Source organism: Geothrix terrae (genome assembly GCF_022808775.1).
Taxonomy (GTDB): domain Bacteria; phylum Acidobacteriota; class Holophagae; order Holophagales; family Holophagaceae; genus Geothrix; species Geothrix terrae.
The window spans coordinates 227295-339802 of sequence record NZ_JAKZLA010000002.1 but is presented as its reverse complement, the minus strand read 5'-3'; the positions used below and the strand labels follow the sequence as shown (position 1 = coordinate 339802).

The window sequence follows — 112508 nt, the reverse complement described above, 5'->3', positions numbered from 1 at the left end:
GTGGTGCTGGAGGCCCAGGCCCACGGCGAGCCCGTGGGCATCCTCTCGCACGCCACGCGGTCCGACGCCCTCGAACACGCCGGGCTGCTGCGGATGGGCCCCTCCTTCGACCGCGAAGGCGGCGATCGCCAGCTCTACATCAAGATGCAGGGCCGGAAGCTCTACGAATACGCCATCGCCACCGTCCCGGGCCTGGTGCGCCTGAGCCTGGAGCGGGCGGGTCTCTCCCTGGAGCACGTGGACAAGGTGCTGATCCACCAGGCCAACGGGAAGATGGACGAGGCCATCCTCAAGCGGCTCTTCCGGCTCTACGGCATGGCGGAGATGCCCGCCGGCATCATGCCCATGACCGTCTCCTGGCTGGGCAACAGCTCCGTGGCCACCGTGCCCACCCTCCTCGACCTGATCGTGAGGGGCCAGCTGGAGGGCCACACCCTGAGAAGCGGCAACATCGTCGTGTTCGCCTCCGTGGGCGCGGGCATGAGCATCAACGCCATGGTCTACCGCTGGCCCTGAGGCTTGAGCGGCTTCACACCAGCTTCGCCACCAGGGTCCTCAGGGAGGGCAGCACCTCGGCTTCGAACCATGGGTTGCGGCGCAGCCACAGGTTGTTCCGGGGGCTGGGATGGGGGAGCGGAACCAGGCGGGGCCAGTCCTTCCTCCAGTTGCGCACCAGGTCGGTCAGGGAGGCGGCTCCCGCTCCGTACTCGTGACGCTGGGCGTACTGCCCAATGACCAGGGTGGTCTGAAGGTTGGGCAGGTGTCCGAGCAGCTGGGCGCGCCAGGCCGGCGCACACTCGGGCCGCGGCGGAAGGTCGCCCGACTTCCCCGTGCCCGGATAGCAGAATCCCATGGGCAGGATGGCGATCCGTTCGGCGTCGTAGAACACCTCGCGGCTGATTCCCAGCCACGCGCGCAAGCGCTGGCCGCTCGCGTCATCGAAGGGCAGGCCGGACCGGTGGACCTTCCTCCCGGGCGCCTGGCCGACGATGAGGATCCGGGCAGCCGGATGCAGCTGGAGGACCGGATTCGGCCCCAGGGGCAGCTCGTCCCGGCACAGGGTGCAGGCGCGGACTTCCGCCAGGAGCGAGGTGCAGGCGTCCAGGTCTGTGGCGTTCATGGTTGGGCCGATTGAATCGAATGAGCGGGTGGCGCGTGCCTCAGGGAATGGCGTCCAGGTATCCCTCGATCAAGGAGTCGGTGGGCCATTTCTCCGAGTTCGTGCGGGTGTGGGCCAGGAAGCCCGCCGCCTCAGGAGGCGCGGCCGTTCTGAGGTCCTTGAGGGTGGGGTACAACTCGGCCAGGGTCCGCAGAACGGTACCTTCGTCTTCCTTACCAGACATGACATGGCTCCCTGCGCACCGTGATCCCGGTGCAAGGGAAGCCTGCACCCTGCGCCCCGTCCTGTCTACAGGAGGTCCCGGAGGCAGCGTCCGGACCTTGGGCTTGTGGCGCCAGAGGTGGCTCTGCCGGGAGTGGCCTCGTCCGATCGCGTTTGAGGGGCGTCATTCATCTGATCGGCACTGAGCGTGATGGGCCGACTCTGATTTCAGGGCCAAGCCCCGTGAACCGGCGGCTGGTCTGCCCCAGTCCCGCTTCGAGGGCCTCCCTGGCCCCAAGGATGGTGGCTCCCGTGCGGGCGCGGGTGAGGGCGGTGTAGAGGATCTCGCGGGTCAGCAACGGGCTGTCCGCGGGGGGGAGGATCAGGATCACGCGGTCGAACTCGGACCCCTGGGCTTTGTGGACCGTCAGCGCCCAGGCCAGTTCGAGCTGGGGTTGGAGGGGGCGATGGGGCAGGAGCCTGAACCCCGATGAGGTCCGGAAGGCCACCGCCTGATGGATGCCGTCCTCCTGGCGGGCCTTGACGACGATGCCCTGGTCGCCGTTGAAGAGGCCGCGCCGGTAATCGTTGAGGGTGACCATCACGGGTTCGCCCGCGTAGACGGCCAGGTCGCGGTCGAGGGCCCCGGCGGCCTCCCGTCCCACAAGCTGATGGAGCCTCTGGTTCAGGCCCGCCACGCTGCGCAGGCCGGGGGTCTCGCGCAGGGGGCACAGGATCTTGGCATGTTCGTGGGCCCGGAAGAGATCCTCCAGGGCCGCTTCATCACCGGCGGCCCAGGCCCGTCCGTCGTGGTGGTAGATCCGGTCGGCGGCCTCCCGGAAACCAGGCTGGCCGAGAACCTCCCCTTCGAGGTAGTCCCGCAGGAACGCCCTCAGGGAGGCATCGTCCCCATCGGCATGCTCAGCGCCGCGGCCTCGGATGTCGGCGATGGATGGCCGCGTGGCGAGCGCGCCCTCCGCATCCAGGGCGGCGGCCCCGCCGGCGCGGAGGGCCTGGGCCGCCAGCAGCACGGAGCGGCCGTCCGGATTGGCGGCGTCCATCCGGTAGCTGTGGGTCAGCCGGAGGGTGGCCTCGGGCAGGGACTCCACGAGATCGCGGAAGACCGCGCCGGCCTCGACGGAAGGAAGCTGCTCCGCGTCCCCGAGGAGGACCAGCCGGGCCTGGGGGTCGAGGGCGCCCGCCAGGCCATCCATCAGCTCCAGCCCCACCATGGAGCTCTCGTCCACGATCACCAGGCGCTGGGGCAGGGGATTGTTCCGGTGATGCCGGAAGGTCTGCCGGGAGGGCAGGAAGGCCAGGAGGCGATGCAGAGTCTGGGGCTCAGGCAGGTTGTCCAGAAGCCGGCGGTCCTCCTCGCTGGGAGACGTGATCCTGCCCAGGGTGCCGCGGATGCTCTCGCCCATGCGCTGGGCTGCCTTGCCCGTGGGCGCGGCCAGGGCGATCTCGGCCGGGTCGAAGCCGAGGCGCATCGCCGCCCGGAGGATGGCCACCACGATGGAGGTCTTCCCGGTGCCCGGGCCACCGGTGAGCAGCGTGAACGGCGCCCGGATGGCCTGGCCCACGGCCTGGCGCTGTTCCCCGGAGAGCAGGACCGGCGCATCGAGCAGATCCCCTAAGTCTGGGTGTTTCGGTCCACCGGCAGGACTCGCGGCCGTCCGCGCCCGGATGGCTTCGGCCAGGCGCAACTCGGCCGCATGCAGCCGAGCGGAGGCGAGCCAGGCCTCGGCTCGCACGAAGGGGCGGACGGGTTCCCCGGGGGCCCCGAAGGCCACCGATAGGGTCGGTCGATCCAGAAGGTCGGCCAGCGGCACCTCCGTCCCGGTGAAGAGGACCAGCCGCGCCTGGATCTCCTCGGCACCGACTCCGGTGAGCGGCAGGCGGGTGTGGCCATCCTGGGTGGCGAGCAGCACCAGCAGGGCCACCAGGGCGAGGGCCTCCCGGTCTTGCCGATCCAGCCCGGTGGGGATGCCCGCGAAGGTCTCGGCCAGGGTCAGGAGTTCCGGGCCATGGCCCATCCGGACGAGGGTTTCCCGCCACGCTCTCGGATCGCCCAGGGGGCGGGCGGTGTGAGCCGTGCGCTCAGCCATGCATCCCCCGCTCCATGCGGCTTTGGGCCAGCTCCTCGATGCGCATGGCCCCAAGGTCCCGCCGCCAGGCCTGGACCTCCTCCCAGCTGGGCCGGCGCGTCCAGATCCCGCCCGCCGGCAGGCCGCGGAGGAACACGTACACCGCCCCGCCGAAGCAAGCCTGGAAGGCGGCCTCATCCTCGATCCCCGCGAAGGCCAGGGCGGCGAGGGTGTAGATGCGCACCTGCAGGTCGTAGTGGGCGGCCATGGTGCGGTCCAGTGCTTCCGGGCCGTAGTCGCCGCCCTCGAGGCTGTTGGTTTTCCAGTCGAGGACGTAGATCCGGCCTTCCCGCTCGAACAGGAGATCCAGCGAGCCTTCGAGGCCGTCGGGGTGGTCCGGGAAGGGCATCTGGAAGGCCACCTCGGGAAGGCGCTTCTCCAGGTCATCCAGCCGCGCCCCAGGCCCTTCGGGCAGGTGGATCTCCGTCGTCAGGGCTGTCCAGGCCAGGCGGAGGGCCTCTCCGGCCAGCGCGGAGCTCAGGCCCTGGCCCCGCAGGCATTCCGTGGCCAGCGGCAGGAAGGCCTCCCGCCAGGCGTCGGGAGCCAGGACGCGGGTCTTCCCGGTGGGGATGCGCTCGAGCAGCTCGTGCAGGGCCGTGCCCGTGGCGGTGCCGCCGGGGAGGCCGCTGGCGGGCCGCTGCAGCCGCGGCACCGGCACTTCGTCGGCCCGCGCTTCCTCCTCCTGGCTGGCGGCGCGCTGGGCCTCCCCGAAGGCGCGGGCCAGGGAGGTGAAGGAGTGGAGCTGCAGGGGGCGCCCCCGCCGGGCGAGGCCGGGGAAATCGGGGGAGGGCGGCGCGGGAGGGAGCTGGAGCTGCGCCGGCAGGGTGGGCGCAGGCCCCTCGGGGAGGGCGTGGACCGGGGCCGGAAGGGGCGTGGTCCACGCGCCCCAGGTGGCCGCCTCGGCTTCTTTCAGATCCCTGATGCGCCGGTTGAGGCGGCCGTGGCGGCCCTTGGGATGGCCGTCGGCGTCGAAGGATCCCTGCGCGCTGGGCGGCTCGGACCCCAGTGTGAACACGGGCATCACCAGGTGCACCTTGGGCCGGGTGATGGCCACATACAGCAGCCGCTCGTCCTCCCGGTCGGCATCGGCCTTGGCCAGCCCCTTGATCGCATCCGGCATGGCATTCCGTGGGCCGAGGAAGGCGCACCGGGCGTTCGCGGCGTCGTGGAAGCGGTGGACGGTCCCGGTCTTCGTGAATGGGTTTTCGCCGTAGCCGCCGAACAGGGCCACCACCGACGCCTCCAGGCCCTTCGCCTTGTGGATGGTCAGGAGGCGCACGGCCCGGGCCTGCCCCTCCGCCCGCTGGATGCCGGGCTCGGCGTCGAGGGTGGGGAGATCCTCCTCGCGGATCCAGCGCCCCAGCCGCAGGAGCAGGTCCTCGGGGTCGAGGTGGGACGCGGTGGCTTCCGTCAGCAGCTGCTCGACGAGGTGGTGCAGGTTGGTGAGGGACCGGTCGCCCCGCTCGGTGATCAGGAGGCGCGGTACGATGCCGCTTTCCTCGAGGATGGCGTTGAACAGGCGGGGGTAGCGCCGCTGGTGCGCCAGCTCCCGCCAGCGTTCCAGCCGCGCCAGGACGGGATGGCCCGCGGGCAGGTCGAGGCAGACTTCGGCCTCGGCGATCCCGAAGCCGAAGAACCGGGTGAGCAGCGCCTTGCCCCGTGCGTCCGGATCGTCGGGACGCAGGATTCCGCCGAGGAGATCCTTCCACTCGAAGGCCTCCCGCGTCTGGAACAGCCCGTCCGCCTTGAAGAACGCCGAAGGCAGCCCGGCCTCCCGCAGGGCCTTGGCCATGAGCCGGGATTCAGCGCCCGTGTGGGTCAGCACCATCAGGTCCCCCGCGTGGAGGGGGCGGGGCGGTTCCGACGTGCCGGCGTGGAAGGTGGTCCCGCGGTCGATGAGCTCGCGGAACACGGCGGCGATGCCCGCGGCGATCTGCGCCCGGAGCCGGCCCATGGGGCCCGCCGCCGGGACTTCCAGCAGCCTCAGGGGCGGCAGGTCGCCGTCCGGCCCCGCGAGGCGGGGCTTCCGCCCCGCTGTGACGGGCTCCGGGTACTCGTTCGGCGCCGAGAAGAACCCGCCCTCCGGAGCCAGGACCGTGTTCACGGCTCCGATCAGCGCTTCGGAAGATCGGAAGTTCTGCTGGAGCGCGAGCCGCGCTCCGCCGGATTCCAGGAGTGTCTTCCGCGCCTCGAAGTAGGTGGGCAGGTCCCCGCCGCGGAAGTCGTAGATCGCCTGTTTCGGATCGCCCACCAAGACGAGGCGATGGTCCGGGCCGTGGAACAGCCGGCGGAAGATCTCCCATTGGCGGCCGTCCGTGTCCTGGAACTCGTCGATGAGGGCCGCGCGGTAGCGGGCCTGGAGGCGGGCCACCAGATCGGGGTTCTTCACGCCCTCGGCCACCTGGTCGATCATGTCGTTGAAGTCGAAGATCCCCTCGGAGGCTTTCCGGGTCTCCATCACCACCCTGAGGGGCGGCAGTAGCCGATGGACGATCACGCTCTCCAGCGTGGGAAGGGCGGCCTTCAGCGCGGCGAGGCCGTCCCGGATTCGCGTGGCGGGACCCGCGGGAACCGGATCGTCCCACACCGCCTTGGCCCAGACCCCGACCGAAGCACCCTTGAACAGATCAAGGCCGATGAGCTTTTCCCAACCGCTCAAGGTCTCCTGAGCCCGGAGGGAGGCCAGCATTTGGCCCAGGATGGCGAATCGCCCCAGCGCGGTCTTGGCGGGACCTTTGCCGTACGCGGTCTGAAGGGCCTCCGCCTCGATCAGATCCGCCATGGGGAAGGCCCCGACCGCCGCCCGGGCCTGGGCCAGCTGAGGCTCGTCGGGCCACAGGGTCGCGCGCGTGGCCCAGGCGTCCCTGAGGAGCTTCTCCAGATCCTCCGGGGATCCGGTCTGCTCCAGAGCTTCCATCAGAAACGCCTGATCGGCCTCGGTGGCACAGAATGCGGTGCGCAGGTGGTCCTTGAAGACCTCCGCGAAGAGCTCGCCTTCGGCCATCCGTGTCTGGCGGAAGAGGCGGCCCGTCTCGAAGGCCGCATCCTGGAGCACCTTCTGGCAGAAGGCGTGGATGGTGGAGATCACGGTGCGGTCGAAGGCCTGGAGGGCGGCGTCCAGCTTCGCGCGGGCCGCCTCATTGAGCTCCCAGTGGGCGCGGCCGGGCTCGAAGCGATCCTCCTGGAGGTCCCGCAGCTCCTGGAGCTTCTGGCGGATGCGCCGGCGCAGCTCCAGGGCCGCGGCCTCGGTGAAGGTGACGATGACGATCTGCTCGAGGGGCAGGCCTGCGGTCAGCACCAGGTCCACGACCAGGTGCTCCAGGGTGAAGGTCTTCCCGGTCCCGGCGCTGGCCTCCAGCACCCAGTGCTTCGGCTCCAGGTCCGGGAAGGCGGCCGGCTTGGGGTAGCGGACCGGGCTCATTCGACCTCCTCCGTGGTGCCGGTCACCGCCTGGTGGAGGAAGTCGCCCAGCCGCCGCTCGGCGGTGCCCGCTGGATCGGGATCGAGGTCGAAGCGCTCGGCGCGGCGAAGAGGGCCGGTCTTGAACGCGGCGAAGCTCCGGTCGTTTTCCGCCTTCTCCAGAACCCATTCCTGGAGGTCCGCCGCGTTCCACACCGGCGCTTCCAGCAGGGCCTCGATGGGCAGCAGGCCGGGCTCCCGGGTTTCCAGCAACTCCGTGATCCAGGCCGTGAGCCGGGCCCTGGCCGCCGCCGGATCCAGAGGCGAGAAGGTCACGAGGCTCCGGTACGCCCCGGGCTTCTCTCCATTAGCGGATCGTCCGGCGATGCCGAGGGCGCTGTGGGCGATCTGCATGTCTGAAGCCGCGGCCAGCAGGTGCTGATCCAGGTAGGCCCGGAGCAGCTTGCCCTTGAAGGCGTCCGTCAGGTTGTTCCTCGAATTGGATCCGGCCTTCTTCAGGAGGATGAGGCTGGCGTCCTTCGCCTGGGGTTGCAGGGAGCCCACCAGCCGGACCTTCAGGGTCTCCCCATGCACGGGAACGGCAAGCTCCAGGGGCGGTCGGACCTCGTCGGCATCCTCCTCCAGGCTCATGGAGGGGCCGAACCGCACGAGGCGGACCCTCTCGCCCCGGAGGGCCTTCGCCTGCTGCCCGAGAAGCTCGAGATCCTCCTGGACCTCAGCCTGCCCGAAGATCCCGGGCGCGGCCTGTCCGGCGCGCTGGAGGGCCCGCCGGGCCCCGTGGTAGGCCGCTTCCGGATCCAGGCCCTGGCGGGCCACCCTCAGGAGGGCTTCCCGGCGGAGGAGGGCCCGGTGCAGGGCCGAGGTGCCGAGGGCCTCCTCCTCCAGCTCCGCCACGTCCTCTTCCTCGTCCCGAAGCTGCAGCCGGACCTTGGCGGTGCCCTGGACCGGGCATTCCAGCCAGGCCCTCAGGTGGGCCAGGCGCAGGGTCAGGGCCCTCGGAAGGCTCCGGCCGGAGGGCGTGGGGCAGGGATCCACCAGGACGTCGAGGTCCTTCCGGATGGGCTCGGGCAGGGGCAGCGAGGACCACGGCCGGTCCTCCATCCCCGGGACCGAGGCAGCCAGCAGCTTCCCGGCGGCCTGGGCCTGGGCCTCGCGGTGTGCGGCGGGGGCCAGGGACCGGAGGTCCGTGGATCCCACCGCGGGAAAGTAGGCTTCGTCGAACCGGTAGCGGGAGTGGCACTCCTGGAGGTCCGTCTGGGCGAGGGGCGCCAGGGATTGGACGAGGTCCTGGACGAGGCTGGAAGGGAGCCGCTCCTCCTTGCTGACGGGATCCTCGGTGGGGTAGGTCAGGCGCAGGCTCTCGCGGGCCCCCAGCAGCATCTCCAGGAAGAGATACCGGTCGCGCTCGGCCGCCCCCACATCGCCCGGCTTGCGCTTGACGTTGCGCAGATCGAGAGGCTGCCGCTCCTCGGGTGACGGGAACTGGCCCTCCCCGAGCCCCATGAGGATGACGGCGCGGAAGGGCAGGGCCCGCATGGGCGCATAGCTCCCGACCACCACGCCCTGGTGGGGGCGGCCGCCGGCTTCGCCCCGGATGCCGGCCAGGGCCCGGTTGGCCAGCTCGCGGGCCTGCCGGTAGTTCAGGATGGGCGGCTCCAATCCCGGGGGTACGAGGGATGACAGGCGGAGCAGGGCCTGGGCCAGCTTGGCGCGGCCCCCGGCATCCGCGGCATCCTCGCCGCCGAGATAGGCCAGCAGGAACTCCGAGAGCCGCTCTCCCCAGGCCGCGGGCGTGCCGTGGAAGGTCCGCAGGCCGCGCACCCGCTGGATGAGGGCGGAAGCCTGATCCACGAAGGCCGCCGTGGAGGCCGCGTCCCCGGCGTGGGCGGAAGGGCGCTCGAACCCGCTGTCGGACCAGGTGAGCTCGGCGGGCAGGAAGGCGGAGAGGGCGAGGCGTTCCAGCCCCTGCTCCCAGTGGAAGAAGCCCGGCTCCACCAGGGCCTCGTCCGCCAGATCCTCGGGCCCCAGGCCCCGGACGATGCCCGCGGATTCGGTCCACCGGGCCCAGGCGTCCGTGTCCAGGTCGGGGAAGTGCGCCGTCACGGCCGGATGGGTCAGCGCCCGCAGCAGGTCCCGGCGGCTGCCCCGGCCCAGGGGGAGATCCAGGAGCAGCTCGGCCCCGTCCAGCAGGGACGCCAGCGCCGGCGAGGGGGCGTCCACCACCACCATGGGGATGCGTCCCGTGGTGTCGAAGGCCGTGCGCAGGTGATCGATGTACGCCGTGCGCAGGCTCCCGTTGGGAGGCACCACCACCGCGATATCCGAGAAGCGCAGCGGCCGTTCGGGAGAAGCCGCTTCCATCAGCCGCCAGATCTCGGAAGCCACCACCTCGGCCTCCCGCGCAGGGCTGGGGCAGGCCAGGATGCGCACGGAGGCATCCGGCTCCCCGGGCTCGCAAGCCGCCCGATGCTGGAGGGCGTCCTGCACCCGTCGCAGCAGGGTGGAGCGGTCCGGCTCCGGGAAGGCGCTCTGGAAGTCGCAGTCCGAGATCTCGTTGAGCAGCCGGACGTTCTCCCGCCCCGGGCGCCCCCAGCGCCGCAGGAGCAGGGGATCGGCTTCGGACTCGAGGGCATAGGGATCGGCTTCGTCCAGCGATTCAGGCAAAGCTGTTAGCTGCTGGCTCCGGCGGCGGTGCTCGGCTTCGGTGGGAAGGTCGTCCCAGAACTCCTGGCAGGGGTTCAGGGCGTACAGATGGACGTCCACACGCTTGGCGGCAGCCTCGAAGGCCCGGTGGTAGACCTCAGCCGCATAGCTCAACCCGAAGACGTGGATCCGGGGCGGCAGGGGGATCCGGTCGAAGCGCCCCTCCCGCAGGAGGCCGGCGAGAGTGGTCCAGCGCTCGGGGCCCGCCTCCGCCCCGGCGAGGATGCGGGTCCACAGGCCCCGCTGCCAGGCTTCCAGCTCGATGGGCGCTCCGGAGACGGACCGGCCAGCTGCCCAGGCCCCGGCCCATTCCGGGCGGGTGAGGCTGTAGTCCTCCAGGAGGCCCGCCGCCTTCTCGGCCAGCTGCATGAGCTTCAGGTCGGCCCCGTCGCCCTCCAGGTAGCGCTTCAGGGGCTGCAGGTCCGCGGCCTCCAGGGCGCCCGGCTGCGACAGCACGGACAGGATGGCGCCCTGGAGGGCGTGGCGGTTCCACAGCCGCACCGGCGGGTCCATCTGCCCCAGCGGCCCGCGCCACAGGCCATCCAGGTAGTTCACCTTGAAGTTGGCCAGGATGCCCAGCGACTTCCCCAGGCCATCCAGCAGGTAGCGCTTCACATTCGGATTGGGCACCACCAGCTGGATGGGCTCCCACATCCCGAAGGCCTGCCGTTCCTGTCGCAACGCCTCCGTCAGCGTCTCGAGGAGGCGCTCCGTGCGGTTGGCATAGGTCAGGCTCAGCATGGTCGGGAAGGGTCCAGCGTAGCGGAAGCGGATGGAGATGAGGCGGCGTTCCCTCTGTAGACCCGGGCTCGTTCCGGCCTGAGCCCGGGCCTTCCAGATATGGCTCGATCCGATGGACAGCCACTGTCCGTTCAGGCCGCCCGCATCGGGGTCAGGAGGCTTCTTGTCCGTGAGCGGGCTGATGAAGCGAGATGGATTCTGGCCGTCGCGGCATTCTGTGACTTCGAATCTCGTTAGCCCATAGAGATTTGGCCGCCTCGCGGCGGCCAAATTGGCAGTGTGGCCAATCCTTCGGGCTGACAGGAGTCAGGAAATCCCTGCGTTGGGGAATTTGACAGGGGTATCCTGAATTTCCGGGGTCTGAGCGGCACTATCTGAAGCAGGAAGTGAGTCGTGGCTGGGGCTTTGGCTCTTGGATTATCGAATTTCCTAAACAGTCTGAACAGGGGATCTTTTTTTCTATCAGGGAGCACGAGGAAAATTCGAGGCGCCTTGGTAATCAGGGTAATCAGTTGGTGTCGATACCCTGGTGGATGTCGAGTGGTAGAGCCCTCATACAAGCGGATACATATAGCCTTCAGGGGCCTTCCCCAAATTCTGGCGGAACATGGCCGTAAATGCACTAGGGCTCTGATAACCGAGTATGTTGGCGACTTCCTTGACTGTTTTCCCAGAGGCTAGAAGAGAGACCGCCTCTGAGAGCAGCACTTGCTGCCGCCAGGCGACGAAGCCCATCCCAAGGTCTTGATGAAACAACCTCATTAAAGTGCGGCTACTGGCGCCGGTACCCCTGGCCAACACTTCGAAGCTCTCCTTCCTATTCGGCCGATCGAGGAGCGTGTTACAGAGCCTCACGAGCCTAGGGTCTGAAGGCATGGGAATTTGTAACGGGACCTGGTGAGCCCGTGGAATTTCAAGGAGTATTAAATTCATGATCAAGCCACCACGGCCTTGCGGATCGTAATCGAGAGATTCATCGACAGCATTGAGAATGAGCTCGCGGAGTAGCAGCGAAACTTCGATTACAGTGCATTCCTTCGGGATCTCGGCGGAAGTGCCAGGTGTGAGGTAGAGGGTCCTCATCTGAACGGGACCTTTCATTGAGACCTGATGCCGGATCCCCGGAGGGATCCATACAGCGCGGAACGGCGGAACAATCCATCCCGTGGTTTCAGTCATCACGTGCATCAGGCCCGTGATTGCATACAGGAGCTGCCCTCGAGGGTGAGAATGGGGGGCGATTACAAATCCGTCCGGATAATCCTTCGCCATCGCTACCACTGGCCGCGGTGCCTGTTGGTAGTCCTCGCTGTTTCCGGTGCGAACCATGGTGTGTCCGATTTCCGACGAATGATGTCATAACGGCTATATTCGGACAACCCACACTTGGCGAGGCCGAGGCTTTCCTCGCGCTTCGGAGGGTGCATGTCTCAATCCTTATACACACGCCGAACAATGCTGAAGGTGGGTGCCGCCTTGGCGAGTGCAGCCATCCTGCCAGCGGGTGAGTTCCGAAAGGATGATCCTCAAGGTCCGCATGAAGCGCCCGCTCTTGTGGTGTTTTTCTTAAACGGAGGGCCTTCCGGGCTCTTCAACAGTGCCGGGTCCTTCCTTGAGAAGGGGAGCTTTGGCGTGAGGCCAGACAATGTGAAAGCCCTTGGCAATGGATTGGTGGTGGATGCGGCCACGTTTGGGAATCTTCCATCAATAGCCCTATCTCATATGGCATCCATTAATTTCCAGCACGGACACTACCGTCACGACCTCGCCAGGGCGGCGGTGCTCCAGACAGGCAATCACAGCAACCTATTGCTGCTCGCAGGCGCGATGACGACGAAGGCGCCGATCCGCTGCGCCATTGTCAATTCGCTAGGATTCCCGGTGGGGATCTCATGGGATTCCCCGGCGGAGGGCGGAGCCGCATTTACCCGTGTGACTGATTTCCGCTCTGTTGAAACGGAATTGATGAGAGTTCCTGCCTTCGACCATCAGGAAGCCGCAGCCGCATACGGCTTGGCTCAGGGAATTCGGGAAATCGCGGACACACCGTCCACCTTCCTAGCTACGGAAATGCTCGTGCGCGGAGGTACCAGTATTGTCTTTTCCCAGCCAGCTTACTTGGGAAGACCTGATCGCCAGTTCGACATACACAAGGAGCTCGATGGCGCCACGGACCGAAAAATCATGTCCCAGCTCATACCATCTCTTCAAATCTTTCTGGATCGGATGCTCACTCTGTCGAATCGGAATGTAGTAGTGGCTCTATTTGGCGAATTTTCACGCACGGTCACGACCTCTGATCATGAACCTGGAGGCACTGCCACCATCATCGGGAAGTATGTACGTTGCGGAACCGCTGGACCTCAGAATCCGGATGGGTCGATGCCTCCCAATACGCCTGGTACTGGAGCGCTCTGGGCATTTCTTGCGGATGCGCTGCGTCTCGAAGACCATCCGTTCGGGAGTAACCCCAATCCTGGACTTCTCCTTTAGCTAGCCGGACCAGCCGCGCCTGAAACGATTGGCCGAGGCGGCTTCTTGCGCCGAGAGGAACTTGGGGCAGGCCCTCCCGGAAGGTTGATTCGGCCTCCGAATTCCCGATCGAATCTCGCCCGAATTCCCCTCAGAGTGGGTCTACCCAGACCCTGAAGGAGGGCGAGTGCAAAGCAAGGCGAGCCAAAAGGTTCTCCCGTAAGCGTCCGGCCATCCCGCTCTCAGCTTAGTGGCCAGGGGCTTTCCCGCGATTCTCGATCTGGTAACAAAAACGGCCGACAGTAGTCGGCCGTTGCGTTTGGTAGGGCTAACGGGATTTGAACCCGTGTTACCGCCGTGAAAGTTGCCCCTGTGTGACATCAGCGGACGCAGGCGGACGAGCAAAAAGTATTTACTTTACAGAATTTAGATCGCCAGGGTTTACTCGTGTCTGAGGTCGTCCGGGAACACTTTTTTCGGATGATTTTCGGATGGAGGATCTTGTGGTCAGGAATGTTCGCAGCGCAAAACTGGACACCCGATCCGCCCGTTTGAAGCTTTCGAGTCAGAAGGAACCTCATTGGGTTTCGCTCGCCCCGGGTGAGGCCTTGGGGTACTACCGGCCCAAGCAGGGCGGGGCCGGAACCTGGAGCGCCCGCCTCTACGATCCCGTCTCCAAGAAGATCGCCCGCAAGTCGATTGGCACCGCCGACGACTACACCGATGCGGACGATCGGGATGTCTTCAGCTACGCACAGGCGCAGGCGAAGGCGCGTGAGTGGTTCGAAGAGGCCCGAGCGGACTTCAGGGGTGAACCCATCCGGCGTGGCCCTTTCACCGTCAAGGATGCCTGGGAAGCCTACGCCGAGGATGCCGAGCGTCGCGGCATGAAGAGCTTGCCCCAGACGGGGGCCACGGTCAGGGCCCACATCCTTCCCGCGTTCGGGAACATGGAGGTATCCGATCTGACTCAGTACCGCGTGGAGAAGTGGCACCAGAAGCTCGCCGAGGCGCCTGCGCGGAGGCGGACCAAGAAGGGCGCCGATGAACATGCCCACGGGGAAGATCCGATCACTCCGGATGTGAAGCGAGCCCGTCGTGCTTCCGCCAACCGAGTGCTGGGGGTGCTCAAAGCCATGCTCAGCTTCGCCAAGCGCCGCAGGCTCACGAAGGCCAGCGGCGAAGCCTGGCGGGAGGTGGCGCCCTTCCGGGGGACGGTCTCCGCGCGGCAGCGGTTCCTCAATCCCGACGAGGCTCAGCGTCTTGTGAATGCCTGCGATCCGGAATTCCGCCTTCTGGTTCAGGCGGCCCTTCTGACGGGCGCTCGGTTTGGAGAACTCACCCGCATCCGGGTTTCCGACTTCAACGAGATGTCCAAAACGATCTTCTTCGAGCTGACCAAGAACTCGAAGCCCCGATACGTCTATCTCACGGAGGAGGGGCTCAGCTTCTTCCGTTCGCTCACGGCAGGGAAGCGGGGTGACCAGGCGCTGTTCCTGCGGGACTCTTACAGCAACCGGAATCGGAACAGTGAGAAGATCCTCCGACCCTGGCGGAAATCAGAAGCCTCACGACCCATGGCCGAAGCTTGCGAGGCGGCGGGGTTGGAAGCCATGACGTTCCATGAACTCCGGCACACCTATGCCTCGGGACTGGTGAACCGAGGCGTGCCGCTAGCCTATGTCGCGGCCCAGCTCGGTCACACCGATACCCGCATGGTCGAGAAACACTACGGGCACATCTGCCACAGCGCCTTGGCCGAGGCCATCGACAAGCTGGCGCCGACCTGGGGGATTCTTGACACCTCCAACGTGGCGAATCTGGAGATCAAGAAGTCCGGGTGATGCCCTTCCTGGACTCTGAAGAAAGTCAGGATCGGTCGAGACTCATCGCCCCAGGCAGCCCCCGCATCTGTCCCAAGCACCATTCAAGGGTTTCCTGAAGGATCTGGGTGGATTCGGGTGGCAGATTCGTGCAGTTGAACCAGGGGCGCTTATCCAGGCTCGGCTTTTGAATGGAGATGCCAGGCACGGATTGGTAACGGGCCCATAGCTCCTCGCGGGAGGCTTCGGAGATGAAGGCTGGCCGGGTCTTGAGGTACTGGAAAGGGATCTCTAACGTGCCGTTGGTGTAGAGCGAAAACAGGGGGTACCACGCGTCCGGCGTGAGGATCACCGGGGTGAAACTGCCACTGGAAAGACCTGCACCCTAATCGATCCGATCTGCGTGGGATTCGGCCCAGGTGAGGAGGGATCTCACGACTTGCACACCCTCAGGCCGGGCAGAGCGAAGTGCTCCAAAGAACCTTTCCTCGTCCCAGCGGGCCCCCCGAGGAGAAGCAGCTTTGCGCGATTCCGATTCGGCCGTGACGCCGTAAACCCGAGGTACGAGGGTGCGAAGCCCCGGTCCCTCAAATTGACGGATCTCCACGGCGATCACCTCTGCGGGATCCATCTGCTCGTTGAGGAATTCCACGATGCGGCGCAGCTCCAAAGGAATTCGGTCCGCCAGGAACACCAGGCGGATCCTCCCAGCCTGAAGATTTGTCTTCACCCGCTGCCAGAAGGCATCGGCTTCCAAATCAAGACCCAGCACATCTCGAAGAACAGCATCAGGATCCTTGCCCTGTCGAGCGCAATCGGTCGCAAAGGCTTCTTGAAGATCTCCAACCTTGAGATAGGCCACGGCGTTGGCTGCGTAATCGAGCATCTGCCCCACGACCTCCCGGCGAATACGCGTGTCGCTGCTCCGCTTCACTTCAACCAAGGTCGGCACTGCCTCCTGGTCGAGAAACAGATGATCGAGCGACCATCGTGAGGTGCCATCCTCCTCGCCCGGAATACCCAGCTCCCGCTGAACCAGAAGCCATCGCCGAGGGGCGGAGGGATTAATCTGGTCCCCAGGCATCAAGGCCGGATGATCGGCCAGGTAGCTTTGAAGCAGGTCTTCAGAAGCGTAGGGAGATTCACGCAGTTCGATGATGCCTGAGCCCTCTTGGAGGACGAACATGCCGGTCGTCATGGTCAATCCTTACTGTCGCGCGCGATGGGAGGAATAATCAAAACGCCAGGTCAATGATTGCTCACACGAATGTAGACCCGTGAAGAGAAGTCCAGTGTCTACTCCCTCCATGATTCTGATCCTAATGGCAGATCGTTCAGTTCGGCCCTAGCTTCGCGCCATGTCGGGAAGTGTTCGGTGAGTAAGGCGAGAAAGCGCTCGCTGTGGGTGGGTTCGATCAGGTGAATCATTTCGTGGACAATGACGTATTCCAGCAGATCTTTCGGCTTTTTCACCAGCTCGGTATTCAGGCGGATGTGCTGGGCCTTGGGATTGCAGCTCCCCCACTTGGTCTTCATGCGCTGAAGGAAATAGGCGGCCACGGACACGCCAAGGCGCTTCTCCCACTTCTGGATGATGGGGGGAACCACCTCATGCAGCAGGCCTTTGTGCCATTCGTGCATCACCACGGCCCTTTTTGCTTCGCTGCTGCCAGGCCGGATGCTCAGCGTGACACGGCGATGATCAAGGGACACCGCGGGCTTGGCTTCCGCCTCTCGCACATTCAGCAGATAGCGACGCCCCCAAAGGTAATGTGATTCCCGGGTTACAAATCGGCGCTTAGTCTCCCGCGCCTGGTTCTGGAGCTTCTCCTGCTGGGTTCGGATCCAGCCCAGTTTGGAAATCGCGTAGGCCCGCGCGACCTCCAGGCGGGTGGCCACAGGTGTGACCAGCGTGACACGGCCATGCGGAGGGTGAACCGACAGATGAACGTGCTTGACGTCCTTCCGGGTCACCGTGATGGTGATCTCCCCAATCTGGATGGATTCCGTCATCAATACCCCGGCTGGTGCTTGATGATGTCGAACAGTGCCTTCGTCGCTTCCCGATCACGAGCAAGGATCGGGTAAAGCGCGTTCAAGACCTGAGCTTCCCGCGTCTCGTCTCCTTTCCATCCTGCGGGAGCATGCTCTCGCATGGCGAGATCGATCTCGATAGCAAGCGCCGCCTTGGCCTCGTCTTCCCCGGGACACTGAAATGTATCTCCGGGCAGGTCCGCCAGGTTGTTGTAGACCACGATGGCCTCGTGCGCGCCGTGCAGAGAGGCGGGAAGGTTGTTGTAGGGCTGCTTATCGGCCAGCAATCGGGCCAGCTCTTCTGCCTTTCGGAGGAATTCCTCGTACTTCTCCGAATCGTCCCGGCTTTGCTGGATCAGGTCGTCCAGCAGCTTCGACATCTCCTTGTAGAACTTCGGATCTGTGAGTTGCTCGCGGATGATGGTCTTTCGGACGTTGTTGATGATTCCTTCGGCGATGGCATTCTTGGTCAGCTTGCCCTTCTGGTTCAGCTTGCGTGCGATGGCATCGTGAATGCCGGTCTCGATGATGAGTTCCGTGAGGGATAGCGCTCCCAGATCGCCGAGATTGTCGGAAGGATCCGCCTGGATGTAAGTATTGATGAGGTGGCGCATGTCCGCCTCAAAGGGCTTGATGTCCAGCTCCTCACCTGAATGCTTCTTGATGGCATTCCTGAATTCGCAGTGGGCCTCCAGCTCCTTCTGGATGGCTCCGGCCTCAGTGGCCGAATACCCGGCCTCCTCCATGTTCTGGGCGAGGTCGGCAAAGGTCCGGGCAAAGGAAGCCACGGCCTTGTAGTACGAAATACGAAGCGGCTCAGTTTCGCTCAAGGCGTTCGGGTCGCTGGCTAGGCCGCAGAAGTAGTGGAGGTACTGCTCGACCTCTCGCGGTTGTGCCACAGGTTCGCAGAGATAGCGAAGGGCTTCCTGGGCGGCGTCGAGCTGCTTCTTGCCTTCCTTCAGCCAGTCCTTGAGCTCGATGTTGTTGCTGCCTCCATTGCCCTCATCAATGTCCAGCTCGTCCGAGTTGTAGACCGCGATGGCCTGCTGTACATCCCCGAATAGCTCCTTGTAGTCCACGATGTAACCGAAGTCCTTATCTTCGCCATCCAGACGGTTGGTGCGACAGATGGCCTGGAAGAGATCGTGATCATGCAGGCTGTTATCCAGGTAGATGTAAGTACAGCTCGGTGCGTCGAAACCCGTCAGCAGCTTGCTCACGACGATCAGAAGCTTGAGATTGGCAGGCTCCTCGATGAATCGCTTTTTGGTCTGGTCTTCGTACTGCTTGGTGCTCTGCCCCTTTTTCAGAACATGCTTGGTGTAGGTGTCGAACTTGTAGCGCTCATCGCTGTTGGTCGGTTCCTTGGAGATGGCGCTTGGATTCGGCTCGAATGAGGTGATCAGGCCGCAGTAGGGACCGAATCCCGTGTTCTGAAAGATCCGGAAGTAGTGGCAGGCATCGTAGATGGAAGCGGCTACTAGGATGGCGGTGCCCCGGTCGTTGTTGAGCCGGGGTTTCAGGCTGAAGTCCTCGATGATGTCCGAGACGATGCGCTGCTTGCGCTCGGCGGAGCTCATCAAGTCCTCCATCGTTGCCCAACGTTTGCGCAACACGGCCTTCTGGAAGTTATTCAGTGCCTTCGTTTTTTTCTCAAACCAATCGTCGATCTTCTTAGGTGAGGTCAACCGCTGGGGCACATCTCGGGCCTCGTACTTCAGATCCAGCACCACCTTGTCCGCGACCGCCTGGTGGAACTTGTAGGTGTGAATGTAAGTGCCGAACACATCCCGGGTCATCGTCCTGTCCTTGCGGAGCAGGGGCGTGCCTGTAAAGCCGATGAAAAGGGCGCTCTCCAGCCATCGCTTCATCTGCTTGTTCATGTCGCCGCCTTGGGTGCGGTGGCACTCGTCCACGAACACATAGAATCGCCCGTGGACCGTCGGCGGCTCGCCCCTGAGGTCCGAAGGGTCGAACTTGTGGACCAAGGCGCACAGAAGGCGCGGGGTGGGTGAACCCAGTTTCTGCACGAACTGCGCCCGGGTGGTGATGCGGGGTGAAGGTGAGTCCTCGCCGATCACCCCTGCATTCTTCATCACCCCCTCGATCTGCTTGTCGAGTTCGTCACGGTCGGTGACAACCAGGATGCGGGCCTCCGGGTCGAATTCCAGTAGCCACTTGGCCAGCAGCACCATGAGGATGCTCTTGCCGCTGCCCTGGGTGTGCCAGATGACGCCGCCCTCGCGTCGTTGGATGCGTTCCTGCGCCGCTATTACCCCGAAGAACTGGTGCTGCCTTGGCACCTTCTTCTGACCCGCGTCGAAGATGATGAAATTGCGGAGGAGATCTAGCAGACGCTCCTTGGCACACATCTGGGCCAACGGAAGGTCCAACAGCTCACCTGTAGCAGGAGAAGCCCCGGAAGCCTCCGTGTTCTTCCACTCCACGAAGAACTTCTCCAGGGTTCCGCTGGTGCCATAGCGTAGGCCCTGGGAATCGCTGCCCGCCATCACGAGTTGCACGGTACCGAAGAAGCCTTTGTTGAAGATCTCCTCCTGATTGGTGATGAGCTGGCGGATGCCATCCACCACATCCACCGAACTGCGCTTTAGCTCGATCACCACCACCGCGAGGCCGTTCAGATAGAGCACTAGGTCGGGGCGGCGCTCATAGCCTCCCTTGATGGTCACTTCCTCCGCCAGAGCGAAGTCGTTCTTCTCAGGATGTTCCCAGTCGATCAGGTGCACCGTCTCGAAGGCCTGCCCCGCGGCGACCTGCACGGGTACGCCGTAGCGCAGAAGTTGGTACGTGCGCAGGTTGGCCTGGTAGAGGGTGATGCCGGAGGCATCAGCGGCGGACTCCAGCTTTTGCAGGGCTGCGGAGATATGCACCGCCGAATACCCTCGGGCCTTCAGGTTTTCCCGCAGGATCTCCGCTTCGATGGGCCGGTTGTTCTCCCGTTTGTGCCAGTCCCCCAGGTAGCGGTAGCCCAAAGAGCCCGGGCGCTTGGGATCCGTGAACAAGGTAATGACGCGATCCTGGGTCGTACGCTCAGAGCGGGGCTGACTAGGCATGGCCACCACCTCGTTGATGGAACTTTTCTCTCCAGTCTCTCAACCCTTCAAGGTCTGCACGCAGCGCAGGCTCTTCCGGCAGAAAAACGGGTGTTTCCTGTGATTGGCTGTGCTCGTAACAAGAGTATTTCGTCATCAGGCCATCAATGAAATCACAATCCTCGCGAGTGATTTGGGGCAGTTTCCCAATGCGGTTGTCTGTGGTCACGCTTCGACGATGGCGTTTAACCACCTCGTTCAGGAGGTCATCCTCAACGGTTCGCTCCAGAAGCTTACGAAAGTCCGAGCAAATGCCTTGTGCATGGAGTCGATAGGCATCGCCTCCTCCTACCTCTGCCGCTTTCATGGCCTCCGTTAGCCGGCTAAGGAGGATGTTGTTGGCCGTCTTCGTTTTAGCGTTCCACGCTGCCTCATTGGCAGGGTGACCCGAGGCCCCTCCAAACGATTCGATGTAGCGCTTCCCAAGGTGGTCCTTGCGCCAATCGTCTCCATTCTTTTTCGCCGCGTCTTCCATCGCGCCATACAGCGAAAGCCGATGCGTGAAGACCAGCACCTGTCTATCCTTTGCAAGTTCCGCCAATCGTTGCGCTACCTGCCACTCGTAGTCGTGATCGAGGGATGAGATCGGGTCATCGAACACGAAGGGCGCGGCATGGGGCTTTTCAGCAACATCCGCCAGAAACGCCGCCAGTGAAACAATACGACGCTCACCGTCGCTCAGCACCGAATCCGGCACGGCTTGGGCAGCAGTAGCCCCCTTAAGGCGGAGCTGATGCAGGGCCTTCCCGTGTGAGGTTCGGGTTTTCACCAATTCCACGCGAATATGTTCTGCACCCAGTGCTTTCAGCTCGGCGTTGAAACGCGTCACGTAGGCTGTGGTGATGACCCTCTCTGCGACTTTCCCGGCCTGTACCGAAATTGGTCCAGAATTGGCACAGCGAGCCCAGCCCTCGATTGCTTTGACCTTTTTCAGACGCTCGATTTCCTTTTGAATGGCCTCGGACTGCTGGGAGACCCACTTCCGGGCCTCAAGCTCTGTTTTCTGGCTCAATGCCGAGGCGCGGTTGAAAGTCTTGGCGTCCTCATCGTGCTGATGGGCCTCGGATTCCAGTGCTTTGGATCTGGCATTTAGCAACTCCAGGAAGTCGCCGGGCACCTCTACTGGCTTGGCTGATTCTTCTGATTCCCCAGCCTTCAATCGCTCGCTTGCCTGCCCTACGCTTGCCCAGAAGGTATTGAGAATCTTTAGCTGTGCATCCTGCGTAACACCAGCCGCTTCGCAGCGAGTGCGGATCTCATCTTCGGACAAAGCGACGGGTAGATCCTCCAGCAAGGCATCGTAATCGCTTTCCGCAGTCGTCGCTTCGGCTTCCACCATGCCCTGGACGAAGGCCTCAAAATCACGCAGGCGCTGCTGGGCATCGCTGGAAAGCTCCTGGTGGCATAACAGGCACCGGGATCCAGGACCGGTCACTGGGAAATCTTGGTCTGGGTAGGGGATCTGGGAATACTGTCGCGCAGCTTTCCAGAGAGCGTTCCAGGTCTCGGTGCCAATGCCTTGCAGCTTGGAAGACTGGGCACAAGCCTTGGCGGCTTCCGTGGCCACCTTGCGTTTTGCCTGGGCGCCCATTCGCGCAGCTCGTAGAGCCTGGATCTGATCCTGGCCAAGGACCGCTCCGACGCTTTCCAGTTCCTCCACCAACTGATCCACCTGGGTTTTGGTGGCTCGTTTCTGCCTGGCGGCGAGGGTTGGATCCGCAACCTTCAGCCGTTCGACCAACAGATCAAGATCGGCCTGGTCGGCCTCCGCCCAGTGGATCAGGCGCTGAAGTGTAGCCTCGGAGATGTCCGCCTTCAGTCCCTGGTAAGCCGTTCCCGCCTTGGCTCCAAGGTGCTCAGGCGGAAGGGTCGGAAGTGAACTGACCAGCAGTACCTGCTCGGCCTGGAGCTTGTCTTTGACGCGGTTGCAGGCCGCGGCCAACCCCTCAAACAGGGCCACGGCAGGAGGGGTGTAGGAGGCTTCTGACTCCTTGTTCAGATAGAAAGCCGCCGCGTCGGCATCGAAAAAATCCACGGACTGGAGATCGGCGAGCGCAGCACCGGTCGGCGACCACTCAACGCTCAACTCAGCCCCACTGGAGCGATAGCGAATCGTGCATTTCCGTTCCGTAGGAGGAGCCTGGAACACATGGGGTTTCAGTTCCTTAGCCAAGGGCTTTCCGCAGGCCTTTTTCAGAATCCGCGTGTAGCTGGATTTTCCGGAGCCATTGGGACCATAGATCACCGCGAGGTTGCCCTTGCCAAAGTCCAGCGGCCTTCTAGGGGCTAGGTTTTCAATCCCCTTGATGTCCCCCAGGCTAAGCAGGCGAAGCTCTGCTGTCGTTCGGGAAGAGCCACCCAGCGCCTCAAAGGATCGCGATGTGGTGACCTTTCGCCCCTCCTCGGACTTGAGACGGGAGACCAGGTGATCAATATCGGCCTCAGATAGTGAACCCGAATTATGGAGTCGCTCCGCAGCTTCCTGGAGCCAGTCCTGCTGCTGGTGCAGCCAGCCAATGATTTCCTGTGAGATATCACTCATCGCGAACCCCAAGCTCGAATCAATCGTGTTCTTCTGATATGCAGTTCCTGGACAATTACTTCACGCTATACGGTTGAGGTGTAAGTGATCCTGGCAAATACAGCGGATGGACAGGAGTGCCATCCGCGGCGAGGCGAAGGAAGCAAAGGCGCGGATGGTCACTGAGGAGGGCCACGACGTTCTGACCACGTTGGCGAAGCAATTTTGGGGGTTGTCCAAAGGCCAAGATGACCATCTGGGCCTGTGCCGCCATGTTCAGAATCATCCGGTCGTTTTCCGGGCCGACGGGATCGGCCACGTCCAGCAGACGATCCTTATCTGTGGCCCGGTATGCGTGGACATTGCCGACAAGCTGTCCGCCATAACCCCATGAGCGGGCAAATTTCCCGGTCTTTCGAAGCGTGGGGTCACTATAGTCGGGGCAGGCCACGCTGGGGTTCATCAGTAGCCACAAAATCAGTGGTCTGGATTCGTCCCATATTTCCCGCAATTGGTAACGATATTGCCCGCATTCCGAAAACACGGCAGTGACCTTGGAATCGGCCGGCCATTCAGGACGAACCTTGCCCCCTGGGTCGTGAGTATGTGCGGTGGGGTTCATACCACCCCTCCCGGCGGGCTGACCAACCGAGTCTTGCCGGTGAGGAGTTCCTGCATCATGCCCTGCTTAAGGGCGCGGATCTTCTCCCGCCGCCGTTCCAACGCCACCAGTTCGGTGTCCATGTCGGAGAGGACACTTGTGATGGCTTCCTGCTCGGCGACACCAGGCAACTTCATTTCGACACTTGCGATATGTGCCCGGTTTGTTGCAAAAACCTTGGTCCCCGCTGCAAGGCGCCGGAGGTGTGCTGCGAATGAGGGGCAGAATTGGAGATATCCCTTGAATCCATCGGCGAGCACGCCTTTGTCGAATCTCGCCGCGATTGTGTGCAACCCGGGGACAACTTCGGCATCGAGAGTATTGCATAGCTCTACCGACTTACAGACTCCGGCGATGTCTTCTGATGCGTCCGCGAAGATTACATCGCCGTCACGAAGCCGATCGAGCCGTGCAGCCTTTGCATCTGGGAGGCTTGGGAGGGCCTTTGGCGAGATAAACGAGCCGGTACTGGCGTGAATGTCGCCGTAATGGAGGTACCTCACCCGCCCCTCTGGTCGAAGCTCAGCTCGGGAGTTCACACCATTTCGGAGAAACGTCACGTGGTCCCCCAACCGCTTCACCTCCCAATCCCCGGTGAATCCCGGCAGGCGGGTTTGGCCGGTAAGGAGCTGCTGCATGGCGGCCTGCTTGAGGTCGCGCTTCTTGGCGATGACCTGATACAGCCCACCCAGCAGCGCATCCACATCGTTCAACGCCACCGCGATGGCGCGTTGTTCAGGGAGCGGGGGGTGCGGTATCTTTAACTCCCGCAGTTCGCTCCCGCGAATACCTTTTACGTTTGTTCCAGAGACGATGATGCTCATCACATCCCTGCCAGTGGATGACGAAAAAAAGTAGTAGTAAAAAAGCGGGTTCGCGTCCGCCTGATTCAGACGAACACGAATGATGGAAGACTCGAATGTCAGTGGTTCGGATGGTTCGACAACGAGGGAACATTTGCCAGCTCCCGCAGGAACGACCGAACGGCGACCGAACAACAAATCTCCATCGCATAGCCCAGTCATCGACATCTCTCTGGAAGTCAGCGCTACGCGGTTCATTTCTTGATCCGATATGAAATCGAAGCCGAACATCTCGCCCATGTTCACAATGCGAGTGCCTCGCCCCTGAAACTCCGCTGACTTGTAAATGCCGTTGCGGGATGATTCGGCATAGTTTCTCCCGAAGGTTCTTACATCCCACTCCTCCGGAATGACTCCAACCTCCGTCTGCTTGTAGCCGGCCCTCACTTCCATACCGCCCCCATCCGCTTGAGGTGATCCTCCACGCGGGCGGAAAGCTTCTCTACCTCATCAAGTAGCTCCGGAAGAGGTGTGGCGTACCGATGGGCAAGCTCGCGGAGGCGATCCGTGAGGGTCTGGGAGACGCGATCCAGCTCCCCCTGCACCGCATTGGCGATGTGAGCCAACCACTTGTCCTCCACGACCAAGGCCTTGATCTCGGCCTCGGCGAGCTTGGGGTATTTCGCGTCGACCTTCAGGTCCAGCGCCACCTGGGCGGCTTTACGCTGGTCCTTGGTGTCCTTCTGTTTGTCCAGAAGGGCGGCGAAGGCCTTCAGGACCTCGCACTCCTCGCGGTAGAGCGGATCCTTACCAATCTCCTTCAGTCGATCCTTGACGGCCTTGGCGGTGATCTTCTGTTTGTCCCCTTCCCCTTCGATCACCTCCGCCAGCAGGCCCTCTTCCCCGCTGTGCTCCTCCTTCAGCTCCTCGAGCTGCTGCTCCAGGGTCGCCAACCCGTTATCCAGGGCCTCAATGGCGTCCCGTTCGGCCGCGAAGTAGCGCGCCACCAGGATCGAGGCGGGAATGAGGTCGGACTTGAAGCGCCGTCGCCCCTTCAGGTAGTCGTGGGACTCGGGCCAGACCAGCTTATTGTCCTTGTTCTTGATCTGGCCGATCTCCCGGGGTTGGGCTCCCTTCACCCAGCCATCGGCGGCGATGAGATAGGTGTCGTCCTGCATCGTCTCGGCCCAGTAATCCATCAGGTGCTGGTAGATGTCGTAGGCATCTAGAAGGGGGTCCTTCTGGAAGGAGGTGAGCAGGTCCTCCGAAAGCTGCTCGATAAGTGCCTTGGGATGACCATCCTTTGCAAAGCCCGTTAGGTACGGCGTGTTGGCCTTACGCCACTGGTTAAAATGGCCCAGCGCCTGGGTATTGAAGGCTGTGAATTCGGGGTGACTCAGGATGACGGCCTTCACCTCGCCCTGGGGTACGCTGAGGCGGGCGTAGCCGGGGCGCCCAGCGGATTCAAACAGAGCTGTCCGCAGGCTTGGGAGCACCTTCCAGTAAGGGGCGAGGGCGCTCTCAGCTGCATCCAGATCGCGCTCGGGAATGCCGCCCCGCAGGTGGCCGTCGATATCCTGAAGATCTTCGGGGTCGCTGCTATCGATGTAGCGCGGCAGATTGAGATTGAAGTCGTTCTTGGGATCGGCGATCTCGTCGAAGGGCACCATGCGCGCATAGCGGGGCATCTCGACCTGCTTGGTGAAGGTGTCCACGATCTTGTGGATGTCCTGCTCGCGAAGCCGGTTCTTGGGGCCATCCTTCTTGAATCCCTTGCTGGCGTCGATCATGAACACGCCCTTGCGGGCGGCGGCGTTTCCCTTATCCAGCACCAGGATGCAGGCTGGAATGCCCGTTCCGAAAAAGAGGTTGGCGGGCAGGCCGATGATGCCCTTGAGGTAGCCGGAGCGCACGAGCTGCTCGCGGATAACTGCCTCGGCGTTGCCTCGGAAGAGCACGCCATGGGGCAAGATGCAGGCGCCCTTGCCGGTGCTCTTCAAGCTGCGGAGGATGTGCAGAAGGTAGGCGTAATCCCCCTGCTTGGCGGGCGGCTCACCCCATGCGAAGCGCTGGTATGGATCGGCGGATGGCGTGATGCCATTGCTCCAAGTCTTGTCGGAGAAGGGGGGATTGGCCACCACGTAGTCGAAGGTACGGAGTTGCTCGTCGTCCTTGAACTTGGGGGAAGCCAGGGTGTTGCCAGGCAGGATGTTGGCCGTTGGGAAGTCGTGCAGGATCATGTTCATGCGGGCGAGACCGGCGGTGGTCACGTCCTTTTCCTGTCCTTCCAGCGTGATGTGCTTTCCCGCCTCGGCGGCCACCTTGAGTAGCAGGGAGCCCGATCCGCAGGTGGGATCGTAGGCCGTGGTGGAGGCCTTGGTGTTCTCCGGCGATATGCCGATGACCTTGGCGATGATCCGACTAACTTCCGACGGCGTTAGGAACTGCCCCTTGCTCTTGCCGCTTTGAACAGCAAAGTTGCGCATCAGATATTCGTAAGCATCGCCCAGGATGTCGTCGTGCTCGGCACGGTTCTTCGAGAAATCCAGCGCCGGGTTCTCGAAGATGGCGATCAAGTTGGAGAGCTTCTCCACCCGCTCTTTGCCCTCCCCGAGCTTGTTGGGGTCGTTGAAATCGGGGAAATCGCTGCGGGCCAGGCGGCTATTCGCGTCGATGAGCGGCTGGATGACCTGGGTGTTGATCTTGTCGCCGATATCGCTCTTGCCCTTGAGGGCCACCATGTCCTTGAAGTTCGCGCCTTTCGGGATGGTGATGGGAGGGGCGAAGGCGTCGCTGTTCCCGTACTTGTCGGAGACGTATTTGATGAACAGCATGAACAGGACATAGTCCTTGTACTGGCTGGCATCCATCCCCCCGCGCAGCTCGTCGCAGGAAGCCCAGAGGGAGGAATAGAGGTCGGATTTCTTGACGGCCATGAGGTTCCCTATTTTTAACCATTGTAGATGGCCGGGGCGGCTTTAGGCCACGCCCATTGGTGGGTTGGTTTGGTTACGGGCTTTTTTAGGTCCGTTGTGGTTGCCCGGATAGAAACCCCTTTTCGAAAGCGGCTAGCAGTACTTCAGTGTCTATGGATGCCGTGGCCAGGGGTGTACGTGCTGCGAAGGTGAGCAGGCGCTCGCGTTCAGGGGGGCAGAGAAGACCACGGACCCAATCTCGGAGGGCGACCGGTGCCAGGTTCGATACCTGTCTCCCAAGAATCCAAGCTCCCGCAGGCTCGGGTTGGAAGTCATATCGCTCCATTGCCTCTGGGAATTCGTCATAGAGCTGGGTATCCGTGAGTGTGTCGGCGTGGTGGCCGAGCAGCTCGTAGAAGTCCACTGCGTCTCTTCCGTGTGTTCTCGTGCCTCGGTCTCGGTAGGCCACCAGCTTGAGGATGGCCTGGCCTGCGGCTGATGCCATGGGGATCGCATGGGTTGTGTCGATCCTCAATCGAATGGCCGAAGCCAAGGCCTCTTCGTAGCCCAGCACGTGCATCACGTGGGCCCCATCGGGTGGCCATGCGATGGTGCCGTCCGCCTGGGCGATGGCGCCAAAGGGGACCAGGTCCACGCGGGTCTCCATGCCCGTGGTCGCGTCCTTGTGGATGACGCGCTGGGATTCCTTTGCATCGAGCCTGAATCGTCCAGAGGCCACGAGGGCGGCTTTCAGGGCCTCGTAGGCCTTCCAGTCCTTCACCGTGACCCCGAAATCAAGATCCGTCGTCTTCCGTCCCCGGGCACATCCGTGGCCGTAGTGGAGCAGGATTTCCCGGGCCATGGCGCCGCTGAGGAGGTAGGGGATTCCTTCCGCCTGGAGCACATCATCCAGGTCTCCCAGAAGCGCCACGACGTGAGGCTCCAGGGGGTGCTTAAGCTCCAGCCAGGAGGTCGTCATAGATTCGCTCTGCCTCCTCGTGGGTGCGGGGGTCTCCCATGCCCGCAAGATCAGCGTAGATCAGAAGGTCGGGGGCTAGGCCTCGCACCTGACGGGGGCGTTCTGGAAGATCCCAGAAGGCATCCAGAATCTCGATGGGGCCCTGGTCATCGGCTCTCAGGCGATGGGCCGTCAGGAACGGGTTCCGGTTCTCGGGAAGGTAGAGGGTGGCGGTGGTCGGAGCGAGATTCCCCTTCCGTCGGGCCGCTGCCACTTCGCCTCCCCAGTACCCTCCGAAGGCGGCTGGATCGACCTGATGCCACCAGGTGTCGTCGGTCGCCCGGTACCGCCTGGGATTCAGCTTGGGTCGGAGGCGCAGGGGGTAGTTCAGGGCCCAGGCCTTCATGGCGCGATCGCGATCCACCCAGCGCCGTTCGCCATCCTTCTGCTCGATGATCTGCCCCTGCATCCGGAGGTCCGTCAGGATGCGGCCCACGGTGCCAAGGGCGACGCCAGCGGCTTTGGCGATCTCCCGATAGGGTGCGTTGAGCAGCTCCGGATTCACCAGCAGGGCGAAGACCACCCTCAGGCCGGTTCGGTCGAAGGCGCGGGCGGGTTTCTCCCGCAGGCGCAGGCCTCTGTGAAGCCGCTTCCCTTGGATGAGCACGAACAAACCGTCCTGGTCCAGGTAGGCGTTTCCGGCGGCATCCAGGAATTGCAGGTGCATCCTCCGGCAGTGGTCGGCCAGTTCTTCGGTCAACTGATTCGTAATCAGCAGGCCTCCCCCTTCTGTGACCAACTTCTCCCGCCCAATCTGGGCTTCCAATTGTGCGAACGCCACCAGGGTCGCATGGCGATCGACCGTCTTCTTGATCTCAACCCAGTAGACGGTTTCCTGCTGACCTCTTGCCACGACGATTCGAGCATCCGGGCGCCGAAGAGGAGCTGTCGGGTTTGGCGTGAACGGGGGAGGAACCTCCCACACGTCCAGTCCCGTGTTCTCTCGAAGCTTCTTCAGAGCCTCTTCCAGGAGGTTGGTTTCATGGAGAAGGAGTTCCATGCGTTCACACTTTGATAATGTTCACGAAACGTGAACATTGAATTACATTGAACATGAATGAAAAGATTGGAGAAGTCAAGGAGTCTGTTCAAAAAATATTGATGTTCACGAAACGGGAACAATCATGAATTGTGAACATCCAAAGAGAGGCCGCCTTGAGTCCTGGAATGCAGTCGAGTTGGTCTGCTTTTTTTACAAGCGAAGGCGCTTGCCCCCCATTCCCCCATCCATCCCCCGGCCATTCCCCAGCCATCAACCGGCCATCAACCGGCATCCCCCCAGCGGAGGCATGGGTGGGAGGGCAGGTCGGTGTGGGGTAGGAGAGGAGAGCCGCCTTCGGCGGAGGTCGTCCTGATCTGAGACGGTTCTCAAAGGAGAGCCGGGAGGCTCTCTACTGCGTGATCAGTGAACCGTAGGCCTCAAACCCCTCTCCGTGAACCCCAAACCGTTTGCCAACGGCTTCGTTGGGGTCCTGTGGTCGAAACACCCTGGGGCGGGGCAGGGTGGCCGTTAGGCCAAGGGCAAGAGGCATGGTCATCGAGGCTAACGGAGGGTTCCGGGTCCTTCGGGATCTTCGAGGTGATTCGGCGACGTGATGGCGACCAATGCCTCTGATGCCTGGATGGGGCGATTCCGTTTGAAGACGCGTGTTCCGGTGATCCGGGTGTTCCAGGAGCCGAGAAAACCTGGTGGTGCATGAGGATTCGAAGAACACCCCAGAGGGGGTGAGGGGTGTTCTCTTGATGGGACAGGGTTCCAGCCTGAGCGGACTGAGGGGATGGAACACACACAGAACACCTTCAGGAACACATCCCGGTGTTCCATTCAAACCCAGCAGTGATGCCATTCCCCGGATGGGGAACACCTGGAACATGCAAGTCTCCGCCTGACCGTTACGCGGCATCGATCGACTCGTGCTGGGCCCGTGCGATGGCTCGAATGACGTAGCATCGGGCCTTCCCGTGGCCTGGAATCGAAACCGACTGGGCACTGCGTCCGGCATGGCCTGGATCCAGCAGTCCCTTCGCCGCACAAGCCTTGGCGACGGCTTTGGGATCCGTTCCCCCGCAGGCCTCCTTCCAGCCCTCCGGCGTGAGGTAGTAGTCGAATCCTTCGATGCCTTCGGCCCGTTTGCGGGTACCGGCGCGGTTGATCACCTTCGAATCCGCCTCGCCCCAGAGATCGAACCGTGAGAGGCCATGCCGATCAAGGAAGGCCAGGAGAGATTCGATGCCCCGATGGATCTCGGAGGCCCCTGAGAATCCACGCTTCTCGAACCAGGCCTGGAAGGAAATCCGGACGGCGGAGAACGCCTCGCCTTCCGGCCAAGGCAGGATTCCCATGCGGGTTGCGAGGTCTCCTGCGACGGCCACCAGGGCGAACCTTCCCGCCACCCGCCGAACCTGGGCATCGAAGCCAGGTTGAAGCACACCTTCGAGCCAATGGGCCTCCCGTTGGCGGAGCTGATCCCTGACTGGGAAGTCCTCGCTGAAGGCCTGGCACAGCTCAAGGAGGAACGCTTGAGCGGCGTGTCCGTAATGACTGCGAGCTTCGCGCTTGAGGTGCTCGGCCAAGGCTCCCATGGTGGGGAATGCGTGAGCGCACTCAAACATCCCGTGCTCAGGGCAGGGGATGTCAGGCACGCGCACCTCCTGGCCCGCCTTGGCCCGCTTGCCGTCTTCGGCGAGTTTGTCTTCCAGGCCCTGCTCCCCGGAACTGAGGAAGATGAGGCGCCATTTCTTCATGGGACGGGTGCCCCCATCGCGATTCCCACGGGCTTTGGAAGATCCATTGGCGAGCATGTAGGCCACCTGGCCCGCCTCCTTGGGATCCACCTGCCCGAGTTCGTCCAGCACCAGAAATCCGTCATTTCGGGAGGCCGCGATACCCTCCAAACCGTTGCCGGTGGCCCGCCAGGTCGGCAGGGGATCTGGGCGACCCCAGACGGACGCCGCGACCTCCAGCACCGTGCTTTTGCCTTTGCTGGAGAACCCCTGGAGGTTGAACCCGCCGCCACCATCCGGTCGGATCAGGTCCAGGAGCGGACCCGCAAACGCCGTGCAGATTCCGAAGGCCAAGTGAGGATTGCCCACGGCGTAGCGAGCCACTCCCTCCTGCCAGCCCTCCAAGCTGCCGGAGCACTCGTTTTGAAGGGCAGGGCCCCCATCACAGACGGCGTGGATCCGCTCGGAGGATCCACCGAGGACGAGCCCGCTCGGCATCACGAAGGCCCCCTGATGCCAACCATGGGTGTCGACCAGACGGACGCGTGTGTTGACCTTGCGGAGAGCTTGGAAGAGGTAACGGAGCAAGGCCTTCCGTTTGCCAGGTTCGGGAGAGAGGACCAGCCCACCCTGCCCAAGGCGGCGGGCCAAGTCCGTGCCCTCCCCGTTCAGCCATTCGTTGGGGATGGCCTCCTCGTGCGACATGCCATCGGGATCCTTCCAGGCGAGGAGGAAATGCCATCGGTTCGAGTGAGTGTCCCGAATCAGCCCTGGCATGGTGAACGGCGGTGCGATCCAGACAGGGGCATCGCTGCTTAGGTCTGCACCGGAGGTCTCATCCCCGGCCGATTGTCCGACCTTGTAGAGGCCGCTCGCACGCCATTCGAAGCCAGGAACCTTCGGCCGATTCCCTGCGACGTCGGTGGGTTGTTTCTGAATGGTGGTCGCCGTTTCTTCGGGGTTGTGGCATGTCTGGACCGGAGTGGGATCCAGTGCCTGCGCTCCTAGGGAGGGCAGGGCATTCGATCGGCCGGGTTCGAAGGAAGGTGCTGGTGGGTGAGTTGAATCGGTGGGGTGGTGGGTCTGCATGGTGTCGTCCATCCGTCAGGCGTTGGGTTCAGGCAGGCGCTCCGGGCAGGGCGATGGGCGATCGGCCCCGCCCGGAGACCGCAGCCTAGGCACCCGCCACGAGCGGGCAAGCATGGCCCGTCAGCCAGGCCATGGCATCCGTGACGGTGATGAGGGTGCGACGGCCCACCTTCACGATGCGAAGGCGGCCAGCCTTGATCTCCTCATAGGCCTTGGATCGGCCCAGGCTGAACTGAGCGCAGAACTCGGCCACGCTGAGCGCGACCTTGGTGGGGGAAGACTGCGGGTGGTGCATGGGGTGCTCCAGGTAAGTCCATCGGGACTCTCTAGAGCCTGCCGACATCGAATTTGGTTGGGAAGATATAAATTCAATCAAAACACAAATTATGTGCGACGCGCGCGTCCACAGCAATTTTCGAAATGTGGTATAAGCGCCTCCCGCCGAGCCATGGTCGAGAGAACGCGTACGTTCGATTGGAAGTGATAGCTGACAGCGCGTCGCGCCGAGTTCGAGGTCACCATCGACGTTCCCTGAATGAGAGAGCCTCCGCATGCCCAGGGACACATGGGCATGCGGAGCGGGTCACGAAGGTCAGCCGCGCGAACGAGGATGTTCATCGGTGGATGGAATCCCTCGTCCAGGATCCGTTCGGGAGCCGATCAGGGAAGCGTCTCGCGTCCGTCCCTCTGGGTGGTCATCAAGGCGGATCGTCCACCCGTACCCGGCGTCGTCCGGGAACATCTTTTTCGGATGATTTTCGGATGGCCCTATTTTCAGGTCAGGATTGATCGCTTTTAAACAAGAACACCCTAGATTTCTCTAGGGTGTTTTCTGGTAGGGCTAACGGGATTCGAACCCGTGTTACCGCCGTGAAAGGGCGGTGTCCTGACCCCTAGACGATAGCCCCATGGGGTAGAACTTGGTGGGCCCTGCGGGATTTGAACCCGCGGCCAACGGCTTAAAAGGCCGCTGCTCTACCGCTGAGCTAAGGGCCCTTGCCGGTGGCTTCAGGCCCGCGAGCCCTCGAGCGCGCGGTGCACGCGAGCGTGCGATGCCTGAATGGGCAGGACGACCAGTGTGCCTGCGATGGTGCTTATGGTCAAGCCAGGAGCGGTTCCAGGAAGGTCCCGGGGTAGATGCAGCCTTCCTGGCGATCGGGGCCGGTGCTGAGGTAGGCGATGGGCACCTCGACGCTCTCGACCAGGGCTTCGAGGTAGGCGTGGGCGGCGTCCGGGAGCTGGCCGTGCTGGGTGATGCCGCGGGTGCTGGCCCAGCCCTTGAACAGCTTCACCTCGGGCTTCAGGTCCTTCCAGTCGGCGGCGCAGCTGGGGAGCTTGGTGGTGACGGTGCCCTCGCCGGTGCGGTAGCCCACGATGAGGCCCACCTCGTCCAGGCCGTCCAGCACATCCAGCTTCATGATGGCCAGGCCATCCACGCCGTTGGTGCGGCAGGCGTGGGCGGTGATGGGGGCGTCGAACCAGCCGCAGCGGCGGGGCCGGCCCGTGGTGGTGCCGAACTCCTTGCCCACCTGGCGCAGGCGCTCGCCGGTGGCGTCATGCATCTCGGCGGGGAAGGGGCCGGAGCCGACACGCGTGGTGTAGGCCTTGGCGATGCCCAGGATCTTGTCCAGCGCCTTGGGAGGCAGGCCCGTGCCGGTGAAGAGGCCGCCCAGGCTGCAGTTGCTGGAGGTGACGAAGGGATAGGTGCCGTGGTCGATGTCGAGCAGGGTGGCCTGGGCGCCCTCGAAGAGGATGCGGTCCCCGCGCTCCCAGGCGGCCACCAGGTGGCTCTGGGTGTCGCCGATGTAGGGCAGGAGGGGCTCGGCGGTGCGGAGCAGGCCCTCGACGATGGCCTCCAGGGTGGGCAGGCTGGCCGCCTCGGCGCCCAGGCGCAGGCGGACCTCCTCGTAGCCGGGGCGGATGCGGTCGGCCAGGGTCTCCGGGTGCAGCAGGTCGCCCAGGCGCACGCCCATGCGGCCTGCCTTCATCTCGTAGGCGGGGCCGATGCCCCGGCCCGTGGTGCCGATCTTGTTGGCGCCGCCCTCGCGCCAGAGGTCCAGGGCGATGTGGTGGGGCAGGATGAGGTGGGCCCGGTCGGACAGCATCAGCCGGCCGCCCAGGTCGAAGCCCCGGGCCTTGAGGCGGTCCAGCTCCTGCTGGAAGACGTCGAGGTTGAGGACGACGCCGTTGCCCACCACCAGGAAGCAGCCGGGGTGGAGGGCGCCGCTGGGCACCTGATGCAGTGCGATGCTCTGGCCGTCCACCACCACCGTGTGGCCGGCATTGTTGCCGCCCTGGAAACGCACGACCTGCTGGAACTTGGGGCTGAGGAGGTCCACGACCTTGCCCTTGCCCTCATCCCCCCATTGGAGCCCCAGGATCGCCAGATTGGTCCTAACCAGGCTCATGTCGCCCTCCCAGCCCTCCAGTCTACCGTCGCAACGGGGTTCTGTCCTGGGTGGAGGCGGGGTTCTGTCCCAGGTCAGGGCTCGGTTCTGTCCCAGCGGGGCCGGGACAACCGGGGTGGAAGGCGCTACCCTGGTAGGCCGCCCCGGAACCATCCTGGCTTCGGAGCCATCCAATCCCCCGTAAGGGCGATCCGCACCTAACCCGAAAGGGTGTCCCGTGTTCGAAAAATTCACCGAAAAAGCACGACGCGTGATGTTCTTCGCCCGCTACGAGGCGAGCCAGTTCGGTGCGGAAAGCATCCAGAGCGGCCACCTCCTGCTGGGGCTTCTCCGGGAATCGGAAAAGACCAGCACCCAGCTGCTCGAGCGCATGGGCGTGCACGTGAGCGCCCTGCGGGAGCGCCTGGTGGCGGCCCTGACTCCCCGGGACAAGAAGATCACCCCGAGCAGCACCAGCATCGACATCCCCATGGAGGAGGAGGTCAAGCGCATCCTCCAGCACGCCACGGCGGAGAGCGCCAAGCTCAACCACAAGCACGTGGGGGCCGAGCACCTGCTGCTGGGCATGCTCAAGGAGGAGGGCTGCCTGGCCGGCCGGCTCCTGATCGAGGCGGGGGCGGACCTCATCGCCGCCAAAGAGATCCTGCTGGAGAGCACCAAGGAGGAGAAGATCGCGAAGAAGAAGAAGGAGCACCCGCTCCTCTCCGAGTTCGCGCGCAACCTCTCGGAGATGGCCGAGCGCGGCATCTTCGACAACCTCATCGGCCGCGAGCAGGAGGTCGAGCGCATCATCCAGATCCTCAGCCGGCGCCGGAAGAACAACCCCATCCTGCTGGGCGAGGCGGGCGTGGGCAAGACGGCCATCGTGGAGGGCCTGGCCCAGAAGATCTACGAGGGCCTGGTGCCGCCCAGCCTGGTGGACAAGCGCATCTACGCGCTGGATCTCAGCCTCGTGGTGGCCGGCACCAAGTACCGCGGCCAGTTCGAGGAGCGGCTGAAGTCCATCATCGCCGAGGCCAGCAAGGATCCCAGCGTGGTGCTCTTCATCGACGAGATCCACAGCCTCATCGGCACCGGCGCCGCCGAGGGCAGCCTGGACGCGGCCAACATCCTGAAGCCGGCGCTCAGCCGGGGCGAGATCCAGTGCATCGGCGCCACCACGCACAAGGAATACGCCAAGTACATCGACAAGGACCGCAGCCTGGTGCGGCGCTTCCAGCCCGTGACGGTGAACCCGCCGGACGAGGCCGAGAGCCTGCGCATCATCGAGGGCATCCGCAGCCGCTACGAGCTGTTCCACCGGGTGCGCTACGCCCAGAAGACCATGGAGGCCTCGGTCTACCTGTCGAACCGCTACATCACGGACCGCTTCCTGCCCGACAAGGCCATCGACCTGCTGGACGAGGCCGGCGCCCGGGTGAAGCTGCGCGTGGGGCCCGGCGGCCAGGATTCCGAGGGCCAGTCCCACGAAGAGGAGCTGCACCGGGTCATCAACGAGATGAACGAGGCAGTCCTCAGCCGCGATTTCGAGAAGGCTGTGCTGCTCCGCCAGAAGGAGCTGCAGCTGCGCGAGGAGCTCCAGAAGGACCGGGGCGAGCTGACGGACGAGGACTACGCGCGCTTCCCCGAGGTGACCGAGCAGGACATCGAGGACGTGGTGGCCAGCTGGACCGGCATTCCCGTGAAGGCGCTCAAGGGCGACGAGAAGGCCAACCTGGTGAACATGGAGCCCAAGCTCAACGAGCGCGTCATCGGCCAGCCCGAGGCGGTGAGCGCCGTGGCGCGCGCCGTGCGCCGGGCCCGCACGGGCCTCAAGAACCCCAATCGGCCCATGGGCTCCTTCCTGTTCCTGGGCCCCACGGGCGTGGGCAAGACCGAGCTGGCCAAGACCCTGGCGGCCTTCCTGTTCGGCGATCCCAAGAAGATGATCCGCTTCGACATGTCCGAGTACATGGAGAAGCACGAGGTCTCCAAGCTGCTCGGGGCCCCTCCGGGGTACGTGGGCTACGAGGAGGGCGGCATGCTCACGGACCGCATCCGGCGGAACCCGTACTGCGTCCTGCTCTTCGACGAGATCGAGAAGGCCCATCCCGACCTGATCAACATCCTGCTGCAGATCTTTGACGACGGTCAGGCTTCGGACGCCTTCGGGAACCTGGTGGACTTCAAGAACACCATCATCATCATGACGTCCAATGTGGGCAGCCGGGAGCTGCTGGCGGAGAAGAACCTCGGCTTCGTCGAGCAGGACGCCCGTCCCGACGCCAAGTCCGGCGACGCCATGAAGGTGCTCAAGCGGACCTTCCCGCCCGAGTTCCTCAACCGCATCGACGAGATCGTGGTGTTCAACCGCCTGGGAGACGACGAGCTGCGCAAGATCGTCCGCCTTCTGGTGGAGGACCTCAACGTCACCCTCCAGAAGCACAAGCTCTCCGTGTCCCTCACGGATGCCGCCTGCGACTGGCTGGTGAAGACCACCCTGCGGGATCGCGCCTACGGGGCGAGGCCGCTGCGGCGGGCCATCCAGAAGCAGGTGGAGGATCCCCTCGCCGAGCTGATGGTGGGCCAGGACACGGTGCCCTCGGGACTCGTGAAGTTCGATCTGGTGGGCGAGAAGCTCGTCCCAACCCTGTCTGATTCCGGAGACGTGGCCGCTGGCCAGGAAACCCATCTGGTCGGAGCGCCTGAATGACGCAGCGGAACATGGAATGGAACCGGACTCAGCCCCGGTGGTGGAGCGGCGTGCTTCCCCTGCTGCTGGCTGCGGGGTTCTCGTTCTCCCTGGCGGCCCAGGACATCGAGCCCATCGTCAAGATCGAGGTGATCGGCGCCCAGAAGCAGACGGCCGAGACGGTGATCTTCAAGTCGGGCGTGAAGGTGGGCGACGACCTCCGGAACATCGATTTCAGCGGTGTGATGGGGAAGCTCTGGGCCAGCGGGTCCTTCGATGACGTCAAGCTCGAGGTGGAGGACGCCCCGGGCGGCAAGAAGCTGGTCATCCGGATCAAGGAGCGCCCCCTGATCAAGGAGATCGACTACCGCGGCGGCACCGAGGTGGGTCTCACCAACATCAAGGACAAGATCAAAGAGAAGAAACTCACCATCAATCCGGACACGGTCTACGACCCGGAGGCCGCCCGCAAGATCAAGAACCAGATCGTGGAGCAGGCCGGCGAGAAGGGGTTCCGGAACCCGGTGGTGGACATCACCCTCGAGCCCATGGGCCCGGGCGTGGCCCGCCTGGTCTTCGACATCAAGGAAGGCGGCAAGGCCAAGATCTACCGTGTGGAATTCCGCGGGAACAAAGTGTTCTCCAGCGCCCAGCTGCGGAGCGTCATGAAGAAGACGCGCCGGCACTGGATGTTCAGCTGGCTCACCACGCATGACCTGCTGGTGGACAAGAACATGGAAGAGGACCTGGAGAACCTGAAGAAGGCCTACTGGAGGCTTGGCTACAAGGACGTCTTCGTCGGCAAGCCGGTCATCGAGGTGGAGGACAAGACCACCGAGAAGCAGAAGAAGAAGAACGAGAAGCGCCTCAAGGAGGCGAAGTCACCCAAGTACGACCTCCGCGCCACCCTCACCATCCCCATCCTCGAGGGCGAGCAGTTCTTCGAAGGGACCTTCAAGACCGAGGGCGGCAAGCTCTTCCGCGACACCTACTATCCGATGAAGTACGCGGAGGTGAAGCGGGACAACCACTCCTTCCTCAAGAAGTTTTTCAACATCAGGCCGTCGCTGGAGGCTCCGAAGCCCGGCGCCAAGCCGGTGCCCTTCGACCTGGACGCGGTGAACCAGACCGTGGACAAGCTCAAGGAGGCCTACAGCAACCAGGCCTACATCCTCTTCCGCGCGGAGAAGAAGTTCGACATCCGCGAAGAGAACGGTGTCAAGAAGGTGGATACCGTCCTGAAGCTGGACGAGGGCGAGCAGTACTCGGTCCGGCGCATCGAGTTCGAAGGCAACCTCACGACCAAGGACAAGGTGCTCCGCCGCAGCATGATGCTGAAGGAGGGCGACCTCTTCCGCACGGACTTCTTCAAGGATTCGCTACTGGGCATCAGCCAGCTGAGCTTCTTCGACGTGAAGAACTCCGAGCCCAAGGTGGACCTGGTGCCGGACAAGCCCCAGGTGGACGTGGTGATCCGCGGCGAGGAGGCCGGCGTCAACGAGCTGCTCTTCCAGGGGGGCTACGGGTCCCTGTTCGGCTTCTCCCTGGGCGTGAGCTTCTCCACCCGCAACCTCGGCGGCGGCGGCGAGACCCTGTCCGTGAGCTACAACGGGGGCAAGTTCTCCAAGAACATCTCCGTCGGCTTCACGGAGCCCTTCGTCTTCGACCTGCCGTACTCGTTCTCGACATCCGTGTCGAACGGATCCGCGGACTACGACGCCTCCCGCGTGGGCATCGCCAACGCCTACAAACAGTTCACCCGCAGCCTCGGCGTGTCCGTGGGCGCGCGCCTGAGCAACTGGTTCCCCAACCAGCCCTGGGCCTTCTTCACCACCTACTCCATGGGCTACAGCTTCCGGCTGATCCGCATCGAGGGCGGACGGAATTACTACTTCCGGGACATGGGCAACCAGCTGACGTCCACCTTCAGCCAGAGCCTGACCTTCAGCACGGTGAACCACCAGTTCAAGCCCACCCAGGGCACCCGGGTGTCCTTCGGCCTGGAATACGGCGGCTGGCAGTTCGGGGGCGACAAGCCCTTCCTGCGCGCCACCTGGGATTTCGCCAAGTTCGCCAATGTGGGCGACCGCCACATCTTCGCCGCCAACCTCAGCTACGGCTACCTCCAGAACATGGGCAGCGACGAGCTTCCGCTCTACGACCTCTACCGGCCCGGCGGCGAGAACAGCATCCGCGGGTACCGCTACGGCCAGGTGGGCAGCGTCCTCCTGGACAACTACGGCCAGCCCGTGGTGGTGGGCGGCAACAAGCAGTTCATCGCGAACTTCGAGTACCAGTTCAAGATCGCCGACCAGTTCCGGCTCGTCTTCTTCTACGATGCGGGCAATGCCTGGGGCAGCGGCACGAAGGTCTTCAGCAAGGACCTGGTGACCTACAAGGACCTGAACAGCAACGAATACTCCTACACGAACCCGACCCTGCTGCGCTCGGCGGGCCTGGAGTTCCGGTTCTTCCTGCCCATCAGCCCGGCCCCGCTGCGCCTGATCTGGTCCCGGAAGCTGAACCCGTATCCCTTCGATACGGAAGGCCGGAACGACTTCCAGTTCTCCATCGGCACCACCTTCTGATTCCCGCGAGGGGCCCCGTCCCACGCTACAATGGCTCTTTCGCCCTGGAGATCCCCCATGCGCCTGCTCGCCCCGTCCGTGGCCGCCCTGTGCCTGTCCGCCGCCCTCGCTGCGCCCGCCGCGGCCCAGGAGGCTCCCCGCTTCGCCTTCTTCAGCATCAACCAGCTGGTCCGCATCTCCAAGAAGGCCGGCGCCATCTTCTCTGAGCTGGAGATCACCGGGAAGAACCTCCAGGAGAAGCTCCAGGCCAAGGGCCAGGAGCTGCAGACCCTGCAGCAGCAGCTGAACTCGCCCAGCATCGACCCCGACAAGAAGGAGGCCCTGGCCAAGAAGTACCGGGACCTGGAGTTCGAGGCCAAGAAGATGCAGGAGGACAGCCAGCAGGAGTACCAGCGCGTGGAGAAGAAGGTGGGCGAGGCCATCACCAAGCTGGCCGGCCCCATCGTCGAGCAGCTGGCCAAGGAGCAGAAGCTCCAGATGGTCTTCTCGGACCAGGCCGTGCAGGTCCTCTCCTGGGGCGACAAGGCCTGGATGGAGAGCTTCACGGCCGAGGTGGCCAAGCGCCTGGACGCCAGCGAGACTGCCGCCCCCGCCGCCAAGCCTGCCGCGCCCGCGCCCAAGCCCGCCGCCAAGCCCGCGACCCCCAAGAAGTAGCCTGACCCGCTCCGCCGCGAGATGACCGCCGCCCGACGGCTGCTCCTGCTGCTCACCGGCATCAACCTGGTGAACTACCTGGACCGGTACGTCGTGGCGGCGATCCTCGAGCCCCTCGGCCGGGAGCTGCACCTGTCCGACGCCCAGCTCGGGCGGCTGACCTTCGTCTTCATCGCGGTGTACATGTGCGCCGCGCCCCTCTTCGGCTACCTGGCCGACCGCTTCCACCGTCCCCGCCTCGTGGCCGGGGGCGTCGCGCTCTGGAGCCTGGCCACGGTGGGCGCGGCCTTCGTCCACAGCTACCCGGCCCTGCTGGTGACGCGCTCCCTCGTGGGGGTGGGCGAGGCCGCCTATGCCAGCCTGGGCCCGGCCATGCTGGCGGACGGCTTCCACGAATCGGACCGGGCCCGGACCTTCACCTGGTTCTACCTGGCCATTCCCGTGGGCAGCGCCCTGGGCTATGGCCTGGGCGGCCTGGTGGCGGGCGCTTGGGGCTGGCGGGCCTCCTTCCTGGTGGCGGGCCTGCCGGGCCTGCTCCTCGCCCTCTGGATGGCCTTCCAGATGGACCCCAAACGCGGGGCCATGGATGAAGCCGTGGACCTGGGGGCCGGGGAACCCTACCTGCGGCGCCTGAAGCGCGTCTTCCTGAACCGGATCTGGCTGGCCTGCACCGCCAGCTACGTGGCCTACACCTTCGCCATGGGAGGCCTCAGCACCTGGGGGCCGACCCTGGTCCAGCGCCGGTTTGCCGTGTCCACCGCCCGGGCGGGCCTCGTCTTCGGGGCCCTGGCGGTGGTGACGGGCATCCTGGGGACCTTCCTGGGCGGTTGGCTCACGGACCGCTGGCAGAAGCGCTGGCCCGATGCGGGGGCCGGGATCTCGGGCCTCACCCTGGTGGCCTCGGCGCCGGTGGTGGCCTGGGCCCTGGCCACCGGCAACCTGGGGACGGCCTACGCCCTGTTCTTCGTGGGCATGTTCCTGCTCTTCGTGAACACCAGCCCCGTCAACGCCCTCACGGTCAGCAGCCTGCCTGCCAGCATCCGGGCCACCGGGGTGGCGGTGAACGTGCTCCTCATCCACCTGCTGGGGGACGCCATCAGCCCCGAGCTGGTGGGTCGCCGGGCGGATGCGCTGCACGCCGCCGGGCGGTCCGGCGGCGATGCCCTGGCCGAGGCCCTCACCCTCGTCCTGCCGGCCATCGTCCTCAGCGGGGCGGCCCTGTGGTGGGCGCGGCACCGGCCGGCGAAGGCCTGACATGGCGGCCAGCCGGGTCGCGAGGCTGCTGGGGCGGATCTGGTTCCGGGCCCTCCGCCGGGAGGGCCCGGACCTGCCGCCGGGCCCCTGCCTGATCCTCCTGAACCATCCGAACGGGCTGCTGGATCCCCTGGCGGCGGGAGCCCTCCTGGAGCGCCGGGCGGGCTGGCTGGCCAAGGCCACGCTGTGGAAGCTGGCGCCCCTGCGGCCCTTCCTGGCGGCCTTCCGGGCCATCCCCGTGACCCGGCCCAAGGATGGCGGCGCCACGCCGGAGACCATCCAGCAGTGCTTCCGGAAGGTCCACGAGGTGCTGGCCGAAGGCGGCTCCGTGGCCATGTTTCCGGAGGGCGTGAGCCACTCGGAAGCGGACCTGGCCCCCCTCAAGACCGGCGCCGCCCGCATGGCCCTGTCCAGCCCGGTGCCGGTGGCCCTGGTGCCCGCCGGCCTGGTCTACGGGGACCGCGCCACCTTCCGCCACAGCGTCCTCCTGCGGGTGGGCGAGCCTGTGGCCTGGCGGGATCTCGCGCCGAGGGGCGCGGACCCGGAGGCCGTGGCGGAGTTGACCGCCCGCATCCGGGCCGCCCTCAAGCCCCTCACCCTCCACGATGAGGCGGTGCGGGTGCTGGCCCTGGCCCAGGAGGTGGCCTGGCTCCTGACGGAGGCGCCCGGCAGCCGCGTGGACCTGGAGGTCCTGCGTCGCCGGGTGCGGGCCCTGGTGCCACACCTCGCCACGCTGGCGGAGCCGGACCTGGCCGCCCTGGAGGCTCGGGTCCATGGGGTCCAGGCCTGGCTCCGGGCCAAGGGCGTCCGGCCGGATCAGGTGGGGCACCCCTATCCGGGTGCGGAGGTCCGCCGCTGGCTGCCGGGCGCGGCCCTGCGGCTGGGGCTGGCGGCCCTGCTGCTTCCACCGGCGCTGCTGTTCTGGCCCTCCTATCACCTGGTGGGCTGGGTGGCGGGCCGGTTCACCGACGAGGGCGACCAGGCGGCCACCCTGAAGCTGCTGGCGGGGCTCCTCCTGCATCCGCTCTGGGCCCTGGTCCTGGGGGCCCTGGCCGGTAGCCGCTGGGGTTGGCACGGGGCCCTGGTCCCGCCTGCGGCCCTGCTGGTGGTGCTCCTGGGCCTCCCGGTCCTCGAGCGCGCCGGAGATGACCTCCAGGCCATCCGCGGCTTCCGCCGTCGCCGGGACCCCGCGGTGCCAGAGCTGTTGGAGGCCCGGAAGCAGCTGCTCGCGGCCTTCCCGGAGCTGGAAGGGTAGACGCAAAGAGGCGGGGCCGAAGCCCCGCCTCTTTGTTGGATGCGGCCGGGGATCAGTGGCCGAGGATGGTCACCGAGCTGGGTGCCTGGAAGATCATAGATTCGGGCAGGGGCGTGCCCGGCGCGATGGGCAGGGTGGCGCCCTGCTGGGTGGGATCCACGACCAGGCCCGTGCCCAGCCAGTAGGCGAATTGGCGCTGGCCGAGGGTGATGGCCACCGGATTCGCCGGGTTCAGGAGGAACGCGTGGGCGACCCCCGTCTGGTCGAACTGGAAGTAGCCCTCCTTGGGCGTGGTGCCGAGCACGGAGGCGTCGGCGCTCACCACCTTGGGGGAGGGGCCGGGGTTCAGGGTGAACATGAACGGTGTGCCCACGACGCCGGCTGCATGCGCCGTGGAGGTGCCGCCGACGGTGAAGGCCCCGTTGGCCAGGTAGCCGACCTGGGCGAAGTTCGGCCCGACGGCCGCTGCGGCGGAGGTGCCGAGGACGGCCCGGCCGCCCAGGGCGCTCGCGAAGTAGCGGGTGTAGACGTTGCTGATCACCTGGTCGCCGTCGGTGCTGGTGGTGTTGCCGTAGGCGTCGAAGGTGGACGAGGTCGCCTCCTGGATGGTGAGGCGGCCCGAGAGGCGGCTGGGCAGGCCCGAGGCCAGGGGGGTGGTGAGGGTGGCCGGGTCGACGGGATCCACGATCGCCTGGGTGAGGAGGAAGAAGGCGTTGTAGGTGGGGGATCCCTTGGGGATGCCCGCGGCGGCGAGGCCGGCGTTGACGGCCGGACCGAAGGCCGGGCTGTTGCTGATGAGGTAGGCCAGGCGGCCGCCGGGGCAGTTCAGGAAGCCCTTCATGTCATTGTCGAGGCTGGCCTGCGAGTAGGGGGCGCCGCTGGCGCTCAGGGTGGTGTTGGAGGCCAGGTAGTAGGCGCCCGTGATGGCGCCGAGGCTCACGCCCACGAACTTGATGTTGCTGGGGCTCGTGGTGATGTCAGGGGTCTCGGCGGCGAACCCGGCCGCGGCCAGCGCCGTGCTGAGGCCGCCGGTCTTGGTCACCAGCTCGAGCCGCGTGAGGTTCACGACGGACTGCTGCATGTTGGTGCGGGTGGCGAGGGGGGCGCCCACGGCCATGAAGTCATTGCCCCACTGGGTGCCGGTGGTGTGGCCCGGGAAGGCATTCTGGCCGTGGAGGGGCAGGTCGATGGCGATGAGGGCATAGCCACTGGCCGTGAGGGTCTGGGCCAGGGCGATCACGGTCTCCTTCTGGGAGGTGATGCCGTGTTGGTAGATCACCAGCGGATAGCCGTTCGCAGGCCGGGTGACCAGCGCGGGATCCGGGGCGATGTAGACGAAGTTGATGGTGCGGTCGGTGTGGTAGAAGCCGGTGAGCACATGGCTGCTGTCGCGGAAGGCCTGGGCGACGCCGGCGGCGGGATTGTAGGCGCCGGTGGTGCCCGTCAGGTTCATGGTGGCGGCGTTGGCCGAGGCCAGGACGGGATCCACGTTCAGGTCGCCGCTGGCGAAGGTGCCGAGGGCGACCAGGCCGACCGTGGCGGGGGCCGTGGCGGCGCCGCTGCCCAGGACGGCTTGCCAGTAGTTGTCGGGGCTGGGCGCGCCGCCCTTCACGAACGTGTAGAAGGGACCGCCAGGAAGGGTGTTGGCCGGGATGGTGGCCGCGTTCGACCAGGTCTTGCCGGAGAGGCCGCCCAGGGTCGCGCCGGCGGCGAACTTCCGGAGGGCGGACTCCACGGGCAGCAGCACGGCGCCGGAGGCGGAGGGACTGGTGGTGGTGGCCGAGATGGCGCCTGCCCCGGTGGTGATGAACCGGCCCATCACGGCGATGTCGGACCGCTGGGCGAAGTTGGTGGTGGCCGAGGCGGCGATGAGGTCATCCATCACCTTGGCGTAACCGGAGAAGAGGATGGTGGAGCCGCTGAGGACGTTGGCCCGGATGGGTTCCAGCGCCGCGAAGGAGCCGGTGAGCGGTGTGACGGACTTGAGGGCCTCGAAGTAGGGGGAGGCGGAGATCGGCTTGGCGGCGGTGTCCTTCACGCGATTGGTGACCACGTAGAGGTAGCGGGCCCCAGGCAGCAGCGGGAAGTTCGGGAACAGGAATAGGTCCGTGCCACCGGCCGTGTACTGATAGGTGAACAAGCCCGAGATGTCCGTGAAGCCGAGGGGGTTGTTCTCCGTGCCAGCAGCGTCGGGCGTCAGTTGAAAGACCTTGATGTTGGCAGGGGTGATGGTGCTGGCGTCCACGGCGGCATTGAACTGGATGTAGATCGGGGCGTTCAGGCCGGAGACGGCGTTGGTGCCGCCCATCTCATGGAGGTTCACGTAGGCCAGGGCCTCGGGGGGCGTCATGGGCTTGTTCGGGGCCCGGCCCGTCAGGGGGTCCGCGGCCGTGGCCGTGGCCAGGACGTTCGGGAGCGGCACGTTCGCGTTCGCTGGATCGAACACAGGGGTGGTCGTGCTGGGCATGTAGCTGGTGCCCGTGACGATCGTGGGGGCCTTGGAGTCCCCGCCGCTGCTGCAGGCCAGAAGCGTCAGCAGAGAAGCGCCGAGGAGCGCCTGATTCAAGCGTGAAAGCATCGCGTCACCTCATGGGTGGGGTTGAAGTGGAATCGGTCCTGGATTGGTTTGATGACAATAGGCGGGCCGGCGTGGAATTGCCACATAAAAACCATGGGGCCCCAGATGGGGCCCCATGTTGACTCCGGGTAGGTCAGTCCGTGACGGCGAAGACGACCTTGTCGTTCTTAAAGCGGCTCACCGTGATGAGTTCCACGGTGGCGGTCTGCTTGTCGGGGCTGATGGTGAGCTTGTAGTGCTCATCCTTCAGGTAGGAGCCGGGCACCACGTTCACCTTGCCGATCTTCTTCAGGCCCACTTCGGAAGCCTTGATGGTGATGGTCTTGCCGGAGCGGAGGTCGAGGCTCTGGGTGAAGACCTCGTCGCGCCAGTTCTTGCCGGCCCGGTCCTTGGCGAAGACGGGGATCTCGATGACGCCCTCGGCCTTCAGGGTGTCGCGGTTGCCGATGACGTAGTGCAGCGAGTTGAGCTTGGCCAGCTGGGCGGTGTTGTCGGCCTGCAGCTTGGTGCGCTCCTCGATGAGGTTGGCGCGCTCGGTCTGCAGGGTGTTGATCTCCTCGGTGATCTTCTGCTTCTGGGTCTCGAGGTCCGTGACTTCTTCCTGCAGCTTCTCGTTCTGGGCCACGGCCTCGTCGCGCTCGCCCTCGATCTTCTCGCGCTCCTGGCGCATCAGGTCGTTGGGGGTGATCTTCGCCTTGCCCTGGGAGACCCAGGTGCCGTAGGTGCCGTTGGCGTAGAAGTGGTAGACCTCGAAGCCGGGGGCCAGCTTCTCCATGATGGCCACGCGGCTCACCAGCTTCTTGGCCTCGGCCTCGGGCACGCCCTTCTTCTTGAGGAAGCGCATGGCCATGCCGTAGTGGCTGTCGTTGGGGCGGGCGACGTCAGGCTTGGGCAGGTCGGCCTTCAGCTTGGCGATCTTCGAGTTGAGGTCCTTGATCTCCTTGTCCTTGTCGAGCACTTCCTGGAGGAGGGCCTGGTAGGAGCTGTTCTTCTCGTTCTTGATGCGCTCTTCCAGGGCCTTCTTCTGCTCGTCCGTGAGCTGGAGGGTCTCGGCGTTGGGGCGGATGTCGTTCACGCCGGCCTGGGCCAGCTTCTTCTGCTGCTCCGCGCTGGCCTGGTTGGCCTGCTGGCTGGCCTTGTCGGCCTCGGCGGCCTTCTGGGTCAGTTCCCGGATCTGCGGATCCTCACGCTTGCATGCGGTGGACACCATCAGGATGGACGCGGCCATCAGCGTGAGGGCCAGCGCCGGACGACGGAAGAGAATCATGGGTTCCTCCACTGAGGGGGCTTGGGGGCAATCGCTGCGGGGATGGAAACATCCCACCTTAATCCCACAGGTTAGGGCATGGCAAGGTTTCCCGCGTCATCCGAAAGATGTATGAACCTGAGGTCCCACGATATACTTTCCGTTTCCTCCGAGATCGTCCGGAGGAGTTCCCAGGAGTCAGGCATGGCCGCCCAGGGGCGTCATCTCTTCACATCCGAAAGCGTCACCGAAGGCCATCCCGACAAGATGGCGGACCAGATCTCCGACGCCGTGCTGGACGCGGCCCTCAAGGACGATCCTCGCAGCCGCGTGGCCTGCGAGACCCTCCTCACCACGGGCCTCGTGCTGGTGGCGGGCGAGATCACCACCGAGACCTACATCCCCGTCGCCGCGCTGGTGCGCGACGTGGTGAAGGACATCGGCTACGACCACCACATCAAGGGCTTCGACTACGCGACCTGCGCGGTGATGGTCACCATCGACCAGCAGAGCCCCGACATCGCCATGGGCGTGGACACCGGCGGTGCCGGCGACCAGGGTCTGATGTTCGGCTACGCCTGCCGGGAGACGCCGGAGCTGATGCCCGCGCCCGTGCACTTCGCCCATTCGCTGACCCGGAAGCTGGCCGAGGTCCGCAAGAACGGCGAGCTGCCCTGGCTGCGCCCCGACGGCAAGTCCCAGGTGACGGTGGAATACGACGGAGACCAGGTCCGGCGCATCCACACCGTCGTCATCTCCACCCAGCACGACGAGCACATCACCCAGAACAGCATCCGCGACGCGGTGGTGCAGGATGTCATCAAGGCGGCCCTGCCCCAGGAGCTGCTGGACCCGCAGACCATCTTCCACGTGAACCCCACCGGCCGATTCGTGGTGGGCGGGCCCATGGGTGATACGGGCCTCACGGGCCGCAAGATCATCGTGGATACCTACGGCGGCAGCGGCCACCACGGCGGCGGCGCCTTCTCGGGGAAGGATCCCAGCAAGGTGGACCGCAGTGCCGCCTACATGGGCCGCTACATCGCCAAGAACATCGTGGCCGCCGGCCTGGCGGACCGCTGCGAGATCCAGCTGGCCTACGCCATCGGCGTGGCCGAGCCCGTCTCCATCGCCGTGGACACCTTCGGCACCGGCCAGGTGTCGGACGAGGCCATCGTGCGCGCCGTGCGTGAGGTCTTCAGCTGCACCCCCAAGGCCATGATCGAAGCCCTGGATCTCCGCAAGCCCATCTACCGGGCGACGTCCGCCTACGGCCACTTCGGCCGTCCGGAGTTCAGCTGGGAGAACACAGACAAGATCGAGGCGCTGCGGAAGGCCGCGAAATAGGCTCTCAGCTCTCAGCCATCGGCTCTCGATGGAAATGGATGCGGCCCTCTGGGCCGCGTTTTTTTTGTGGCTGATAGCTGAGAGCCGAGGGCTACTCCGCCCGTTCCACCCGGTTCCTCCCGCCCTGCTTGGCGCGGTAGAGGGCTTCATCAGCCAGCTTCAGCAGCTCCTCCGCGCCAGGCATCTCGGCCTGGCCGCTGCGGGAGGAGACGCCGAGGCTGACGGTCTTCTGGAGGGTGGTGCCGCCCAGGGTGTGAGGCTGGCCGGCGATCTTCAGCCGCAGGCCCTCGGCCACCTGGAGGGCCGCGGCGCAGTCGGTGTAGGGAAGCACCAGGGTGAGCTCCTCCCCCCCGTAGCGCGCGGCCAGGTCCGTGGCCCGGATGGACGCGTTCAGCAGGGCCCCGATGTTGCGCAGCACCAGGTCGCCCATGGCGTGGCCGTAGGTGTCGTTCACGTTCTTGAAGTGGTCGATGTCGATCATCACGACGGAGAGGGGCACCTTGGTGCGCCGGGCTCGCCGCACCTCCTCCTCCAGCCGGGAGTACAGGAGGCGCCGGTTCGCCAGGCCCGTGAGGGCGTCGGTGACGGACAGACCCTCGAGGCGGGCGTTCATCTCGCGGAGCTCGTCCTGGAGGCGCTTGAGCTTGGTGTGGATGCGGACCCTGGCCAGGAGCTCCTTCTCGTGGAAGGGCTTGGTGACGTAGTCGGAGGCGCCCCGGGCGAGGATCTCGGCCTTGCGGTCCAAGTCGTCCTCGGCGGTGAGCATGATCACGGGGATCTGCTCCAGTTCCTTGCGGCTGGCCTTGAGGCCGAGGAATTTCAGGCCGTCGAAGCCCGGCATCACCAGGTCGCAGAGCACCAGGTCCGGCGGCGTCTCCATGATGGTCTTGAAGGCCGTGAGGCCGTCCGCGGCTTCCAGGAAGTGCGTGAATCCCCCGTCGCGCATGAGGACCGCCTTGATCTCGTTCCGGATCATGGCGTTGTCGTCGACGATGAGGACGCGGGCGCTCATCAGACCCTATCGGCCGCGCTCCGGAGCCGCTTGAGCCAGCCGTCCCAGGCCGCGGCCCCGAAGGGAGGGGCGGGGGGCAGGTGGCGCCGCATGGCCCGGGCGGCTCGGACGGGGGAGGCCCACAGGGACTCGGGAAGGCGGCCCGCGGCCTCGGCGCAGGCGGTCCAGCCCTCGGGGCTCTGGCAGACCAGCAGCCACTGGTGGCCGGCTTCCAGCGACAGGCGCACCCGGTCGTCCCAGCTCCAGTCCGCGCAGCCGCCCATCTCCAGGTCGTCCGGCAGGAACCGCCCCTGGATGCCCCAGGGGTTGGAGGCCACGGAACCGCGGTGCAGGCTGGCGGGCAGGGGGGTCGAGGCGGGCGTGCGGAGGTGGGCCACCATCACCAGCCGGTCCGCGTGGGCGAGAGGGAGGAAGGCCGCGGCGTTGCGATCCACCTGGGCAGCCACCTCCAGGCCGGGCAGACCCTTGTGGCTGTCCAGGGTCGTGCCGCCCAGGCCTGGGAAGTGCTTCAGGCAGCCCCGGACTCCGGTGGATTCCAGGCCGTGGAGAAAGGCCCCGGCGGCGGCGGCGACCTCGGAAGGCTCCGCGCTGGCGGCCCGGTCGCCGATGCCCGCGTCCGGGTGGCCATCCCAGAGGTCCACCACGGGCGCGAAGTCCACGTTGAAGCCCAGCAGGCTGAGGCCCTCGCCCCAGAGGCGGCCCCAGGCCTCGCAGGCCGCGGCGCCGCCGCCGGTCCAGATGCGGCGCAGGGGCGGGGTGGTCCCCACCCAGGGACGCAAGCGGCTCACGGGGCCTCCCTCCTGGTCCAGGGCCACGGCCAGCGGCAGGTCCCGTCCGTAGCGGGCCTGGAGGCCATCGATGAGGGTCCGGCAGCGGGCGGGGCCCGACCCGGGGTCCGGGTCCAGGTTCCGCCCGAAGAGGATGATCCCCCCAGGGGCGAACGGGAGGTCCACCTCCGCGGTGTCGAGGCCCCGGAAGCCGGTCCAGAGAAGCTGCTGCGGGCTGGTCATCCCCTCACCTTACCTTGAGGGCCCGCGCCGGTCATGAGACGTTCGTTCTCCCGTGCACCATGGTGCGCTCGTAGATCCGGGCCTCGATGAAGATGCGCAGGGCCTCGGCATCCAGCAGGTTCACCTTGGCCTCCTGGTCCAGGATCTCCAGGCTGCGCTCCAGGCTCACGGCGGCCTTGTAGGGGCGGTCGGCCGCGGTGAGGGCGTCGTATACGTCGGTGACGGCCATGAGCCGGCTCTGCACGGGGATGTCCGGTTCCGTCAGCCGCCTGGGGTACCCGTGCCCGTTCAGGCGCTCGTGGTGGGCGTAGGCGATGTCGGGCACACCGGCCAGCTCGTGGGTCCATGGGATCTGGGTGAGGAAGCGGTAGGTGTGGGTGACATGGCTCTGGATCTCCTCCCGCTCCTCGGTGGAGAGGCTTCCCTTGGGGATCCGCAGCAGGTCCAGGTCGTCGGGTTCGAAGAGGACCCGCCGGTCCCCGCTCCAGTGCTGGTAGGTGAGGTCCTCCAGCCGGTCCAGCTCCTGGGCCACCTCCTGGGGCAGCACCGTGGGCTCGTTGCTCCGCCGCACCAGGTCCATGATGCGCCGGGTCTCCTCCTCCTGGTGGCGCAGCAGCTCCTCGAGCTGAACCTCGTCGAAGGTCCGCCCCTGGCCCCAGGCCTCGAGGATCCGGTCCCGCAATGATTCGACGGAACGCTGGTGGAGGCGCTGATAGAGGCTCTCCAGACGCTCGTGGGGCAGCTTCTTGGCCTTCACCAGCACCTGCTCGCGGACCCCGACCTTCCCAAAGTCGTGGAGCAGGCTGGCGTAGCGGATCTCGCGGATCTGGATCGGCGTGAAGTGGAGCTGGCCGTAGGGGCCGCCGGACGTGCGGTTCACCGCCTCCGCCAGGCCCACGGTGAGCTCGGCCACGCGGCTAGAATGGCCGGAGGTGCTGGGATCACGGGCCTCGATGGCGGTCACGGAGGCGTTCACGAAGCCTTCGAAGAGCCGCTCGATGTCGTTCTTCAGCCCCAGGATCTCCTGGGTGCGGGCCTCCACCATGCGCTCAAGGTTCTGCTGGTACTCCTCGTTCTCCCGCAGCAGCCGGTAATGCTCCAGGGCCCGCCCCAGGCTGGCTTCGATCTCCACCAGCTTGAAGGGCTTCTGGATGAAGTCGTAGGCCCCGCGCTTGAGGGCCTGGATGGCCGATTCCGTGGTCGCGTAGCCCGTCATCAGGATGCCGAGGCTGCGCGGGTCCTCGTCGTGGATCGCCCGCAGCAGCTCCAGGCCCGACAGCCCGCCCGGCATGTTGAGGTCGGTGAAGATGACCGGGAAATGCTTCTGACGGACCTGCTCCAGGGCCCGGGCGCCATCCTCGGCGCCGGTGGCGTCATAGCCATGGTCCACCAGCGCCTCCACCAGGAGGTTCCGGAGATCGGCCTCGTCGTCCACGATCAAGATGGGGATGGGAGGGGAGAGAGGCACGCGGGCTCCGTGTACCTGGGCCTCATCGGGTGGGGCCAAGCCTGGGCCAAGTTTCGCACGGATGCGGCGTTTTCTGCCTGCATCTCCCGTGAACCCAAGCGCAGCGCCGGGTGAGCGGCTGCCGGGCGAGGGCGCCTACTGGACGGCCTCGCCTTCGACCAGGAGCTGGCCGTCGCGAACCGAGAGCAGGGCCCGGCCGCCGGGCTGAAGCTGGCCCTGGAGGATGAGGCGGGAGAGCGGATTGACGACGGACTGCTGGATGAGGCGCTTGAGCGGCCGGGCGCCGTAGTGGGGGTCGAAGCCGCGGGACCCGCTCCGCGAGGCCAAGCGCAGCGCGGGCCGAGTGGGAGGACGCGCCCGTGGCGCGTCCGATCGCGGGGGAGCAGGCCCGGCCCGTGAACCCAAGCAGAGCGCCGGGTGAGCGGCTGCCGGGCGAGGGCGCCTACTGGACGGCCTCGCCCTCGACCAGGAGCTGGCCGTCGCGGACCGAGAGCAGGGCCCGGCCGCCGGGCTGGAGCTGGCCCTGGAGGATGAGGCGGGAGAGCGGATTGACGACGGACTGCTGGATGAGCCGCTTGAGCGGGCGGGCGCCGTAGTGGGGGTCGAAGCCCTCCGACGCCAGCCAGTCCAGGGCCTCCTCCGGCACCTCCAGGTCCAGCCGCTGCTCCTTCAGCAGGGCCTCCACCCGCTTGAGCTGGATGCGGGCCACGGCCTTCATGTCGTCCTGGCTGAGGGACCGGAAGATGACGACTTCGTCCAGGCGGTTGAGGAACTCGGGCCGGAAGTGGCCGTGCAGGGCCGCCATGACCGCGGCTTCGGCCTTGGTGGCGTCGCCGCCGGCATCGTAGATGGCCTGGCTGCCCAGGTTGGTGGTCATGAGCACCACCGTGTTGCGGAAGTTCACCGTGCGGCCCTGACCGTCCGTGAGGCGCCCGTCCTCCAGCACCTGGAGGAAGAGGTCGAAGGTGCGGGGGTGGGCCTTCTCCATCTCATCGAGCAGGATCACGGCATACGGGCGACGGCGGATGGCCTCCGTGAGCCGGCCGCCCTCCTCGTAGCCCACGTAGCCCGGCGCGGCGCCGATGAGGCGCGTGGCGTCGGCCTCGTGGGTGAACTCGCTCATGTCGATGCGCACCAGGGCGTTCTCGTCGTCGAAGAGGAACTCCGCCAGGGCCCGGGCCACCTCCGTCTTGCCCACGCCCGTGGGGCCCAGGAAGAGGAAGCTGCCGATGGGTCGCTTGGGATCGCCCAGGCCGGCGCGGTTGCGCCTCAGGGCGTCGGAGATGGCCGTCAGGGCCGGATCCTGGCCCACCACGCGCTCGCCGAGGCGGGCCTCCATCTTCAGGAGCTTCTCCACCTCGCCTTCGAGGATGCGGCTCACGGGGATGCCGGTCCAGCGGCTGACGATGGCCGCCACATCCGGCTCGCCCACCTCCAGGCGCAGCATGGCGCTCTCCTTGGGCGAGGTGGCGGCGATCTGCTTCTCCAGGGCGGGGATCTCGCCGTACTCGAGCCGCGAGGCCCGCTCGTACTCGCCCTTCGTCTTGGCCTGGTCCAGCTCGATGCGCAGGTCGTCCAGCTTCTTCTGGAGGCCCCGCGTGCCCTCGATGACCTTCTTCTCGTTCTCCCACTGGGCCCGGAGCTTGGACAGCTCCTCGTTCAGCTCGGCCAGTTCCTTCTCGAGATCGGCCAGGCGCGCGCGGCTGGCCGCATCCTTCTCCTTCGTGAGGGAGTGCCGCTCCAGCTGCAGCTGCATCTCGCGGCGCTCGCGGACATCGATCTCCGTGGGGCGGCTGTCGATCTGCATGCGCACGGCGCTGGCGGCCTCGTCCATGAGGTCCACGGCCTTGTCCGGCAGGAAGCGGTCGGAGATGTAGCGCTGGCTCAGGTGGGCCGCGGCCACCAGGGCGGCATCCTGGATGCGCACGCCGTGATGCAGCTCGTAGCGCTCCTTCAGGCCGCGCAGGATGGAGATGGCGTCCTCCACCGAGGGCTCGTCCACCAGCACCGGCTGGAAGCGGCGCTCCAGGGCGGCATCCTTCTCGATGTGCTTGCGGTACTCGTCCAGGGTGGTGGCGCCGATGCAGCGCAGCTCGCCCCGCGCCAGGGCCGGCTTCAGCAGGTTGGCGGCGTCCATACCGCCCGACACCGCCCCCGCGCCCACCAGCAGGTGCAGCTCGTCGATGAAGAGGACGATCTGGCCCTCGGCCTTCTCCACCTCCTCGATGACGCCCTTGAGGCGCTCCTCGAACTGCCCGCGGTACTGGGTGCCGGCCACCAGGGACCCCATGTCCAGGCCCATGACCCTCAGGCCCTTCAGGCTCTCCGGCACATCGCGCTTGTGGATGCGCTGGGCCAGGCCCTCCACGATGGCGGTCTTGCCCACGCCGGGCTCGCCGATGAGCACGGGGTTGTTCTTGGTGCGCCGCGAGAGCACCTGCAGCACGCGGCGGATCTCCTCGTCGCGGCCGATGACGGGATCGAGCTTCCCGGCCTCGGCCAGGGCCGTGTAGTCCTTGGCGTACTTCTCCAGGCTGGCGAACTTCTCTTCGGCCTTCTCGTCCTCCACCTTCGAGCCCTTGCGGGTCTCGCGGATGGCGGCCTCCAGCGCCTTCCGGTCCAGGCCGAAGCGCTCCAGCACCTTCTTGGCGTCCGTGTGGGCGTTGCTGAGGGCCAGCAGCAGGGCGTCCGTGGCCAGGAAACGGTCGCCTAGGCCCCGGCCCGTGTCGCTGGCGACTTCGAGGAAATGGCGGAAGGCCGCGCCCACCTGGGGCTCGGCGCCCCCGACGGCTCGGGGCAGCTTCGCGACGAGGTCATCGGCGGCATCCACCAGGCCCTGGGTGGATTCGGGCGCCAGTCCAGCCCGCTCCAGCAGGGGGCGGAGGCCGGCCTCGGGGGCGAGCAGGGCCAGAAGGAGGTGCTGGGGCACCAGCTCCGGGTGCTGGTCCGCCACGGCCCGCTCGCGGGCGGCCACCAGGGCGTCGTTGGCTTTCTGGGTGAAGGGAAGGAGGGACATGAACCACCTCGGGTTCCATGATGAGACAAATATGATTGGATTACACTAAAATTTTCTTCTATAAATTAAACGTACGCTCCTTCCCCCCGCTCTACCTTCGCTGCCCTGGCGGATCCTTCCCGCCTGTCCTCGGGCGAGGCCACCGTCAAGGCTCTGGCCGAACCCTTCCATATGAGCCTGCCGGCTGGAGACGAAGCCCCACGGCAAGGCCTCCGGCTGGCTCGCCCAGTATCGGCAGTTCTGGGAAGCGCGCCGATCGCCTGGGAGCGACCTGGAGCTGCTGGCTGCGGAGGTGGCTCGCTGAGCGGAGGCCGCCGGTTCAGGCCAGGCCCCGCCTCGCCGCCTCGCGCTTCAGCGTCGGGTTGAGCTGGAGGGCCTTGGCTGCCAGGGTCCGGGCCTCGTCCGGGCGCCCCTCCCGCTTCACCCGCTCCGCGTCCAGCAGCTGGGCCCAGCCGTCCCAGGGACGCGTGCGGGCGGCGCTGCGGAGGGCGGCGGCCGCGCCGGGGTCCAGGGGCAGCCGCAGCTCCCGGGCGGCCTCGAGGGCCAGGGCTCCCCAGGCGAGCTGGAGGCCGGGGTTGCCAGGGGCGGCCATCACGGCGCGTCTCTGGAGGTCCAGGGCCTCCCGGGCCGGCGCGGAGGCGCGGGCGGCGAGGGCCGAAAGCAGCCGCTCGCGGGCGCTGGCCGCCAGGGCGTCCGCCTGGCCAGGGCCCCGGGCCAGGACGCTTCCGATCTCCCGTCGGGCCTCGGCCAGGTCCGCGGTGGCGTCCCGGCCCTGGTTCAGATCCGCGGCGGCCCGATCCAGGAGGGCGGTGGCCAGGCCCAGGCGCGAGAGCCGCGACGAGGGCTGGAGGGCCAGGCCCTTCCGGTGACAGCGCAGGGCCTCCTGGAGCGCGGCGTGGGGATCGGCGCCGGCCCAGGCCTGGTACTGGGCCAGAGTCTGGTAGGCCGCGCCCTCGCTGTAGTCGTGGCCGACCCAGGGGCGCAGGGCGGAGGCGGCTTCCAGATGATTGGCAGCGGCCCGGACCTCCGCCGTCGGATCCTTTCCGGTCTGGAGCTGGCGCTCGCCCCGCAGGGCGTGGATGTTGCCGAGCGCGTCCAGGAGGTAGTCGTGCAGGCGCGGCTGCCCGAGCGCCTTCTGAAGGCCGGCCTCCGCCTTGGACAGGAACGGCTCCGGATCCCGTCCCTGGGCCATCTCGCGCTCGGCGCGGTTGCGCAGGACCGTGGCCCAGTTCACCCACAGGGCGGCCTCGGCGGGCCGGAGCGTGAGGGCCATCTCGGCGTCCGACGCGGCGGCGTCGAGTTCGGAGCTGGGGTCCTCGCCGTGGTTCAGGAGGTAGGCGGCCCAGCGGCGGTGGATGGCGGTCCCGTAGCTGTGCGCCCGCCAGTTGTCACGGTCCACCGTCAGGGCCTCGCGGACGGGGGCGAGCGCCCAGTCGCGATCCACCGGGGTGGCCTGGCCCTGGTCCACCTTCAGGCCCAGCAGGACGAAGCGGCGCTGGGCCTCCTCCACCAGGGGCTCGGGGGCGCTGCGGGCGCGGTCCTGGGCCGCCGCGAGGGCGGCGCCCTCCTCTCCGATCTGGGCCAGGGCATCCTCCCGCCGGCCTTTGGCGAGCAGGTCGAAGGCCACCTCCTGGCGGACTTCGGCTTCCAGCAGCCAGGGCTCCGGGAACCAGGGCTGAAGGGCCTGGGCCTCCTTCGCCTTCTGCAGGGCCTCGTCATGGCGGCCCTCCACGAGGGCGAGCAGGCCCTCGGCGTAGGCGGAGCCCTCCAGGCTTCGGCCCTGCGCCTCACGCAGGAGGGCCAGGGCCGGACCGCGGAGGGTGGACTCCAGGTCCCGGCGGCGCTCCTCCAGGGCCTGGCCATGGAGGCCTTCGAGCTCCGCCACGTAGAGGCGCGCCAGGGTGGTGCCGAGGGCCTGGGCGGCGTCCGGATCCCGGGGCACGGCCTTCCGGGCCGCCTCGAGCTGGATGCGGGCCTGCTCCAGGTCCCCCAGGGCGAGGTGGCCGCGACCGAGGGCGAGGCGGGCGGGCCCCTGGGCCCAGCGCCCCTGTACCTCGGTCTCGGCCTGGAGCCGCGCCAGGGCGGCGCGGACCTCCAGAAGCTCCGGACCCGTGGGGTGTCGGGGCAGGCTGCGCACCTGGAAGATGCGGCTGTTGAGGCGCTCCACCTCCTGGGCCAGCTGCTGGGCGAAGCGCGCCTGGGAACGGGCCCTCAGGGCGGAGAAGAGGCCGTAGACCGCCGCCAGGAGGAAGCAGGTCAGGAGGATCGCCGCCGGCCGGTTCCGCCGGAAGAGCCGATCCGCGCGGTAGAGGAGGGAGGGACGCCGGGCCTGGATCGGATCGCCGTCGAGGAAGCGGCGGAGGTCCTCGCCGAAGGCCCGGGCCGAGTCGTAGCGGCGCTCAGGTTCCTTCTCCAGGGCCTTGAGGATGATGGTCTGGAGGTCCCGCGGAAGCCCGGGGGCGAGGCGGGCCGGGGGCATGGGCTCGTCTTCGGCGATGCTCCTCAGCAGGGCCAGCGGGGTCGCGCCCCGGAAGGGGGGCACTCCCGCGACGCACTCGTAGAGGAGGGTGCCGAGGGCGTAGACATCCGAGCGGCGGTCCACCTTGTCGGCGCGGCCCAGCGCCTGCTCGGGGCTCAGGTACATGGGGGTGCCCATGATGGCGTGGGTGTGGGTGTGCGAGATGGCGTCCAGATCCCGCGCCACACCGAAGTCCATGAGGTAGGCGTGCAGGCCCTTGTCGGTCTTCTGCAGCATCACGTTGCCAGGCTTGACATCGCGGTGGACGATGCCGGCGCGATGGCAGGCGTGCAGGGCCTCGGCGGTCTGGAGGATGACCTCCACCTTGGCCCGCAGGTCGAGGCCCGCATTGGCTTCCCGGAGGGTCGGGCCATCCACGAACTGCATGACGAGGTAGGGTTGCCCGTTCGCCTCGCCGACCTCGAAGATGTGGCAGATGTTCGGGTGTTCCAGCTGGGCCTGGACCCGCGCCTCCTGGAGGAAGCGCTCGGTGTCCTCCCGTTCCAGCCGCTTGAGGAGCTTGATGGCCACGGTGCGCTGCAGCTGGCGGTCGAAGGCCCGGTAAACCACCCCCATCCCGCCCTCGGCGACCACCTCCAGGGCCTCGTAGCGCCCCTCCCGGGGCAGCGGGAAGCGGGCCAGGAGTTCCGCGTGGCTCAGGCCGGGGGTGCGGTCGCCGGAGTTCCAGGAGGGCCGGTCGGTCCGCTCGAGCCGGGTCGCATCCTGCGGTGGTTCCGGAGTGGCGGCGGTCCAGTCGTCCCCCCTTCCGCCAGGGCCGGAAGAGGGTGAGGGGGGATCCGGGAGGAGGTCGGTCATGGGCGGGCCTCAGGATTATCGACCCTGGAGCCCGCGGGTGTCTCAGAAAACCCGGCGCCCGCGTGGAAGCCCCCCCAAGCAATGAGCCCGCTCACGCCGGCTCATTCGCCGGCGGCCCGATCCGGGCCCGGATTCAGGACGTGTAGCTGAAGCCGATACGGGCGACTTCCGCCTTTAGGCTGACCGGGGGGATGGAGGTGCCGGAGGGATCGGCGATCGAGGGTATGCCGGCCGTGTGGGTCCCTGCATCCACGGAGACCTTGCCGAAGTCCACCGAGAGAACCTCGGCCTTGAAGGTCCAGTGGTCCGGCGTGAATCGGCGGCCTAGCCCGCCACTTCCTTCGCCAGGGCCAGGCTGGCGGTGAGGCCCGGGGACTCGATGCCGAACAGGTTCACCAGGCCGGGGACCCCGTGGACCTCCTCGCGCTGGATGACGAAGTCGGGGGCGGGCTCCCCGGGGCCGTGGAGCTTGGGCCGCATGCCGGCGTAGGCGGGCTGGAGGGCGCCGTCGGAGAGGCCGGGCCAGTACTTGCGGACTTCGGCGTAGAAGCCGTCGGCCCGGCGGATGTCCACGTCGTAGCTCTCGCGGTCCACCCACTCCATGTCCGGCCCGAACCGGGCCTGGCCTGCCAGGTCCAGGGTGAGGTGCACGCCCAGGTGGCTCCCGTCGGGCACCGGGTAGACCAGCCGCGAGAAGGGGGCCGCGCCGGCCAGGGAGAAGTAGCTGCCCTTCGAGAGGTGCAGGGGCGGCACGCTGCCGGGGCGGATGCCCGCGAAGCCCCGCGCCACGGCCTGGGCGCCCAGGCCCGCGCAGTTGAACACGCGCGCTGCCACGAGGCTCATGGGCTCGGCGCCGCCCACGTCCACCCGCAGGCCCTCCGGCGTGTCCAGGCCACCGAGGACGGGGCTTTTCAGCACCACGGCCGCGCCCGCGGCCTCCGCGTCCATGCGCAGGGCCCGCATGAGGCCGTGGCTGTCCACGATGCCCGTGCTGGGGGAGAGCAGGGCCGCGGCGCAGCGGAGCCGGGGCTCCAGGGCGCGGGCTTCGTCCGGCTCCAGCCACCGGAGGTCCCGCACGCCGTTGGCTTCGGCCTTGGCCTGGAGGGCCCTCAGGGCGTCCACCTGGCCGGGCTCCGTGGCGACGATGAGCTTGCCGCAGCGGCGGTGCGCTACGCCGCGGGCGGCGCAGTAGGCGTAGAGGGCCCGGTTCCCGGCCACGCAGAGGCGGGCCTTGAGGGAATCCGTCGGATAGTAGATGCCCGCGTGGATGACCTCGCTGTTGCGGGAGCTGATGCCGGTGCCGACGCGGTCTTCGGCTTCCAGCAGCACCACCTCGCGGCCCCGGAGGGCCAGCTCGCGGGCCAGGGCCAGGCCCACGACGCCCGCTCCGATGACGATGCTGTCCACCCGTTCCATGGCTCCATCTTCGCGGCAATCCAGCGGCTGTGGGAAGATCGGGGTTCACGTCACGGCATGAGCATGAGGATTTCCTGGTGAAAGGAATCGGGAAAGAAGCGGAGGAGAGCGGAGTGGCGGAGGAGAGCGGGGGCCTGGAACAGGAACGTTTGACAGAGGCGATCCTGGGCTGTGCCATCAAGGTCCAGCGCGCCTTGGGTCCCGGCCTGCTCGAAAGCGCCTATGAGGCTTGCCTGGCCTACGAACTCGAGAAGGCTGGGCTCAAGGTCGAACGTCAAGTTCCCCTCGGCATACATTACGAAAACCTGGAGATTCCCGTCGCCTACCGGATGGACCTGCTGGTCGAGGGCGAGATCGTGCTGGAATTGAAGACCGTGGAGCACCTCACGGATTTCCACGAGGCACAGCTGTTGACCTATCTGCGTTGCGCCTCCAAACGGCTTGGATTCCTCCTCAACTTCTGGCGTTGGCCCATGAAGGACGGCGGCATCAAGCGCATCCTGAACCCCAGGGTTTCTCCGCTTTCCTCCGCCCCTCCGCTTCCCTCCGCTTAATTCATTCCTTTTTTCTTTCAGGTCAGGAAGCCTATGTCCACGCCGATGATGCAGCAGATCGCGGGTCTCAAGCGCGAGGCGGGGGAGGCCGTGCTGCTCACGCGGATGGGGGATTTCTACGAGATCCTGGGCGAGGACGCGGTGCGGGCGGCGCCGGTGCTGGAGATCGCGCTCACCATGCGCGGCAAGGGCACGGAATCGGAAACCCCCATGTGCGGGGTGCCCCACTTCGCGCTGGATTCGTACCTTCCGAAGCTGCTGGCGGCGGGCTTCTCCGCGGCCATCGCCGAGCCTACGGCCAAGGCCGAAGAGGTCAAGGGCCTCCTCCCCCGCGCCATCAAGCGCATCATCACGCCCGGCACCTGGCTGGACGACGACGCCCGCTGGCTCTGCGCGCTGCATCGTTCCGGCAGCGCCTGGGGCCTGGCCCTGCTGCAGCTGGCCTCCGGGGCCCTGCGCGTACTGCCCGGCGAGGGCGAGGAAGCCCTGCGGGCCACTCTGGAGCGCCTGGGCCCCCAGGAGCTCATCCTGGCCGAAGGCGCCGCGGATCTCCCCGATCTGGAGGCCGCCCGCACGCGCCTGCCCGCCTGGCGCTTCGAGCCCTCCCGCGCGAAGCAGCAGGTGCTGGCCTTCTTCGGCTGGCAGCACCTGGAGGGCGTGGGGCTCGACCCCTACCCGGCCGCCCTGGGCGCTCTGGCGGCCCTGCTGGATCATGTGGAGACCACGCAGAAGGGGCGTCCCGCGCACCTTCAGGGCGTGTCCCTCGAGCTGGGCGCCTCGGGCCCGCTGCTGGACGCCACCAGTGCCCGGCATCTGGAGGTGCTGGCCAATGGCCTGGACGGCGGCCGCGCGGGCTCGCTGCTGGCCCTGCTGGACCAGTGCCGCACGCGGCTGGGCTCTCGGTTGCTGAAGGCCTGGCTGGAACAGCCGCTGCGGGACCGCGGCGACCTGGAACGCCGCTGGTCCCAGGTGGCCTGGCTCACGGAGGACCGACGTCGCACGCCCATCCAGGGCCTGCTGGACCAGGTGCCGGACCTGGACCGCCTGCTGGGCCGCGTGGCCCTGGGCCTGGCCGCGCCGCCGGAGCTGGCCCAGCTCCGCGAGGGCCTGGCCGTGCTCCAGAAGCTGCCGGCGAAGATCCAGGATGAAGGCTGGGCCACGGAAGTGGCGGATCTGGGCCTCTGGCCTTCGGAGACGCCGCTCTGCACGCCCCTGCTGTCGGAGCTCCAGCGCTGCCTCGCGGAAGCTCCGCCCCTGGACCTGGAGAAGGGTGGCGTCATCCGCGAGGGCGTGGATGCGGAGCTGGACGCCGTGCGCCGTCTGGCCCGGGACGCCAAGCAGGTGATGCTCGAACTCGAGGAGGAAGAGCGCGCCGCCTCGGGCATCGCCAGCCTGAAAATCAAGTACAACCGGGTGTTCGGCTACTACTTCGAGATCACCAAGGCCAACCTGGGCGCGGTGCCCGGGCACTTCCTCCGCAAGCAGACGCTGGCCAACGCCGAGCGCTTCACCACGGAGAAGCTGGTGGCCTTCGAGCAGCGGCTCCTGAGCGCCGAGAGCGACCAGGTCCGCCTGGAGGCCGTGCAGTTCCAGCGGCTGCTGGCCCTGGTGCTGGAGCATCGCGCGGACCTCACCCGTCTGGCCCGGGCTGTCGCTGCGCTGGATGTGCTGGCGGCCTTGGCGGAGCGGGCGCGGCTGTCGGGCTGGACGCGTCCCGAGCTGGGCGAGGCGCGGGAGCTGGTGCTGGCCTCCGCCCGCCACCCCATGCTGGAGGCGCGCCTGGGCCGCGAGTGCATTCCCAACGACCTCCAGTTCACCGCCGACCAGCCCATGGCGGTGGTGACGGGCCCCAACATGGGCGGCAAGTCCACCTTCCTGCGGATGGCCGCGCTGCTCGTGGTGCTGGCCCAGACGGGCTCCTTCGTGCCCGCGGAGCTCATGCGCTTCGGCCTGGTGGACCGCATCTTCACGCGCATCGGCGCCTCGGATCAGCTGGCCAAGGGCCAGTCCACCTTCATGGTGGAGATGACGGAGACCGCGCGGATCCTCAACCAGGCGACCCCCGCGAGCCTCGTGATCCTGGACGAGATCGGCCGCGGCACCTCCACGCGCGACGGCCTGGCCCTGGCCGAGGCCATCGCCGTCTTCCTGCGCGATTTGAAATCTGGCGCGCCGCGGACGCTCTTCGCCACGCACTACTTCGAGATGACGAAGCTGGCGGACGACGCCCGGATCCAGAACCTCCATGTGGAAGTCCAGGAGTGGGAGGAGCAGCTGCACTTCCTCCACCGCGTGGCCCCGGGCCCCGCGGACCGCAGCTACGGCATCCAGGTGGCGAGGCTGGCGGGCCTGCCGAAGGCCGTCATCCAGAAGGCCCAGCGCCTGCTGGCCCAGTCTCCCGAGACCCCCCTCAAAGCGCCCACGGTGCTGCAGCCGGCCCTGCCGCTGTTCGAAGTCGAGGCCGATCCCCTCCGCGCCGAGCTGGAGGCCCTGGACCTCAGCCGCATGACACCGCTCGACGCGCTGAACTGGCTGGCCATGAAGCAGAAGGACCGCCCATGAGCGCCCCGAACCACCCCATCCGCCGCCGGGACCGCGCCCTGACCGAAGCCGAGGCCATGAAGCTGCTCGACGAGGCGGAGTGGGGCGTGCTGGCCACGGTGGACGCCGACGGCTGGCCCTACGCGGTGCCGGTGAACCACGCGGTGGTGGAGGGCAGCCTGATCCTCCACTGCGCCACCAAGGGGCACAAGCTGGACAACCTGGCCGTCAACCCGAAGGTCTCGTACTGCGCCGTGACCCTGGCGGAGCCCCTTCCGGCGGAGCTGGCCACCCGCTATGCCAGCGTCATCGTCTTCGGCCACGCGGAGCTGATCGCGGACGAGGCGGAGAAGCGGTCGGCCCTGCAGGCCCTGGGGCTGCGCTTCGCCCCCGGCCATGCGGACGTGGTGGCGCGGGAAATCGGCAAGGATCTCTTCCGCACGGCGGTCGTGCGCATCCGCATCGAGCGGGCCACGGGAAAGGCCCGCCGCTGATCAGGGCTCGACGCCAAGCGCCCGGAGTGCGGTCAGGAGGGCCGTCGGCCCTGGGTAGGTGATTCCGTGCATCCCGATGGCCCGGGCGCCTTCGACGTTCTCCGGGAGGTCGTCGATGAAGGCGCAGGCCTCGGGCGGGAGGCGGAGCTTGGCCAGCATGTCCCGGTAGATGCGGGGATCGGGCTTCATGGCGCCCACCTCGTAGGAGAAGGTCACGGCGTCGAAGAGGGGGAACACCCCGGTGGTCCGGATGCCGTGCTCCGCGTGCCAGGGGCTGGTGTTGGAGAGCAGGCCCAGGCGGTAGCGGGGCCTCAGGCGCCGGATCAGGTCGAAGGTGGACGGGATCGGCACAAAGATGTCTGTGAAAGCCCGGACGAAGGCGGCCTCGGGGAAGGCGAAGCCGCACAGGGCGGACAGTCCCTCCAGGAAGGCCGGGGAGGAGATCTTGCCGGTCTCGTAGGCTCGCGGAAGGTCGGATTGGGCCACGCGCCGGGCCAGATCCTGCTCCGGCAGGCCGCAGAGGTCCGAGAGGGCGCGGTACATGCGGCGGTTGTCGAAGGTGCAGACCACCTGGCCGAAGTCGAAGATCACGGCCCGGATGGCAGGGGGGGCGGGTGGCGCGAGGGTCATGGGGCATCCGGTGGCGGGGCTTCCATCCTCGCATTCCAGGCGACCGGGCGTAGACTTCCTCCATGATCCGGCCCCTCAGCAAGACGCGCATCCGTGTGGCATGGGCCATCGCCTTGGCCGTGGACGCCATCCAGGTGCCCGCGGACCTCACTGGCCCCGTGGGCTGGTTCCTGAGCGCGGGCCTGGACCTGATCACCATGGTCGTGATGTGGGCGATGCTCGGTTTCCACTGGGCCTTCCTGCCCTCGTTCGTCACCGAGGCCGTCCCCTGGCTGAACCTGGCGCCCCTCTGGACCCTGGCCGTGGCCCTCGCCACCCGGGGCCGGGGGCCGGAGGCCCCCCCCGTTCCACCGACCCTTCCCCCTCAAACCTGAAGGAGGTTCCCATGCAGATGAACGTCGGAGGCACCGACAAGGTCGTGCGCATCCTGGTTGGGCTCGTGCTGCTGAGCCTGCTGTTCCTGCTGAAGGGCAACGCCCGCTGGTTCGGCCTCCTCGGGCTGGTGCCCCTGGTGACCGCCTTCGCGGGGTTCTGCCCGCTCTACACCCTGGTGGGCGTGAACACCTGCCCGAAGAAGTAGAGGAAACGGGTCCCGTCTCGTCCCCCGCCGGAGGTGGGCCAAGGTGTGCCTGTTTTTTCCTTTTCCAGGGCCCCGTCCGGGCCGATTGGTGGGACACTGATCTGCCTTGCGTAGGTGGGCCCCATGCGAGCCTTCCCGCGAATCCGCAGATGCCTCCGATCCGGCGTGCTGCCGCTCCTGTGCGGGGTGGAGCCTGGGTGTGCGTGGGCGGACGGGGAGCCGGGGCCTCCCGTCCCGGCCTCGTTCGGCCAGAAGCTGGATCAGTTCCAGGCGAGGACGTACCACTTCCTGCAACCGAAGGTGGAGCGGATCGACCGCTGGTTCGTGCGCAAAGGGACCGAGCCGCTGCCGGTGCCGCCCTTCGAGCTCCGTCTGGGCCTGTACGCACTCCCCGATCTGGATCCGGAGGACCACTTCCACCTGAAAGGCCTCCTCGACCTGGATGCCAAGGTCTATCTGCCCAATGCCGACCGCCGCCTGAAGCTGAAAGTGACCACCCTGGATCCCACCCTGACGCCCGGGGCTCCCCCCATCGAGGCGCGGCGGGCGGCGCGGATCGGGGTGGAGCGGAGCTGGACGGAGGATCTCCACGCCACGCTGGGCCTCATGACCAGCATCCGCCCCCAGCTCTACACGCACCTGGACTGGAGCCCCACCTGGACCGCGGGGCGATGGAAGGTCTACCCCTTCGAGCGGATGTACTGGGAGAGCCGGGATGGTCCCGGCGAGATCACCTCCATGATGGCGGACCGGTGGCAGGGCTTCTGGAACTTCCGGTCGGCCGCCTCCCTCAAGTGGAGCGAGAAATCACGCGATGCCGACCGCGCGGTCCCGGGGGGCGGCAAAGGCTGGGAGTGGGAGGCGGACCTCAGCCTGGGTTATGTCACGGAGCTTCTGCGGGAGACCGACATCGGCCGGCGCATCAGCGGCGGGGACATGGCCCGGGGCACCAGCGTCCGGTTCAGCGTCCTGGGCACGCCGGGGCAGGCGAACAGGTACCTCCTCACGTGCTTTCTCAAGCGTGAGCTGCGAAACCGCTGGATCTACTACATCGTCGCGCCGGAGATCGAGTGGAACCGCGCATACCACTGGGGCCGGGAGTACCGGGTGACCGTCGGCATCGAGCTGCTGTTCTGGCACGACCGCCTGGCGTCCAACCCTGTGCTGCGTAGCGGACCTTAGTCCACCGCCGCGCCGCGGAACTCGTCCTGCTCGTGCCGGTTCTGCTCCTCCATGAGGAGCAGGCTCAGCTCCTTCTTCAATGCGTTGAAGCCGGGGCTGGCCACGTCGCGGGGGCGCGGCAAGTCCACGCGCAGATCGCGCTTGATGGTGCCGGGCCGGTAGGTCATCACCACGGTGCGGTCCGCCAGGTAGAGGGCCTCCTCGATGCTGTGGGTGACGAAGAGGATGGTCTTCTTCAGCTCGGTCCAGAGGCGCAGCAGCTCGTCCTGCAGGTTGCGGCGGGTGAGGGCGTCGAGGGCGCCGAAGGGCTCGTCCATGAGCATGATGGGCGAGTCCAGGGCCAGCACCCGGGCGATGGCCACGCGCTGGCGCATGCCGCCGCTCAGGTCCTTGGGGAAGCGTTTCCGGAAATCCTGGAGATGCAGGAGCCCCAGCAGGCTGTCCACCTTGGACTGGATGGCGGCCTTCGGCTGCCCCTTGATCTGGAGGCCGAAGGCGATGTTCTGCTCCACGGTCATCCAGGGGAACAGCGCGTACTCCTGGAAGACCATGCCGCGATCGGGGCCGGGAGCCCCGATCCGCGCCCCCTCGACCACGATGTGGCCGGAGCTGGGCAGGCTGAAGCCCGCGACCGCGTTGAGCAGCGTGGATTTCCCGCAGCCCGAGGGACCCAGCAGGCAGACGAACTCGCCCCGGGCGATCTCGAGGTCGATGGCCTTGAGGGCGTACACGTCCTGGCCCCCGCTCTGGAAGACCTTGTGGACGCCCTGGACGGAAATGTGGCTGTCCATCGCGCTCATCCCTGCTCCAGGCCGCGGTGCCAGCGCAGCATGCGCGAGCTGAGGCGGCTCATGACCGTGTCGATGCCCAGGCCCAGCAGGCCGATGGTGAACATGCCGGCGATGATCTTGTCGGACCAGAGGTACTCGCGGGCCTCCAGGATGCGGTAGCCCAGGCCGTTGTTCACGGCGATCATCTCGGAGACGATCACCACGATGAAGGCGGTGCCCATGCCGATGCGCGCGCCCGTGAAGATGTAGGGCGTGGCAGCCGGCAGGATGATGCGCGTGAACTGGGTGAACCGCGAGGCCCCCAGGTTGCGGCCCACGCGCAGGTAGATGCTGTCCACATTCTGCACGCCCGTGACCGTGTTCATCAGCACCGGGAAGAAGGCCCCGATGCTGATGAGGAAGATGGCCGGCGGGTTGCCCAGGCCGAACCACAGGATGGACAGCGGGATGTAGGCGATGGGCGGGATGGGCCGCAGCACCTGGATGAGGGGGTTGAAGAGGGCGTAGACCACCTTGCTGTACCCCATGGCCAGGCCCAGGGGAAGGGCCAGACCCGTGCCGATGGCGAAGCCCACGAGCACGCGGTAGAGGCTCCCCATGGCGTCCTGCGGCAGCTCGCCGGAGAAGCACCACTTGAGGTACGAGCCCTGGGCCGGATCGAAGGCCTCCAGGGGCCGCAGGTAGGTCCACCACTTGGTGAGCACCTGCATGGGGGACGGCAGGATGGTGGCGTTCACCCAGCCCTTGGCGGACAGCAGCTGCCAGAGGGCCAGGGCCGCCAGCGGAACGAGGATGCCGGAGGCGGCGTGCTTGTAGCGCTTCATCCCTTCTTCACCTTCTTGGCGGGGGCCGCCTTCTTGGGAGCCGCCGCCGGCTGGTCGATCTTCAGCTGCTTCTTGGCCTCGGCCAGGAGGTCGAGCTTCACCCAATCGGAGGCCTTGGGCGGCGCGGCCATCTTGCCTACGCCGTACTTGGCCATCAGGTCCGTGGTGATCTGCACATGCTCCGTGGTGATGTCATAGCTGAAGGGGGAGTTGCCGATGGCGTCCTGGTAGTCCTCGGCGCTGATCTGGTTCTTGAACATGTTCTCGCGGACGTACTTCTCGGCCAGCTTGGGGTCGTCGATGAACTTCTTGGTGGCCTCCACGAAGCAGAGCAGGAAGCGGCGGGCCACGTCACGGCGCTCCTTGTAGAGCTTCTCGGTGATGACCAGGGCGCGGATGGGCTCGCCGATGGGGGTGTCATAGGGCTTCAGCAGCTCCACGCCGAACTTCCGGTTGATGGCCTGGGAGCTGTAGGGCTCGCTCTGGCACATGGCGTCGATGTTCTTGGCCATGAGGGCCTGGTTCAGGTCCGCGAAGGGCATGTAGAGCACCAGCACGTCCTTGCCGGGCTTGTCGGACCAGGTCAGGCCGGCCTTCGCCAGCTCGGCCAGGAGCAGCACTTCCTGCGCCCCGCCGCGGGCCACGCCCACCTTCTTGCCCTTGAGGTCCCTCAGCGACTTGATGCCCGTGGAGGCGTTCACCACGATGCGGGCCCCGCCCCTGGCGAAGCCGGCCACCACGTAGATGGGCACGCCCTGGGCCCGGCCCGCGATGGCGGCATCCAGCGCCGCGGCGCTGGCGTCGATCTCGCCCGCCACGATGGCGGGGTTGATGTCGATGCCCTTGGCGAACATCCGCTCGTCGATCTTCAGGTTGTACTTCGGCGCGATCTCCTTCATGTAGGACACGGCGCCGTAGTGGGCGAACTTCAGGTTGCCCAGACGCACCACGTCCTGGGCCAGCAGGCTCAGCGTGGAAAGCGAGAGAAGGAAGGCCAGAGGCTTCATCCGCATGGGGTACTCCGGGGGTTTGGACCATTCTAGGCCAAGGATTCCCGGAGGGGCATCGGTCAATCCTGCCTGCGCCTCGCCACCATCAGCAGCTCGCGCCCCGCCCGGCGGGGATGACTGGCGGAGGCTCGCGCGAGGTGGAGGATTTCGAAGCGCGGGAGGGCGAGATCGCGGCAAGTCTCCAGCGGAATGGCATGCGGCGGGCCGGGGCGTCCCTGGACGTCGTCGAAGACCACGACCATCCAAAGACCACCGGGCCTCAGGTGGCGCGCGCAGGCCTCCACGTAGTCCCGGCGCCGCTCCGGGTCCATGGCCACGAAGCAGGTGTGGTCGAAGATGGCGTCCCAGGGGCCAGGGACAGGCCCCAGGGGGCCGAGCTGCGGAGAGAACCAGTCCGCCGACGACCAGGTGACCCGGTCGCCGTAGCGCGCCCGGGCGCCCTGGAGGGCCAGGGGCGCGAAGTCCAAACCCGTGACCACGAAGCCCTCGGCCTCCAGCCCGGCGGCATCGTGGCCGTAGCCGCAGCCGGGCACGACGACGGAGGCGCCTGGCGCCAGTCCCGCGGCCGCGGCGCAGGCCAGGGCCTCCGCCAGCACGGGCGTGGGTCGCGCCATGTCCCAGCCGGGCCGGGCCCCGTCATCGTAGAATGCGTTCCAGTAGTCGGAGTGGGCGGTCATGGGAGGACGATCTCCGTGGCGCCCACGAAGGCGGCCAGGCGTTCCAGGGCTTCGTCCAGGCCTCGCTTCCGGGCTTTGGTGGCCTTGACGCCGGGCTCCCACCAGAGGCCCTTGATCTCCAGCAGGCCGCGGTCTCGGTGGAGCTTGGGATCGAGGCGGCCCACGAAGCGCTCGCCTTCGAGAATGGGCAGCACGAAGTAGCCATACTGGCGTTTGGGCTCGGGCACGAAGGCCTCGAAGCGATAGTCGAAGCCGAAGCGGCGCAGCGCCCGGGTGCGGTCCCGCAGCACCGGATCGAAGGGGCAGAGCAGCCGCGTGCGCTCCGGAGGATCGGGCAGCTTTGCCAGGCGCTTCTCCCAGTCCGCCAGCGCGAAGGCGGGGCGGGCTTCGCCATCATCGCCGTCCACGGTCACAGCGACGATGCGGCCGGCCTTCGCCGCGCGGTCGCACCAGGTCTTGGCCTCGGCGGCCTCGATGGAGGCCCAGAACTCCGCCAGTTCCTTCGGCGTGAAGATCACGAGCCGCTCGGCGGCGCTGGCGCAGGCCCATTCCACGTGCGCATCGGGGTCCGGGCAGGGCAGGGCGTGGTGGTCCGGCAGCACCCGCTCGGTGAGGTCGTACAGCTTCTGGAAGCCTTCGCGCCGCGGGATCATCAGCTCGCCGCTGCGCCACAGGAAGTCCAGGGCGGCCTTCTGCGGCTTCCAGCCCCACCAGGGCCCGCGTTTCTCCGGGTGCTCGAAGTCCGAGGACTTCAGCGGACCCTCGCGCTCGATGCGGGCCTTCACATCCCCCACCACTCGGGCGCCATCCGTTCCGCGGAAGTGGCTCTGCCACCAGGCGTGGGCGTGGATGCGCTCCCGGTCCCGCGCAAAGCGCGGCTTCCAGTGCCCGAACCAGGCCGTGGGGATGGCGGAGGCATCGTGGGTGAAGGCCTCGAACAGGCTCCGCTTGTCCTCCAGCAGCTTCTTCAGGTGCTCCGGCCGGTAGCCGTCCAGGCGGCTGGAGAGCGTGAGGTCGTGGGCCCGCGCCACGACGTTGATGGTGTCCATCTGCACGAACCCCAGCTTCTCGATGAGGGCCTGCACAGAGGCCGCCGTGGCGCGCCGGGCGGGCTCGTCCAGCAGCCCCTGGGCGCCGAGGAGGAGGCGGGCGGCGCGGTTGGCAGATAGGGTCGGAGGGTGGGTCATGGCGACTCGGTGATGGAAAGCCAGGATAGGCGGCCCCCCGCCGGCCGTCAGCTCCCCTCTGACGGTGCCGCTTCCGGCTGTCCTCGGGGGCCTGGCCGCGGTCACGCATGTCATGGGGCCTCAGGTTCAGGTGGAGAGCGGGGTCAGGGCCCCGGGCTTCATTCATCCCCCCCGGCGAAGAAGGTCTCGATCTCCCGGTAGAGCTGATGGCGGCTGGCCTCCAGGTGCAGCCGGTGGCCGCCCTGGCTGAGCACCACCAGGCGTTTCAAGGGGGCCCCCAGGTCGTGGAAGAGGCGGAACGCCTGGCTGGGCGGGGCCACCCCGTCCCACTCGCCCACGATGACGAGCGTGGGGCAGCGGACGCGCTCCGGCGCGTAGGGGAGCCGGCCCGACCGGTCCATCTCCGAGAAGGCGGCATTCAAGCCCGAAGGCACATGCACGCCCCGGGCATCGCTGAATGGGTCCGAAGCGAGGTAGGCCTCGCCCCAGGTCTGGAGCATCCGGGCATCGATGCGTCCTGAGGTCTTCACCTTCGATTCGAAGGCGTTCATCTGGGTCTCCACGCTCACGGGGAACCAGCCGAATTGCGCCTTGGCCTTCGAAGGCCCACCCGGATTCGAGGCGCTCGAATCGTCCGGGGCCGGGGCGCCGAAGAGCGCCAGGCGCGCCACGCGATCGGGGTGCCGTTCCGCGTACCGGCCGGCCACGAAGGTCCCGGCCGAGTGAGCCACGAGAAGTACACGGCGGACATGGGACCTGGCCTGGATGTGGTCCACGGCCCGGGCCACCTGATCCACCAAGTCATCGAGGCTGCCGAGGACCTGTCCGGCCTGGGGTGGCTTCGCCAACTCCGGGTAGCGGTCCGAACGGCCGTAGCCCAGGAAGTCCAAGGCCCAGACCTCGTAGCCGCGGTCGGTCCATTCATCCATCCAGGATGTACCGTTCATCCGCCATCCCGCGGCCAGCTCCGTAGGGAAGGTGGCCCCGTGCAGGATCAGCACCGGGAGGGCCCCCGCCCGGGGCACGCGGGGCATCGCATGATGGATGAAGAGGGAGAGCCCTGGCTGGCTGGACGGAATCCGGTGTCCCGATGCCGCGCTTGGCACCGTCGAGGGGGCTTGCGTGGCCGCCCCGTGGGCCGCAAGAGCGAGAGAAAGCAGGGAACCCGCGCCCAGGCGGATGCGAGGATGGATCATCGTAGACTCCTGTCTGGAAACCCAGCCTGAGGACCCTATGTTTCGGTTTGGAACGAAATGAGCTCGGATCCTGATTTTTCGTCCGCGGCGGCCATGCTGGTGGAACCGGCTCGGGCCGCCATGCTGGCGCGGCTGCTGGACGGCCGGGCCTGGACGGCCACCGAGCTCTCCGCCGCCGCCTCCATCCGTCCGTCCACGGGCAGCGCCCATCTCTCGAAGCTGCTGGCTCTGGGATGGGTCGAAGTCCTGCCGCAGGGGCGGCACCGGTACTACCGCCTCGCGGGGCAGGAGGTCGCCGCGTTCCTGGAATCCTTCGCGCGTCTGGCGCCCGATCCGGAGGTCCGCACGCCCGGCGAGCGCCGCGCCTCCGAGGCGCTGAGGCACTGCCGCCTCTGCTACGACCACCTGGCGGGACGGGTGGGCGTGGTCTGGACGGAAGGGCTCCTGGCGCACGGCTGGCTGGAGGCTTCGGCGGCGGGGTACACCGCCACTCCCGCGGGCCGGCGGGGACTGGTGGCCCTGGGGTTGGCCGGCTTCGACGAGACATCGGAGCCGGTGGCCGGCCGCACCTGCATGGATTGGAGTGAACGGCGCCTTCACATCGCGGGCCCGTTGGGCCGGGATCTGGCCAGGGGACTCCTCACGCTGGGCTGGTTCCAGCGTGACCCGCGCAGCCGTGCCCTCTGGGTGACGCCCCTCGGACGCGAAGGCTACCGTCGGGTGTTCGGTCGGCCGCTGCCGGAACCTCCGGGCTCAGATCCTCGCGGCTAGTTCCGCCCCCTGCCGGATGGCGCGCTGGGCGTCCAGCTCGGCGGCCAGGTCGGCGCCGCCGATGAGGTGGACGGACACGCCCCGCTCCGTGAGGGGCATGGCAAGGCTGCGCTCGGAGACCTGGCCCGCGCAGAGGATCACGCTGTCCACCGGAAGGCACTTCGACCCCGCGTCCTTGCCGTCGCGGATCCAGAGGCCCGCGTCGTCCACGCGCTCGTAGTGGATGCCGCCCATCATCTTCACCTTCATGGCCTTGAGGCCGGCCCGGTGGGCCCAGCCCGTGGTCTTGCCCAGGCTGGCCCCCATGCGGTCCGTCTTGCGCTGAAGCAGGTACACGGTGCGGGCCGGCGGGGGCGGCTGGGGCGCGGGAAGCAGGCCGCCCCGGTGGGTGTGGGCGCCATCCACGCCCCATTCCGCGAGGTAGCGGGCTCGGTCCGGTCCGTGGTCGTCGTGCACCAGGAACTCCGCCACGTCGAAGCCGATGCCGCCGGCGCCGATGATGGCGACGGTCTGTCCGGCCACCTTCCGGCCCGAGAGCAGGTCCGGATAGCTGATGACCTTGGGATGGTCCACGCCGGGGAAGTCCGGTGTGCGGGGCAGGACACCGGTGGCCAGGACGACCTCCTCGAAGTCCGCCAGCAGATCCACGGTGGCCCGCTCGCCCAGGCGCAAGGTGACGCCCGCGGTGGCCAGGCGGCGGCCGAAGTAGCGGAGCATCTCGTAGAACTCCTCTTTCCCCGGCACGCGCTTGGCGTAGTTGACCTGGCCGCCCAGTTCCTTCTGGGCCTCGAAGAGGGTGACCACGTGCCCGCGCTCGGCGGCGTGGCACGCGAAGCTCATGCCCGCCGCCCCGCCGCCCACCACGGCGATGTGCCGGGGGGCGATGGTGGGCTCGAACACCAGCTCGGTCTCGTAGCAGGCCCGGGGGTTCACCAGGCAGGTGGCGCGCTTCTGCTCGAAGACGTGATCCAGGCAGGCCTGGTTGCAGGCGATGCAGGTGTTGATGTCCAGCGCGCGGTCCTCGGCGGCCTTCTTCACGAACTCGGCGTCCGCCAGCAGGGGACGGGCCATGCTCACCATGTCCGCGCAGCCCTCCGCCAGCACCTCCTCGGCCACCTCCGGTGTGTTGATGCGGTTCGTGGTGACGAGGGGGATGCCCACCTCGCCCTTGAGCTTCTTCGTCACCCAGGCGTAGGCCCCGCGGGGCACCATGGGGCCGATGGTGGGCACGCGGGCCTCGTGCCAGCCGATGCCCGTGTTGAGGATCGTGGCGCCGGCGGCCTCGATGGCCTTGGCGAGCTGGACCACCTCGTCCCAGGTGCTGCCGTCGGGCACCAGGTCGAGCATGGAGAGGCGGAAGATCACGATGAAGTCGGGGCCCACGGCGGCGCGCACGGCCTTCACCACCTCCACGGGGAAGCGCATGCGGTTCTCGTAGCTGCCGCCCCAGGCGTCCGTGCGGCGGTTGGTGCGGGCGGCGATGAACTCGTTGATGAGGTAGCCCTCGCTGCCCATGATCTCCACGCCGTCGTAGCCGGCCCGCCGGGCCAGGACCGCGCAGCGGGCGTAGTCGCGGATGGTGGCCTGGATGCCCCGCGGGGAGAGGGCCCGGGGCTTGAAGGGGGTGATGGGGCTCTTGAGGGCCGAGGGCGCCACGCTGAGGGGGTGGTAGCTGTAGCGCCCGCCGTGGAGGATCTGGAGGGCGATCTTGCCGCCGGCCTCGTGGACGGCGGCAGTCACCTGGCGATGCTTCCCCACCTGCCAGGGCCAGGAGAGCTGGGAGCCGAACGGCGAGAGCCGGCCGCGCAGGTTGGGCGCGATGCCGCCCGTGACGATGAGGCCCACGCCGCCGCGGGCCCGCTCCGCGTAGAAGGCCGCCAGCTTGGCGAAGCCGCCCTTGGCCTCCTCCAGGTTGGTGTGCATGGAGCCCATGAGCACGCGGTTCCGCAGCGTGGTGAAGCCCAGATCGAGGGGGGCCAGCAGGTGGGGGTACGGCATGACAGCTCCGGTGGGTGATGCCAGTGTACGGTGCCGGGAAGGTCCGCGACGCCGGCGTGAATGCCTCGTGTCGTTACAGGCCATCGGCCCAGGCCGGGTTTTCCCTGGGCGCATGCCATGGGCGCTGACTCTTCCATGGGCCGATTTTCCGCATCTTGACCTGGTCCACGCAGGGCCTTCCAATGATGGACCACTCAACCCGTCGATCCTCCTTGATTGGTAAGTCCCCGGCCATGCCCTACTCATCGCTCCGCCCCTTCCCCCGCTGCACCCCTTCCGCCGGGGCCGCGGGAATCCACGCCTTCCCGGCCCCGGAGCGCCCATGAGCAACCTCCGTGGCCTCCTCGAGAGCATCAGCATCACCGACGTGGTGCAGCTGCTCCATCTGAACAGGAAGACCGGCCAGCTGCTCATGCAGAACGGCCGCTTCCAGGGCGTGATGTACGTGAGCGGCGGCGCGGTGGTCCACGCCGAGACTTCGCGCTCCACCGGCGAATCCGCCGCCTTCGAGCTGCTGGCCTGGGAGCGGGGCGAGTTCGAGTTCCAGGCGGTGCCGGTCAAGCCCGTGGGCAGCATCCGGCGGAGCGTGCCGGACCTGCTCATGGAGTCGGCCCGCACCCTGGACACCCGCCGCCGCCTGGGGGCCTACTTCCCCTCCCTGGACGCGGTGCCCTGGACCTTCCTGCCGGAACCGGCCCTCACCGCGGGCCTGAAGCTCACCCCCGAGGCCCTCAAGGCCATCGCGCACTTCGATGGCTACCAGGACTTCCACCAGGTGATGGTCTCCACGCAGTTGAACGAGACGGCGGTGCTGGAGGCGGCCTTCGCCCTGCTGGAGGCCGAGCGCCTCCAGGTCTTCGAGCCCGCCGTCCCACTTGCCGTGGAGACGATGAAGACGGGGCTGTTCAAGAAGGGCGACCACGTGGAGCTGGGTGTCATCCACGAATCCCGCTGGCGGGGGCTCCAGCCCTACAGCCACGGCTTCATCACCCAGGTGCGGATCCAGTGGCGGGGCGGCGTGGCCCACGAGGCGGCGCGCTTCGTGCCCGGCCTGGCCGATGGCGTGATCTCGGTGCCTGAGCCCCTTCTCAAGAGCTGGGGCATCGGCCCCACCGAATCGGTGGTGGTGCGGCCCGCGCCCTGAATCACATTCCTCGGAGCAAGACCATGGTCCAAACCATCGCCGACCTGTTCTACCAGGCCTGTTCCTTCCAGTCGCCGGATGCCCTGGCCTACCGGAAGGGCGGCGGCTACGTGCCCATCTCCCACCAGGACCTGCAGGCCCGGGTGGAGCGCCTGGCCCTGGCCCTGGGGGCCCGCGGCCTCAAGGCGGGCGAGCCCGTGGCGCTGATCTGCGAGAACCGGCCCGAGTGGGCGGTCGTGGACTACGCCTGCGCGGTCTCGGGCCTGCCCACCGTGCCGGTCTACCCCACCCTGAACGCGGCCCAGAGCGCCTTCATCCTCAAGCACTCCGAGGCGCGCATCGTCTTCTGCTCCACGGCGGACCAGGCGCGGAAGGCCCTGACCGCGCAGGGTCCCGGCTCCGCCCTGCAGTGGGTGGTGCAGATGGACGGCATCCCCGCGGACTCCAGCGTGATCCCCTTCTCCACCCTCATGGCCGAGGGCGAGGGCCTGGAGAGCCGCCGCGCCGAGGTGCGGGCCTGGGCCAAGGAGCGGAAGGCGGACGACCTGCTGACCATCATCTACACGTCCGGCACCACGGGGGATCCCAAGGGCGCCATGCTCACCCACGGGAACCTGGTGTCCAACGTGGAGCGCACGCTCCAGCTGCTGCAGCTCAAGAAGGGGGACCGCTGCCTCTCCTTCCTGCCCCTCTCGCACATCCTCGAGCGCATGGCGGGGCACTACTCCACCTTCCGCATCGGCGCCAGCATCTACTATGCGGAGAGCATCGCCACCGTGGCCGATGACCTCCAGGCCACCAAGCCCACCATCATCATCAGCGTGCCCCGCATCTACGAGAAGATCTACGCCCGGGTGCGGGAGAACGTGGCTTCCAGCAGCCTGGTGAAGCGCTTCATCTTCCACTGGGCCATGTGGGCGGGCGACATGTCCGTGCCCTACCTGTACGAGAAGCAGAACATCCCCATCTGGATCCAGTTCCAGCTCTGGTGGAGCCGCCACCTGGTCTTCCACAAGATCCTGGCCCGGACTGGCGGGAACATCCGCTTCGCCATCAGCGGGGGCGCGCCCCTGGCGCCCAAGGTCATGGCCTTCTTCTGGGCCGTGGGCCTTCCCATCACCGAAGGCTATGGCCTCACGGAGACGAGCCCCGTGGTCTCCTTCAACCGCTTCGGCGAGGTGGTGCCCGGCAAGGTGGGGCGCCCCATCTACGACGCGTGGGACGGCAAGCCCTACGTGAAGATCGCGGAGGACGGCGAGATCCTCGTCAAGGGCCCGAACGTGATGAAGGGCTACTGGAAGAATCCCGAGGGCACGGCGGAGGCCTTCGACGCGGACGGCTACTTCCGCACCGGCGACATCGGCGAGCTGAGCTCCCGGGGCCTTCTCAAGATCACGGACCGCAAGAAGGAGATCATCGTCACCAGCGGCGGCAAGAAGGTGGCGCCCCAGCCCATCGAGGAGCTGCTCAAGACGGACAAGTTCATCACCCAGGCGGTCCTGCTGGGCGACAAGCGCAACTACATCTCCGCGCTCATCATCCCCAACTTCGACAGCCTGCACCGCTGGGCCCACCAGAAGAAGATCCGCTTCTCCAACAACCGCGACCTGGTGGCCCGCCCCGAGGTGCATGAGCTGATGATGGAGCGGGTGGAGACGGTCAACCAGCACCTCTCCAACTTCGAGCGGGTCAAGAAGGTGGCCATCCTCGACCACGAGCTGAGCCTGGAGAGCGGCCAGCTCACCCCCAGCCTCAAGGTGAAGCGCCGGGTGGTGAACGAGATGTACGCCACCCTCATCGAGTCGCTCTACAAGGGCGCCTGAACCCCGCCCGCGCTCAGTCCGCCGAGGGCCCCTTCAGCTCGATCACGTTGCCCTCCGGGTCCCGGAGGTAGACGGACGGGCCGGTGCCTTCGGCCCCGTAGTTGTCATGAACCTCGCTCAGCTCGATGCCATGGGCGGCGAAGCGGGCCCGAAGGGCGGCCTCGTCGAAGGGATCGATGCGCAGGCAGAAGTGGTCCTGGTTGCGGCCCTCCGCGCCCGGCGCCGCACCGCCGGAGGCGCCCAGCTTCCCGCCCACGGAGACCAGGTCGAGCATGGAGCGCCCCGCCCGGAGGTGGACGAGCCCCAGGTCGGGCACCTGCCGGTCGAGCCCCAGGCCGATCACCCGTGTGTAGAAAGCGGTCATGGCCTCCAGATCAGTGACGCGGAGGACCAGGTGGTCGAGGGCGAGGATGCGCATGGCTGGTGGGCCTCCCGGCCCCAGCATAGCCGGGGTGCCCCCCGGTCCCAGCATGGCCGGAAGGGCCCGGCGGGAGCGCCGCCGGGCCCAGGCGACTCGGACGCAGTCAGAACCGGATGCCGGCGTAGATGCCGATCTGGCTCTTGGGGGCGAGGCTCTTCAGCAGGTCCGCCGTGGAGGCGAAGTCGTTGCTCTTGGAGCTGAGGGGGAAGGCGGCCTCGACGCCGATGAAGGGCTTCACCAGGGGGCTGGGGAAGGCGTACCCGGCGTTCACGCGGGCCCACACGCGGTTGTAGGTGGTGCTATCGCCGCCGGCCTCCTTCAGGGATTCGGAGCGGAACTCCAGGCCCGCGCCCACGGCGATGACGGCCTTGAAGTTGAACATGGCCCCGGCCGACCAGTGGCTCTGCTTCAGCTCGCCCTCGGCCATGGGCGTGCCGCCCAGGGTGGCCTTGAGGGTGGACTTGGATTCCGGCTGGTAGCCGGCGGTGAGCTGGAGCAGGACGGGGCCGAAGTCCACCACCGAGTAGCCGAAGCGGGCGCCGACGACGGTCTTGTTGTCCGCCTCCAGCCGCAGCGTGGTGCCAGGCGCCACGTCCATGTGGGGCGAGGGGTACTGCTGCTGCCCGATGAAGAGCCCCACCTCGAAGGTCTGGGCCGCGAGGGGGGCGCCGAGGAGCAGGGCGAGCGCGAGGGTCTTTTTCATGAGGGTCTCCTGAGGGGAAAGGGAAAGGCGGCCCATCCTTCCATCGCCCCTTCGGGAAATCAAGAAGATTCGCATGTCATCAATCGAGGGGCGCCCCGGCGGCCGGGCCTGATCCTCGCGCGGGGCCGCCTGCGGACGCCGGGTTCTGCTTCCGGACGCGGTGGTAGTGGCGGCGGGCCTTCTCCCGGTTGCCGCAGCTGGTCATCGAGCACCAGCGGCGGGAGCGGCCGCGACTGAGGTCCAGGAACAGCCAGGTGCACTGCGAGCCTCCGCACTCCCGGACCGGGGCCGGCTCCTCCGCGGTCAGCAGGTCCGCCGCGGCCCGGGCGATGGGCCAGAGGGGGGCCGTGAGGTGCCGCTCCATCTCCCGCCAGTGCCAGGCGGGAGAGGCTGCGTCCCAGACCAGGCAGAGGTGGGGCAGGGCCTCCCGGAGGGCCCGGTTCAGGGCGTCCAGGTCTGCGGGGGGCACCGCCCGCCCGTGGGCCCGGGCCGAGAAGAGGCTGTACAGGGCCTCCCGGAGGGCCCGGGCGGTGTGGAGGGCGGCCTCCGCGGCGGTCGGGCTGGCCAGGGCCTGGGCGGCCAGGGCTTCCGCCGCGTCGGGGGCCAGGAGGTCCGTCTGCCGGGCGAAGGCCAGGAGTCGGGCATAGGCCTGCAGTCTGTCTGTGTCTGGACGACCACGGTCATCCCAGGTGTTGACGTAATCCAAGCACAGGTCCCCTCCGGCCAACTCGAAGGGGCCCTGATCCAACGGGGGAGGCGTGTTGTCCATGGCTTGATTCTAACCTGTAAATTGTGCTCAAGAGGTTAGAATCGATTATCACCGCTGAAGGCCAAGGCCAAGGAGAATCGCCATGCCAACGCTCATCGAACGCCTTTTCGCACTGGCTCCCGAGATCCGGTACGTCGCCACCTACCTGGATGGCGTTCACGGCTCGGCCCAGCGCCCGGGCATTGAAGGCGCGAGCAGTTCGGAATCCGACAAGTACGAGGAACTGATCGTGAACCCGACCCTTCTGAAGCTCGTCACGCAGCGCGGCAACATCGACTGCGGGGGGGCCGACTGGGTCATCATCCGGTACGGCCATTTCTACGAGCTGGTCGTGCCGGTTCCGAGGGGCCACCTGTCCATCGGAATCGAGCTGTCCGGCCACCCCCTCGCCATCGCCGAGCAGGTTCTCGCCGTCGCGGAACAGGCGCTCTAGAAGCCCCCGCGAGCGGCCGGGACGTCTCTGCTGCTGGAGGCGGCCTGAGGCCTCAGTCCGCCTCGGTCTTCTCGATCACGATCACCATGCGGGTGACCACCGCGGCCAGGGCGCCCACGGCGGCGAACACCGGCAGCAGGGCCGCGCCCACCACGCCCACCGTGAGGGGGATCTCGATGAGGGTCTTCCCCTCCTCGTTCTTCAGGGTGATCCGCCGGATGTTGCCCTGGTGGATGAGCTCCTTGATCTTGTCGAGGATCTTGCCACCCTCGAGCTTGAATTCTTCGGTGCGGATGGACATGGAACTCCTTTAGGCGCGGACCAGCAGGTGGCGGGCCAGCCAGATCTGGAAGCGGCCCAGCAGCAGGGCCAGGTGGAGGGTGAGGGGCAGGAGGGCCAGGCCCGCCAGGCCGCAGAGGGCCACCGCCAGGCCCGGGTGGGCGGAGATCCAGACCACCCCGCCCACATCGCCCGTGAAGCTGCCGCCCACATGCAGCAGGCGCAGCACCGGCACCGCCAGGAGGGCCAGGCTCGTGGTCAGGAGGCTGACCAGCAGCGTGAAGTAGGCGGTGCCCAGGGGCATCAGCAGCACGAAGTAGAGCAGGCTGGTCCAGGTGCGGGGATCGCCCACCAGGGCCTTCGTGCGGATCAGCCACCCTTCGCCCCCCGGCAGCAGGGCCGGGGCCTCGGGGGTTCCGTCGCCCACCAGCGCCCCCAACAGGCGCAGCTCCGCCACGGAGAGCAGGCGGGCGCCGGCCAGGAAGGCCACCGCCACCGGGACGCCGATGATGAGGATGGCCAGGCCCAGGCTCAGGGTCAGTCCCGTCACCGCATAGGTGAAGGCGAGGATGCCCGTGACCAGGGTGAGCAGCAGGTAGAGCAGGGTCGTGTAGGCCCGGCGCGTGGCCAGGACCTCGAAGAAGCCAGGGTGGGGAGGGGGTTGCAGGGGCATGGGATCTCCCGGGGTGTCTCCAATCTAGGGAGAGTTCCCCCCTACCGGGGAGCGAACCGGCGAACCGCGGGTCCGGGCCGGCGAAGGACCGGGGATCGCGGCCGTCAGGCGCCTTCGTAGCAGGGCCCGGTCTCGCGCACTTCGACGGTGGCCCACTCGGCGGCGGGGCAGGCCAGGGCGATGGTTACCGCCTCCTCCCGGGTCTGGCAGGTGAGGTAGAAGAAGCCGCCGACCATCTCCTTGGACTCGGCAAAGGGGCCGTCGAGCAGGGATGGCCTTCCGTTCCGCACCTCCACGCGAACCCCTTCGTGGTCGGAGTGGAGCGAACTGGTGAGCTTGAGCAGGCCCCGGCCCTGGAGGTCCTCGGCAAAACGCAGCATCCGCTCGTAGACGGCGCGGCCCGCCTCCTCGCCGCGGGCGGCGCGTTGTCCTCGGGGTTCCATGATCAGCAGCATGTAGGGCATTGGAGGCTCCTGGTAGGTTGGGTCCGGAATCCGGGCCGGGTGGTCACGCGTCGCCGCAGGCCGCCGCCCGCTCGAGCAGGAAGCCGCGTTCCCGGGCGTTGCGGGTGAGCGCGGCGGCTTGCTCGAAGGCTGCCTTCGCCTCCTCCTTACGGCCGAGCTTGGCGAGCAGATCTCCGCGCACGCTCGGGAGCAGGTGGTAGCCCTTGAGCGAAGGCTCGGCAGCCAGCGCCTCCACGGCCTCGAGCCCGACCGCGGGGCCGAAGGCCATGCCGAGGGCCACGGCGCGGTTGAGTTCCACCACGGGAGAGGGGGTGACGTGGGCGAGCTCGCCATAGAGGGCGGCGATGCGCGCCCAGTCGGTGTCGGCGGCCGTGCGGGCGCGCGCGTGGCACCCGGCGATGGCCGCCTGCAGCGTGTAGGGCCCTGGGGGGCCACCCAGCGCCTGGGCCAGCGCCAGGGCCCGCTCCAGGGCTTCCAGGCCGCGCCGGATGAGGAGCTGGTCCCACCGCCCGCGGTCCTGGTCGAGCAGGAGGATGGGTTCGCCGTCGGGTCCCACGCGCGCCCGCAGCCGGGAGGCCTGGATCTCCAGGAGGGCGACCAGGCCGTGGACCTCCGGTTCCCGCGGGACCAGCCCGGCCAGGATGCGGCCGAGCCGCAGGGCCTCCTCGCAGAGCCCGGGCCGGATCCAGTCCTCGCCGGCGGTGGCCGAATAGCCCTCGTTGAAGATGAGGTAGATCACCTCCAGCACCGAGTCCAGGCGGTCGCGGAGCTCGGCCCCGCGGGGCCCTTCGAAGGGAACCCGCACCTCGGCCAGGATCCGCTTGGCCCGGACGATGCGCTGCGCGACGGTGGGCTCCGGCACGAGGAAGGCGCGGGCGATCTCCCCGGTCGTCAGGCCCCCCAGCAACCGCAGGGTGAGCGCGGTCCTGGCCTCAGGCGGGAGCCGCGGATGGCAGGCGATGAACATGAGCCGCAGCAGGTCGTCCCCGATGGGATCGTCCAGCTCGGCGTCGAAGGCCCCCATGGCCGTCTCCTGCTGGGCCTCGAGCTCCCGGCCCAGGGCCTCGTGCTTCTGCTCCATCAGCTTGATCCGCCGCAGCCGGTCGATGGCCCGGCGCTTGGCCGTGGCCATGAGCCAGGCCCCGGGATTCTCCGGGACCCCCGTCCCGGGCCACTGCTCGAGGGCGGCGACGAGGGCATCCTGGGCGAGCTCCTCCGCCAGGTCCAGATCGCGCACCATCCGCAGGAGCCCCCCGATGAGCCGGGCGGATTCCATCCGCCAGACGGCGTCGATGGCTCGATGGGTGTCGGATGTCGTCACATGGGAATCAGACCAGCTTCGCCCGCGGGCCGCAACCTCCTGCAATGGCCTCAGCCTGATTGGGCAAGGCGTGAGGCGAAGCTGGCCGGAAGGCGGATATCAACCCCGTATGGCCGCTTCAATGGAAGCGATGTCGATTTTCTTCATGGGCATCATGGCTTCGAATACACGCTTCGCGACTGGGCCGCCCATGGCCATCGCGTCGGTCAGGATGCGGGGCGTGATCTGCCAGCTGATGCCCCACTTGTCCTTACACCAACCACATTGACTTTCCTGGCCGCCGTTTCCGACGATCGCGTTCCAGTACCGATCCGTCTCCTCCTGGTCTTCCGTCGCGATCTGGAACGAAAAGGCCTCACTGTGCTTGAACTGGGGCCCGCCGTTCAATCCGATGCACGGGATTCCGGTGACGACGAACTCCACGACCAGGGTGTCGCCGGCTTTTCCATCTGGATAGTCCGAAGGGGCCTTGTGGATGGCTCCGAGACGGCTCTGCGGGAAGGTCTCTGTGTAGAAGCGGGCCGCTTCTTCTGCATCACGCTCATACCAGAGACAAATCGTGTTCTTGCTCATTTGGACGCCTCCTGTCGATCGGCGGGGTCCGGGGAGGTCTTCAAGGGCCCGGCGACCTTGTAAGTCGTGAAGATGATGCCGGACGGGAATGCATTCGTGCTGACCAGCTCGAATGAACGTGGCGGGGTTCCCTCCGAGAAGAAGCGCTTCCCCGTGCCCAGCAAGACCGGATAGACGGCCAGCAGGAGTTCATCCGCAAGCCCATGCTCGAGCAGCGTCGAGGTCAGCGTGGAGCTGCCCGAGAGGATCAGGTCCGGGCCGTCCTGTGCCTTGATGCGGCGAACGCCCTTGACGAGGTCCGGCCCAAGGCCCTCGAACGGGCCCCACTCAAGGCTTCCCGGACGGTGGGTCGCCACATATTTTGTGGCCGCATTGAGGCCGTCCGCCATCGGGCTGCTCGGCGCCTTGGGCCAGAAGCCCGACCAGATGTCGTAGGTGCGGCGGCCAAGCAACAGATCGAAGCTCTTGCCATACGCCGCCAGCATGGCATCCCGGCCAGCAGGTGTCCGATAAGGCACGGTCCAGTCGCTGTGGCGGAAATCGTCGTCATCGGCGGAATGCTGGATCACGCCGTCCAGCGACATGTGTTCGATGATTCGGAGTTTTCTCATTTGGGCTGATTCTCATGGGGGACCGCGGCCGGATCCATCCACACCGCCTCCCAGACGTGCCCGTCAGGATCGGTGAAATCGCGGCTGTACATGAAACCAAGATCCTGGATGGGGTTGATGTCAGACACCCCGCCATTCGCGGCTGCCGCGGTGTTCATCGCATCCACCGCCTCGCGGTTCTCGCATGAGACGGCGAGCATCACCTCGCTGGAGGTTGGCTGGGGAATGGCCCGGGTGGTGAATGTGCGCCACTTGGCATGGGTCAAGAGCATCACGTAGATGGCCTCGCTCCAGACCATGCAGGCCGCCGTCTCGTCCGAGAACACGGGATTGTTGGTGAAGCCGAGGGACGTGTAGAACGCCATCGATGTCTTGAGATCGGTGACGGGCAGGTTCACGAAAATCATTTTTGGCATGGGATGCCCTCCTTGGTGGCGTGGCTGGGATGGGGCTGGTGCGCCTAGGCCTTCTGGGCGATCTGGGCGCGCAGGCGTTCTTCCTGCTCCCGCAACTCGGGGGTGAACTGAGGGCCGAAATCCTCGGCTTCGAAGACCTGACGGAGCTCGATCTCGGCCATCTCCCCGGTGGGATTGGGGCAGCGCTTGATCCATTCCACGGCCTCGGCCATCGACCGGACCTGCCAGAGCCAGAAGCCGGCGATCAGCTCCTTCGTCTCCGTGAAGGGCCCGTCGATCACGGTCCGCGTTGCGCCGGAGAACCGCACCCGCACGCCCTTCGAGCTGGGGTGGAGCCCTTCCCCCGCCAGCATCACGCCGGCCTTCACCAGCTCATCGTTGTAGCGGCCCATGTCGGCCAGCAGTTTCTCGTCGGGGAGGACGCCCGCCTCCGTGTGCTGAGTCGCCTTGATCATGACCATGACGCGCATGTTCATTCCTCCTTGGAAAGGTTGAGGTTGGGGAAGTCGATCGTCTGGGGCATGGACGGGAATCAGGGTTCCCAGACTTGGCGGATCTCGCTCTCACCGTCGCCCGCCGTCCGCAGGAATCGCTTGGTGTGCTCGATCGCCTCTTCTTTGGTTTTCACTTGGATCAGCGCGAAGCCCCCCACCAGCTCCTTGGACTCCGCGAAGGGGCCGTCGGTGACGGAAAACGTTCCGTTCGAGAGGCGGACGCGCACGCCCAGGGCGCTCGGCATGCAGCCTTCGGTGGCGAGCAGGACGCCGGAGGCCCGCATGTCCTTGATCAAGGCGCCCATCCCGGCCATTTCCTGGTCGCCGGGTGGGGTGCCCTCCGGTCGGCTGGGCTTGTAGAGGCAGAGAAATCGCATGGTGGGTCTCCTGGGTCCGGGGGTGGGACGTCTTGGTGCGCAGCTACTTCCGGAGCGGAAGGAGCGCCCCGAGCCGCGCATCGCGCAGGTACAGCCCTCCCCACACCAGTGCGGCCACATAGGTCGGGACGAGGATGTGCGAGAACAGGGGATCGCCGACCCGCACATGGGTGGCGACCGCGCCGCCCAGGTAGCCCGTGAGCAGGATGGCTCCAAGCACGGACGTCCTGGGGATGGCGTAGAGCACGACGCAGACGAGCAGGGTGATGCCGAGAGGACCCGCGACGTTCTCCGAGTAGCCGAGCTTGGCGCAGCCCTCGAGGACCGGCGGGAGCCGCATCATTTTGGCGACGCCGTCGAAGGCCAGGAGCAGGACAGGCAGGGCGCTGAGAATACGGCCCGTCCAGAGCCATCGGGTCGGGGTGGGGGCCGGGATGGGGGCCGGGGTGGGGGCGGGTGGGGTGCTGGTGGGCATGGGGCCTCCCTGAGACGCGTGTCAGATGGGAACCGGGGGTGGCTTCCGCACGGGATGGCGGCAGGCCCCGGATTCTACTCATGCGTCGAATGGGAGGCAGCGGAATCGACAGGCTTTGAAACTTTTTTTGCGGTTAATTGTTAAATCATTTGTTTGGTTCAAATAAATTTATGGGCTTTGCGGCCGGCCAAGACCGGAGCGGTTCATCCGCCGTCCTCCGGGAAGGGAGGATGGAGGCGCTCAGCCCAGGTCCGGCACGCGCCAGAGGGCCAGCTCGTCGCCGGGGGTGGGCGCGGGCAGGAGGCCGTTCTCCACGGCGCCGTCATCGCTCTCGGCCTCGCAGAGGTAGGCGGCGATGGCTCCCAGGGGCTGGTCCGTGGGCACCAGGGACCAGCCGGCCGGGGCCTTCCGCGGGCCGCGCCGCCAGGACACGGACAGCTCGCCCACGGCGGCGGCCTCCAGGATGGCCCGGCCGCCTTCGGTTTCCAGGGCCTCCACCACGGGGACTTCCACATCGAAGGTGCCCAGGGACTCCTGGAGCGCAAGGCCATGCAGGCGCAGGTGGGCGGCCACGGGCGGCGGCACCAGGTAGGCCGCGGGGCGGTCCACCACCAGGCTGCCCACGAAGCGGCCCAGGTGGGGGATGGTCACGCGGCTGGGCGCGCCCTCCAGGGTGCGGGGGGTGCGCGTGAGGATCTCCACGGGCTGGGGGAAGGTCTTCAGGTCGTAGCGCACGGCGATGCGGTTCCGCGGCGTGCGGCTCTCCGCCACGGTCTGCACCACCTCGTCCCGGTGGGCGGCCACGTACCTGAAGGTCTCCAGCATGAAGGCGTAGGCCGTGCGGACGCGCTCGGAGAAGGGGATGTACGAGTAGCACTCCAGCAGCAGGTCCATGCGGCTGGTGAGGCCGCGGTAGTTGCTGCCGAAGCGGGGGTGGTGCGGGTAGGTCATCCAGCCCTCGCCCACGGGGGCGCCGGGCTCGGCGTCGCGGTCCGCGTCCAGGGCCCGCTCGTCCTCCACGAAGTTGCCGTACCAGCCCGCGTCCAGGCCGTGGTTCGCCTTCAGGGCCGCGACGACGGGCGGCAGCAGGCGGTTCCGCATGTACTCGATGGGCTCGCCCCGCCCGCTCTCCACGGTGTGGGGGATGTCGTAGGTCATGGAGAAGCGGTGCACGGAGCCGTTCGTCGCGTGGTTGTCGATGGTGAGGTCCGCCGCCCAGGGCTGGCAGACACGGGTCTGCAGCAGGCGCATCTCCGCGCCCTCGTACTTCAGGTAGTCGCGGTTCAGGTTGATCTTGGCGGCGTTCACGCGGGTGCCCACGCCGCTGTCCGGGCCCAGCTGGCCCGTGAGCTTGGGCAGGTGCAGCCTGCGGTTGCCGGGGTCGATGGCGTCGTTGCCGTCCGGGTTGAAGAGCGGCACCACCACCAGGGTGAGGCTCTCCAGGATCTGGCCCGCGTCCAGGCCCGGCTTGCCGTCCAGCAGGTCGCGCACCAGCATCAGGCAGCCCTCCTTGCCCTCCACCTCGCCAGCGTGGATGCCGCTGATGACCAGCACCACGGGGAGGCCCAGGCTGCGGGCCTGCTCGGGCGTCGTCGCACCGTGGGCGGAGAGCACCAGCAGGGGCAGGTCCCGGCCCTGGGGGCTCGTGCCGAAGCTGGTGACGTGCAGCCGCTTGTCGCCCTTGGCCTGGAGGCCCGCGATGAAGGTCATCACGTCGGCGTGGCGGCTGGTCTCCTCGTAGCGGGTGGCTTCGGCCCGGGTGAGCGGCGTGCTGGGCAGGGTCATGGGGGCTCCGGGAGTGGAGGGGTATTCTCACGCCCCGGCCACCTGGCGTCCATCGGGAGGGCCCGCCCGGGACCGGGAATCTCCGCGGGAGGCCGCCGGGCCTACATCCGCTTCAGGACCTGCTGCCCCATGTGGCTCACGCGGTAGTGGCCGGCCGCCCGTTCGCGGATGAGGTCCTGGCGCTCCAGGTAGACCAGGTCGGCCTCCGCCGCCCCGGCCTTCAGCAGGTGGTCCCGGGCTACGTCGGGGTGCTGGGCCACCAGCTGCAGCAGCATCTTCTGGCGGGGGGTGATGGGTTCGGCCACGGGGGGCCTCCTGGGGTGCCTAACGATACCCCGTCGGAGCCTCGTTGGGCACGCTCAGGAGCCGCTGGTCTGGCGGCGGTAGCTGGCGCGGTGCAGCTCGCTGATCTTCACGGTGAGGTTCAGGCGCATGGCCGCCGAAGTGCGGGGGAAGGCCCTTGCCAGCACGGCCATCAGGGCTTCGCTGAGCTGAGACTTCACCGTGTCCTCGCGGCCTTCCATGATCTGCAGATCTAGGGTGACGAAGGCGCGATCCGGCGCGCCGTCTCCCACCCGGAAGGTCCGGTGCAGGATGACCCGGCTCTTGAGGTCCTCCTCCCGGAAGAGGCCTGTGGCCGTCAGGGTTCCGTGGAGACGCTCCAGCAGGCCCGCCCAGTCCGGCGCGTCCAGCAGGTTGTCCGAGGCTTCGAGGATGCAGTGGGGCATGGCCGGATCCTACCTTCCCGCGAGGGGCCTGCCCGCCAGGGGCTTGCGCGCCACCTTCTTCTTCGCGCCCTTGTCCCAGTAGTCGGACTCGTCGGCGAAGCAGATGTCCGAGAGTTCGCTCACGCGCTCCTGCACGCAGGTCTGGGCATCGGCCACCGCCTGGTTGTAGATGGCCGGGCCGAGCTCCACCAGGCAGAAGCGCAGGAAGGTATCCGCCCCCAGGTCTCCGAGGCTCACGCCGTATTCCTCGTTCACGAAGCGCTGGATGGGGCCGCGCAGGCGCTTCTCGGTGTCGGGGGAGAGCTTGATGTCCATGGGCGACCTTCTGCCGGCAGGCGGCCGGGCAAGTGTACAGTGGGGACTCTCCGGGAGGTCCCATGTCCTCGAATGCCCGCCTGGACGCCGACGGCCGCCTCCTCTTCCTGACCCGCGCGGCGCGGATGTTCTCGTACGGCTTCCTGTCCGTGGTGCTGGTGCTCTACCTGGCGGGGCTGGGCTTCAGCGAGGGGCGCATCGGGCTGCTGCTCACGCTGACCCTGGTGGGCGACACGCTCATCTCGCTCTGGATCACCGTCCACGCCGACCGCCTGGGCCGGAAGAAGATGCTGATGGTGGGCGCCGCCCTCATGGTGGCTGCGGGCATCCCCTTCGCCCTCAGCGGCGACTTCACGGTGCTGGTGCTGGCAGCCACCATCGGCGTCATCAGCCCCTCGGGCAACGAGGTGGGGCCCTTCCTGGCCATCGAGCAGGCGGCCCTCTCCCAGGTGCTGCCCGGGGAACGCCGAACGGGCGTCTTCGCCTGGTACACCCTCACGGGTTCCTTCGCCACGGCCCTCGGCGCCCTGGCCGGGGGCTGGTCCGCCCAGGCCCTCCAGGCCGCGGGCCACACCCCCGTGGCCAGCTACCGCGTGCTGGTCTTCGCCTATGCCGCCGTGGGGCTGCTGCTCGCACTCCTGTTCACCCGCCTGTCCCCGGCCGTGGAGGCCCCGCCCGCGGCCACCCACGCGAACCGCTTCGGCCTGCACGCCTCCAAGGGCGTGGTGCTGCGCCTGTCGGCCCTGTTCTCGCTGGACGCCTTCGCCGGGGGCTTCGTCATCCAGAGCATCATGGCCTACTGGTTCCACGTGAAGTTCGGGGTGGCGCCGGGAGCGCTGGGATCGATCTTCTTCGCGGCCAACATCCTGGCGGGGCTCTCCAGCCTCTACGCCGTGAAGCTGGCAGGGAGGATCGGGCTCGTCCGCACCATGGTCTTCACCCACATCCCCTCGAACGTGCTGCTGATCCTCGTGCCGCTCATGCCGACCCTGCCCCTGGCCGTGGCCATGCTGCTGCTGCGCTTCAGCATCTCCCAGATGGACGTGCCCACGCGCCAGGCCTACACCATGGCCGTGGTCGCGCCGGACGAACGCTCCGCCGCGGCGGGGGTCACCGGCATCGCCCGCACCACCGGCGCCGCCATCTCGCCCTCGCTGGCCGGGCCCCTGCTGGCCGTTCCCGCCTTGGCCGGGGCGCCCTTCATCATCGCGGGCGGCCTGAAGATCCTCTACGACCTGCTGCTGTACCGGAGCTTCAAGGCTTCGGATGTGGGGAAGTCCGAAGGCGCATGAACTGGACAGTCGGTGTCCATGGGCAGGCTCCGCGTTTTCTGGGTGGATCCTTCACCATCGAAGGCGAACCAGCATTAGAGATTCGATGGTTTTAAATTGTATTTAAAGGGCTTGGTGATGGTGTTACAACATAAAAAATACTAGGTATGGACAATGAAGGAGGACTACCCTCGGGACCGCCCTCTGGAGGTGGGCTTCCATGAAGCATTCCCTCTTCTCCCCGTTCCCGGCCTTCCGACTGGTCTTCCTCTTGGCCCTGGCCCTGCTGGCGCCGAGCATCACGGTCCTGCGGGCCCAGAGCGGCCCCCAGCCGCCGCCGCCCCTCATGATGTTCTACCGCGAGGAGGTCAAGCCGGGCCGCGGCGCGGCCCACGCGGCCACGGAAGCCGCCTGGGGCCGCATCCTCGCCAAGGGTCAGTCCACGGAGCACTACCTGGGCATGAGCTCGCTGACAGGGCCCTCGGAGGCCTGGTTCATCATGGGCTACGGCTCGTACGCGGACTGGGAAGCCAAGCAGAACGAGGCGGACAAGAACCCGGCCCTCAAGAAGGAGATCGACGCCATCTCCCTGAAGGACGGCGAGCACCTCGCCGGGACCCGCAGCTTCCTGGGCACCCTCCGCAAGGACCTGAGCTACGGGCCGCCCGTGGAGATCGGCAAGATGCGGTACATGCGGGTGCGCACCTTCCGCATCAAGCAGGGCATGGGCGCGGCCTTCGAGGATGGCGTGAAGATGGCCCTCGCCGCCTATGAGAAGAGCCACTTCCCTGCCTCCTTCGCGTTCTACGAGGTGGAGGCCGGCACCTGGTCGCCCACCTTCGTGGTGCTGCGCCCCATGAAGTCCCTGGCGGACATGGATGCCATGGATACCGCCAATAAATCGTTCATGGACGCCCTGGGCGAAGATGGCCGCAAAGCCATGCAGAAGGCCTTCGTGGAAACGGTCAATGGCGTGGAGAACCAGCTCTTCGCCTTCAGCCCCAAGCTGAGCTACCCCGGTCCCGGCGTCATCGCCAGCGACCCCGCCTTCTGGGCGCCCAAGCCCGCGAAGGAACCCGCGAAGTAGGGGCCCGGGAGAACCGGGGCTGGAAAGCAGGCAACCGCGAAAAACGCGAAAGGGCGCGAAACGCGATGGAGATTGGCCGCCTGGTCCTTCGGCCCCCAGCCGCGGGATGAGCGGCTGACCACACGCAAGACGATTCGCGTTTTTCGCGGTTCAATCACTCTCGGCGGGCAGGCCGACAGCCAAGCCACTTCTTATCCGTGTTCATGCGCGATCATCCGTGTCCATCCGTGGCTGATCTTCCTTCTTCTCCCCGGCTGGCTTCGCGAAGCGCTGGGCGCGCAGGTGGAAGTCGTCGGTGAAGACGCGGCGCACAGGCGGGGGCGGGGCGGCGTCGGCCACCCGCTTCGCCTTCCGCACCCGCCACAGGCCCCAGGCGGCGGGCAGCAGCAGCAGAACCGGGTATTCCAGCAGCACGCGCAGGGGCGTCAGGCGGAACTGGGTGGGGCGCAGGCCATCGGCGTACCAGGCGTCGAGGATCCACACCTCATCGTCCGGGCGCAGCTCCGCGGCCTCGGCCTTGGCCATCTTGAGGATCTGCTCCGAATCCCCGTGCTTCACCGTCACGAAGTCCGTGATCTGGCTGTCGGAATCCCGGTCCACGCTGCGCACCTCCACGTGGGCCACGCCGGGCCGCTGCGCGTGGCAGAAGGGATTCAGCGCCAGCAGGAAGATCTGCACCAGCAGGATCCACAGCACCGCCCCCACCACCGCCCAGAGGGCGATGAGGACGGACCAGCGGATCGCGGGGCGGGCGAGGAAGGGCATGGGGCGAGTATCCCATCAGCCGGGCTTCGGCAGGCGGTTCAGGAAGGCGTCGATGGCCTGGACGCAGGCGTCGGGACGGGTCTGGAGGAGCCAGTGGGGGCCCTGGAGCCGCACGATGTCCAGGTTGGGCAGGCGGGCGCGGAGCCAGGCGGTGGCGGAAGGGGGCACCAGGCGGTCCCGGACGGCCACGAGCGCCAGGACGGGCACCTGGATGCGGCCCAGCAGCGGCGTCTGGTCCACGGCCACCACGGCGCGCAGGCGGGCCTTCACCGTGGCGGCCGGCACCTGCGGGATTAGGGCGCGCAGCCGGTCCATGAGCGGTTCCGTGGCCCAGCGGCCCAGGAGCAGGAAGCGGATCACCGCCGGCGGCAGGCGGTTGGGCAGGATGGGCAGCAGGGGCGCCAGCCGGCCCAGGCCGGACCGGGGGTTCTTCGCGAAGGTGCCGCAGAGCACCACGCCCATCAGGTACTCCGGCGCCTCCGCCGCCAGGGCCAGGGTCACGGGGCCCGAGAAGGATTCCCCCAGCAGCAGGAAGGGCCGGTCCCGGGGCAGCAGCGTGCGGGCGAAGTGGGCGCAGGCGGGGTAGGACACCAGGGCCGGCGGGTAGCGCACCACCCGCGCCTCGAAGCCCGCGGCCTCCAGGGCCGCCACGAAGGGCCCGAACATGATCCCCGTGCCGTCCAGGCCGGGCAGCAGCACCAGAAGCGGCCGCCCGGCGCGGGCCGGCGAAGGATCGGGACCTGGAAGGGACATGGGGGCAGTATCCCAGCTTCGAGCGGGAACGCTTCAGAGGCAGAACTCCGCGGCGTGGAGGAAGGCCCTCGGCGCCACACCCACCGCGGCCACGACCTGGCGGATGAAGTGGGCCTGATCGTAGTACCCCGCGTCCAGGGCGAGCCGGGTCAGGGGCGTGCCCGGGCGATGGGCGCCGAGGGCCCGCCGCAGGCGGAGGATGGAGGCCACCTGCTTGGGCGAGGCCCCGACGCTCCGGCGGAACCGCTTCTCCAGCCCATCGACGCTCAAGCCCAGGTCCCCCGCGAGGGGCGCGACGCGCAAGGCGCCGGGGTCTGCCCGGATGGCCCGGAGTGCGGCGTCCACCACCGGGTCCGCGCGCCAGTCCCGGCGCGCCCGCTGCGCCAGCAGGAACCGCTCGAGGGCATCCACGCGCGCCCGGTGGCTGCGGGCCGCCCGGATGCCGGCGGAGGCGGCCTCCACCGCCCGGGGATCCACCAGGTCCTCGAGGGGCAGGGTGGCCCCGAAGAGCTGGTGCAGCGGCGGATCGAAGAAGGCCCCGGCCGCCCCGTCCCGGAACTTCGCCAGGATGATCCCGCTGCCGGCGGCGGTGACCATGCGGCGGGCCGTCGCTCGCAGGCCCGTCACGACATGGTCCGGGACCTCGAGCCGCGCGGCGCCTTCCACCAGGCTCGAGGAACCCGCGTATCGGAAGCCGAGGATCAGCCCCGTCTCCGGGATGAGCAGCTTCTCCCCGGCGTCGCCCGCCTCGATGATCTCGAAGGTGCGGACGAAGGGCGCGAGCGCTTCGGTGGGGGCGAAGGCGTGGACCTGCATGGGGTGATCCTACCCGGCATGGAGTTCCTGAATTCATACAAGTTCCCAATGGCCGTCGCGACAAGAATCGGAGGGCGGCGCAGACCGTTCCGCCCGCCCCCAGGAGCCCCCATGTCCACCTTCTCCCTCGATCTCGACCGCGAGCCCGGACTCTGCTTCCTGCACGACGCCTTCACGGTGCCCCAGGCCGCCCGGGCGGCGTTCACGGACCGGATGCAGCAGAACCTGGCCTTCATCCGCACCCTGCCCGGCTTCCGGGGCCACCTGGTCCTCGAGCAGCGGGACGGGGCGTCCACCTTCAACCTCGTGACCCTCGCCGCCTGGGCCAGCCGCGAAGCCTACGAGAATGCGGGCCGGGAGGTCCGCGCCCACTACCAGCGGCTCGGCTTCGACCTGCCCGCGGCCCTGAAGGGCTGGGGCGTCGAGATGGTGCGGGGGATCTACCAGGCCGCCGGCGTCAGGACTTCCCAGCCGTGAAGCCGCCATCCACCATCAGGAGGGCGCCGGTGACGAAGCTGGCTTCTTCGCTCAGGAGGAAGGCCACGGCGTGGGCGACTTCCTCGGGGCGGCCCAGGCGGCCGAGGGGATGCAGGTCGATCAGCGCCCGGCGCACGTCGGGGTCCAGGCCCGAGAGCAGGGGCGTGTCGATGTAGCCCGGCCCCACGGCGTTCACGCGCACGCCCTTGGCGGCGGCCTCCAGCGCCAGCGTGCGCGTGAGGTTCACCACCCCGCCCTTGGCCGCCGAATAGGCCGCCACCATGGTCTGGCCGAACACGCCCAGGATGGAGGCGCAGTTCACGATGCTGCCGCTGCCCTGCGGGTACATCCGGCGCAGCGCGGCCCGGGCCACGCGGAACACGCCGATGAGGTTGATGTCGATCACCCGCAGGAAGTCCTCGTCGCTGTAGGCGTGGGCCAGGCTCATGCCGCCGATGCCCGCGTTGTTGAACACACCGTCCAGGCGGCCGAGCTCCCTGACGGTGTCGGCGATGAGCCGGTCCACCTGGTCCGTGGCGGTGACATCGCAGGGCAGGAACAGGCAGCGGCCCGCGTGGCGGCCGTTCAGGTCCTTGGCATGGGCCACGCCCTGGGACGTGGGGAGGTCCGCGAGGACGACGCCGGCGCCTTCCTCCAGGCAGCGCTCCGCCGTGGCCAGCCCGATGCCGCTGGCGCCGCCGGTGATGAGGATGGACTTGCCCTTCAGGCGCATGGGAACCTCCTCACGGGGCCCGGCGCGCCAGGCCTCGCCTGGGAAAGGCCGATCTCAGCGGATCTACATGTCCACGAGCTTCGGGTGCGTGAGGCGCTCGAAGTCCTTGTAGGCCATGCGGATCAGCTCGGTGTGGGAGCCGGCGTTGAAGGCGATCTCCGGGTCGGCCGCCAGGTGCGGCTCCACGTAGACGTCCATGCCGTACAGGTTCCCGAAGGGCGGCATGGCGCCGGGCTCGCACTCGGGGAAGTCGCCGATGAACTCGCGCTCGTCGGCCAGCTCGACATTGACGGCCCCGGTGGCTTGGCGCAGCCGCTCCAGGTCCACCTTGCGGTCGGCGGGCACCACGGCCATGGCCAGGTGGCCGTCCAGGCTCACCATGACGGTCTTGGCCATCTCCTTGCCTTTGATGTGGGCGGCCCCGGCCACCGAAGTGGCCGTGAAGGCCAGCGGGTGATGGATGATCTGGTGGACCACCCCGTTCTGGTTGAGGAATTCCTCCAGCTTCGTCGTGGCCATGGCAGCCTCCTTCGACACAGCGCACCCCCAAGGATGGGCGGAACGCGGCGGGGGGCCACCGGCGGCCACCGCCTCCTAGCGGGCCCCGGGAGGGCCTCCCCGCCGGTGGGGTGCCTCAACCCATGAGCGCCTCGGCCACGGAGGCTGCCATGGGCGTGGTGGGCCGGCCGATGAGGCGGCTCAAGGTGCGCGAGTCGTCGAAGAGGCCGCCCTTGGCCGCGCCCGTGTCCGATTCGGCCAGGAGGCGGGCGATGGGTTCCGGCAGGCCCACGCCGGTCAGGATGGCCATGAACTCGGCCTCGGGCAGGTTCTGATAGGCCACGGGCTTCCCGGCCTGGCGGGCGATCTCGGCGGCCAGGCCGGCCAGCGTATAGGCCGAGTCCCCCGCCAGCTCGTAGACGCGGCCCGCCTGGTCGGGCCTCAGCAGGATGGTGGCGGCGGCTTCCGCGTAGTCGGCCCGGGCGGCCGATGCGATCTTCCCCTCCCCGGCGCTTCCCAGGAGGACCCCGTGCTGCAGGGCGGGGGGGATGCTGGCCATGTAGTTCTCCGTGTACCAGCCGTTCCGCAGCAGCGCGAAGGGCAGACCCGAGGCCTTGAGGTAGTCCTCCGTCTGGCGGTGCTCCAGACCCACGGGCAGGGGCGAGGTGTCGGCGCGCAGCAGGCTCGTGTAGGCCAGGAACGGCACGCCGGCTGCCTTGGCCGCGTCGATGGCCGCGCGGTGCTGGACGAAGCGCTTGCCCAGCTCGCTGGAGGAGATGAGCAGCACCTTGCCGGCCCCGCGGAAGGCCTCGGCCAGGGTCTCGGGGCGGTCGTAGTCGGCGCGGCGCACCTGGAGGCCCAGGGCGGCCAGATCCTGCGCCTTTTCGGGGCTCCGCACGGCGGCCACGAGCTGGCCCGCGGGCACCTGCTTCAGGAGGGACTGGAGGACGAGGCGGCCGAGCTGGCCGGCGGCGCCGGTGACGACGATTGGGGCGGACATGGAGGCTCCTGCGGGAAGTGCAACCGTATCGGTTGCGGATTAAGACAAAAAAACTCAGGCGGGCTGGGCCTTCACACCCTCCAGCAGGTCGCGGAGGCTGACGCGGGCCAGCTCCCGTTCCATGGCAGCCTGGGCGGTGTGGAAGTGGCCCGTGAGGATGGCCTGGATGGACCGGCCCACGGGGCAGGCCAGGTTCGGGGGCGTGGCGTGCAGGGGGAAGGAGGCTTCCGTGTCCACGGCCCGCAGCACGTCCAGGAGGCTCACGGCCTCCGGGGCCCGGAGCAGCTGCCAGCCGCCCCCCGGCCCGCCCTGGCTGCGCACCAGTCCGGCCTCCCGCAGACCCGCCAGGATGCGGCGGATCACCACGGGGTTGGTGTTCACGCTGCCGGCGATGTATTCCGAGGTGAGGGCCTCGGGCCCCGCGTAGGCCAGCAGGGTGAGCACATGGATGGCGACGGTGTAGCGGGTGTTGGTCATGCGGGTTCCCAATCCGTAACCATGATGGTTTCGAATTGGGAACCTGTCAAAAGGATTTTGCGCAGCAGGACGCTCGCGGGACCCTCGGCCCGGCCTACTGCAGCTTCAGCGGGGCGGCGACGCTCGCGGGCAGGCCCAGCGCGGCGTTGGTGATGGTCTTCAGCAGCCAGCCGCTGACGGAGCCGCCGGAGGCATAGCAGGTGGGGTTGTCGATGCCCTGGCTGGTGAAGGACACCGAGAGGCTCATGCCCGAAGCGTTGACGGTCGAGGGGACCATGAAGCTGTTCTTGGAGCCCACCCAGTAGGCCGTCTTGCCCCAGAGCAGGGAGCCCGGATTGCCGCCGTCGTTCAGGTAGACCGTGCCGCTGCACACGCCGCCGGTGTAGGTCGTGAAGTAGGCCTGGGCGGGGTAGACGGTGCCGTCCCAGGACATGTCCAGGAGGTAGCCGGTGGAGGTCAGGACGGTGTAGCCGTAGCTGTCGGCGCGGGTCACCTTGCCCAGCACCACGTTGTTGGCATCCAGCACCTGGAGTCCGGTGCCCGAGGCGCCCTGGGGGATGGTGAAGTTCAGAACCGCGGCGCTGGAGGTGCCCGAGTTGGTGACCGCGGCGGCGGAGCCCGCGGCGCCCGTGGTGGTGGTGCCGACGGCGACGGTGGCGGCCGCGCCCGCGGGACCGGTCAGGCCCTGGAGCCCCGTGGGCCCCTGGGGGCCGGTGGCACCGGTGGCCCCGGTCGCCCCGGTCGCTCCCTGCGGCCCCGTAGCGCCCGTCGCACCCGTGGCGCCGGTGAGCCCGATGGGGCCCTGCGGACCGGTGGCGCCCGTCAGGCCGATGGGGCCCTGCGGACCCGTAGCGCCCGTCGCACCCGTGGCGCCGGTGAGCCCGATGGGGCCCTGCGGGCCGCTGGCGCCCGTCAGGCCGATGGGGCCCTGCGGACCCGTAGCGCCCGTCGCACCTGTGGCGCCGGTGAGCCCGATGGGACCCTGCGGGCCGGTGGCGCCCGTCAGGCCGATGGGACCCTGCGGCCCCGTCGCACCCGTCGCACCTGTGGCGCCGGTGAGCCCGATGGGGCCCTGTGGCCCCGTAGCGCCCGTCGCACCCGTAGCGCCCGTCACACCGGCCGGTCCCACCAGGCTGGTGCCGGGGAGGGGCCAGGCGCCGGCGGTGAGGGCGCCCTTGGGCCCGTAGAGCACGCTGGCGGCGGTATCCAGGTAGAAGTCCCCGTCCACGCCCAGGCTGGCCGCGGGTGGAACGATGCCGTTGAGGACTGTCTTCCCCGCCGCGCCCTGAGGACCAGCCGCACCCTGGGGGCCGGTGGCGCCCTGGATGCCGGGCAGGCCCTGGGGACCGGCGGGGCCCGTGGCGCCTGTCGCGCCCGCGGCGCCCACAGGACCGGCAGGCCCCTGCGGGCCTTCGGGGCCCACGGGGCCCGCGGCCGTGGCGGGCGCCCAGGTGGAGCCGTTGAAGACCAGGGCCTGACCCGCAGAGGGGGCCGCAGTGTCGAGGGGGATGCCGTTGAGGCGCAGCACCACCGTGGCGTTCTGGGTGCCGGTGACATCGCCGGCCAGCGGGCCGGAGAACTCGAAGGCGCTGCGGGCCTGGAGGGCGGGCACCAGGTCCGTGTCCGGCGTGAGCGCCACGCCGTTGATGGCCACGCGCAGCTTGAGGTTCGGCGTGGCCAGCAGGGAGGCGGGGATGGCGGGCTGGCCCGTGCCGCCCAGCACCGCGGCGTAGAGGCCGTTGTTCACGGAGACGTCCTGCGGGCCCGACGTCCAGAGCTCGGCCCCCTGGCTGTCCAGGATGGCGAAGGTGAAGCTGCGGGTGCCGGTGACCGGCAGGCCGGCTTCCGTCAGGCGGCCCTGGTAGGCCACCTGGGGACTCGGGGCCGCGACGGTGGGGGCGGGCGTCCCCTGGCCGTGGAGGCCGGGGGTCAGGCCGATCAGCGCCAGGGTCAGGAGGGTGGGACGGAAGGGCATGGAACCTCGCAGGGCGGGAATGTGGAAGAGGGGTCGCGGGGGGATCAGTTGGCGGGCGCGGCGGGATGGAACCCGTGGCGCAGGGTCTGGACCTGGGCGGCGTCCGACGCGGGGCGGGCGGCCACGGGCTCCTGGACCACCGGCGTGTTGGCGTAGGCGCCGCCCTGCTGGGCCTGGCCGCTGGCCTGCACCAGGTCCGCGCGGAGCTGCCCGGGGGGCAGGGGCGCGGTCACCGTCAGGTCGAAGGTGGCCACGGTGGCCAGGCCTGCGGCGGCGACCTTCACCCGGAGGCCCTGGAGCACTTGGGGCGCCACGGCGGCGTCCACCCAGAGGGACAGGGTTCCCGTGCCCTGGCCCGCCGGGATGGTCCCGCTGCCGGTCACGCCGGCGGGGGCCTGGTCCAGGCTGAGGGTCAGGGGGCCCTGGAGGTTGGGGAAGTGGGGCAGGGCGCGGGCCGTGGTCACCGAGACGTAGCCGCCGCCGCCCGCGGGGATGCTCAGGCTCCCGGGGCTCACCTGCGCCAGGAAGGCCCCGCCGGCCGTGGCGGCCGGCCGGGTGTTGCCGAAGCAGGCCAGGAGGGGGAGAAGCAGACCGGCAACCAGACCGGCGCCCGCGAGTCGATGGCGTATGCGCATAGAAATCTTTCAGCAGTGGAAGGCCTTATTCTTCCTAGATCCATTGGAGTATGTCAAGACGCTAAATGATCGTTTTTTAATAGTTGTTTTAAGCAATGACGGGCTTCTGTAAACAGGCTGTAACCCGTCATCCGTACTGCTGACTTGTGGCGAATTGAGGATGAGGCCATCGGCAGCCGCCCTGGATGCCCTGGTCAGGGCGCCGGCCCGCCTTCGCGGCCTGTGCGTTCTTCTTCGTGGGCTTCGCGGAGGCTTTTGACGCCGTTCCTTTCGAGGCCCGAGGCTTCCGTTGGCGGCCGTTCCTGGCTAGGCTCTCCCCCACCCCCACGGAGGACTCCATGGCGACCACCCCGGATCCGCAGGACGCCACCGCCGCCTACCGGGCGAGAATCCTGGGGTTCCTGGGGGACCGGGATCCGCTCGCGGTGCTCGGCTCGACGGGCGACGCGCTGGCGGGCCTGGTCCGGGATCACGCCGGGAAGCGCCTTCAGACGCGGCCCATCGCCGGGAAGTGGACGCCCTGCGAGGTCATCGGCCACCTCTGCGACTGCGAGTGGGTCTACGGCTACCGCGCCCGGCTCATCCTCTGCGAGGAGAACCCGGCCATGCAGGTCATGGACCAGGACCTGTGGGTGGTGGGGCAGCACCACAACGAGCGCGACCCCCGCGAGCTCGTCGAGCAGTTCCGCGCCCTGCGCCCCCACAACCTGCGCCTCTGGCGGAGCCTGACGCCGCGGGACCTGGCACGCGCGGGCCGGCACAGCGAGCGCGGTCCCGAGTCCCTGGGCCAGCTCCTGCCCATGCTCGCCGGCCACGACCTCCTGCACCTGGACCAGCTCCAGCGCTTGCTCATGGCCATCCTGTAGCCACCGCGCACTGCGCCTGGGGCGCTCCCGCCCAGGGGCGAGCCGGGGCGAACGCCGCTATCCTGCCTGTCCGAGGAGCCGACCATGCCCAGCCCGCAGACGCCCCTTCCTTCCGGTTTCGGACCCGCCACCACGGCCCGCGAGGTGCTGCGGGGGCTGGATCTCTCGGGCCGCGTGGCCGTGGTGACGGGTGGCTCCGCGGGCCTGGGCCTGGAGACGACGCGGGCCCTGGCGGAAGCCGGAGCCACGGTGGTGGTGCCGGCCCGGAACGTGGCGAAGGCCCGCGCGGCAGTGGCCGGCCTTCCCCACGTGGAAGGTCGGGTCGAGGTGGCCCCCATGGACCTGCTCGACCCGGCCTCCATCGACGCCTTCGCGGTGGCCTTCCTGAGCTCGGAGCGGCCCCTGGCCATGCTCATCAACAACGCCGGCATCATGGCCACGCCCCTCACGCGGGACGCCCGGGGCTATGAGGCGCAGTTCGCCGCGAACCACCTGGGCCACTTCCAGCTCACGGCGCGGCTCTGGCCGGCGCTCCTGGCCGCAGGAGATGCGCGGGTCGTGGCGCTCTCCTCCCGGGGCCACCAGCGGGCCGGGGTGGACTTCGACGATCCGAACTTCGAGCGCCGGCCCTACGACAAGTGGCAGGCCTACGGCCAGGCCAAGAGCGCCAACGTGCTCTTCGCCGTGGGCCTGGACCGGCGCGGGGAGGCCCGCGGCGTCCGCGCCTTCGCCGTGCATCCGGGCGTGATCCTCACGGACCTGGGCCAGCACATGACCGACGAGGACCGGCAGGCCTTCGGACTCACGGCGGCGGACGGTCCCGGCACCGTGCCCGCGGGCCGCTCCGTGGCCGAGGGCGGCGACTTCAAGAACGCCCAGCAGGGCGCCGCCACCAGCGTCTGGGCCGCCACCAGCCCCCAGCTCGCCGGGCGGGGCGGCGTCTACTGCCAGGACTGCGACATGGCGCCCATCCTGCCGCCCGGCGCCCCCGGCACCGTCGGCGTCCGCCCCCACGCCATCGACCCCGAGGCTGCCGAACGGTTGTGGGCCCTGAGCGAACGGCTCACGGGGGTTCGGTTCGCGGGGTGAGGCTGGGGAAGGCGGGAAAAAGCCCCGCGATGGCCTCTGGAAGCCCGCTCACTTGGACCGTTCGGAGGTCTCGAGCTGCTGGAGCACCCTGAGGTTGTCCTCCGCCAAGGCGCTGCCTGAGGCCTTCGCGCGCTCGAGGTACGGGCGGGCTGTTGAGTAGGCGTGGCGGCTCATGTAGAGGTAGCCGAGGTTGTTCCACAGCTTGGCCTGGCTTCCCTGGGGCAGCTGGTCGGCGTGGGCCTCGGCCACTTTCAGCAGCGCTTCCGCCTGGCGGTCATCCCCAAGGATCATGTAGGCCCATCCTGTGGAGTTGTAGATGCTCCATTCATTGAGGGCCTTCGATTCTTTGATGGCGAGGGCCCGCTTCAAGGCCGCCAGGGAGCCCTTGTTGTCTCCGAGGTTGCTCAAGGCGATGCCCAGGTTGTAGTGGGCCAGGAAGTAGTCCGGGACGGTCACCGTGAGCTGCCGCAGCGCCTCCGCGGCCCCCTTTGAATTCCCGTGCCGGAGCAGCTCCCGGGCCTGCACCATCCGCTGGACGTCGGCGGGCTTGATGTCCGGCTGGTACCTGTCCTGAGCCAAGGCCGCCGGCGTGCAGCCCAGCACCACCACCCCCAGGATCGCCCTCTCCCGAACGCTACATGGCCACATCGGCGCCTCCCGTCGCGGCTTGCGCCCGGGCTCTCAGAATCTGCTGCTGCTGGTCGGCCAGCTGCTTCTGATGCTGGTACTGGGCGTAGAGCTCATCCAGATGGATGTCCAGCTGGTCCCGGTCGCGCACCTCCAGGGACTGCCTGGCCTTCCCCTTCAGGAAGGTCTCGGATTCGCCGCGTTTGAGGAAGGGGAATTGATGGAACTCGTCAGCCAGGTGCTCCGGGTTCACCGTCACCATGACCTGGTGTGCGAGCCCAGCGGGCTTGAAGAAGAGGAAGACCATGGCGCCGCCGAGGAACACCAGCGACAGCCCGCTCATCCACATGCAGAGCCGGATGGATCCACGGTTCGGGTGATCCTTCTTGATGACCGGGTAGGCGAACCAGCAGGCGAGGAAGAAGATGACGACGGCCAAGGCCCCGACCCCCGCGTTCACCACTTCCAGAATCTTCGGATTCAGAGCGCTCGATGTGATGTCCATGGAAATCTCCGCCTGACGGGCGAAGCCCGTGATGAAGGGGGTCAGAAGGGCCAGGTAGGCATGCTGAAGATCTTCAGGTCCACCCGGATGCCCACCTGGATCCGTGATTCCTCGGGAAGCTTGGACCGGTTGTTCGTCGCCCGGTTCATGCTGGCTTCGAGGAAGAAGCTGGTGGCGGACCACTTTTCCGGACGGAAGGCCACCCTCCCGCGGAAAAGCCGGCGCTTCTCGTTCTCGGGCACGGCCGGATCCCGGAACCGCTCGTCCCAGGTCGTCAACCCGATCTCGAAGAAGCTTCCCCGCCACTGGGGATCCTGTTGCTGGAGGCGCAGGAAGATGTGGCGCTGGTTCACGACCTGATCGAAGGGCACGGCCGAAGGGACCGGGCTGCCGTCGGCCTCGACCGGGACGACCCGCTCCTGCTGGGCGGACAGCCGGACGCCGAGGCCGAGGTTGGCATGCTGGAAGAAGGCGTATCCCAGGGACAGGTCCACGGCGCCGAGGAATCCGCGCGTCGTCCGGATCGCCGTCGCCATTCCGGAGAGGTCCTTCACTTCCACGGATTTCTCGGGTTCCACCTGGGCGATGATCACGGACTGGAAGAAGGCCAGCGCGGTCTTGTCCGTCCAGGTCTGGGTGGCCTCGAGGCGCAGCAGGCCCCGTTCGGCGAAGAAGTTCGAGGAGCCGCCCTGGCTGGGCGCGACGTAGAGGTTGGACCAGCTGGCCCCCGCGTAGAGCTGGACATCCAGGGGGCAGCTGTACACGGGAAGGGTCGTCGCCCTGGGCGTCCAGAAGAAGTGGCTGTCATTTCCCCGCATCCACCAGGCGAGCGTGCGGGCATCGTCGGTGGAGAGGGTGTCCAGATCCCTGAGATCCAGGCCGTCACAGCTCGGCAGGAGGACGACGGGGCCCTCCAGTTCCGTGCCGTCGGGTCCGAGCACCGTGTGGGCCTCGGCCCAAGGCCCGCCGGAGAACCTGAGCCGGATCCCGCCATCACCCAGCTCGCCGATGCAGAACACCCGGGTTCCCTCCTTGAGGAGCGGGTCCTTCGATCCTTCCTTCCGGATGGGCGCGATGCAGAGGAGGGTCACCCTGAACCGGGCCGCGGGGGTGCTCCTCCGGGCGGAGTCGTCGCCGACGGGGTGGAAGGCGTTGATCCGGAAGAACTCCACGAGCAGGTTCCGGTCCAGGGCCACCCCCTTCGATCCCAGAACCTCCCGCCAGGAGGGCTTGGGAGTGCTGGTGCTGATGGCCTCTCCCTGGGTCTCCGCCACCCGGCTCCAGCGGGCCCCGGCCAGGTTGAGCTGATCCTTGTCCAGCGGCACCCGCAGCTTGGAGTCCACCTCGGCATCCCCGTGCTTTTTCACGCACCTGAACACCGCCGTGACCGTTCCGGAAGTGGACTCAAGGCCCTCGAGCTTGAACTTCTCCGCCAGGTCCTTGGGCTCCACCTGGAGGGCGGCAGCCTGTGGATCTGGATCCTTGGCTCCAGTCACACTGGAAGGCGGGGGTTGTGCCGGGCCCGGGGCAGGAGCCTGGGCAAGCAGCACGGCGGGCAGGGTTGCGAGCAGGATGGATCGCATGGAAGCTCCGGAGAGATCACCGCGAAGGACATCGGGTTCAGGGCGTCGGAGGGGGGTAGACGGCGGGGCCGCCGGAGAGGATTCCTGCCGCCAGATGGGCCGAGCTCAGCTGCTTCCCGTTCATGCCCCCGTCGGACCCGGCCAGGTAGTCCCCGTGGCCCACATTCCAGTCATTCGGGAGGGGTAGGGACACCACGGTGCCGGGGATCCCTTCCCTGGCCTCCGAGGGCTGGGGACCGACGCGCCCCAGGGCGGACCGGGTGTAGCCCCCGAAGAGGAAACCCGCGATGAAATCGCCGATCGGGAAGCACCATTGCAAGACCACGTCCTTTTTCGAGGACAGCACCTGCACGCGGGCGGCGGCCTGGACGCAGGCCTGGAATCTCGCCCGCCGCGCCAGCGCGTCACAGTCCACCGCACCGGCGAGCAGGAGGCACATGCCCGCGGGAACACCATCTTCATGCAGCCGCTTCATGGTCTCCAGCGCGACCAGGGAGCCCAGGCTGTGCGCGATGAAGTGGGGACGCACGGAGCCGGGAAGATACGCCAGGATGAAGGCGGACAGCTTGTCCGCCGTGCTCTGGGCATCCTCCTCTTCCACGGAGTAGGTGAGCGGGGAAAGCCGGTTGTCGCCAGGCCACAGCACGAGGGCGAGACCCGTATCCAGGCCGAGGGCCTCCTTGCGCAGCTGGGCCGCGTAGGCGGAGAGCTTCGCCTTCCCCTCCCTGCGGTCGTTGGCAAAGCCGTGGATGACGAAGGTCCAGGCCGGGTGCGCGCGGAGGGTGGAGCCCGGCTCGACCTCGATCTCCCGGCCATCCTCCGAGACGAGATACATCTTCGGTCGCACGACGGGACCGCCGACGTTCTGGATCCTGAAGTCGAGCAGGTGCATGTCCGCCATGGCGCTATCGCCGGCCCACGGCCTCTTTGGCCGCTTTCAGCAGGGAGACGAGGTCCTTCGAGATGGGGGCGATGGGCACGGCCACGACCCCGAGCAGGAGGGCCTTCCCCAGGTGGCCGGCCAGGCTGCCGTCGGGAGGGACCATGGCCGCGACCGACAGGGCGCCGAGGATCGCGACGATCCCGGCCCAGCATTGGGTCCAACCCACGCGGGCATTCATGGCGGTGGCCACGGCTCCCTCCACCCAGGCATTCAAGGTGAGCTCAGCCGTGCCCAGGACCTTCCGGCCCTCCTGGAGCTGGGCTTCGTCCACCCCCGGGCCTCCCTTCACCTGGGAGTCCCGGAACGTCTTGAGGGCGGCCTCGAGCTTTCCGGAATCCAGGTTCAAGGCTTTGGCGAATTCCTTGTCCTCGGGGCCGTCCAGGGCCACCTTCAGCCCGTCCCGGAGCACCTGCATGAGCGCCGCATCGCCCTTGCGGTAGGCACCCCTGAGGATGTGATCCCAGCCTTCCTTCCCGTAGGTCCTGTGCAGGGCCCGGAGGTTGGCCCTCCCCAGGGCCCTTTCCAGGCGCCGGAGGCCGGCCACCCCCAGGGGCGTGGTCCCCTTCGCGGCCTCGACGAGGCCGAACGCGGCGGTGCCCAGGGCGCCTGCGGCGGTGATGAAGTGGGTGAGGCTGTCAAAGGGGGTCAGGAGGGTCGGCATCGGTTCCTCGACGCGGAAAGACATGCCTAATAGGAAGAAGGGACTTGGATCCCCGGACGGCGTCCACGGCATGGCCCACGCCTTGGAATCCCGGCATGTGCGCGTGATGGACTGTCCTCAAGATCGGCTTGAAGGAAGCCTTGTCAATATTTTGATGATTGAAAAAACCAAGCGACACCTTAGAAAACATTGAACAATGGACGAACAAGGCATGTTTGCTCCATCTTGTGCTGGGCAATCCTTTCTGGGCCGAGGTGGGGTGGAGGGAAGTTGCCTGCCTGGGCCTTGATGGCGGGGCCGGGGGACCTAGCCTTCGGGCGTGACTCGCCCGGGTGGGCATCACCCAAGGAGGTCCTATGAAAAAGACCGCCCCCAAAGGGGAAGGGATCGCCATCGGCACCTGGCCGACCCCCGAGAAGCCGGCCGTGAAGCACGCCCATCGCGGGGGAACCGCGGCCATCGACACCGTGCCGCTTCCCGAGCGGCACGCCGTCCTCACGGGCAAGCTGGAAAAGCTGGAGCTGCAGATGGGAAAGCTGGTCGCCTACGCCCCGTCGGCCTCCAGCCTGGAAGCCGCCGTTGCGCCCTTGCGCACCTGCGCCTTCCACCCCCACTACCGCCACGGCATGACGGCGGATGAGGGCGCCCAGGCCACCTGCGATGCCATCGAGGCCTTCGTCGACTGCCTCACGGGCAAGGCCGGAAAAGCGACCTAGCGCCCTGCGCCGCGGACGCACCCCTCAGCCCTCGCGACCCGGGCCCCGGATGGGCGCGGAGGGAGGAGCAAGGCTCTTTTCGGGCCACCGATTCCGGTGATTTCGGGGAGGCCCGGCTCCGCCCATGCGGGAAGCTCGCGGCGCCCCATCACCATCCTCACTGACATCGGTGGCTGATTCAGCTTTTCGCTTGGGAGGCGGCGGCGAGCTGGGCTTCGGTGAGGCCGAAGAGGGGGGCGACGGTTCGGCCGCGGAGGCTGGCCATGAGGTAGAGCTGCCCGCGGTGGTGGGCCTCGTGCTCGGCCATGGCGCGGAGCCACTTCCATGTGGCCATGGAAGCCCCGGCGGGGTTCACGCAGGGGGCCAACAGGTCCGCGTCCGTGAGGGTGCCGAAGAGGACCAGGGATTCCGCGTGGCAGCGGTCCAGGTAGGCGCGCACGCCATCCAGGCCCGCGGCCAAGTCAGCCCCGTGGCCCGGGTAGGTGCTGGGGCGGCCCTGCACGTTCTCTGCGTACATGAAGCGCTCCAGCCCCGCCAGGTGGCGGAACAGGTCGCCGAAGGTGAAGGCCCCGGGCACGGGCGCCCACTCGAGGTCCTCGGGCGCCAGCGCCTCCAGCACCCGCACCGTGCGAGACCGGGCGTTGCGCCAGTAGGCGAGGAAGGAGGGGGCGTCCTGGAGCATAGAACTAGAAATTTTTACGCACTTTTTTTATAAGCATTCAAAATAATGGAATTCTCTATATCTGTTTTGAAATTTCTGAGTAATTGTAATACCTCATCGGCAAGATTCTTATAATCCGAACCGGAAATATCTATGTAGTCTCCATGCGCAATACCATTTCGTCGTTTGAGTAAACTTTCATCGATTAAATGATATTTCGTCTGATAGGGTGCGGGGTTAATCCCAATGGAGATAGATATATTCTCAAAAATTTCTGAGTTCAGATTAGATTCAGTCCGTATGGCACCATCAAATTTTAATTTTGCTGGTTGATCTAATTCGTTGATAATAAATTCAAGAATTTCTTTGTTTTGGTCCATTTGTTTTGATGATTTCAAGGAATTGAGTTTGCCCTTTAGACCTAAAACAGAAAAACAGGATTGAAGTTCATTGTATTTTAATCCCTGATGCTCAATAAAAAAGAGAAATGCAAATGAGGAAGCTTTGATGAATCCCTCCCAATGTGCATAAAGAAGTGCGAGTGATGCGCGAATAAGTGTTTTCTTTTCGAGTGATCCCGTGCCATTAATGACATTTTTTAAATTGGCAATTTCTTTTAATCTCCAAGCAAATTCTTGGTCCAGAAAATCTTGGAGTTGTGATGAAGTCCGAGGCTTCATGGATTACGGCCTAAAGTATTCATTTGATAGGGGTAAAAGATGTACGAGTCGAGTGGTTCCACGCGTTCCTGCACCGGAATGAGAGAGGAACGTGGTGTCCGACCATAGAGCCTTAACTCTACTTGTAATTAAATCGATTTGTCCATCTTCGGTTAATTTTTCGATTTCACTTATTTGTTTGGAAACTCCAATTGACACAACTTCAAACAATGACATTAAAAATTTGCCTGTAAATCTCGAGCCATCCCATTTCTTAAAAGCTCCAGAATTGAGTGCCCGATTAAGAAGTTTGAATGTTTTATTGAAAATTTCACCTTCCGTTGGCATGTCAAATGATGGGTCACTCGCGATTGAAATTAGGGCCTCATCAAGATATTCATGTACATCAAGACCCTTGGTGTATGTGACATTTCTAAAAGCAATAAATCGAAAAGCCAATTCGACGTTTGCCTGAATTCTAATTGCATCTTCTGTTTGGGCTATTGTGTTAAGAAAATCGGTATTAGAAGATAGATCAAAAAGCCATTCTTTAAATGGAGGATTTATCATGACTGCAACACAATTTCGCACTTCTTGTTCTGAAAGTTTTGACCCACCAGTGTTTAATCTCTGGAATAATTCGTATTTTGAGTTAGGGTCACTTTCTTTTTTGAGAATTTCGACTCTGATTCTGGCTCTTTTTATAGTTAACTGAATTGATTTTCCAATACCATCATTACTAGTGGAGTCGGTCTGTTCCCAACGTTTATCGGCAAGACCTGGTAGATATTTGGTGCCACTAAGAGTAAGTGGGGGAAGGGGGACTCCGTTTTCGTCGTGCAACATGCCGGCGAACTGGAGGACGGTGGATAATCTTTGAAGACCATCAATTAATTCCCAGATGCCATCCGTATTCTGGTACACAAAGATGGGTGGAACCGGGATACCAAGTAGAAGAGATTCTATGAATCTAGTTCTTTGCGAATCATCCCACCTAAACAATCTTTGAAAATCGGGATTAATTGTTAATTCATTATCCTTGTACAAATTCATAACTTCTCCGAAAGACATGTCATATCCATCGGAAACGATTTCTTTTCTAGCTTGGTTGATTTCTAGTTCAAGCGTCATGGGTCACCGACATTTAATTGTTGCTTAATTACACTAAGACGTTTTTTGGGGGGATGTCATCCCATCGGCTCTTCATGCCCGCACTTGGGGCAGAGCAGCACCTGGATGGGGTCCTTCCCCCTCGGCTTGCGGGTCTTCTCGCCCATGCTGGGGTTCTTGCAGGCGGGGCAGGTGACGGGGACGGGCTTGTCCCAGGCGGTGAAGTCGCACTTGGGGTAGTTCACGCAGCCGTAGAAGACCTTGCCGAAGCGGGTCTTGCGGGGGCTGAGGCCGCCGCCGCACTTGGGGCAGGGGACGGCCAGGATCTCCTTCTTCACCGTCTTGCAGGTGGGGTAGTCGATGCAGCAGATGAACTCGCCGTAGCGGCCGTGGCGCTTCACGAAGTCCTTGCCGCAGTTGGGGCACTTCTCGCCGATGGGCTCGTCCGGCGGCACGGGGATGCCCTTGGGATCGGCCTTCACGATGCCCTTGCACTTGGGGTAGTTGGGGCAGGCCCAGAAGGGGCCCCACTGGCCCTTGCGCAGGTTCATGGGCGTGGTGCCGCAGAGCGGGCACTCGGGCGCGTCCTCGGGCTCCTCCATCTTCTCGAGGTCCGCCGTGTAGTCGCACTTGTCCTTCTCGGCCTCGGCGCTGTAGTTGGTGCAACCCACGAAGAGCCCGTTGCGGCCGATGCGCTTGAGCAGCACGCCCGGGTGCTTCTTCCGGTCGCCGCACTTGGGGCACTTCTCGCCCGTGGGCACGCCGGCCTTCAGGTTCTGCATGTCCTGCCCGGCGGCCTGGAGCGCCTTCTCGAAGGGGCCGTAGAAGTCGGTCATGGCCTTCTTGAAGGTGAGCTGGCCCTCCTCGATGCGGTCGAGGTTGCCCTCCATGCCCGAGGTGTACTTGCTGTCCAGCAGGCGCGGGAAGCCCTGGATGAGCAGCTCGGTGACCACCATGCCCAGCTCCGTGGGCTTGAAGCGGCCCTCGTGCTTCTTCACGTAGTCCCGGTCCTGGATGGTGCTGATGATGCTGGCGTAGGTGGAGGGCCGGCCGATGCCGTCCTCCTCCAGCTCCTTCACCAGGGTGGCCTCGTTGAAGCGCGCCGGGGGCTTGGTGAACGACTGGTCGGCGTCGAGCTGCTCCAGCTTCAGGGCCTCGCCCAGCTTCAGGGCCGGGAGCTGCTCCTCGTCCTCGTCCTCCTCGCCATCCCGGGTGCCATCCTTGGTGGCGTCGGCGATGGACTCGGCGTCGGCCTCGCTCTTGTCGGCGCGGTAGACCGCCAGCCAGCCGGGGAAGCGCTCGATCTCGCCCTTGGCTTCAAAGAGCGCCGTCTCCTTGCCCACTTCCGCTTCGGTCTGCACCACGGTCTCGTCGAAGCGGGCGGCCTCCATCTGCGAGGCCATGGTCCGCCGCCAGATGAGGGCGTAGAGGCGGAACTGGTCGGGCTCCAGGTGCCCGCGCAGGCTCTCGGGCGTGCGGGCCACGTCCGTGGGGCGGATGGCCTCGTGGGCGTCCTGCGCCCCGGCCTTGCCGGTGTAGACTCGGGCCTTGGCGGGCAGGTACTCCTTGCCGTACTTCTTGGCGATGAGCTCGCGGGTGGCCTCCACGGCCTCGGGGGCCATGCGGGGCGAATCCGTTCTCATGTAGGTGATGAGGCCCACGGGGCCTTCGCCGAATTCCACGCCCTCGTACAGGCGCTGGGCGTTCTGCATGGTGCGGCTGACGCTCATCTTCAGCTTCTGGGCCGATTCCTGCTGGAGCTTGGCGGTGGTGAAGGGGGCGGCGGGGTTCCGCTTCTTCTCCTTCGTCTCCAGGCTGGTGACCTTGTAGGCGGCCTTCTCCAGCTTCGATTTCAGGTCCTTGGCCTGGGCGGCGTCCGCCACCCGGCGCTTGGTCTCCTTGTTGCCGAGCTGCAGGGCCTCGCCTCCCACCTTCACCAGCTTCATCCAGAAGGAGGGCGGCAGCTTGGCGGCGAACTTGGCTTTCAGCACCCAGTATTCGACGGGGTTGAAGGCCTGGATCTCCTTCTCGCGGTCCACGATGATGCGCACGGCCACGCTCTGGACGCGCCCGGCGCTGAGCCCGCGGCGCACCTTGTCCCAGAGCACCTGGCTCACCTTGTAGCCCACGAGCCGGTCCAGCACGCGGCGGGCCCGCTGGGCATCCACAAGCTTCTTATTAATGACCGTGGGCGCGGCCATGGCCTTCTGGATGCCCGCCGGGGTGATCTCGTTGAAGAGGACGCGGCTGACGGGCAGGCTCTTGGGCGGCTTGATGGCCTCCAGCAGGTGCCAGCTGATGGCCTCCCCCTCGCGGTCGGGGTCGGTGGCAAGCACCAGCTCGTCGGCGGTCTTGGCGGCGGCCCTCAGCTCCTTGACCACCTTCTCCTTGGCCGGGCTGATCTCGTATTCCTCCTGGAAACCGTTCTCGATGTCGACCCCCAGCTTGCGCGGGAGGTCCCGGATGTGGCCCACGGAGGCCATGACCTTGTACCCCTTGCCGAGGTACTTGGTGATGGTCTTCGCCTTCGACGGGCTTTCGACGATCACGAGTTTGGTCACAGCATCCCCCAGGGGCCAAGGATGAGTCCTGGGGGCGGAGGTTTGTCAAGTGCCGGCGGGGAGGGGCGCCCCGGACCCCCCTGGTAAAAAACGAAGGGAGCCAATGCTGGCGCGGGTCTTAAAATCTTGTTTATACAAATACATATGAAATTTCTGTGGACAGGCCTTCGTTGTGCTGCGGAGAATACGACGCATTTCCTTTATCACCGGCCCTCCGGGACCACGGAGCGGATCCCATGCGTCAAGTTCCCGGCCAGCCTGCCGCCCCCCACCCGGGATCGCGGGAGCGCCGGTGAGCGCGGTCTCGCGCCTGCCCGAGGAGCTGCGCCCCATCCTGGCGACGGTGGAGCACTCGCCCGATCCGGTGTTCATCACGGACCGCCACAACCACATCGCGGCCTGGAACCGCAGCGCCGAGGCCCTGCTGGGCTTCACGGCCCAGGAAGCCGTGGGGGCCTCCTGCGCGGACCTGATGGGCGGGTGCGACGGATGGGGCAACCGCTACTGCAGCGAGAACTGCCCCCTGGTGGGGATGGCGGGCCGGGGAGAGGTGGTCCGGCACTTCGACCTCCGCTTCGTGGCGAAGGACCGCCACCTGGTCCTCGCGGAGGTGGTCATCCTCCAGCTGGCGGCCCCGCCGCCCCACCACTTCTACCTGATGCACATCCTGAAGCCCTCGGAGCGGTCGGCGGCGCCCGCCGCCAGCGGGAACGAGAACGGCGCGGCCCCCCGGCCGGCCGCCCAGAACGCCCGCGAGTCGCCGGACGCCCGGGCCCGCCGGCTCAGCCAGCGGGAAGTGGAGATCCTGGGCCTCATCGCCGCGGGGCGGACCACCCCGGAGATCGCCGACTTCCTCCACATCTCGGCCCTGACGGTGCGGAACCACACCCAGAAGATCCTCGACAAGCTGGAGGTGCACTCCAAGGCCGAGGCGGTGGCCTTCGCGTTCCAGAAGGGGATCGTCTAGGGGGGCCAGGCGCTCTTTTAGAAGTGCTGGGGTTGCTAGGGTTGCCGCGTGGCCGGGCGTCCGGCCCGGGCCGCCGCTCCGCCGGGCCCTGATGCATTCTCCCCACGCAGAATGATGCGGGCGCCGGATGGTGGGGCCCTGGGGCCAGTCGTATTCCTTGAAGCCGAACCCCTTCCAAGGAGCCACCCCCCTATGCGCCTCCCCTTGAAGCATCCTTTCCCCGCCCTGGGAAGACTCGCCGTCCTGGCGGGTCTCTTCCTGGGCCTGGCCACGCCCGCCAGCGCCTTCCCCATCTTCGCGCGGAAGTACCAGACCTCCTGCGTGACCTGCCACACGGTGTATCCCAAGCTCAACGCCTTCGGCGAGGCCTTCCGCCTGAACGGCTACCGGATGCCCAAGGAGACCGAGGAGCAGATCAAGCAGAGGCCCGTCTCGCTCGGCTCCGAGGCCTACAAGCGCGTGTGGCCCCAGGCCGTGTGGCCCAGCGAGCTGCCGGGCAACGCCCCCCTGGCCGTGAACGTGAAGATGGCGAGCGTCTACAACGCCGCCACGGACGCCTCCGGCAACAAGACGGTCGTCCACAACGACTTCCAGTTCCCCCAGGAGGTGAACCTCTTCGCGGCGGGGACGCTCGGCGAGCACATGAGCTTCATGGCCGAGCTGACTCACGCCGAGAACTCGGACGGCAGCACCGGCACGGAGATCGAGCACGCCCGCCTGGACTTCGACTCCCTCCTGGGCCCCGAGCACGCCTTCAACGTCCGCATCGGGAAGTTCGCGCCGAACCTCTACGACGGGTTCCAGGAGATGTGGATCATGACCGACAACGGCGTGGACTCGATGTTCAACTACAACCCCGTGGGCTACAACGGCGGCGTGGGCATCCTGGATGACGCGGCCGGCGTCGTGTCCCTGCCCGCCCGGGCCCGCGCCATCGAGGCCTACGGCGTCATCAAGCACCGCTTCTTCTACACCTTCGGCGTCATGAGCAAGATCAGCCCCGGGGCGAACACGCCGGTCAGTGGCGCCAATGCTCTCGGCACGACCGGCTCCCCCAACGGGAACTTCAACAACAGCACCCACAAAGACATCTACCTCCGGATGGACTACAAGTTCGGCGGCATGGGTCTGGACGGCGACACGGAAGGCGTGCAGCTGCCCCCCGAGAACTGGCGTGAGACCTCCTTCCGCGTGGGCGTGTTCGGCCTGAAGGGCAACGCCACGAACGTCGACTTCCTGGCCGCGGACATCAACGGCCCGGTCATCGACCCCGTGGATGGGACCAACCCCTTCCACATGCAGGACACGAGCTACACCCGCGGCGGCCTCTATGCCTCCTGGACCTGGATGGACCTGAACGTGTTCGGTGTCTACCTGAATGGCCGGGACACCCTGGAGCTCCGGACCGCCGACAACCTCACCGTGGTGAGCACGAACGACCGCACCTACAAGGCCGCCTTCGTCCAGGCGGACTACGTGATCGCGCCGCCCTTCCAGGTCTCCGCCCGCTTCGAGAAGCTCACGCCCGGCGACACCACCGTCCAGCCCCTGAAGGTCTCCAACTTCAACTTCAGCTACCTGGCCGCGGCCAACGTGAAGTTCATGATCGAGTACCAGAAGTCGGACCAGGCCGGGGTCGGAAGCAACAAGGCCCTGAACACCGTCATCCGCGCCGCCTTCTAACCCACCCCCGCGGGGGGCGCTCCGGCGCCCCCCGCACCCGCATGACAGGAGCCCTACGATGAAAACCGCACTCATCACCATCCTGGCCCTCGGCTCGGCAGCCTCGCTCGCCGCCGGGGACCTGCACGGGAAGGTCACCTGCAAGGGTGTGCGCAACAATGCCGACGCCGTCGTCTTCGTGGACACGATCCCCGGCAAGACGTTCCCCGCGCCCGCCAAGCATGCGCTGGTGGACCAGAAGAACCTGGTCTTCATCCCGCACGTGCTGCCGGTGCAGGTGGGCACCACGGTCGACTTCCACAACGACGATGCCGTGCTGCACAACGTCTTCTCACCCGACACCTGCTGCAGCAAGTTCAACCTGGGCACCTGGCCCCAGGGGCAGTCCC

Annotated in this window: 98 protein-coding genes, 2 tRNA genes and 1 pseudogene (2 of these 101 cut by a window edge); 29 read left to right on the top strand and 72 right to left on the bottom strand. The window is 67.0% G+C overall.

Translation table 11 applies throughout. The annotated features are described in order from the left end of the window. On the top strand, positions 1-516 hold the 3' portion of the coding sequence (locus MLE42_RS04595) for a 3-oxoacyl-ACP synthase III family protein (protein ID WP_243286706.1). The gene continues 567 nt to the left of window position 1, outside the view; 516 of the gene's 1083 nt are visible here — the last part of the coding sequence; the start codon falls outside the window, past its left edge; the stop codon is at positions 514-516. Between the two features lie 13 nt (positions 517-529). Here the strand turns inward: MLE42_RS04595 and MLE42_RS04590 are convergent, their stop codons facing one another. From MLE42_RS04590 to MLE42_RS04565, 6 genes are all read right to left on the bottom strand, one after another. After that, on the bottom strand, positions 530-1120 hold the full coding sequence (locus tag MLE42_RS04590) for a uracil-DNA glycosylase family protein (RefSeq protein WP_243286705.1): 591 nt from the start codon (positions 1118-1120) through the stop codon (positions 530-532). Between the two features lie 40 nt (positions 1121-1160). Further along, positions 1161-1343, bottom strand: a complete 183-nt coding sequence (locus tag MLE42_RS04585; RefSeq protein WP_243286704.1) for a hypothetical protein — start codon at positions 1341-1343, stop codon at positions 1161-1163. A gap of 166 nt (positions 1344-1509) precedes the next feature. Beyond that, entirely contained in the window at positions 1510-3429 is a 1920-nt protein-coding gene (gene recD, locus MLE42_RS04580; protein ID WP_243286703.1) for an exodeoxyribonuclease V subunit alpha, read from the bottom strand. Continuing rightward, positions 3422-6889 carry a UvrD-helicase domain-containing protein gene (locus tag MLE42_RS04575; protein ID WP_243286702.1) on the bottom strand — a complete coding sequence of 1156 codons (3468 nt, stop codon included), beginning with the start codon at positions 6887-6889 and terminating at the stop codon, positions 3422-3424. Before MLE42_RS04575 ends, recD begins: the two co-directional genes overlap by 8 nt. Then, complete coding sequence (locus MLE42_RS04570; RefSeq protein ID WP_243286701.1) at positions 6886-10332, bottom strand: exodeoxyribonuclease V subunit gamma; 3447 nt, start codon at positions 10330-10332, stop codon at positions 6886-6888. The genes MLE42_RS04575 and MLE42_RS04570 overlap by 4 nt, the downstream gene beginning before the upstream one ends. Positions 10333-10884: 552 nt before the next feature. After that, on the bottom strand, positions 10885-11604 hold the full coding sequence (locus MLE42_RS04565) for an AraC family transcriptional regulator (RefSeq protein WP_243286956.1): 720 nt from the start codon (positions 11602-11604) through the stop codon (positions 10885-10887). 153 nt (positions 11605-11757) lie between these two features. Here MLE42_RS04565 and MLE42_RS04560 point away from each other — a divergent pair, with 153 nt between their 5' ends. Together MLE42_RS04560 and MLE42_RS04555 are read left to right on the top strand one after the other, a co-directional pair. Then, entirely contained in the window at positions 11758-12825 is a 1068-nt protein-coding gene (locus MLE42_RS04560; RefSeq protein ID WP_243286700.1) for a DUF1501 domain-containing protein, read from the top strand. Between the two features lie 587 nt (positions 12826-13412). Further along, the gene (locus MLE42_RS04555; RefSeq protein WP_243286699.1) at positions 13413-14648 is read left to right on the top strand and encodes a tyrosine-type recombinase/integrase; all 1236 of its coding nucleotides are present in this window, start codon (positions 13413-13415) and stop codon (positions 14646-14648) included. Between the two features lie 364 nt (positions 14649-15012). Here MLE42_RS04555 and MLE42_RS04550 read toward each other — a convergent pair whose 3' ends face one another. From MLE42_RS04550 to MLE42_RS04485, 14 genes are all read right to left on the bottom strand, one after another. After that, positions 15013-15825: a hypothetical protein gene (locus tag MLE42_RS04550; protein ID WP_243286698.1), complete on the bottom strand. Its 813-nt coding sequence runs from the start codon at positions 15823-15825 to the stop codon at positions 15013-15015. Between the two features lie 98 nt (positions 15826-15923). Further along, the gene (locus tag MLE42_RS04545) at positions 15924-16640 is read right to left on the bottom strand and encodes a M48 family metallopeptidase (protein ID WP_243286697.1); all 717 of its coding nucleotides are present in this window, start codon (positions 16638-16640) and stop codon (positions 15924-15926) included. Further along, entirely contained in the window at positions 16640-19735 is a 3096-nt protein-coding gene (locus MLE42_RS04540; RefSeq protein WP_420843068.1) for a type I restriction endonuclease subunit R, read from the bottom strand. The genes MLE42_RS04545 and MLE42_RS04540 overlap by 1 nt, the downstream gene beginning before the upstream one ends. Beyond that, positions 19728-22316 (bottom strand): AAA family ATPase, encoded by a 2589-nt coding sequence (locus MLE42_RS04535; protein WP_243286695.1) that lies wholly within the window; start codon positions 22314-22316, stop codon positions 19728-19730. The genes MLE42_RS04540 and MLE42_RS04535 overlap by 8 nt, the downstream gene beginning before the upstream one ends. 55 nt (positions 22317-22371) lie before the next feature. Further along, positions 22372-22917, bottom strand: a complete 546-nt coding sequence (locus tag MLE42_RS04530; RefSeq protein WP_243286694.1) for a DUF1643 domain-containing protein — start codon at positions 22915-22917, stop codon at positions 22372-22374. Beyond that, the gene (locus MLE42_RS04525; RefSeq protein ID WP_243286693.1) at positions 22914-24212 is read right to left on the bottom strand and encodes a restriction endonuclease subunit S; all 1299 of its coding nucleotides are present in this window, start codon (positions 24210-24212) and stop codon (positions 22914-22916) included. Before MLE42_RS04525 ends, MLE42_RS04530 begins: the two co-directional genes overlap by 4 nt. Beyond that, the gene (locus tag MLE42_RS04520) at positions 24203-26695 is read right to left on the bottom strand and encodes a type I restriction-modification system subunit M (RefSeq protein ID WP_243286692.1); all 2493 of its coding nucleotides are present in this window, start codon (positions 26693-26695) and stop codon (positions 24203-24205) included. The genes MLE42_RS04525 and MLE42_RS04520 overlap by 10 nt, the downstream gene beginning before the upstream one ends. A gap of 85 nt (positions 26696-26780) precedes the next feature. Then, complete coding sequence (locus MLE42_RS04515) at positions 26781-27653, bottom strand: nucleotidyl transferase AbiEii/AbiGii toxin family protein (protein WP_243286691.1); 873 nt, start codon at positions 27651-27653, stop codon at positions 26781-26783. Then, positions 27628-28359, bottom strand: coding sequence for a type IV toxin-antitoxin system AbiEi family antitoxin (locus tag MLE42_RS04510; RefSeq protein WP_243286690.1), 732 nt, complete (start codon positions 28357-28359; stop codon positions 27628-27630). Before MLE42_RS04510 ends, MLE42_RS04515 begins: the two co-directional genes overlap by 26 nt. Positions 28360-29585: 1226 nt before the next feature. Continuing rightward, complete coding sequence (locus MLE42_RS04505) at positions 29586-31505, bottom strand: DUF927 domain-containing protein (protein ID WP_243286689.1); 1920 nt, start codon at positions 31503-31505, stop codon at positions 29586-29588. An 85-nt stretch (positions 31506-31590) separates the two neighbouring features. Further along, the gene (locus tag MLE42_RS04500; protein ID WP_243286688.1) at positions 31591-31800 is read right to left on the bottom strand and encodes a helix-turn-helix domain-containing protein; all 210 of its coding nucleotides are present in this window, start codon (positions 31798-31800) and stop codon (positions 31591-31593) included. A 538-nt stretch (positions 31801-32338) separates the two neighbouring features. Then, positions 32339-32413, bottom strand: a tRNA-Glu gene (locus tag MLE42_RS04495). Between the two features lie 13 nt (positions 32414-32426). Then, positions 32427-32501, bottom strand: a tRNA-Lys gene (locus MLE42_RS04490). A 104-nt stretch (positions 32502-32605) separates the two neighbouring features. Further along, the gene (locus MLE42_RS04485; RefSeq protein WP_243286687.1) at positions 32606-33913 is read right to left on the bottom strand and encodes an adenylosuccinate synthase; all 1308 of its coding nucleotides are present in this window, start codon (positions 33911-33913) and stop codon (positions 32606-32608) included. 217 nt (positions 33914-34130) lie between these two features. Here MLE42_RS04485 and MLE42_RS04480 point away from each other — a divergent pair, with 217 nt between their 5' ends. The 5 genes from MLE42_RS04480 to MLE42_RS16005 are packed head-to-tail and all read left to right on the top strand — an operon-like array spanning position 34131 to position 42335. Beyond that, positions 34131-36605, top strand: coding sequence for an ATP-dependent Clp protease ATP-binding subunit (locus MLE42_RS04480; RefSeq protein WP_476729708.1), 2475 nt, complete (start codon positions 34131-34133; stop codon positions 36603-36605). Continuing rightward, entirely contained in the window at positions 36602-39172 is a 2571-nt protein-coding gene (gene bamA, locus MLE42_RS04475) for an outer membrane protein assembly factor BamA (protein ID WP_243286685.1), read from the top strand. The genes MLE42_RS04480 and bamA overlap by 4 nt, the downstream gene beginning before the upstream one ends. A 57-nt stretch (positions 39173-39229) precedes the next feature. After that, positions 39230-39826, top strand: a complete 597-nt coding sequence (locus tag MLE42_RS04470; RefSeq protein ID WP_243286684.1) for an OmpH family outer membrane protein — start codon at positions 39230-39232, stop codon at positions 39824-39826. A gap of 21 nt (positions 39827-39847) precedes the next feature. Continuing rightward, positions 39848-41080, top strand: coding sequence for a spinster family MFS transporter (locus MLE42_RS04465; protein WP_243286683.1), 1233 nt, complete (start codon positions 39848-39850; stop codon positions 41078-41080). Position 41081: 1 nt separating this feature from the next. Beyond that, positions 41082-42335 carry a 1-acyl-sn-glycerol-3-phosphate acyltransferase gene (locus MLE42_RS16005; protein WP_275975704.1) on the top strand — a complete coding sequence of 418 codons (1254 nt, stop codon included), beginning with the start codon at positions 41082-41084 and terminating at the stop codon, positions 42333-42335. A 52-nt stretch (positions 42336-42387) separates the two neighbouring features. Here MLE42_RS16005 and MLE42_RS04450 read toward each other — a convergent pair whose 3' ends face one another. Both MLE42_RS04450 and MLE42_RS04445 read right to left on the bottom strand, forming a co-directional pair. Next, entirely contained in the window at positions 42388-44913 is a 2526-nt protein-coding gene (locus MLE42_RS04450; protein ID WP_243286682.1) for an Ig-like domain-containing protein, read from the bottom strand. A gap of 133 nt (positions 44914-45046) precedes the next feature. Then, positions 45047-46180 carry a coiled-coil domain-containing protein gene (locus MLE42_RS04445; protein ID WP_243286681.1) on the bottom strand — a complete coding sequence of 378 codons (1134 nt, stop codon included), beginning with the start codon at positions 46178-46180 and terminating at the stop codon, positions 45047-45049. 183 nt (positions 46181-46363) lie between these two features. Here MLE42_RS04445 and metK point away from each other — a divergent pair, with 183 nt between their 5' ends. Continuing rightward, a complete protein-coding gene (metK, locus tag MLE42_RS04440) occupies positions 46364-47506 on the top strand; it encodes a methionine adenosyltransferase (RefSeq protein ID WP_243286680.1) in 1143 nt (380 codons plus the stop codon). 91 nt (positions 47507-47597) lie between these two features. Here the strand turns inward: metK and MLE42_RS04435 are convergent, their stop codons facing one another. The 5 genes from MLE42_RS04435 to clpB all read right to left on the bottom strand — a co-directional run bounded on the left by MLE42_RS04435 (position 47598) and on the right by clpB (position 54012). After that, positions 47598-48518, bottom strand: a complete 921-nt coding sequence (locus MLE42_RS04435) for a diguanylate cyclase (protein WP_243286679.1) — start codon at positions 48516-48518, stop codon at positions 47598-47600. Continuing rightward, the gene (locus MLE42_RS04430) at positions 48518-49528 is read right to left on the bottom strand and encodes a glycoside hydrolase family 3 N-terminal domain-containing protein (protein ID WP_243286678.1); all 1011 of its coding nucleotides are present in this window, start codon (positions 49526-49528) and stop codon (positions 48518-48520) included. Before MLE42_RS04430 ends, MLE42_RS04435 begins: the two co-directional genes overlap by 1 nt. Before the next feature lie 31 nt (positions 49529-49559). Beyond that, positions 49560-50996 (bottom strand): HD domain-containing phosphohydrolase, encoded by a 1437-nt coding sequence (locus MLE42_RS04425; protein WP_243286677.1) that lies wholly within the window; start codon positions 50994-50996, stop codon positions 49560-49562. Positions 50997-51131: 135 nt separating this feature from the next. Beyond that, positions 51132-51323: a hypothetical protein gene (locus MLE42_RS04420; protein WP_243286676.1), complete on the bottom strand. Its 192-nt coding sequence runs from the start codon at positions 51321-51323 to the stop codon at positions 51132-51134. Between the two features lie 115 nt (positions 51324-51438). Then, positions 51439-54012, bottom strand: coding sequence for an ATP-dependent chaperone ClpB (gene clpB, locus MLE42_RS04415; RefSeq protein WP_243286675.1), 2574 nt, complete (start codon positions 54010-54012; stop codon positions 51439-51441). Positions 54013-54117: 105 nt separating this feature from the next. Here clpB and MLE42_RS16350 point away from each other — a divergent pair. Beyond that, positions 54118-54316, top strand: a pseudogene (locus tag MLE42_RS16350) (hypothetical protein). 15 nt (positions 54317-54331) lie between these two features. Here MLE42_RS16350 and MLE42_RS16000 read toward each other — a convergent pair. Together MLE42_RS16000 and MLE42_RS04405 are read right to left on the bottom strand one after the other, a co-directional pair. Then, complete coding sequence (locus MLE42_RS16000) at positions 54332-57346, bottom strand: serine/threonine-protein kinase (protein WP_275975703.1); 3015 nt, start codon at positions 57344-57346, stop codon at positions 54332-54334. Positions 57347-57670: 324 nt separating this feature from the next. Next, a complete protein-coding gene (locus MLE42_RS04405; RefSeq protein WP_243286674.1) occupies positions 57671-58762 on the bottom strand; it encodes an NAD(P)/FAD-dependent oxidoreductase in 1092 nt (363 codons plus the stop codon). 77 nt (positions 58763-58839) lie between these two features. On the opposite strand from MLE42_RS04405, the gene MLE42_RS04400 reads away from it, so the two are divergent. The 3 genes from MLE42_RS04400 to MLE42_RS04390 are packed head-to-tail and all read left to right on the top strand — an operon-like array spanning position 58840 to position 62351. Then, positions 58840-59316, top strand: coding sequence for a GxxExxY protein (locus MLE42_RS04400; protein WP_243286673.1), 477 nt, complete (start codon positions 58840-58842; stop codon positions 59314-59316). A 33-nt stretch (positions 59317-59349) separates the two neighbouring features. Beyond that, positions 59350-61878: a DNA mismatch repair protein MutS gene (gene mutS / locus MLE42_RS04395; RefSeq protein ID WP_243286672.1), complete on the top strand. Its 2529-nt coding sequence runs from the start codon at positions 59350-59352 to the stop codon at positions 61876-61878. Beyond that, complete coding sequence (locus tag MLE42_RS04390; protein WP_243286671.1) at positions 61875-62351, top strand: pyridoxamine 5'-phosphate oxidase family protein; 477 nt, start codon at positions 61875-61877, stop codon at positions 62349-62351. Before mutS ends, MLE42_RS04390 begins: the two co-directional genes overlap by 4 nt. On the opposite strand, the gene MLE42_RS04385 is transcribed toward MLE42_RS04390, so the two are convergent. Next, on the bottom strand, positions 62352-62981 hold the full coding sequence (locus MLE42_RS04385; RefSeq protein ID WP_243286670.1) for an HAD family hydrolase: 630 nt from the start codon (positions 62979-62981) through the stop codon (positions 62352-62354). 62 nt (positions 62982-63043) lie between these two features. On the opposite strand from MLE42_RS04385, the gene MLE42_RS04380 reads away from it, so the two are divergent. From MLE42_RS04380 to MLE42_RS04370, 3 genes are all read left to right on the top strand, one after another. After that, a complete protein-coding gene (locus tag MLE42_RS04380; RefSeq protein WP_243286669.1) occupies positions 63044-63355 on the top strand; it encodes a hypothetical protein in 312 nt (103 codons plus the stop codon). Between the two features lie 11 nt (positions 63356-63366). After that, positions 63367-63561, top strand: a complete 195-nt coding sequence (locus MLE42_RS04375; protein ID WP_243286668.1) for a YgaP family membrane protein — start codon at positions 63367-63369, stop codon at positions 63559-63561. Between the two features lie 165 nt (positions 63562-63726). Then, the gene (locus MLE42_RS04370; protein ID WP_243286667.1) at positions 63727-64743 is read left to right on the top strand and encodes a hypothetical protein; all 1017 of its coding nucleotides are present in this window, start codon (positions 63727-63729) and stop codon (positions 64741-64743) included. On the opposite strand, the gene MLE42_RS04365 is transcribed toward MLE42_RS04370, so the two are convergent. From MLE42_RS04365 to MLE42_RS04340, 6 genes are all read right to left on the bottom strand, one after another. Further along, positions 64740-65543, bottom strand: a complete 804-nt coding sequence (locus MLE42_RS04365; protein ID WP_243286666.1) for an ABC transporter ATP-binding protein — start codon at positions 65541-65543, stop codon at positions 64740-64742. The two genes, MLE42_RS04370 and MLE42_RS04365, sit on opposite strands and share 4 nt — an antisense overlap. Continuing rightward, the gene (locus MLE42_RS04360) at positions 65540-66358 is read right to left on the bottom strand and encodes an ABC transporter permease (protein ID WP_243286665.1); all 819 of its coding nucleotides are present in this window, start codon (positions 66356-66358) and stop codon (positions 65540-65542) included. The genes MLE42_RS04365 and MLE42_RS04360 overlap by 4 nt, the downstream gene beginning before the upstream one ends. Further along, positions 66355-67365, bottom strand: a complete 1011-nt coding sequence (locus MLE42_RS04355; protein ID WP_420843076.1) for an ABC transporter substrate-binding protein — start codon at positions 67363-67365, stop codon at positions 66355-66357. Before MLE42_RS04355 ends, MLE42_RS04360 begins: the two co-directional genes overlap by 4 nt. Before the next feature lie 62 nt (positions 67366-67427). Further along, positions 67428-68045, bottom strand: a complete 618-nt coding sequence (locus MLE42_RS04350; RefSeq protein WP_243286663.1) for a methyltransferase domain-containing protein — start codon at positions 68043-68045, stop codon at positions 67428-67430. Then, positions 68042-69232, bottom strand: a complete 1191-nt coding sequence (locus MLE42_RS04345) for a winged helix-turn-helix domain-containing protein (RefSeq protein ID WP_243286662.1) — start codon at positions 69230-69232, stop codon at positions 68042-68044. The genes MLE42_RS04350 and MLE42_RS04345 overlap by 4 nt, the downstream gene beginning before the upstream one ends. Positions 69233-69390: 158 nt before the next feature. Next, positions 69391-70428 carry an alpha/beta hydrolase gene (locus MLE42_RS04340; RefSeq protein ID WP_243286661.1) on the bottom strand — a complete coding sequence of 346 codons (1038 nt, stop codon included), beginning with the start codon at positions 70426-70428 and terminating at the stop codon, positions 69391-69393. Positions 70429-70485: 57 nt separating this feature from the next. Between MLE42_RS04340 and MLE42_RS04335 the strand changes: the two genes are divergently transcribed. Beyond that, complete coding sequence (locus MLE42_RS04335; protein ID WP_243286660.1) at positions 70486-71199, top strand: ArsR/SmtB family transcription factor; 714 nt, start codon at positions 70486-70488, stop codon at positions 71197-71199. On the opposite strand, the gene MLE42_RS04330 is transcribed toward MLE42_RS04335, so the two are convergent. Continuing rightward, a complete protein-coding gene (locus tag MLE42_RS04330; RefSeq protein ID WP_243286659.1) occupies positions 71182-73197 on the bottom strand; it encodes an NADPH-dependent 2,4-dienoyl-CoA reductase in 2016 nt (671 codons plus the stop codon). The genes MLE42_RS04335 and MLE42_RS04330 overlap by 18 nt on opposite strands. A gap of 322 nt (positions 73198-73519) precedes the next feature. On the opposite strand from MLE42_RS04330, the gene MLE42_RS04325 reads away from it, so the two are divergent. Continuing rightward, a complete protein-coding gene (locus MLE42_RS04325; RefSeq protein WP_243286658.1) occupies positions 73520-74341 on the top strand; it encodes a DUF4388 domain-containing protein in 822 nt (273 codons plus the stop codon). Positions 74342-74364: 23 nt separating this feature from the next. Then, positions 74365-76164 (top strand): AMP-dependent synthetase/ligase, encoded by a 1800-nt coding sequence (locus MLE42_RS04320; protein ID WP_243286657.1) that lies wholly within the window; start codon positions 74365-74367, stop codon positions 76162-76164. 13 nt (positions 76165-76177) lie between these two features. On the opposite strand, the gene MLE42_RS04315 is transcribed toward MLE42_RS04320, so the two are convergent. The 3 genes from MLE42_RS04315 to MLE42_RS04305 all read right to left on the bottom strand — a co-directional run bounded on the left by MLE42_RS04315 (position 76178) and on the right by MLE42_RS04305 (position 78057). Further along, a complete protein-coding gene (locus MLE42_RS04315) occupies positions 76178-76582 on the bottom strand; it encodes a VOC family protein (protein ID WP_243286656.1) in 405 nt (134 codons plus the stop codon). Between the two features lie 106 nt (positions 76583-76688). Further along, positions 76689-77288: a hypothetical protein gene (locus tag MLE42_RS04310; RefSeq protein ID WP_243286655.1), complete on the bottom strand. Its 600-nt coding sequence runs from the start codon at positions 77286-77288 to the stop codon at positions 76689-76691. A 79-nt stretch (positions 77289-77367) separates the two neighbouring features. Next, positions 77368-78057: a CGNR zinc finger domain-containing protein gene (locus MLE42_RS04305; protein WP_243286654.1), complete on the bottom strand. Its 690-nt coding sequence runs from the start codon at positions 78055-78057 to the stop codon at positions 77368-77370. 82 nt (positions 78058-78139) lie between these two features. On the opposite strand from MLE42_RS04305, the gene MLE42_RS04300 reads away from it, so the two are divergent. Continuing rightward, positions 78140-78490 carry a hypothetical protein gene (locus MLE42_RS04300; RefSeq protein ID WP_243286653.1) on the top strand — a complete coding sequence of 117 codons (351 nt, stop codon included), beginning with the start codon at positions 78140-78142 and terminating at the stop codon, positions 78488-78490. Between the two features lie 52 nt (positions 78491-78542). On the opposite strand, the gene MLE42_RS04295 is transcribed toward MLE42_RS04300, so the two are convergent. The 14 genes from MLE42_RS04295 to MLE42_RS04230 all read right to left on the bottom strand — a co-directional run bounded on the left by MLE42_RS04295 (position 78543) and on the right by MLE42_RS04230 (position 87001). Continuing rightward, positions 78543-78791: a DUF4342 domain-containing protein gene (locus tag MLE42_RS04295; protein ID WP_243286652.1), complete on the bottom strand. Its 249-nt coding sequence runs from the start codon at positions 78789-78791 to the stop codon at positions 78543-78545. A 9-nt stretch (positions 78792-78800) separates the two neighbouring features. After that, a complete protein-coding gene (locus MLE42_RS04290) occupies positions 78801-79442 on the bottom strand; it encodes a sensor domain-containing protein (RefSeq protein WP_243286651.1) in 642 nt (213 codons plus the stop codon). A 104-nt stretch (positions 79443-79546) separates the two neighbouring features. Then, complete coding sequence (locus MLE42_RS04285; RefSeq protein WP_243286650.1) at positions 79547-79906, bottom strand: YciI family protein; 360 nt, start codon at positions 79904-79906, stop codon at positions 79547-79549. 43 nt (positions 79907-79949) lie between these two features. After that, positions 79950-81182 carry an RNA polymerase sigma factor gene (locus tag MLE42_RS04280; protein WP_275975733.1) on the bottom strand — a complete coding sequence of 411 codons (1233 nt, stop codon included), beginning with the start codon at positions 81180-81182 and terminating at the stop codon, positions 79950-79952. 144 nt (positions 81183-81326) lie between these two features. Then, positions 81327-81800, bottom strand: a complete 474-nt coding sequence (locus MLE42_RS04275; RefSeq protein WP_243286648.1) for a VOC family protein — start codon at positions 81798-81800, stop codon at positions 81327-81329. Next, on the bottom strand, positions 81797-82411 hold the full coding sequence (locus MLE42_RS04270) for a dihydrofolate reductase family protein (RefSeq protein ID WP_243286647.1): 615 nt from the start codon (positions 82409-82411) through the stop codon (positions 81797-81799). Before MLE42_RS04270 ends, MLE42_RS04275 begins: the two co-directional genes overlap by 4 nt. After that, positions 82408-82827: a VOC family protein gene (locus MLE42_RS04265; RefSeq protein ID WP_420843067.1), complete on the bottom strand. Its 420-nt coding sequence runs from the start codon at positions 82825-82827 to the stop codon at positions 82408-82410. Before MLE42_RS04265 ends, MLE42_RS04270 begins: the two co-directional genes overlap by 4 nt. A 44-nt stretch (positions 82828-82871) precedes the next feature. Continuing rightward, positions 82872-83297, bottom strand: a complete 426-nt coding sequence (locus tag MLE42_RS04260; protein WP_243286645.1) for a YciI family protein — start codon at positions 83295-83297, stop codon at positions 82872-82874. A gap of 62 nt (positions 83298-83359) precedes the next feature. Further along, positions 83360-83698, bottom strand: coding sequence for a YciI family protein (locus MLE42_RS04255; RefSeq protein WP_243286644.1), 339 nt, complete (start codon positions 83696-83698; stop codon positions 83360-83362). A gap of 43 nt (positions 83699-83741) precedes the next feature. Then, entirely contained in the window at positions 83742-84173 is a 432-nt protein-coding gene (locus tag MLE42_RS04250) for a DoxX family protein (protein WP_243286643.1), read from the bottom strand. Between the two features lie 240 nt (positions 84174-84413). Continuing rightward, positions 84414-85958, bottom strand: coding sequence for a M14 family metallopeptidase (locus MLE42_RS04245; protein ID WP_243286642.1), 1545 nt, complete (start codon positions 85956-85958; stop codon positions 84414-84416). Positions 85959-86059: 101 nt separating this feature from the next. Beyond that, positions 86060-86263, bottom strand: coding sequence for a hypothetical protein (locus MLE42_RS04240; protein WP_243286641.1), 204 nt, complete (start codon positions 86261-86263; stop codon positions 86060-86062). Between the two features lie 54 nt (positions 86264-86317). Continuing rightward, the gene (locus MLE42_RS04235) at positions 86318-86686 is read right to left on the bottom strand and encodes a 5-carboxymethyl-2-hydroxymuconate Delta-isomerase (protein ID WP_243286640.1); all 369 of its coding nucleotides are present in this window, start codon (positions 86684-86686) and stop codon (positions 86318-86320) included. 9 nt (positions 86687-86695) lie between these two features. Continuing rightward, positions 86696-87001 carry a DUF2164 domain-containing protein gene (locus MLE42_RS04230; RefSeq protein ID WP_243286639.1) on the bottom strand — a complete coding sequence of 102 codons (306 nt, stop codon included), beginning with the start codon at positions 86999-87001 and terminating at the stop codon, positions 86696-86698. Positions 87002-87063: 62 nt separating this feature from the next. Between MLE42_RS04230 and MLE42_RS04225 the strand changes: the two genes are divergently transcribed. Both MLE42_RS04225 and MLE42_RS04220 read left to right on the top strand, forming a co-directional pair. Further along, positions 87064-88293 (top strand): MFS transporter, encoded by a 1230-nt coding sequence (locus MLE42_RS04225; RefSeq protein ID WP_243286638.1) that lies wholly within the window; start codon positions 87064-87066, stop codon positions 88291-88293. Positions 88294-88492: 199 nt separating this feature from the next. After that, positions 88493-89359 (top strand): hypothetical protein, encoded by an 867-nt coding sequence (locus MLE42_RS04220; protein ID WP_243286637.1) that lies wholly within the window; start codon positions 88493-88495, stop codon positions 89357-89359. Between the two features lie 201 nt (positions 89360-89560). Here MLE42_RS04220 and MLE42_RS04215 read toward each other — a convergent pair whose 3' ends face one another. Genes MLE42_RS04215 through MLE42_RS04205 form a run of 3 tightly spaced genes read right to left on the bottom strand, consistent with a single transcriptional unit; the run spans position 89561 to position 91693 of the window. Beyond that, complete coding sequence (locus MLE42_RS04215; protein ID WP_243286636.1) at positions 89561-90124, bottom strand: hypothetical protein; 564 nt, start codon at positions 90122-90124, stop codon at positions 89561-89563. A gap of 15 nt (positions 90125-90139) precedes the next feature. Beyond that, positions 90140-90877, bottom strand: a complete 738-nt coding sequence (locus MLE42_RS04210; RefSeq protein WP_243286635.1) for an alpha/beta fold hydrolase — start codon at positions 90875-90877, stop codon at positions 90140-90142. Positions 90878-90910: 33 nt separating this feature from the next. After that, positions 90911-91693 (bottom strand): helix-turn-helix domain-containing protein, encoded by a 783-nt coding sequence (locus tag MLE42_RS04205; protein WP_243286634.1) that lies wholly within the window; start codon positions 91691-91693, stop codon positions 90911-90913. Positions 91694-91804: 111 nt separating this feature from the next. On the opposite strand from MLE42_RS04205, the gene MLE42_RS04200 reads away from it, so the two are divergent. Then, a complete protein-coding gene (locus MLE42_RS04200) occupies positions 91805-92170 on the top strand; it encodes an antibiotic biosynthesis monooxygenase family protein (protein WP_243286633.1) in 366 nt (121 codons plus the stop codon). Here MLE42_RS04200 and MLE42_RS04195 read toward each other — a convergent pair. The 6 genes from MLE42_RS04195 to MLE42_RS04170 form a co-directional block, all read right to left on the bottom strand. Beyond that, a complete protein-coding gene (locus tag MLE42_RS04195; protein ID WP_243286632.1) occupies positions 92151-92903 on the bottom strand; it encodes an SDR family NAD(P)-dependent oxidoreductase in 753 nt (250 codons plus the stop codon). The two genes, MLE42_RS04200 and MLE42_RS04195, sit on opposite strands and share 20 nt — an antisense overlap. A 63-nt stretch (positions 92904-92966) precedes the next feature. Next, a complete protein-coding gene (locus tag MLE42_RS04190) occupies positions 92967-93422 on the bottom strand; it encodes an aminoacyl-tRNA deacylase (RefSeq protein ID WP_243286631.1) in 456 nt (151 codons plus the stop codon). A gap of 115 nt (positions 93423-93537) precedes the next feature. After that, positions 93538-94401 (bottom strand): SDR family oxidoreductase, encoded by an 864-nt coding sequence (locus MLE42_RS04185; protein ID WP_243286630.1) that lies wholly within the window; start codon positions 94399-94401, stop codon positions 93538-93540. 54 nt (positions 94402-94455) lie between these two features. Next, positions 94456-94878: an Rrf2 family transcriptional regulator gene (locus MLE42_RS04180; RefSeq protein WP_243286629.1), complete on the bottom strand. Its 423-nt coding sequence runs from the start codon at positions 94876-94878 to the stop codon at positions 94456-94458. 94 nt (positions 94879-94972) lie between these two features. Further along, entirely contained in the window at positions 94973-96853 is a 1881-nt protein-coding gene (locus MLE42_RS15995; RefSeq protein WP_275975702.1) for a collagen-like domain-containing protein, read from the bottom strand. 44 nt (positions 96854-96897) lie between these two features. Further along, the gene (locus MLE42_RS04170) at positions 96898-97488 is read right to left on the bottom strand and encodes a hypothetical protein (protein WP_243286628.1); all 591 of its coding nucleotides are present in this window, start codon (positions 97486-97488) and stop codon (positions 96898-96900) included. 338 nt (positions 97489-97826) lie between these two features. Between MLE42_RS04170 and MLE42_RS04165 the strand changes: the two genes are divergently transcribed. Together MLE42_RS04165 and MLE42_RS04160 are read left to right on the top strand one after the other, a co-directional pair. Then, positions 97827-98354, top strand: coding sequence for a DinB family protein (locus tag MLE42_RS04165; protein ID WP_243286627.1), 528 nt, complete (start codon positions 97827-97829; stop codon positions 98352-98354). Between the two features lie 84 nt (positions 98355-98438). Then, complete coding sequence (locus MLE42_RS04160) at positions 98439-99443, top strand: oxidoreductase (protein WP_243286626.1); 1005 nt, start codon at positions 98439-98441, stop codon at positions 99441-99443. Positions 99444-99491: 48 nt separating this feature from the next. On the opposite strand, the gene MLE42_RS04155 is transcribed toward MLE42_RS04160, so the two are convergent. Genes MLE42_RS04155 through MLE42_RS04135 form a run of 5 tightly spaced genes read right to left on the bottom strand, consistent with a single transcriptional unit; the run spans position 99492 to position 103762 of the window. Next, positions 99492-100091 (bottom strand): tetratricopeptide repeat protein, encoded by a 600-nt coding sequence (locus MLE42_RS04155; RefSeq protein ID WP_243286625.1) that lies wholly within the window; start codon positions 100089-100091, stop codon positions 99492-99494. Then, the gene (locus MLE42_RS04150) at positions 100078-100575 is read right to left on the bottom strand and encodes a hypothetical protein (protein WP_243286624.1); all 498 of its coding nucleotides are present in this window, start codon (positions 100573-100575) and stop codon (positions 100078-100080) included. The genes MLE42_RS04155 and MLE42_RS04150 overlap by 14 nt, the downstream gene beginning before the upstream one ends. Positions 100576-100616: 41 nt before the next feature. Further along, positions 100617-102158 carry a hypothetical protein gene (locus tag MLE42_RS04145; protein ID WP_243286623.1) on the bottom strand — a complete coding sequence of 514 codons (1542 nt, stop codon included), beginning with the start codon at positions 102156-102158 and terminating at the stop codon, positions 100617-100619. A 37-nt stretch (positions 102159-102195) separates the two neighbouring features. Next, positions 102196-103059, bottom strand: a complete 864-nt coding sequence (locus MLE42_RS04140; protein WP_243286622.1) for an alpha/beta hydrolase — start codon at positions 103057-103059, stop codon at positions 102196-102198. Positions 103060-103063: 4 nt separating this feature from the next. Further along, entirely contained in the window at positions 103064-103762 is a 699-nt protein-coding gene (locus tag MLE42_RS04135; protein ID WP_243286621.1) for a hypothetical protein, read from the bottom strand. A gap of 356 nt (positions 103763-104118) precedes the next feature. Here MLE42_RS04135 and MLE42_RS04130 point away from each other — a divergent pair, with 356 nt between their 5' ends. Further along, positions 104119-104478, top strand: coding sequence for a hypothetical protein (locus tag MLE42_RS04130; RefSeq protein WP_243286620.1), 360 nt, complete (start codon positions 104119-104121; stop codon positions 104476-104478). 178 nt (positions 104479-104656) lie between these two features. On the opposite strand, the gene MLE42_RS04125 is transcribed toward MLE42_RS04130, so the two are convergent. Genes MLE42_RS04125 through topA form a run of 4 tightly spaced genes read right to left on the bottom strand, consistent with a single transcriptional unit; the run spans position 104657 to position 109469 of the window. Then, positions 104657-105160, bottom strand: a complete 504-nt coding sequence (locus MLE42_RS04125; RefSeq protein ID WP_243286619.1) for a DinB family protein — start codon at positions 105158-105160, stop codon at positions 104657-104659. Positions 105161-105174: 14 nt separating this feature from the next. Then, positions 105175-105819 (bottom strand): MAE_28990/MAE_18760 family HEPN-like nuclease, encoded by a 645-nt coding sequence (locus tag MLE42_RS04120; protein ID WP_243286618.1) that lies wholly within the window; start codon positions 105817-105819, stop codon positions 105175-105177. Between the two features lie 3 nt (positions 105820-105822). Beyond that, positions 105823-106929 (bottom strand): DUF262 domain-containing protein, encoded by a 1107-nt coding sequence (locus MLE42_RS04115; protein WP_243286617.1) that lies wholly within the window; start codon positions 106927-106929, stop codon positions 105823-105825. 56 nt (positions 106930-106985) lie between these two features. Beyond that, positions 106986-109469 (bottom strand): type I DNA topoisomerase, encoded by a 2484-nt coding sequence (gene topA / locus MLE42_RS04110; protein WP_243286616.1) that lies wholly within the window; start codon positions 109467-109469, stop codon positions 106986-106988. Positions 109470-109761: 292 nt separating this feature from the next. On the opposite strand from topA, the gene MLE42_RS04105 reads away from it, so the two are divergent. The 3 genes from MLE42_RS04105 to MLE42_RS04095 all read left to right on the top strand — a co-directional run. Next, positions 109762-110436: a helix-turn-helix transcriptional regulator gene (locus MLE42_RS04105; protein ID WP_243286615.1), complete on the top strand. Its 675-nt coding sequence runs from the start codon at positions 109762-109764 to the stop codon at positions 110434-110436. A gap of 192 nt (positions 110437-110628) precedes the next feature. After that, positions 110629-112119 (top strand): hypothetical protein, encoded by a 1491-nt coding sequence (locus MLE42_RS04100; RefSeq protein WP_243286614.1) that lies wholly within the window; start codon positions 110629-110631, stop codon positions 112117-112119. A 58-nt stretch (positions 112120-112177) separates the two neighbouring features. Continuing rightward, positions 112178-112508, top strand: partial view of a hypothetical protein gene (locus tag MLE42_RS04095; protein ID WP_243286613.1) — the 5' portion only. It continues 248 nt past the right edge of the window; only the first 331 of its 579 coding nucleotides appear in the window; it begins with the start codon at positions 112178-112180; its stop codon lies off the right edge, out of view.

What these genes read in the sequence shown, in the direction of transcription:
- MLE42_RS04590 (WP_243286705.1), bottom strand. Translation starts at nt 1,120, where the DNA reads ATGAACGCCACAGACCTGGACGCCTGCACCTCGCTCCTGGCGGAAGTC.
- MLE42_RS04585 (WP_243286704.1), bottom strand. Translation starts at nt 1,343, where the DNA reads ATGTCTGGTAAGGAAGACGAAGGTACCGTTCTGCGGACCCTGGCCGAG.
- recD (WP_243286703.1), bottom strand. Translation starts at nt 3,429, where the DNA reads ATGGCTGAGCGCACGGCTCACACCGCCCGCCCCCTGGGCGATCCGAGA.
- MLE42_RS04575 (WP_243286702.1), bottom strand. Translation starts at nt 6,889, where the DNA reads ATGAGCCCGGTCCGCTACCCCAAGCCGGCCGCCTTCCCGGACCTGGAG.
- MLE42_RS04570 (WP_243286701.1), bottom strand. Translation starts at nt 10,332, where the DNA reads ATGCTGAGCCTGACCTATGCCAACCGCACGGAGCGCCTCCTCGAGACG.
- MLE42_RS04565 (WP_243286956.1), bottom strand. Translation starts at nt 11,604, where the DNA reads ATGGCGAAGGATTATCCGGACGGATTTGTAATCGCCCCCCATTCTCAC.
- MLE42_RS04560 (WP_243286700.1), top strand. Translation starts at nt 11,758, where the DNA reads ATGTCTCAATCCTTATACACACGCCGAACAATGCTGAAGGTGGGTGCC.
- MLE42_RS04550 (WP_243286698.1), bottom strand. Translation starts at nt 15,825, where the DNA reads ATGACGACCGGCATGTTCGTCCTCCAAGAGGGCTCAGGCATCATCGAA.
- MLE42_RS04545 (WP_243286697.1), bottom strand. Translation starts at nt 16,640, where the DNA reads ATGACGGAATCCATCCAGATTGGGGAGATCACCATCACGGTGACCCGG.
- MLE42_RS04540 (WP_420843068.1), bottom strand. Translation starts at nt 19,735, where the DNA reads ATGCCTAGTCAGCCCCGCTCTGAGCGTACGACCCAGGATCGCGTCATT.
- MLE42_RS04535 (WP_243286695.1), bottom strand. Translation starts at nt 22,316, where the DNA reads ATGAGTGATATCTCACAGGAAATCATTGGCTGGCTGCACCAGCAGCAG.
- MLE42_RS04530 (WP_243286694.1), bottom strand. Translation starts at nt 22,917, where the DNA reads ATGAACCCCACCGCACATACTCACGACCCAGGGGGCAAGGTTCGTCCT.
- MLE42_RS04525 (WP_243286693.1), bottom strand. Translation starts at nt 24,212, where the DNA reads ATGGAAGTGAGGGCCGGCTACAAGCAGACGGAGGTTGGAGTCATTCCG.
- MLE42_RS04520 (WP_243286692.1), bottom strand. Translation starts at nt 26,695, where the DNA reads ATGGCCGTCAAGAAATCCGACCTCTATTCCTCCCTCTGGGCTTCCTGC.
- MLE42_RS04515 (WP_243286691.1), bottom strand. Translation starts at nt 27,653, where the DNA reads ATGACGACCTCCTGGCTGGAGCTTAAGCACCCCCTGGAGCCTCACGTC.
- MLE42_RS04510 (WP_243286690.1), bottom strand. Translation starts at nt 28,359, where the DNA reads ATGCACCTGCAATTCCTGGATGCCGCCGGAAACGCCTACCTGGACCAG.
- MLE42_RS04505 (WP_243286689.1), bottom strand. Translation starts at nt 31,505, where the DNA reads ATGCAGACCCACCACCCCACCGATTCAACTCACCCACCAGCACCTTCC.
- MLE42_RS04500 (WP_243286688.1), bottom strand. Translation starts at nt 31,800, where the DNA reads ATGCACCACCCGCAGTCTTCCCCCACCAAGGTCGCGCTCAGCGTGGCC.
- MLE42_RS04485 (WP_243286687.1), bottom strand. Translation starts at nt 33,913, where the DNA reads ATGAGCCTGGTTAGGACCAATCTGGCGATCCTGGGGCTCCAATGGGGG.
- bamA (WP_243286685.1), top strand. Translation starts at nt 36,602, where the DNA reads ATGACGCAGCGGAACATGGAATGGAACCGGACTCAGCCCCGGTGGTGG.
- MLE42_RS04470 (WP_243286684.1), top strand. Translation starts at nt 39,230, where the DNA reads ATGCGCCTGCTCGCCCCGTCCGTGGCCGCCCTGTGCCTGTCCGCCGCC.
- MLE42_RS04465 (WP_243286683.1), top strand. Translation starts at nt 39,848, where the DNA reads ATGACCGCCGCCCGACGGCTGCTCCTGCTGCTCACCGGCATCAACCTG.
- MLE42_RS16005 (WP_275975704.1), top strand. Translation starts at nt 41,082, where the DNA reads ATGGCGGCCAGCCGGGTCGCGAGGCTGCTGGGGCGGATCTGGTTCCGG.
- MLE42_RS04450 (WP_243286682.1), bottom strand. Translation starts at nt 44,913, where the DNA reads ATGCTTTCACGCTTGAATCAGGCGCTCCTCGGCGCTTCTCTGCTGACG.
- MLE42_RS04445 (WP_243286681.1), bottom strand. Translation starts at nt 46,180, where the DNA reads ATGATTCTCTTCCGTCGTCCGGCGCTGGCCCTCACGCTGATGGCCGCG.
- metK (WP_243286680.1), top strand. Translation starts at nt 46,364, where the DNA reads ATGGCCGCCCAGGGGCGTCATCTCTTCACATCCGAAAGCGTCACCGAA.
- MLE42_RS04435 (WP_243286679.1), bottom strand. Translation starts at nt 48,518, where the DNA reads ATGAGCGCCCGCGTCCTCATCGTCGACGACAACGCCATGATCCGGAAC.
- MLE42_RS04430 (WP_243286678.1), bottom strand. Translation starts at nt 49,528, where the DNA reads ATGACCAGCCCGCAGCAGCTTCTCTGGACCGGCTTCCGGGGCCTCGAC.
- clpB (WP_243286675.1), bottom strand. Translation starts at nt 54,012, where the DNA reads ATGTCCCTCCTTCCCTTCACCCAGAAAGCCAACGACGCCCTGGTGGCC.
- MLE42_RS16000 (WP_275975703.1), bottom strand. Translation starts at nt 57,346, where the DNA reads ATGACCGACCTCCTCCCGGATCCCCCCTCACCCTCTTCCGGCCCTGGC.
- MLE42_RS04405 (WP_243286674.1), bottom strand. Translation starts at nt 58,762, where the DNA reads ATGGAACGGGTGGACAGCATCGTCATCGGAGCGGGCGTCGTGGGCCTG.
- mutS (WP_243286672.1), top strand. Translation starts at nt 59,350, where the DNA reads ATGTCCACGCCGATGATGCAGCAGATCGCGGGTCTCAAGCGCGAGGCG.
- MLE42_RS04390 (WP_243286671.1), top strand. Translation starts at nt 61,875, where the DNA reads ATGAGCGCCCCGAACCACCCCATCCGCCGCCGGGACCGCGCCCTGACC.
- MLE42_RS04385 (WP_243286670.1), bottom strand. Translation starts at nt 62,981, where the DNA reads ATGACCCTCGCGCCACCCGCCCCCCCTGCCATCCGGGCCGTGATCTTC.
- MLE42_RS04380 (WP_243286669.1), top strand. Translation starts at nt 63,044, where the DNA reads ATGATCCGGCCCCTCAGCAAGACGCGCATCCGTGTGGCATGGGCCATC.
- MLE42_RS04375 (WP_243286668.1), top strand. Translation starts at nt 63,367, where the DNA reads ATGCAGATGAACGTCGGAGGCACCGACAAGGTCGTGCGCATCCTGGTT.
- MLE42_RS04365 (WP_243286666.1), bottom strand. Translation starts at nt 65,543, where the DNA reads ATGAGCGCGATGGACAGCCACATTTCCGTCCAGGGCGTCCACAAGGTC.
- MLE42_RS04360 (WP_243286665.1), bottom strand. Translation starts at nt 66,358, where the DNA reads ATGAAGCGCTACAAGCACGCCGCCTCCGGCATCCTCGTTCCGCTGGCG.
- MLE42_RS04355 (WP_420843076.1), bottom strand. Translation starts at nt 67,365, where the DNA reads ATGAAGCCTCTGGCCTTCCTTCTCTCGCTTTCCACGCTGAGCCTGCTG.
- MLE42_RS04350 (WP_243286663.1), bottom strand. Translation starts at nt 68,045, where the DNA reads ATGACCGCCCACTCCGACTACTGGAACGCATTCTACGATGACGGGGCC.
- MLE42_RS04345 (WP_243286662.1), bottom strand. Translation starts at nt 69,232, where the DNA reads ATGACCCACCCTCCGACCCTATCTGCCAACCGCGCCGCCCGCCTCCTC.
- MLE42_RS04340 (WP_243286661.1), bottom strand. Translation starts at nt 70,428, where the DNA reads ATGATCCATCCTCGCATCCGCCTGGGCGCGGGTTCCCTGCTTTCTCTC.
- MLE42_RS04335 (WP_243286660.1), top strand. Translation starts at nt 70,486, where the DNA reads ATGAGCTCGGATCCTGATTTTTCGTCCGCGGCGGCCATGCTGGTGGAA.
- MLE42_RS04330 (WP_243286659.1), bottom strand. Translation starts at nt 73,197, where the DNA reads ATGCCGTACCCCCACCTGCTGGCCCCCCTCGATCTGGGCTTCACCACG.
- MLE42_RS04325 (WP_243286658.1), top strand. Translation starts at nt 73,520, where the DNA reads ATGAGCAACCTCCGTGGCCTCCTCGAGAGCATCAGCATCACCGACGTG.
- MLE42_RS04320 (WP_243286657.1), top strand. Translation starts at nt 74,365, where the DNA reads ATGGTCCAAACCATCGCCGACCTGTTCTACCAGGCCTGTTCCTTCCAG.
- MLE42_RS04315 (WP_243286656.1), bottom strand. Translation starts at nt 76,582, where the DNA reads ATGCGCATCCTCGCCCTCGACCACCTGGTCCTCCGCGTCACTGATCTG.
- MLE42_RS04310 (WP_243286655.1), bottom strand. Translation starts at nt 77,288, where the DNA reads ATGAAAAAGACCCTCGCGCTCGCCCTGCTCCTCGGCGCCCCCCTCGCG.
- MLE42_RS04305 (WP_243286654.1), bottom strand. Translation starts at nt 78,057, where the DNA reads ATGGACAACACGCCTCCCCCGTTGGATCAGGGCCCCTTCGAGTTGGCC.
- MLE42_RS04300 (WP_243286653.1), top strand. Translation starts at nt 78,140, where the DNA reads ATGCCAACGCTCATCGAACGCCTTTTCGCACTGGCTCCCGAGATCCGG.
- MLE42_RS04295 (WP_243286652.1), bottom strand. Translation starts at nt 78,791, where the DNA reads ATGTCCATCCGCACCGAAGAATTCAAGCTCGAGGGTGGCAAGATCCTC.
- MLE42_RS04290 (WP_243286651.1), bottom strand. Translation starts at nt 79,442, where the DNA reads ATGCCCCTGCAACCCCCTCCCCACCCTGGCTTCTTCGAGGTCCTGGCC.
- MLE42_RS04285 (WP_243286650.1), bottom strand. Translation starts at nt 79,906, where the DNA reads ATGCCCTACATGCTGCTGATCATGGAACCCCGAGGACAACGCGCCGCC.
- MLE42_RS04280 (WP_275975733.1), bottom strand. Translation starts at nt 81,182, where the DNA reads ATGGAATCCGCCCGGCTCATCGGGGGGCTCCTGCGGATGGTGCGCGAT.
- MLE42_RS04275 (WP_243286648.1), bottom strand. Translation starts at nt 81,800, where the DNA reads ATGAGCAAGAACACGATTTGTCTCTGGTATGAGCGTGATGCAGAAGAA.
- MLE42_RS04270 (WP_243286647.1), bottom strand. Translation starts at nt 82,411, where the DNA reads ATGAGAAAACTCCGAATCATCGAACACATGTCGCTGGACGGCGTGATC.
- MLE42_RS04265 (WP_420843067.1), bottom strand. Translation starts at nt 82,827, where the DNA reads ATGCCAAAAATGATTTTCGTGAACCTGCCCGTCACCGATCTCAAGACA.
- MLE42_RS04260 (WP_243286645.1), bottom strand. Translation starts at nt 83,297, where the DNA reads ATGCGCGTCATGGTCATGATCAAGGCGACTCAGCACACGGAGGCGGGC.
- MLE42_RS04255 (WP_243286644.1), bottom strand. Translation starts at nt 83,698, where the DNA reads ATGCGATTTCTCTGCCTCTACAAGCCCAGCCGACCGGAGGGCACCCCA.
- MLE42_RS04250 (WP_243286643.1), bottom strand. Translation starts at nt 84,173, where the DNA reads ATGCCCACCAGCACCCCACCCGCCCCCACCCCGGCCCCCATCCCGGCC.
- MLE42_RS04245 (WP_243286642.1), bottom strand. Translation starts at nt 85,958, where the DNA reads ATGACCCTGCCCAGCACGCCGCTCACCCGGGCCGAAGCCACCCGCTAC.
- MLE42_RS04235 (WP_243286640.1), bottom strand. Translation starts at nt 86,686, where the DNA reads ATGCCCCACTGCATCCTCGAAGCCTCGGACAACCTGCTGGACGCGCCG.
- MLE42_RS04230 (WP_243286639.1), bottom strand. Translation starts at nt 87,001, where the DNA reads ATGGACATCAAGCTCTCCCCCGACACCGAGAAGCGCCTGCGCGGCCCC.
- MLE42_RS04225 (WP_243286638.1), top strand. Translation starts at nt 87,064, where the DNA reads ATGTCCTCGAATGCCCGCCTGGACGCCGACGGCCGCCTCCTCTTCCTG.
- MLE42_RS04220 (WP_243286637.1), top strand. Translation starts at nt 88,493, where the DNA reads ATGAAGCATTCCCTCTTCTCCCCGTTCCCGGCCTTCCGACTGGTCTTC.
- MLE42_RS04215 (WP_243286636.1), bottom strand. Translation starts at nt 90,124, where the DNA reads ATGCCCTTCCTCGCCCGCCCCGCGATCCGCTGGTCCGTCCTCATCGCC.
- MLE42_RS04210 (WP_243286635.1), bottom strand. Translation starts at nt 90,877, where the DNA reads ATGTCCCTTCCAGGTCCCGATCCTTCGCCGGCCCGCGCCGGGCGGCCG.
- MLE42_RS04205 (WP_243286634.1), bottom strand. Translation starts at nt 91,693, where the DNA reads ATGCAGGTCCACGCCTTCGCCCCCACCGAAGCGCTCGCGCCCTTCGTC.
- MLE42_RS04200 (WP_243286633.1), top strand. Translation starts at nt 91,805, where the DNA reads ATGTCCACCTTCTCCCTCGATCTCGACCGCGAGCCCGGACTCTGCTTC.
- MLE42_RS04195 (WP_243286632.1), bottom strand. Translation starts at nt 92,903, where the DNA reads ATGCGCCTGAAGGGCAAGTCCATCCTCATCACCGGCGGCGCCAGCGGC.
- MLE42_RS04190 (WP_243286631.1), bottom strand. Translation starts at nt 93,422, where the DNA reads ATGGCCACGACGAAGCTGGAGGAATTCCTCAACCAGAACGGGGTGGTC.
- MLE42_RS04185 (WP_243286630.1), bottom strand. Translation starts at nt 94,401, where the DNA reads ATGTCCGCCCCAATCGTCGTCACCGGCGCCGCCGGCCAGCTCGGCCGC.
- MLE42_RS04180 (WP_243286629.1), bottom strand. Translation starts at nt 94,878, where the DNA reads ATGACCAACACCCGCTACACCGTCGCCATCCATGTGCTCACCCTGCTG.
- MLE42_RS15995 (WP_275975702.1), bottom strand. Translation starts at nt 96,853, where the DNA reads ATGCCCTTCCGTCCCACCCTCCTGACCCTGGCGCTGATCGGCCTGACC.
- MLE42_RS04170 (WP_243286628.1), bottom strand. Translation starts at nt 97,488, where the DNA reads ATGCGCATACGCCATCGACTCGCGGGCGCCGGTCTGGTTGCCGGTCTG.
- MLE42_RS04165 (WP_243286627.1), top strand. Translation starts at nt 97,827, where the DNA reads ATGGCGACCACCCCGGATCCGCAGGACGCCACCGCCGCCTACCGGGCG.
- MLE42_RS04160 (WP_243286626.1), top strand. Translation starts at nt 98,439, where the DNA reads ATGCCCAGCCCGCAGACGCCCCTTCCTTCCGGTTTCGGACCCGCCACC.
- MLE42_RS04155 (WP_243286625.1), bottom strand. Translation starts at nt 100,091, where the DNA reads ATGTGGCCATGTAGCGTTCGGGAGAGGGCGATCCTGGGGGTGGTGGTG.
- MLE42_RS04150 (WP_243286624.1), bottom strand. Translation starts at nt 100,575, where the DNA reads ATGGACATCACATCGAGCGCTCTGAATCCGAAGATTCTGGAAGTGGTG.
- MLE42_RS04145 (WP_243286623.1), bottom strand. Translation starts at nt 102,158, where the DNA reads ATGCGATCCATCCTGCTCGCAACCCTGCCCGCCGTGCTGCTTGCCCAG.
- MLE42_RS04140 (WP_243286622.1), bottom strand. Translation starts at nt 103,059, where the DNA reads ATGGCGGACATGCACCTGCTCGACTTCAGGATCCAGAACGTCGGCGGT.
- MLE42_RS04135 (WP_243286621.1), bottom strand. Translation starts at nt 103,762, where the DNA reads ATGCCGACCCTCCTGACCCCCTTTGACAGCCTCACCCACTTCATCACC.
- MLE42_RS04130 (WP_243286620.1), top strand. Translation starts at nt 104,119, where the DNA reads ATGAAAAAGACCGCCCCCAAAGGGGAAGGGATCGCCATCGGCACCTGG.
- MLE42_RS04125 (WP_243286619.1), bottom strand. Translation starts at nt 105,160, where the DNA reads ATGCTCCAGGACGCCCCCTCCTTCCTCGCCTACTGGCGCAACGCCCGG.
- MLE42_RS04120 (WP_243286618.1), bottom strand. Translation starts at nt 105,819, where the DNA reads ATGAAGCCTCGGACTTCATCACAACTCCAAGATTTTCTGGACCAAGAA.
- MLE42_RS04115 (WP_243286617.1), bottom strand. Translation starts at nt 106,929, where the DNA reads ATGACGCTTGAACTAGAAATCAACCAAGCTAGAAAAGAAATCGTTTCC.
- MLE42_RS04100 (WP_243286614.1), top strand. Translation starts at nt 110,629, where the DNA reads ATGCGCCTCCCCTTGAAGCATCCTTTCCCCGCCCTGGGAAGACTCGCC.